This is a genomic window from Candidatus Nanohalobium constans (genome assembly GCF_009617975.1).
Taxonomy (GTDB): Archaea; Nanohalarchaeota; Nanosalinia; order Nanosalinales; family Nanosalinaceae; genus Nanohalobium; species Nanohalobium constans.
The window spans coordinates 865,975-970,718 of sequence record NZ_CP040089.1 but is presented as its reverse complement, the minus strand read 5'-3'; the positions used below and the strand labels follow the sequence as shown (position 1 = coordinate 970,718).

Here is a 104,744-nt window from a genome sequence, read left to right as displayed (position 1 = left end):
TAGAACCGGAGAAAATCAAGATATTCTACACTCCACCATACGACAAAGAAGACGAAGAAGCTTTGAAGGATACTGGGGCAGAAATAATCAAAAAAGAGAACCAGACGGAAGCATTCAATGTCTCCAGAAGTTTACCAGAAAGCCACTACGGTGAGAAAATCAACCTTTGTTCTCTAGAGTCGGAGAATGTCGTATTTCTGGACTGCGATACAGTAATAGGCAACGATATATGGGAAGTAATAGAAGGAGACTTCGAGTTCAAGGCCCGACCCGGTTCAGCCGATCTGGAGAACTGGGAAGACCTGTTCGAGGAACACGGTGAGGAATACATGGACTGGATGCCGAACGCAGGGTTCTTGATATTCAAGAACGGTCTCCATCAGGAAATACAGGATAAATGGGTCAGATATGTGAACTCTGATCTTGAAAGCCAGGGCAAGGTCAACCATCACGAACAGTACGCTTTAGCACTAGCTGTTTCAGGACATCACACTCAGCCCATGACTAAGAAAGAACATGTATTCGAATGGAACAACGAGAAAATCCCGGACGCAAATATATATCACATAGAACAAGCAGCCGGCAGCTCAATAGTAAATGTCGCTAAGAACTACTTGAAGAAGCTGAAACCATGACAAAAATCATTCTAGGTTCTAGGCACAGTGGGCACGCAACAGCAACGCCAGCAGTCAAAGCTAGGATAGAGGAAGAAATAGAAGATCCAGAGTATATCGTGGTTACAGATCGAGACGATGAATATGACTACGATTTTGCACAAAAAGTTTACAGAGCACCTAGCTGGAGACCTACAGGCGGAAAGTTCTACAGGCCTATAAGGGCTTTGAAGAACTTCTATCGAAGCTGGAAAATACTTAAGAAAGAGAAACCAGAGAAAGTAGCAGTTTACGGAGCCAACACCTCTTTTCCGATCGGTTTAATAGCTGCTCTAAAAAGGATAGAAGTTATAGCAGTAGAAGCAGAAAACAGGACAAAACAGCCTAGCCTGACACCAAAAATCCTCAGCAGATTCTCATCTGTCAGAGTCTGGGTTTCACAAGACGAACTACTTGACAAGTATCACACTGACAAAGTTGAGAACAAGCAGATAATACAGTACAGGGACTTTTCAGAACATGAATCCGATGAAAAAGACAATGAACTGCTTGTCATACCCTCCAGCAACGACCCGGAACTACAGGAAAAATACTGGAAGGACATATCACATGAAGAGTTCCTTGACCTTATGGGTAGGACTGAGACAGTTGTAACTCGTGGAGGAATGGCTTCTTACGAAGCAGCAAACCTTGCAGAAAAAGTCTTGGTAAGACCATCGGATCATGCAGGAGGACACCAGGAAAACTTCGCAGAATGGCTGTCAGAAAAGTATGAGAATGTTAAGGTTGTGGCTGATAAATCTTTCAAGGATTTGATTGAGAAATTTGAGAAATAATACTTTCTAAATTTTGGCAGGGTTAGAGTAGGAACAGTTTAAACTTTAGTAGGGTTAAAACCTGCTTGGCATGATTCTTATATCGGGTTATAACTGCTGTGAAATTAGCCTAAGATTTAAATGTTTTACAGTTTAACTGTTAAACTATGAGTGAGGATATAGTGAAGATGTCGCCCAAGGGTCAGCTCGTTGTACCTAAGGATATCCGTGACAAGGCTGATTTCAGCCCTTCTGATCGCTTCATAGCAGTCCAGGTTGAAGATGGTGTGATGTTCAAGAAAATCAGCTTTGATGTTAAAGAGGAGTATGAGAAACTGAGCAACAAAGTCCAGGAAAGATTCCAGGAAGAAGGTTTAGAGAAAGAAGAGATTGAGGACGCGATAGAATGGGCGAGAAAGTAGTTTTAGACACAAATGTCTTGATTTCAGCTATTGGTTGGGACGCCAAACCAGAAGAATGCCTAGAACTAGCTCTCGGAGAAGAAATAGATGCTTTTGCCACACAGTCAATGATTGATGAGGTATCAGAAGTCCTGGAATACGACAAGTTTGACTTTTCGGAAAAAGAGCAGCAAAAGTTCCTGGAAATACTGGTATCTGAATTCCTATTCATCAGTTCAGAAGAGTCTATAGATAAATCACAAGATCCTGAAGACAACAAATTTCTCGAATGCGCAGTATCCGCCAATGCAGACTACATAATTTCCGGAGACTCGGACCTACTAGAACTAAAAGAATACGAAAATATAACAATAGTAAAGCCACAAAAATTCTTAGAATTGAGAGGACAAGAATGACGCAGAAACAAGACATCCACGGAACAGACTGGGACTACCTCATCATCCTAGACGCATGTAGATACGACTACTTCAGAGACAACTATGAGGGCTTTCTAGAGGGCGACCTGAAGAAAGTCAAGAGTAGAGGCTCCGCAACACCAGAATGGCTGTGGAACACTTTCGACGGCAGAAGATATAACTACAACTACATCTCCGCCAACCCATACATCAACGGCCAAGGTCTGTCACTGGGAGATCTTGTCAGCGGTCAAGACCGGGACTGGAGTGCAGCCGACAAATTCACGAACATAGTCGACTCCTGGATACACGACTGGGACGAAGAAATAAACACAGTAAGACCAGAAGACTTCAGGAAGACAGCTGAAGAAAACCTAGATGGTTCAAAGACGATAATACACTTCATACAGCCACACAGACCGTTCATCTCACTAGGAGAAACAGACTTCGACTGGGCGCCAAAAAACAAACTAGAAGACGAAGAAGAATCAACACTGAGGAAAATACTGGATACAACAAGGCCGATCTGGAACCCTTTATTCGAATTAACACCTTACAGATTCCAGACCAAAGTTAAGGAAATACTGGGGCTAGGAAACAACTACGAAAAACTAGCCAGAGAACAAGGCGAAGAACAAGTCAAACAATACTACACAGAAGACCTCAGGCTAGCCTTAGAACAAGTAGAAAAACTAGTAGAACAACTAGAAGGCAAAATAATAGTCACATCAGACCACGGAGAACTACTAGGAGAAGGAGGATGGGGCCACAGCATAGGAAGAAAAGAAAAAGAACTTGTTGAAGTGCCTTGGTTAGAAGTGAAAGGTGCGGTTGATGATTAAGTTCTCCGTAATAGTTCCAACCTATAAGAGAGATGAAAAGCTGGAGAGAGCTCTTGAAAGTATTATATCACAGACCTACACCGACTTTGAGCTGATAGTGGTAGATGACAATCCTGAACAAGAAGATAAAGAGAAGGTTAAAGAGATAGTTGAAAGTCTTGACAAGGATATTGACCTGGAAAGACACATTAACGACAATGCGCAAGGTGTTTCATCTGCCAGAAACCTCGGCATACAAAATGCTTCTGGAAAATATATTGCTTTCCTAGATGACGATGATGAATGGAAACCAGAAAAGCTAGAGAAAGAAGCAGAAGATTTCAAGCAAAACAATTACGATGCAGTATACTCAGCTATAGAGGCGTACAGAGACGGAGAGGTTCAAGATATCGTAAGGAAGGAAGAAAAGCTAGGTCTTGAACAGATACTTGAAAGAGACAAAATAGGTTCGCCCTCCAAAGTTTCAGTTAAGAAAGAGGTTCTAGAAGAAATAAACGGTTTTGATGAAGATATTCCAAGTGGAGAAGACTGGGACCTATGGATAAGACTGATAGAAAACGAAGCAGAGTTCGGCTATATCAATGAACCTCTAGTTCGTTATCATCAAAGCGACGACTCCAAAAGCAGCCAGGTGGACGTAGCAACAGAAGGACGAGAAAAGATAACAGAAAAACACTCAGATCTACTAGAAAAAGCCGGATCAAAAGTAAAGGCCCGGCACCACCTTAACAGAGCCAAGAAACAGTACACTCTGAGAGATAACAGAGGAACTGAAAAACACTTGTCTAAAACTATCAGAAATAACTCTCTAGAGCTAGAGGCTTATGCTTTATTTGTTCTATATCTTTTCAGGAGACTGACAGGTAAAGATCTCATAAATATAGCTGTGAAGGTCAAAAGGGTTTTCAAATGAATATAGTTCTCTTAGTTGTCGATACCTGGAGAAAGAAAGATTTTGTAAAAGATAATTCGATAGCTCCATTCCTATCTGAGAAATCGGAAGAAGGTCTTCATTTGGAAAACTACTACGCTAACTCTCCCTGGACTGTGCCAGCGCACGCATCACTTTTCTCAGGGAAGCTATCCTCAGAACATGGAACAACGACAGAAAACACCTATTTCAGCGAAGAGAACATGTTGACATCGATGCTTGTGTCAAAAGGATTTAGTACCTCTGCCTTCACAGAGAACCATTTGATAACAGAGGAAACAGGGTTCAGCGAGGGATTCCAGCAGTTTGTACAGACAACTGAAGACCTCGGAGGAGATACTTGGAAAGAGATCTGGCAGAAAGACGACGAATTCTCCGGCAGAAAAGAAAAATACAGCTACTTCTTCAAGAAGACTATAAAGAAACGAGATATTGATTCAGCTAAAAGTTTCTTCCGACACATAACCGATAAGTTCACCTCAAGAGAAGCAGACCACAACTCGGGGAAAACAGTAAGAACTCTAGAAGAAGCGAACAAGAAACTCAAATCCGAGAAAGATGAATTCGTATTCGCCAACATCATGCCGGTACACTCGCCTTACACATTTGACGAAGAAGACAGGGAGTCATATCTATCCGATTATTCTGAAGAAGAGGTACTAGACGCCTCACAGACTAAGGTCCTCGAAGATTACCTGCCGGAAGGATTCTCGGACACCAAGCTCGATATACGACAGAAAGCATACAAGGCCTCGATAAGATATGCCGACAGAAAAATAAGAAACTTCTACAGAGAAGCTCCAGAGAATACAGTCTTCATTGTTCTTGGTGATCATGGAGAACTGATAGGAGAATACGAAAAGCAAGGAACCAAGCTAATAGGCCACCACCTCGGCACCTACAAAGAACTCGTAGAAGTACCTTGCATCATCTTCAGCAAAGGTAGAGAACTAGACTTGGAGATTGATGAAAGAGGTCTCTACAGCCACACAGAAATGATAGACATAATTCACGGCCTCATTCAAGACAGCGAGGTAGAATCCCGGGAAATACTTAACTCAGAATACTTCGGCAGAAAAGGGTTCGTCCAACAATTTGGAAGAAAAATACCGGAAGGATGCGAACAAATCTACAACCGCAAAAGCTTCTCTTTAATTAATTCAGAAATAAAATATGACCTAACCACAGAAGGTGAATACGTCTGGAAATCAGAGGTCTTAACAGAAAACGAAAAAATGGATCTGGATAAAGCCACTGAATTGAAAAGCAAAGCAAAAGTACTGTATGAATGGAGAGTTGAATAGTAAAAATGAAAGATTCAGAAGGAGTTGTCTATATAGTCACTGAAGAAAACTACTTTAGAGAATTTGAAAAATCAGCTAAGCAGCTGAAAAAGACAAATGATGTGCCTATAACTCTAATAACTTTAGAAGAGAAGCAGTATGACTTTATTGATGAAAATATAGTTGTTGATGATCCCGGGAAAGGAAGCGATAAGATTTACTTATTGGAAAAAACACCTTATGATAGAACACTATACCTTGATACTGACACCTATGTAGTAGACGAGATCAATGAACTCTTTGATGTGCTAAATCAATTTGAGCTAGCGATTAGAAGAGCGCCTCAGAGAGCATCAGAAGAGATGGAGGATGTTCCACCAACATTTTCGGAACTAAATACGGGAGTGATAAGCTACCGTAAGACGGACGACGTTCAACAGCTCTTCGATGACTGGAAAGAACTATATGAAGACCGGTCATACGAAAGCCACAGAGACCAACCAGTATTCAGGAAAGCCCTATATTACTCCGATGTAGACTTTACAACAATACCCTCTGAATACAACTGCAGATTCGGAATACCAGGATACCTCTACAACGAGGCAAAAATACTACACGGAAGACTAGACAAATTTGATACAATAGGGTACAGATTCACAGTAATGCCAGAAAAAGCTCAAAAACAACTCAACAATAAAACAAGTTCAAGAGTCCATTATCTCAAAAGAAATAATCTAAAAATCAAAAAAATCAACCCAAGGTCTTGGGATAAACTATATTCCGCGCTAAAGTGGTATGGTATAAAAGAAACTATTGAAAGAACAATTGAGAAAATTAAAGGTTTGAAAAAATGAAGATACTATATATTCTCGGTAACTTCCCAAAAGTTTCAGAGACCTTTATTCTAAATGAAATTTATCAGTTAGAGAAGAGAGGTCATCGGATAAAAATTATTGCCTTCAATAATCCCGAAGAGGATATTGAACACGATGAACTGTCTAACATAGCAGCAGAAGTTCATTATATAGATTCTATAAGAAAGAAGAGTATCTATAAAGCTCTACCTACAACTAAAAAAGATGTAAAGGCGCTAGTTAGCTTGCCAAAAACGGAAACGATGATTAAAGAGAAGATAAAGAATCTCTATCGTACCAAACAGATGAGCAAAATTTTGGATGGCTCAGATTATGATCCAGACATTTTAATGACTCATTTTGCCCATAACAATAAATATTCTGTAGAACACCTTTCTTCGATTTATTCTGTACCTTGGGTTATTGAGGTACACGCCGCAGATATATTCAAGAAGGGAAGAAAAGAACAAGGCAGCAAATTACTACGATATCCTCAAAAGATAGTCACAGTTTCAGAGTACAACAGAAACTATCTCAGAGAAGAATTCTCGCTTGAAAAATCTATTGATATAGTGCCCGTATCTATAAGACCTGAAAAGTTCGAACCTAAAGGCCTTAAAGAGAAAAACAAGATAGTCTCTGTAGGCCGGCTTGTAGAGAAAAAAGGATTCAAATATGGAATAAAGGCCTTCGCAGAGTTGAAAGAAGACTATCCAGAACTCGAGTACACTATTATTGGAGAGGGAGAACTCGAAAACGAACTCAAACAACTATCGGAGGAGCTTGGAGTAAGAGAGGATATCAACTTCATGGGCTATATCTCCGACCAAGAACTAAAGAAACAGATAGAAGAAGCAAAGGCCTTCATCCTCCCATGCGTAGAAGCAGAGAGCGGTGATCTCGACGCTATGCCGATGGTTCTCAAAGAAGCAATGGCTTTAGAAACACCTTCTGTATCAACCACTGTATCAGCCATACCGGAACTGATAGAAGACGGAAAAGATGGTCTCTTGGCAGAGCCAAAGAACCCTGAAGTACTAAGCGAGAAACTCTCCAAACTTATACAGTCAAAAGAGACAAGAGAGGAAATGGGTGGAGAGGCTCGAAGAAAAATAGTTGAGGACTATGATATTGCCAAAAATATTGAGGTTATAGAGGAGAGCTTCAGAAAAACTATAACCTAGCGTCCTGAATCTCCAAGATCTTATCATAGAAGTCCGTAATCTTAGGAACTTCCTCTCCAAATAACTCTCTATTGGAACTGTAGAAAGCATTTTCGTTATGCCCATTCTCCGTAGGCAAACCATGATCGGACATAAAAATAATTGTATCGTAGTCTTCGGAGAAGTATTCTAAGATTTCCTCGGCTAGGTCATCTGTATCTTTGTATAACTCTTCCAGTTTATTTTCATCGTAAGTCGATAAATTAGGATCTCCATAACAGTGCTGATGCATGTCAGGCCTGAATATATGAACCATCAGGAAGTCGTGCCATTTATTCACTGGTCTAAAAATCTCGTTCTTTCGTCTGGTATGTTCATGTGCGTCCCAAAAGTAACCCCAAGGCCTTTTCTCCATGCTTAAGTCTCTGAGATCTCTTCCTGTTCCGTGTTTAGTCCAGAATGGACTTGGGTTATATCCAGGAACGTACATGGCTTTAGAATTCTCTATTTCTTCGAATATGCTATCGCCCTCTAGATCTCTTTTATCGAATTGTCTATCGCCTTGTTTGGCAATATCTCTTAAAATCTGTTTAACAGTATATCCGCCTCTAACTTTTTGAGCGACTTTGCTTGGTATTAAAGAAGGAAGCCAGTGTTCTTCTTTCTTTAAACCTTTTATCCCGTGTTCTTCTCTTGTTTTGCCGGTTATGAAAGAAGCAAATAGTTCTGAAGTCTTTATACTTGACATTCCAGTCTTGTTATCTATAGAGCCGTATTCTTCCTGCTTCACATGCTCTAAATCAAACTCCTCTATCAGTTCTTTGTCAAGACCGTCAAAAGCGATTACTAGTACAGAGTTTTCGCTCATGGCCATGTAATACCCTCTCTGTTTTCTTCATCTACATCGTAGCTCATTCTGCGACCTTCAAGCAGTAAGGCTTTGTTCATGGTCTGTAGGTCTCCACGATCGATGGCGTTGAATTCGTCCCAGTCTGTTACTATGAGACCTGCGTCTGTATCTTCCAGAGCTTCTTCGTAGCTGGAGGTGTATTCTACATCCGGATGTTTTTCTTTCATGTTTTCGATCGCTTTTGGATCATAGGCCTTGATTTGTGCTCCGAGTTCTTTCAGTTCTGAGATGATATCGATTGCTGGACTTTGTCTGATATCATCAGTCCCAGGCTTAAATGAGAGGCCTAATACTGCGATCTTCTTTCCTGAGAGGTCAGGGTAGTGGTCTTCGAGCTGTTCGACTAGTTTGGTTTTCTGGTCTTCGTTGACGGAGATTGTATCTTCAAGTATACGTGGTTCTTCTCCTTGATCTTCCATAAATGAAGCAAGTGCTCTCACATCTTTTGGGAAACAACTCCCGCCGAAGCCGGCCCCCGAGTCTAGGAAGTCTCTTTTGACTCTGTGATCCATTCCAACTCCGTCTGCTACTTCGTAGACATCTATACCAAGTTCTTTACACAGGTTGCCGATCTCGTTGATAAATGAAATTTTAGTTGCTAGCAGAGAGTTGGAAGCATATTTAATCAGTTCGGCCGCCTTCAGAGAAGTTCTCATAATTGGTGCATCAAATTCCGAGTATACTTTCTCCAGTGTGTCTCCGGATTTCTCATCTAGTTCGCCGATTACTATTCTGTCTGGTTCTAGGAAGTCGTTTAGTGCGGTTCCTTCTCTCAGGAATTCCGGGTTCATGCATACCCCGAAGTCTTCACCGGCTTTTTTGCCGGAAACTACTTCTAGTATAGGGATTATTTCTTCTTCGGTCGTTGTAGGAACTACAGTAGATTTAACGACGAATACGTGGTATCCGTCTTTTTCCTTTATTCCTTCTGCTGCGTCTTCAGCAGCCTGTTTAATATACTCTAGATTTATGCTTCCATCATTGTTCATCGGCGTTCCGACAGCCAGAAAAGTAATATCTGAGTCGGCTACAGCTTCAGCAGTGTTTGTAGTAGCAGAAAGTTTTCCTTGAGAAACCATCTCTTCAAGTAATTCTGGAAGATCTTCTTCGTAGATTGGACAGTCTCCATTGTTGATCTTCTCTACTTTTTCTTCGTCTATATCTATACATGTGACTTGGTTTCCTCTGGATGCCAATCCTGTTCCTGCCGGCAAACCGACATAGCCTGTTCCTACGACTGAGATGTGCATACTTTTTGTTTGCCGAGATAAGGATAAAAGATATCGGTAATATGTGGTATTATCATGAAAGGATTGATTCCGGCAGCTGGGAAAGGCACTAGAATGGAGCCGTTCACGAACGCTTATCCGAAGGAACTTCTTCCTGTAGGGGAAAAAGCAGTGATCGAACACTGTATTGAGGATATGAAGGAAGCAGGTATTGAAGAAATTGTAATTGTGGTTGGCTGGAAACAGCACGCAATCCTAGACTACTTAGGATCTGGTGATGATTACGGCGTACAGTTGACTTATGTGGTTCAGGATGACAGAAATGGTCTAGCTGGAGCAGTAAAAGCTGGAGAACATGTAATCAATGATGAACATTTTGCAGTGGTTCTGGGAGACAACTATGTTGATGATAAGAAGGCTATGAATGAGCTGGTCAAGTTCCACAAACACAACAGCATGGACGCAACCATCGGAGCTTTCAAGCCAGATGATGTGACTTCTTATGGCGTCCTAGAACCTGGAGATGATAACTTGGTGGAGGGAATGGTTGAGAAGCCGTCTGCTGATGAAGCACCTTCTGATCTGTGTATCTCAGGTATGTATGTCTTCGGACCTCAAATCTTCGAGGCTATAGATAATATAGAGAAGGGTAAAGGCGATGAGTACCAATTAACCGACGCAATAGACTTGATGAGAGAAAATGGTTACAAAGTGGGATATGATGAAATCCAAGGTTCACGAATAGATGTTGGAACTCCAGAAAGACTGAGAGAAGCCAACAGAGAGTATGATTTAAGGGATTAAATTCTTCTCTCTATGGTTGCCAGTATTTTTTTAACCTTATCTTTTGTTCCTGTGATCTCTCCTATCCTGAGAAATACTTCTTTTTCTTCTTCTCCAAGTCCTATTGTTTTGAGGAATAGGAGGATGTAGGTTGTAATGTAGGTTGTTCCTGCTGGGATCAGGAACCAGTATGGTGTGTTTGTGAAGAGTATTGTGTCTAGTGTTATTATGATTGATAGTGGTATTAGTCCGGTTAGTACTATTTTTGAGATTTTTTTGTGGGGTATGCTGTTTATTCCTTCTTTTTTCCGGACTTCGATGTACATTAATACGTTGGTTAGTATGGTGGAGGTTGCTGTGGCGATTGCTGCTCCAGCTATTCCGTATGGAGGTATTAGTATGATGTTGAGTATGATGTTGAGTGTTAGTGCTGCTGTGTTGTTGTATAGTATGTATTTTGTGTGTCCTTCTGATTGGAGGAGGCTTCCTACTCTGCCTACTAGGGCGTCTATTAGGTATCCTGTTGCTAGAATTGAGAGTGCTATTGAGGCTTGTGTGTATTCTGATCCCCAGAGTATTTGCAGTATTTTGTCTGAGAATAGGAGCATTATGAGGAAGGTAGGGAATACAAGTGAGAAAACCCAGTATGTGGCTCTTTGTATGGAGCTCTCTACGCTTTCTTTGTCTCTTTCCTTTAGCTCGGAGAATGAAGTGATTGCCAGGCTTCCAATTGCTTTGTGAGGCAGAAGTATCAGTATGGCGGTAGGCAGGGCTGCGTTGTACAGTCCTACTTCAAGGTCTTCCATGAAGTATTGTAGCAGTCCTGTGTCTGCCCAGCCGAGCAGTGTTCCTATTATTCCTGAGAGTAGCAGTGGGGTGGAAAATCTGAGCAGCTTTTTTCGGTGATAGGAGGGTTTAGTCTTGGAGAAAAGTATTGGACCTACTTTTTTCTCCATAAAGTAGAAACCGAGAATGGCAGCAACTACGGTTCCCAGTAACCAGCCATAAGCAGCACTCACTACTTTAAAACCCATTAAAAGAAGTATCAGGGTTGTCCCAAGCTGAACAATGTTTTGAAATATCCTGACTGTCCCGGTCTTGTAAATTATCTTGTTGAATCCCAGTGTTGTATCGAAGAAGAGTCTGGAAAGGGTTCCTGCAGGTATAGTGAACGATAGAATCTTTATGAGAGGAACTAGTTTCGGGTTTTCAAAAATAGTTACAGCGATGAACTCTGCTCCGAAGAACACTGCCAGGAAAATGATTATAGATACAGGAACGGTTAACTGGAGTGCACTGATAACTATGCCCTTAATACTTGCAAAATCATCTCTACTTCTGAATTCTGGTATAAACTTCTTCAAACCTGAGCCCAGAGCCAGGTAGGCGACAGTGCTTGCAATACCGACAACCATCAAAGCAGTTGACAACTGACCGTACGCCTCAGGACCAACAAAACGGGCAATTGAAACCCGGTAAAGATAAGTCAATACCTTGGAAATACCCATCCCTATCGCAGTCACGCCAGCACCCTTTGCCAGTGCGTTCAATGCTTTTTGATCGGCATCTCCCATACCTGAAGTTTGAAGATAAGAACTGTTTAAACTTCACCAACCACTTATTAACCAATATGCATAAGTTATGCATTATGCCGAGGAAGACTATTTCTTTGCCTGAGGATTTGGCAGAGTTTGTCGATGAGAATCACATCAATCTATCAAGATTCGTACAAGACAAGCTTAGAGAACTGGCTGATTCAGAGAACCAGCAAGAGGAGCTTGACGATGATCAGGCAAAGGAGATCGCGGATAAACTGAGACAATTAGGATATCTAGAATAAACAGAGTTGATACTATCTATGGAAGCACCTGTAACACGAGACGAAATTGAGAACGCACCGATAAAAGCTAAAATCAGAGCAGGAGAAGAAGTCGTCAAACAAGCACTAGAAGAATACGACACCGACAATGTAGTAATCGGATTCACAGGGGGGAAAGACTCCACACTGACAGCATGGCTTGTCAAAAGAGTCTGCGAAGAACACGGCTTCGACAAACCCAAGTTCATGTTCGTAGACCACGGACAACACTTCGACGAACTCGAAGACTATGTCGAAAGACTAGCCGACAACTGGGGATTCGAAGTAATGACGGCCAAAAACGAAGACCTAATAGAAAAAGCAGACCAACCAGGAGACAAAGTACCTGTGGCAGAACTCAACGACAGAAATCAGGAAGCAGCTGAAGAAGTAGGAGACTACGAAGAAGTACCATGGCTCATGGATACAGAAGCAGGAAACCACCTTCTCAAAACAGTTCCAATGCACGAACTGCTTGAAAACCACAATATTGAAGCAGTGATCAACGGAGTAAGATGGGACGAACACGAAAGTAGAGGTGACGAAGACTTCTACAGTCCAAGAAGCGACCCAGACCACATCAGAGTACACCCCATCCTACAACTAGACGAAAGAGATGTATGGGATGTATCCTGGTTCCACATGGTGCCAGACATCACAGGAGTAGAAATCAACAGCTACCCGGAAACAGAAGAAGATCTGCCGGAAGGACTCAACAAAGACGATGTACCGATTTCACCAAAGTACTGGGCAGGATTCAGAAGCCTAGGAAGCGAAGTATCCACAGACAAAAGCGATGAAATCCCTGCATGGCTACAAGATGTAGAAAACACCAAAGAAAGAGCAGGAAGAGCCCAAAACAAAGACGACAAGGAGATTATGGATAAATTGAGAAAATTGGGGTACATGGCCGTTCCTATTGCGGCAGCAGGGTCTAAAGTTCCTTTGATGGCTTCGGGAACATTCTAAATAGCTAAACTTTTTTATTCTCTTTTTTCTAATTTGATTTATGTCTAAGGTAAGCGCTGAAGAGCTTTACAGGTTATACCACGATGAGGATTTGAGTCAAAGACAGATTGGTGAAAAATTAGGAGTTACACAGTCTTCTGTCTCTAAATGGATGAGCGAATATGATATTAAGTCGGATATCGCTGACCCGTGGTCAGAAGAAGAAAAGCGGATATTGAGGGAAAATTATCCTGGAGATAAATCCGAGATTTCAGAATTACTTCCAGAGAGAAGTTGGAATGCCATAAAGCTCAAGGCAATGGATCTAGGTTTAGCAAGAAACCAAGAAGAATACAGGAATAGTGAAGAGGTCGCTGAGAAATGCAGAAAACTTGCCGAAGAAAATGAAATTGATGTCAAATTCGGGCAAACTGAATCTTTATCTTATATTCTAGGAGTTATTGATGGAGATGGATTTCATGATAATAACGGCACAATAGGGCTTGAAGTCAAAGATTCAGAATTTGCTGAAAAATTTGTAGAAAACCTGAAAGCCTTAGGTCTAAATCCTAATACAGGACAGAAAGAAGGCAAAGACGCTGTTTGGGCATCATCACAAGTACTTGCTGAATGGCTACAAAATTTGGAAAATAAAGTGGATTGGCTTTTTGAAGAAGGGAAGGCCTGGAAATATATCGAAGGACAATACGATTCAGATGGAAATCTTCATCCTTGCGGGTCGCCCAGAATCTGCTCCTATGATGAACAAGAGAAGAAAATGGTGCAGCAAATACTTCAAAATCTCAATGTAGAATGTAACATACAGCAAAATAATGTATGGGTAGCAAAATCAAGTTCAAACAGATTTTTCGATAATGTAAATCCTGTCTTGGATAGAAGAAAGCAATAATGAATTCCAGCTCTTTATTCTAACTTTTTTGCTCTTTCTTTATCTTTTAGGTGTTTGTCTCCTGTAATTAATTCTAGGTCGTTTTTTCTGGCGGTTGACAGTATTATTGCATCCATTAGTCCGAAGTCTGAGAATTTTTCTCTTTCTTGCTGTTTTATTTTTCCTGCATTTCCGCATATTTCGGGCGTTAAAGTCACTACTTCTGTTTTAGACTCTACAAAGCCTCTAATTTCGCTCCATTTATTGTCTGATTTTAGGTTTCCTGACTGGTAATTGTCAGACATTTCCGCTAAGGATACTATTGAGGTGTAACACTTCGCTTCCTCTATTTTCTGGTAAATTTCTTTCCCTTTCTCGCTTCCGATGTAGAACTCTATCCACGCCCATGTGTCAAGCAAGTATTCACTCATATCTATCGGCTCTGTCGTCGTGATCTCTAATCTCTTCTTTGTCTTCAATTTCCATGGAGCCGAACATCTCTTCGGATGAAGGTATGTCCAGTTTCTCCTCTGCAATATTATCCAGAAGTTCGTCAAAAGAGCTGATTTTTTCTTTCTCCTTCAACTTCTTCAACTTTCTATGGGTATCTTCGCTGATAGTAACAGTAGTCATAATGACTAATTACTCATTACCAATTAAAAGAATAGGCGTTTCCCCCCCTTATTGGTAAGATTTTTAAATTTTGACAAATATTCTTGTTTTATGACTACTACTGCAGATAATGGTAGAGTATACATTCCCAAGGAGATGAGGGAGAAGTTCGGTGAGAAGTTCCATATTATAGATAGAGGGGATAAGATAATGCTGGTCCCTGTCTCTGATGATCCTCTTGAGGCACTAAGAGAAGAGTTTGAAGGCACTGATAAGTCTGTAGAAGAGCTTAAGAAAGGTGCTTTAGAGACTGCTATGGAAGAGGCAGGCCGATAGAATGTATGCTGAGACAGATTTTGTACTGGCACTACTGAAAGATGATGACTGGCTGCAGGAAAATGCCAGAGAAATTTACAAGAAAAATGATGATCTTTGGACTTCCCGCTACACCCTGATTGAACTTATGTTGATCGCATACAGGGAAAATATGAATGTGTTGAGGGTAGTAGCTGAAGCAATAGAGTTGATTGATGTAAAAGGAGAGATTAAAGAGGTAGAAGCCGCAGCAAGCTATGTAGAGGAGGAAGACTTCACTCCTTTCGATGCACTACATCTCGTAGCATCTGGAGAAGAAAAGATAGTTTCCAGCGACAAAGATTACAGAGAATACTCTGAGACTAGAGAACTTGAAGATTAGCTAATTTCCTCTTCTGAAGTGCCTTTGACTGACTTGCCTTAAATCAGGAGTTCTCGAACAGTTTTCCGCACTGATTCAGCGGAATTTTTCTCTGGATTCCAGCCTTCCGACTTCAATTTTTCAATACTCAATCTCATTTCTGGTACATCGCCCTCCCAGCCTTTCTCTCCGCCAGTGTATTCGTAATCCGGGCTTAGGTCTAGTTCGTCTGCTACTATGTCGGCTATTCCATCTACATCGATGGAGTCCTCTGAACCGATGTTGAAAACGGTTTTATCTGACTTCCGGGCAGCGAGTATCCCTTCTACCGTGTCTTCGACATGCAGATAACTTTTCCTCTGTTTTCCGTTGCCTAGTATCACTAGTTTTTCTGGATTGTCTTTCAGTTTGTGGATGAAGTCGTATATTACTCCTTTCTGGTTTCTGCCGCCGACAATATTTGCCAGTCTAACGATAGTTAGATCTATGTCGAAGATCTGCTGGTAGACTTGGCACATGTGCTCTCCTCCGCATTTTGTGGCGCCGTACATCGATATAGGGCTCATGTTAGCGTCTTCAGGAGTTGGAATTTCGGCATCTTCGCCATATACAACTGAAGAAGAAGCAAAAATAAGTTCTCCAACTTCATATTTCTCGCAGGCTTCCAAAACATTTTTTGTACCTTTCAAATTCTCCTCAAAGTCTTTGTCCCTGTCTTCTGGAAAAGTATTGACTTTAGGGTTGGCTGCAAGATGGAAAACTACATCTATCCCGCTTAGACATGTTAGATCATCTTCTTTGATGTCTATTTTTTCAAAATCTGCTTCTTCGGGCATGTTTTTTTGTTCTCCGGAGGAGAGGTTGTCGATTAGTGTTAGGTCGTGACCTTTTTCGATTAGTTTTTCTGCTAGATGGCTGCCGATGAATCCGGCGCCTCCGGTTACTGCGATTTCCATGCTTTACAGTTATTCTAAACAAATGTAAAATAACTGTTCGATTTACTCTGGTCTCTGAATAGAAAACCTGTTATAGTTTATCGGAGAAAGAATACTGTATGGAGGCAGTTTTCCTGGGACAAAATCAGGCGGGCGAAGAAATCTACAACTGGCTGAACCAGAGAGAAGACACTGATGTCCTCGCACTACTTACAGAGAAAGACCAACTATCGCTGATAGAAAAACTGGAGCCAGAAATAGTTATCTCAGCAGGCTTCGAACACAAAGTACCTAAAGAGATAATCGAAGTCCCTGAAAAAGGAATAATCAATCTCCATCCATCCTTTCTGCCGTATAACAGAGGGGCACATCCGTATATCTGGCCTATAATCGAGGATACTCCTGCCGGCGTATCAATACACCAAATGACAGAAGAAATAGATCACGGTCCGATAATAGACCGAAGAGAGGTGCCGGTATATCCTGACGACACAGGGAAAAGTTTGCATGAAAGATTGATGAGGGAGCAAGTCCAGCAGTTCAAGGAAAACTGGGCTGATATCAAACAAGGAAATATACAGAAAACACAACAAAGCCCTGGAAGAGGCACCACACACTACAAGAAAGACTTGGAAGATGAGAGAAGGATAAAGCTTAATGAAGAAACATCGAAGGAAGATTTCATAGATGAGTTAAGGGCTTTGACCTATCCTCCACATCGTAACGCCTATATAGAGAGAAACGGGAAGAAGTACCACCTAGAACTGGATATAGTTCCGGATGACACAAGGTAGAGAAAACAGCAACTTAATAGCCAGTAGAGTAAAATCCTGTCACAACCAAATTATCGGTCTACATCGGAGGGAGGGGTAAATGGATAGATCTTTCCTAACTAACTCAATAGCTCAGCTATATCTTCTTCTAAAACAGAAAGGGCGTTGTAGACAACTGAGACAGACATTCCTGCCATGAAAAACCCGTAAGCAGGGACAGAAACATTCTCTACGATCACTTTCGAAATCATAAGAGGGATTAACGCAGCCAAGTAGTGCATCATAGATAAGACAACCATAGTGCTCTTAGTATCTTCTATAGCGGAAAAAGTATTCTTGAAAGCGATCAAAGCCAGAAGACCGAAACCTGTCACTGCTCCAGCCCCGTAGGCAGCAGCCTGGATAAAATCAGGCATACCATACTGACCGATCAACATAGCCCCGGAACCCCAAAAAGCAATAGTGAAACCATAAGCACGGGACTCACCTGCTAACAAACTCTGGAGATAATCTCTTTCTCTTCCCACACATCAGACTCTATCAAACACTCCATAAAAATCCTTTCTAAAAACCGGTTCAACAGCTAAAAAAATCACTGCTAAACAAAATCAATTATGCAGATGGAAAAGGCCTTAGTCACAGGAGGAGCAGGATTCATAGGCTCCAACATAGTAGAAAAACTGGTAGAAAAAGATGTAGAAGTCACAGTACTAGACAGCATGTACCTCGGAACTCCTGAAAACCTGGAAAAAATAGAAGACAAAATAGAGTTAATCGAAGGCTCTGTACTAGACGAAGAAAAAATACAGGAAGCCGTCAACGGAGTAGACACTGTTTTCCATCTCGCAGCCAGAAGCTCATCTCCAATGCATAAGGAAGACGCAGCTGAAGGAGCTAGAGTTAACATAGAAGGCTTCGTCAATGTTGCAGAAGCAGCTAAAGAAGAGGAAGTGGAAAAAGTAGTCTATGCATCTACATCTTCCATGTATGGCAGCATCGAACCACCTCATGAAGTTGACTCGGGAGAGTATCCGATGAATCTCTACACAGCTTCTAAAATGTCCCGAGAACTTTATGCCAAGACCTACAGTGTTCAGACTGATGTCCAATTTACCGGACTCAGGTTCTTCTCCGTTTTCGGTCCTCATGAGAAGGCGAAGGGAAAGTATGCCAATGTGGTCACCCAGTTCCTCTGGAAGATGCAGGATGGAGAAAGACCTGTCATATGGGGAGAGGGCGACCAGGAGAGAGACCTCATCTATGTTGAAGATGTGGCAGAGGCCAACATCGCCGCCGCACAGAGAATCGAAGAAGCGGACGGCGAAGTCTTCAATGTCGGTAAAGGAGATCCACAAACCTTCAACCAAGTAGTAGAAAAACTCAACAAAGTTCTTGGAACTGATATTGAGCCGGAGAGGATTGAAAACCCGCGTGACAACTATGTTATGCAACACAACGCCGACATCTCAAGAACTGAAGAAGTCCTTGGATGGAGTCCAGAACACAGCTTTGAAGAAGGACTAAGGAAAACAGTAGAGTTCTACAAGCAAAAATAGTTCGATAAGGAGGTCTCCATACCTCCTAACTCTCCGTAAAACTGTGACGGAATAAAGAGTGAAATTTATGGAGATAAAATATATGGCAAAACACTTTTTTTGTTTAAGCCCATTTTATGTCTATATGAAGCAGCAAATTATTGAGGGAACGACATACGGAGTTCTCACAGCATCTACCGCTTATATAACGGTTAACTTCATGGGTTATAACCCGGTGACGCTTTCAGCACTACTCTATCTATACATAATCTCAGCAATTCTCATAACTGCAAAACCAGAAATTCCTGAAGTATCGCTCCCTCTCTTGAAGAGAATAGTGGTTGTAGCTGAAGGAGAAGAGATGAAGCTGAAGAAACTGGTTACGGGAGAAGAATACAAAGTAAATGGGGAAGTAGAGAAACTTTAATACTCTAAACTTACTATTTCTTTCTCTCCAGCGTTATAAACCTTTACTAAGGCATTACTGTAAATATTCACGTCTTTAAAAACAGTATTGTCTCCGAAATTTTCCATCCTGCCTTCGTCACCTGCAAAGAAGGTCTTAGTCTCACCAGGCTCCAGCTTGCCGGTTAAGTTCATGTATTCCATACTATCTCCACTGATAGAAACTGCTTTCCAACCAGAAATATCAACTGCCTCCTCCTCGTTATTCGTCAAATTCAAATGCTCTGTCTCTGAATTATCCTCAACCGAAGCACTGACATCCGGAAGCATTTCCTGAACCACGACACTATGCTTCTCACTTAACTCCGAAGACCTTTGACTCATCTCATCCATCAAGTTCTCCCTAACCTCTTCAGCCTCATCTCTAGAACCGCTGTTCCCAGAAAACTCGCTGTAATTATCGCCATCTTTCACTCCAAACTCAAAACGACCGTAAGGAGTCTGAACAGTTTTCTCAATAGAATCATTTGTCCTAACTATCTTAACAAAACCTTTAGAAGTCTGAAGCCTCTTCACATCTCTACTAAAACTTTGATTGACCTCAAGTCTCGCATCACTATCCATCAAATCATTAACAACCTTACCTGGCTCAAAATCAACTTCAAAACGATCAGAAAACTTCGAATCGATCACACCCTGCTTATTTTCCTCTCCGCTGATTTCAACATTCTGAGATGCCGCAGGAATGGAAACCAAAATAACGGCTATAACAGCTAAAACAACTGATTCACGATGACTAGTCATAATCCAAACTGTCTCACGTATATATTATAAAACAGGTTCAAAGTTCTTGATAATGCTTGTTAAAAACCTCAAGAACTGCCTTCAAAGTACCGAAAACAACCGGGCCGATAAACAAGCCTGAAGCACCGAAAACATACACACCGCCAATAACGCCGATTAATATCACAGCGGGATGAAGATCGGCACTTTCATCTACAACAAATGGTCTAAGAAAGTTATCAGTAAGATTAACAATTACAACGCCGTAAATAAGCAAAAATATTCCTGCATGAACTTCTCCAAGAGCAACAAGATAAATTCCTGCCGGACCCCAAACCAAGAACGAACCAATCAAAGGGATAAACGAAAGCATAATCATCACAAATGTCCAGAACACAAAGTTTGGAACTCCAGCAACCCACAAACCGATACCGGCAATAGCTCCCTGAGCCAAAGCAACCAACACATGACCCTTAATAACAGCCCAGGTAGTACTGTAGGTCTTAGCGTAAAGACTATCTGCAATATCCTCAGGTAGAGGCATCAAGTCTTTCAAATAATCTGCAAACTCCTCACCATCTTTCAACAGGTAGAAAATCACGAACAACATTATCGACACACCTATACTTACTGCAGTAAGAATGCCGAGAATTTGGGAAAATCCTCCAAGCGCTGTGGAAACAAAACTGTTGACGGCATCTCTCAACTGAGTTCTAATATCTATATCTTCATCCGTATACTCTGCCATCAACGCTTCCAACTGATCAATATCAACAACCTCATTCTGAGTAACATCATTAATTACTCCGGAAGCATCTCCCGCAACAGTACTCACAATAATAGCAAAAGGCAGCAAGAAAACCAGCACACTCAAAATAGTCAAGAAAAAAGCTGAAATCCTCTCATCAATAAACCTCCGCAAATACTTCTGAGCGGGATGCAAAACAAAAGCAAGAACCAAACTACCCAACAAATACCCTACAAAAGGCTTCAACATCAGCCCTGCCATCAGCAAAAAAACCGCGGTCAAAACCAGAACAAAACCCCGCTGAGAATTCATAACACAAAATTACAAACACGACAGATAAAAATACTTGCACTCCTACAGGAAAAAGAAAATCGCAGGCACCAACAAAACAGCCATACAAACACTACGACAATCAACCAAAAAACTATAACCACCAACCAAAGAAGCAACCAACAAAACCAATACACCAAACACACCTGAAAACACAAAACTAACGCCGAGCAAAACAGCAAGCACCAGAAATCCTACAAAACGAAAACTCACCAACTCAAAGACTTGCAAAAACAAATTGTGAGAGCGCAAAGCAGTCAAAGCAGAAATACCAGCACAGAAAATAGAAACACCGATAAGCAGGAAAATCTCCCATTCCACAGTCTGAGTCAAACTGCTTAAAGCAACAGAACTCCCGGAACGTGCCTTACCAATCACCAGGAGAGAAACCAGCGACATCGCAATATCAGAAGTATTGACACCACCCATGCCAGCCAAGAAATCCTTCTTGTCCTCAAGCAGAGGCATAAGAAAACTAGTAGAACCAGCTGCACCTAAACCTGGAAAAACGCCTGCCATAGTACCAGCCAGAAAACCAACGGCACCTCCTCTAACTCCTTCGAACTCAAAACTTTCCTCCTGCCCAGGAATCTCTGCACCAGAGCCGATTGAAGACAGGACAGCAGGAACAGCGAATAAACCAGAGAAAATCGGCATCAATATGAAGCTGCCGGCGATACTGCTGTTCAAGGTAAGCAGGCCTAGGGTTCCGGCTAATCCAGCAACTATAAATGCCTCTTTACGTCCTGAGCGAAAAATAAGGAAGAAAAGGAAGAACGCAAGAAAAGGAGCCATAAAAGGTTCCACAGCAGCATAAACATTTTTCAGAAAGAAGTAAAGCACGGGCAGCATCAGGATAAAGACGAAGAGCGAAGTAATTCCTCCTATAAGCGTAGAATTGAATGCTTCGAATCCTCTGCCGTTTGAAGCCATTTCTGAGCCGACGCTCATCGACAGTGCTGTTCCTCCTTCGGGTGCCTGGAGATAGAATGCAGGTATGAAGTCGTGGAAGGTGTGGCTGATCGAAAGACCTGAAATTAGAGCGGCGTAGAGTATAAACTCTATTTCAGAGGTTAAGTAGAACGGAATAGAGCTGAAAATCACTGTGTTTGGATGTATTCCGGGAATCAGCCCTGTGAATACTCCGAGGAGAACTCCTGTCAGGCTGTAGGCCAGGATTTCCAGCATGTACGCGGTTTTTGCTTATTCATTTAAAGAATGGCGTGGCATTAGAGGTTATGTTCGGCGGAAACATGCAGCAGATGATGAAGCAGATGGGAATGGACATGGACGAAATTGACGCAGACAAGGTCGAAATCCATGTTGGAGACCAAAAATTTGTATTCAAATCCCCACAAGTCAGTAAAATCGACATGCAAGGTCAGGAAATGTTCCAACTGCAGGGGGACTACACTAAAGAAGAACAAGGTCCTTCACAGGAAGACATTGAACTAGTACAGGAAAAAACAGACTGCAGCGAAGATGAAGCAAGAGAAGCACTGAAGAATGCGGACGATGTAGCCGAAGCAGTCATAGAAGTACAATAATTTTTCCCTTATCTCATTACTTTCTCTATTATCCAATCCTGAACAACAGCAGGCATGAGTCCTGTTAGGATCGCAAACTTTGCTCTGAATGGAACCTGATATCTTCTCTTCGCCCTCTTATCTGTAACTGCTTTAAAAACTTTTTCAGCCGCTTTCTCCGCATCGACGCCATCTAGGCCATCTTCTAATAGTATTTCTTCATACTCTTCAGAATAAAATGAGTCTGGCAGATACTTTTCCAAAGCTTCTCTAGCTCTCTCGTTGAAACCTGTCTCAATTACTCCAGGTTCTACGATTGCGACTTCTACTTCGTCTTGTTCTCTTCTAAGTGAGTCGCTGATGGATTCGACAGCGTGCTTAGATCCGCAGTAAGTGCCGAAGAAGGGAATCGAAACTCTTCCAGCTACGGAGGTGATGTTTACTATTCGCCCGTTCTTTTCTCTTAGCGTTGGCATTGAGTGTCTGATGAAGTTGAGGTATCCGTGGACATTTGTGTCGAATATTTTCTCTGCTGTTTCTTTCTCCATGTCTTCGACGCTACCTAATTCATAGAAACCGGCGCAGTTAACCAGTACATCGAAATCGGCTTTTTCGGCGACTTCCTTGACTCTTTCGTCGTCTCTGACATCACCCTGATAGAAATCAACTCTGTAATCCGGTCTTTCCTTGTCGAAAATTATTGCTTCATGGTCTTCCTGCTGCAGTTTCTGGGCTGTGGCTTTGCCTATGCCGTTGCTGCCTCCGGTTATCAGCACTTTCATAGAAAAATATGGGGAAAATGTGGTTTTATTCCTTGATGAATTCGATAGTCTTCGCGAATGCTGGCCTGGTGATTGTTATTCCGACTAGGATTCCTAGGATTGTTGTTCGGGCGAATTCGTGGATTGTGCTTAGTGCTGCGCCGGAAGGTCCTAGTGTTGATGTGAATACGCCGACCATTATGGCGAATGCTCCGATCGCGATGTAGTGCTTGTTCCTGCCCTTGGTGTACAGCGTGTAACCCATCAATCCGACTCCTGCTGCCCCGATCAGGTAGGAAATGCTTCCTGGTGACAGGATTGGAAGCATTGCACCAATTGTGGATGCTGCGGAAGTGAAGATTACGAAGAACGCGTTCTTCATCTTCTGCTGCCATCCTTGAAGCTCTTCTCTTCCTGATTCATCTGTAATGATTATCTGGTCGTCTACTCCTGTTCCAACTGCTGCTATTATTCCTGCCACTGCTGAAAGGCTTAATGTGCCTAGTGTTGTGAAGTATGCCCCGAGCAGGATGTAGACTTCTGATGCACCTGTGAATACGATCGGAATTACTACTCTTGGGTCTTTGTAGCGTGCGAATACTGCGAACCCAACTGCCACTAATGAACCGATTATCGATAGTATTGCAGCGGTCATGAACTGGCTTCCTCTTGCTGCGCTCAAGGTGCTGGAGCTTACTACTTCTACAGGTGTTGCCAGGCTACCTGATTCAAGTATGACTTGTAACTCTTCCATCTCTGCCTGTGCTTGGCTTCTGGATTCTGCTCCACCTTGAATCCGTGGCTTTGTGACTACCTGTCTGGCGAATTCTGATCCCATCCTCAATGCAGTTTGTCTTTCTCCGTCGACATAAAGTCCTAAACGAGCGAACTCTCCGTTCTCTAGTGTAAGGTCTGATTCCTGTCCTACGGAGCTACCGTAATTCTCAGCTACATGAAGCACATTGTTGGCTGATGCTGTAGAAATTATTACGGGGAAACTGAACTGGTAGTTTCCTGCACCTCCCTCTAATCGGGAATCACTGTCTACTACTGATTGTATGTCGTCTCCTGAGTAAGCTACAACTTCTATATCTGCTGTTTCGGTTGATTCGTTGTATACTTGGTAGATAAATGAGGTGTTGTAGTTGTCTATTCCGTTATCCTCTATTTGGAATCTTTCGTTAGGACCGACTAGTTTTGAGTAGCTGTTGTCAAGTCCTGTTACTTCTACTGACTGGTTCTGGACCTGGAAGCTGTATGTGTTGCTGCCTAAGGTGAAGTTTTTCTCGTTCTGTACTGGCACTGGCATGCGTGCTTCGAAGCTTCCTTCTCGCTGGATTACATTTCTCAGCCTTGTCTGGTTGCTGCTGGATGCCTCGACCTGAATTCGGTAGTTGCCGCCACCTATGTCTACTACACGGACACTCGGATCAGGAATATTCAGGTTAGAGAGCCTTATCTCCAGTGTCTGTCGCACGTCATCTGCCTGAGTCTGTAATTCTTCTCCAGTTGCGTTGGACTGAAGTTCTAGAAGCATCCGGGTTCCTCCGCTGAAGTCTATGCTTGTACGGTTATCCAGATTGGTCTGGAACCCAACCTCGTCTCCACTTGTATCGAAGAACAGAGTAGAGCTGTTCCACGGGATTAGAAGTGCTGTTGAAGCTATTAATGCTAGTACAAGAACCCAGATACGCCATTCTTTCAATAAATCTTTCTTATCCATTTTATGCTCCACCTCTGTAGATCAAGTCTTCTCCTTCAATGTATGATTTCAGTATTGCTGTGTTTCCAAGCCATGTCAGTGGCATGTCGGCTAGTAATCCGATTACCATCACTGCTGCAATGTTGGAAAGTTCTGAAGGACCAACTATGACGTAAGATACTATGTAGAGCAGTGTAAATCCTGCTATACCTCCTGAGCTCATTGTTACTCCTGTTTTGAGTGATTCCCACATTCTAGATTGGAGTGAGTCTTTCTCTCTCTTCAGTGTTCTGCTTGATAGGACGATATCTGTGTCGACAGAGTAACCTATAAGCATTAGAAGTGCTGCTAACGAACCTAGAGTAAGTGGTATGCCTAACAAAGCCATTCCAGCTCCTGCTATAATTATATCTCCTGCTGCTGCAAATATTACGGCCATTGAGGGCGTTATATCTTTGAATGCGATGAATATTACTAGGCTCATGACTGTGAATGCTAGCACAAATGCTATCTGTGCCTGAAGGAAGAACTGGTTGGATACAGAAGCTGAAATCGAGTTAAACTGCAGTACTTCTACTTGGTAGCCTGCGTCTGTTAGTATATCTTCTGCTTCGCTTTGATTGATGTCTGGAGGCGGTATTTCGACTAGTAAGTTTTTTCCTTCGCTGGTCTGCTGTGTTATTGCGTTGGCTCCAGGTTTTCCAGCATCTGAGAACGCTTGCTCGATTTCTGTTGTTGGGAATGAGCCGTTTATCTGAAACTGTGCTTCGGTTCCTCCGGTGAAGTCTGTTCCTTTCTGAAAGAATTCTCCGTTTTGAGTGTAGCTGAAGCCCAGTACTGCTACTGCCAGCATAAGCAGTGCTAGAGGGACTAGGAAATATTTTTGATGGTTGTTGTATATTTCGGAGTAACGTTTTTCCAGTCTCTGTTCTAGGCTCACAGCATAACTTCCTGTCTTAGAATGTTTATAAACATCCCTTTCCATGCGTGTGCAAGCCAATAAAAAACATGTATGCATAAAACCCATGCAAGGATGGATCCAGCCAACAAAGTCAAAGAGTACAGTGATAATTTAGATAGAGAAACCATTCTAACGAAGCTTAAGGAAAATTGGCACTTAGGAGGTCTAACACTCGTATTTTTACTTGCATTCATGTTACGCTACATGCCGGAAAAAGGCATGCAGTACCTCCAAGCCGCTGATCCATACTTCATCTTCCGCATGAGCCAACACCTCGCACTCGAAGGCACCATGCCACAAGTAGATTTCATGCGTTATTTCCCATACGCGGCACCGACTTACTCGCTTCAGATAGGAGACTTCATCGTCCCTGCAGTACTGTACAATTTAGGGTTCTCACTGTTCTTCGAGAACTACCTGGAATGGGCACAGTTCTACCCAGCGCTTCTAGGAGCTGCTTCAACAGTGGTAATGTACTTCCTAGGTAAGGAACACTTCAACAAGAATACGGGGCTTGCAGCAGCATTCTTCCTAGCAGTTATCTCTGGAGCACTTAGAAGAACTTCGGCAGGATTCTTCGAGAAAGAACCGCTTGGAACATTCCTGATGGTTACTTCACTGCTTTTCTTCACGAGAGCATGGAAACGAGAAAGCTGGGAGAATGGCATAATGGCGGGTCTAACTCTAGGAATATTTACAATCAGCTGGGGAGGCAGCCAAATGCTCTGGCTACTATATCCGATACTAACAGGTATCACACTGTTCCTAAACATCGAAATAAGATCTCTTATAGCTGCATACACTCCAACAGTATTGATAGGAGGATTCTTCGCAGCATTCACCAATCCAGGAAGGTTCTGGTTCACAGACTCTTTATTCCTTATAGCGTCAGCAGCATTAGGACTCCTATGGCTAAGATACCTTGTCGAAGAATTCGAAGTAGTCCAGGAAAAGTATCTTCCTTACTTCGTGCCTTCGATGGGTGTCCTAGGGTTCTTTATGGCAGTACTCTCACCCATCTACTCTCAATGGGTCGCTGACAAAATTCTAAGGCTTGTCAGTCTGGCACTAGGAAAGACAGGTAACAGCGTTATAGGTAAAACAGTACAGGAAAATGCAGCACCGGGAGTAAACAGCCTTGCAACAAGCCTTGGATCGGTGCTAGCTGGTAGAGTCCCGGCAGGACTGGAAATTTTCTCCATGCTGCTAAGTCCTTGGACATTCATGATAGTTTCAATCGTCGCTACATCAACAGCCCTAATGATGATGCTTGGAAAGAAGTACGGTGTCTTCGGTGACGTTATTCCGGGCAAAAAGCATATTGCCTATACTCAGGCAGTCTTCGTAGCCACAATAATATTCATGGTTGGACTGGTCTTGAACTTCGTGTTTATCTCGGCGTTCGCAGCTGCAATAGTGGCTGCTACAATCCTAGCCACAGTCTATTTCCTAGATGAAGACTCAGCGTTCAGCATATCCACTTTGATGCTTCTGGGAACGGCAGTAGGGCTGTCAATAGCATCATTCAGATTTACAGGCGGTTTATTCACTTCATTCGCCTACCTGACTCTATGGCCTACCTTAGCTGCAGTAGCAGGATCGGCAATACTCAACTACCTAGACCACTTCCCTGAAAGAGAAATAACCTGTAGATGGTACATGATCATACCTCTAGTATGGATAGGCTCCAATCTTTACGGAGGTACAACTAGATCACGGCTCGTATTCCTATCAACATTTGCGGTAGCTCTTGGCGCAGGTCATGGTTTAAACATAGTAATATCAAAGCTAAGAGCATTGGATTACGACTGGTCAGATAATATAGACTCAGATAATCTGAAAACAGCAAGTTTACTGCTTGTTCTGGCACTGGTTTTAGGCATGAACTTCTTCTCAGGTTTCAGCATGTCTCAAGGGATAAGAGGATCTCCAACACCTTCACCTCAGCTCTGGGAACAGAGCCTAGACTACATGGAGGATGAGACGCCGAATGGTTCTGTAGTGCTTTCATGGTGGGACTACGGTTACAACTTCCAGACATTAGGGAACAGAGCATCTGTAGCCGATGGAGGAAACCTAAGATACTACACAAGTGAAGGAGATCACATGAACTACAGGTTAGCTAGCTACCTTAACTCGACGACCGCTAATGACACAGACTATCTTGAGCAGACCTCAGCTGATTACATCTGGCTTGATCACAGCATGATAGGCAAGTTTTCAGCAGTAAGTCAGATAGCAAATAAGGATAACCAAGACTACCAGGCTATGGCACAGTTCAGTACTCCTGGCGCGCTACAAAGCTCTTTGAGCGAGGAAGACGGTCAGACTGTGGCTCAGTTCCGAGGAAGGCTGGGCAGAGACCCTGTGTCAATCTATGCTCCGGTAGAGTTTACAAATTCCTCGGCAGGGCTTTCAGGTCCGCCAACTGTCCGGTTTGCAGATGGTCAAACTGCTGAAGTAGGCTGTCTGCTTACAGAGGACGGCAGAGAAGACTTTGATGTTGAAAGAGACCTAGGATTCTGTGCTGTTGAAGATCCTTTCTACAGTTTGGAAAGGGGTGCAGCAGGCACGCAGTCGCGGCTAATCCTAGTTCCTGAGAAGATCACAGATTCGACACTTGTCAAGCTATACCTGCAGGATGGGCGCGGTGTTGACTACGCTGAAAAGGTTCCTGAAGCCTCAAATGGCTACATCAAGATGTGGGAAATCACAGAATGATAGCACTACTGCTTTCATTGATAGCAGGGTTCACATCCGTCTATATCGCCACTCCTTACGCTAAGAAGTATCTTCTGGCGTCAGGGATATACGGTATAGACCAGCAGAAAGAAACGAGACCAAAACTACCTACTTCAGGCGGTCTTCCGGTCCTCTTCGGCTTTATTTTTTCTGTAACTCTCTACATGGCGCTGACAACTGTTACAGGCACAGATTCCGATATAACAATGCTTTTAGCAGCACTTACCTCAGTAAATATAATTGCGTTGATAGGTCTAATAGATGATATACATATAGATATAGAAGGTATTATACGAGAGGAGACAGCTGACACTGAGTTTACGCTTGATCTGGGGCAGAAGGTAGCTGAGATTGACTTTCCTCACCAGGTAATACATGAAAAAATTTCTGTGGTCACGGGTCAATCTGAAACTTCTGAAGATATGCATAGGGAGGGTTTAAGCCAAGTTCCAAAGATGCTCTTTGTATTGCCGGCACTTCTACCGCTTATCGCTGTAGGAGCAGGCTCATGGACAATGTCCGTCCCGCTCACTTCTTATACTGTAAACTGGGGCTTGATCTATCCACTGGTGTTGATGCCTGGAGGCTTCTTCTTTGTGACTAACGCTGTTAACATACTGGCAGGGACAAACGGATTATCAACAACTCTTACTCTTGTAACTTCCGCTGCAGTTGGCGTATTTGCTTTAATGAATAACAGGTTTGAAGCAGCAGTTATAGCACTTTCACTAAGTGCCACGACCTTAGCTTTCCTCAGGTACAATTACTATCCGGCTTCAATGCTTCCGGGTGATTCATTCACATACCTGGCGGGTGCAGCATTATTTGCATCGGTGGTGATAGGGAATATCGAGCAGTTTGGAGCATCGCTGTTTTTGCTGTACGTGATAGAGTTCTTCCTGAAAGCCCGTTCCCGGTTCAAAGCACACTCATGGGGAATACTGCAGGAAGACGGCACGCTAAAGTCCCAGCACGATAAAATCTACTCACTGACGCATCCATTGATGAACCGTGGTTTCACTGAGAGGAGGATTACGCTTACATTAGCTGGAATACAGTTAGTATGGTGTGTGCTGATGCTTGGATTCCATACCTTGGTGATATAAATTGACTTACTTCCAATGCCCGGACTGTGGACATAAACAGAGAAGCAAGGCGGAGAAAAGAGTACAGTGCCATCAATGCGGTCGCAGCTATCTGAAGAGAGATGCCAAAGAATTCAGTAAAAAAACGGATGACTTGGACAAGGAAGACGAGAAAAAAGCAGGCTTCCACAAGTACTCAAAGAACGACGACTAAACATACTCAAAAACTTTACCAGCAACAATAGAACTGTGGAAACATTTTCGATACCTGCTGAAGATTTTGATCTTGAACTGACTCTGACATGTGGACAAACATTTTGCTGGCACAGGACAGAAGGAGAATTATACGGCGAAGGCTCGGATAGATTCTACACTTTTCGCAAGGGAAAACCGTTACTGGTTCAGCAGCAGGGAGATAAAATAGTGGTTGAAACAGAACTGGAAAGGAAGAAGGTTGAGGAAGCATTAGGAATCCATCATGATCTCGATGAAATTTTCTCTACTTTTCCGGAGGATGAGAGACTGGAAAAGGCATACTCCGAGCTGAAAGGTTTGAGGATTGTGCAGGACGAATTCTTCCCGTGTCTAGTTAGTTATCTCTGTTCTCCTCAGATGAGGATTCCAAGGATTAAGCAGATGCATAATGATATGGCTCGGGAGTTCGGTGAGGTTAGAGAGGTTAACGGTATTGAGATGCTCAGATTTCCTACTCAAAGAGAACTTTCCAGGGCTTCCGAAGATGAACTGAGGGAGCTTGGTGTGGGCTACCGAGCTAAATACATAGTAGAAACACTGGAGATTCTTCAAGAAGGGTTCGACCATACTGAGCTAGACTCCATGAGTTATGAAGATGCGAGAGAGCACATGAAGAACCTCTATGGTGTGGGCGATAAGGTGGCGGATTGCGTCCTCTTGTTCTCCAAGAACTTTCATGAGGCATATCCTCTTGACACCTGGGCGCTCCAAGCTATCGAAAAACACTATCCAGAACATCACTCAGACGACTACAGTGAGACTTCACAAAATTTGAGAGAGCACTTCGGCGAGTACTCTGGATATGCCCAAGAATATATCTTCCACGCAGCCCGTAAAGGAATAATAGAGGTGTAGACTGGTGGAGATAAAACTAATTCGAGATGATTTGGAGGAGAAAAAGGAGAAAACAGTGAGTGTTGAGGAAGGTACTACTGTTTCAGGGTTTCTGGAGTCTGAAGGGATTGAGAGGCAGGAAGTACTGGTTTCTCGTAACGGCACTATTATTTCGGATAGTCATGAGCTGGAGGACGATGATGAGATTGAGGTTTTTGATGTAATTGCAGGCGGCTGAAGGAAGATTTTTATTGTTTCACCGCGTCAGTTTTTGTATGGATTTTTTGGAGGTTGGGGAGAAGGATGATAGGCAGATTATTTTCGATGTTTTTGATTTGAACGGGCTTCAGAAGAGTATTTTTCGGGAGCTGCAGGACAACAAATTGACAGTGCAGGAATTAGCAGAGGAAGTCGATAGGAATCGTTCTACTGTCCAGAGAAGTCTACAGGAAATGATGGATAAAGACTTGTTGATGCGTGAAGGCAGAACTGAGAAAACAGTTTACTATGTGTATACTACTCTTCCTATAGAAGATCTCAGGGAGCTTACCTGTGAAGTAGTTCAGACCTGGGCATCCCAAGTAGAGGAAAAACTGGACTAAATTTTCCTAGTACTCCCAGAACAGATAACCCAGGTACCCTAGGGCGATTGCCTGGCTGAAAAGCTTCAAAAATGGTTCTGGCTGCAAATCTGCAGTGTAAAGTACTGTTCCAATTATTACAAAGCTGCTGACCACAACTCTACTATCTTCCAGAATTTTTCCCTTAATCTGGTCTCTACTGAACTTGCCCTCGGTGTAGAGAAAGAGCAGGACGCCTGCTAGATAATACTTAGTTATTATAGATGCAAAAACCCATGAATGAGATACTATTTCACGGATTACAGGAGTAACTGTTTGAAGTACCACAGGTAAAGAAAGTTTAGATAAGTTTTATTTTATGCTTCGGCCTTCTGCTGTTTTTCCTCAACTTCGTTGGTCTGGAAGTCATTGATGATGATAATATCGTCGATTGACTGAACCATTCTGTAAGGGATTACTACATTTTTGCTGCCGCCAACCTTCTGAGCCAGGTAACTTCCTTTTTCAGCACTTACAACGACTGCTCTGACTGCGAACTTCCCTAGGTTTAGTTCTACATCTTTTACTTTTCCACAGTAAGAACCGTTGCTTGTGAAAACATCTTTACTTTTGACATCCGAAAAGTCAAGGATATTCTGCGGCATAACTAATTAATCACTCCTTACATACAAAAAACCCCGTCAGAAACTTAAATACCTTTCCAAACAACCAATCTGGAAACATTCCTCAATGGAGATTTTAAGTCTTACCGACCCAAACATCAAACACAGACACCAGTTTTGTCGGGGTGGCAGAGTCTGGTCTATCGCGGTGGCTTGCTAAGCCATTGAGGGCGCAACGCTCTCACCCGGGTTCAAATCCCGGCCCCGGCGCTTTTCCACAAGTTTTCTGAAGCTGAACCACAAAACTGAAAATGGAGGGGAAAATCCCCTGAGGAGTTAGTAAAGACCTATTAGGGGAAGCCAGGAGTATAAATATAAAGTTGGCGTAAAAACTAAGAACTTGGTAGAGAGATTGTTAAAGAATCTTTTGAGGTCTCAGCTATGCAGGTAATATTCCACGGGTTCAAGGGCGCCGGGATTTTTTAATAAAGCCCCTCAACAGTAATTGAGAAGGTTCACTTTGAGATGGATAACGAAGAAATTGAGAAGCGGTTAAGGAATTTAGAGAGAGAGAAAATGAGAAAATGAGAACTATAATAAAGAATCAGCTACTGGAGTCCGAAAACTCCTCAAAAACCTCTGATAATAATGTTTCTCGCCGTGAGTTCTTGAAGAAATTAGGTGCAGGAGCACTTGGCTTAGGTGCCTTAAGCTTAGGATCAGTATCTGCTGTAAATGTTCGTTCAAGTGATTTTAAATTCTATGGAGAAGACAGTGCTAAGGAGTTTGCAGTATACGAAGGCGGCCCGGTAGAAGTTCTGAACTCTGAGTTGCGGGTTGATAATGATATCTCTACCATTAGTGGTACCACAATTTGGGATTCTGACAATTCTCAGATTCCACCGGCTCAAGTGCCAGACATAGAATCTCTTTCTACTTCTGGAGTCCAAGGAAAGGTACCTACTGCACAAGGCAATGGAACATTACAGATGAAGAGAGCAGGTAATACGAAACTTGTGAAAAAGACAAGCGATGAAAGTTTGTCGAGTCAAACTATACTTCAAGATGACAATGAACTAAAACTATCCATAGGTTCTGAAGAGTTATGGAATTTTGAGATAAGGGTTTTCGTGGATTGTCCTTCTGATGGTTATGTTAAAAACTCTTTTTCAGGGCCTTCGGGATCAACTATCAACTGGGCTAGAGAAGGGAATAAATGGAATGCAGATTCTTCTTCTACCAGGAATGTGGGGCAGGGACCTGTTGGATTTGTTTTAAAGGGAAGAATCAAAAACGGGAATAGTTCGGGAACTCTAAATTATCAGTGGTCTCAGAGTACAAGTAGGAACGACACCTTTACAGTGAAGAAAGGCTCCTTGTTAATTGCATGGAAAAGCGGCTAATGGCGTATTGGTACATCTCTTAGCCCTAAGCTCATGATTATAAATATATTGTTTTAAGTGAGACTAATGAAGACACAGTATGTCAGAGATGTCCTGATTGATGGTTTGAAGGCTGTGTTCTATGGGTGATTCACCCTACTTCTACTGGAAAATTTTTGACTTCTCTCACTGTGTTAATTTAAACCAGTTCTTCGTATTACATTGTATTATGGCGTTCCTGTGTATTGATATTGGAGGCACTAACACTTTTTTCGGAGTAGGAGACGATGATTTCCGAAAAGTCAAGGAAATTAAGACAGCAGACTTCCTAAGTGATATTAACAAGTCTGTAAAGTCTGTTCTGGAGGAAGCAGATTATCCTGAGCTGGAAAAGGTTGCTGTTGCTGCAGCGGGACCGATTGACAAGGATAAGGGCTTGTTTTATCCTCCTAACATCGATAAGGAGTTTGTTCAGCTTAAGGATCCTCTTGAAGAATTTGCTGAAGTGGAAATAATTAATGATTGTGCGGCTGCAGTATTAGGAGAATATTATTACGGTGAAACTGCAGAAAATCTTCTTTATATCACTATAAGTTCTGGTATTGGAGCGGCTTTCATCTCTAACGGTGACTTGGTGGAAGGGCGCGATGGTAACTTCGGTGAGGTTGGTCACATGAAGATTGGGGAAGAGCTTGAATGTGGGTGTGGCGGTACTGGCCATTGGGAGGCCTACTGTTCGGGCAATAATCTTACTAACATGGCTCATGAACTCCACGATTTGGAAATTGATGATCCGAAGGAGCTCTTTGAGGTAGAAGGTGAGAATGCCGAAGAAGCTCTAGATGAGTTTAAGCACAGGACTTGTGTTGGTGTAGCCAATCTCATCAATCTGTACAACCCAGACAAGATAATTTTCGGGGGTGCTGTAGCATTGAATCATTTTGACACCATACTGGAATCTATAGAGAACGGTGTGAAAAGTGAGATAGTAAATGAGATGCCAGAAATGACTCTTTGCGGACTAGGAGAGATCGCGGTGCTTCATGGTCTTAGAGTAAACTGCAATGGAAAAGTAAAGGAATAAAGAAAGAATTTAGTTTTTTATGTCGGCCACATCGCCTAATGTGGCTTTCCTGCTGTCTCCATCACTTGTGTCATCGTAGTCGGTGACTTGTGGGTTGACATACAGGTCTATTCCAAGTTTCTTGGATAGTTTACCTGCCAATGATTGATCTGGCTTCAGTTCCTCCTGTTCAACCTTCTGGATTACTGATGTCTTCTCATTAATCTGGTCGGACAGTTCGTCCATAGTCAGCTCTCTATCTTCTCTTTCCTCTCTGATTTTCTTTCCGTAATTATTGGCCAGTACTTTTTGTTCTGACTTGCTTCTATTCTTCCTCTTCTTCTTTCTTTTCTTCTTCGATTTCTTGGACTTTGTCTTGATGGTTTCGCCCATTTCTGCGCATGAATCGCATACTTTGAGGACTGCACCTTCGATTTTAGCTTTTTTAGTTGACTCTGTGTCTTCTCCGCAAAGTTGGCATGTAGGCATATTACAGTTTCACGACTATTCCAAATTTTTTATCTCAAAAACATTCTAGCTTTTCCTTATATATAGTAAGGATTGTCAAGACTTAAGAGCTTGAGAAACCTTTTCCCGACCGCCTATCTGAGACATAAACAATCCGTATATGAGGCTTGCTAACGCGATCGAAAGGAAAAATACTCCTACGAAAAGCAGAGAATCAACGGGCTGAAAATTAGATAAAAACGCTCCACCTGTCTCTGAAGCAGTACTTTCTGTCTTATCCAGCGCCATAGCACCCATCTGCCCTGCCTGACTCTTAGCAGCACTTGATCCTGTCTCTGTTATGTTTTTTAAACTGCTTAATGTTAATCCTACTCCGATCCAGATGCTTGAAACAGTTGACAGGATGGAGAACTTAACCTTCTGGTTTTTACCTTTCAAAATCGTCTCGGTTTTATCTGTAGCTCTGTAAATTACTCTTCTCCGCCCATCAACCTCGTCCTTCTCCACAAGTCCGGCTTCCTGAAGCTTGGAGAGATGTGAAGAGACGGTGGATTTACTCCGGTCTATTGACTTACTTATATCTGTAGGAGTCGGCTCTTTAGAGACTGTTTCGTGAAGAATCTGTATCCGGGTCTGCGAGGAAAGAGCCTTAACTGTATCAAAGTCTAACTCCATAAATCAAACTTAGTGAAGCATTATTTTTAATTCTAGAAGGAAACTGTTCGATAAAAACCGAACCATATAACAACATACCGGTCTTGAAAACATTTATCTGGGTCAGTTAATGCGCCTAAGCAAAGCTTAACTCTTCAGATTACTGAAAAGTGTTATCCAGGTTCAACACATTATTCGGTCTACAGGTGGTTGTTCGGTTGATTTTCACGGAGTAACCGCCCTTACCTATAAAAACCGGGCGTTCCAATCTTTACTTGGTGAATTAACATGGTAGATGTACTTAAGAAGTCTGGCGTTCGTGACGCTGCAGATGGCGTCAATGTCGGAAGCGATTTCTACGATGCACTTGACGACGAAGTCAAAGAACTAGTCGAGAGAGCAGTAGAAAGAGCACAAGAGAACGGACGAAAGACCGTAAAAGCAAGAGATGTATAAAAACTTAGTTAACATCTCTTAACTAGTCTTATTCTTCTTTCTTTTTGTTTCAAAGATCTTCTTTACGACGCTCCTTCTCTTCAATAACCCTTTCAATTTCATCCAGAGCATTCCGCAGCTCATCAATCGTCTTCAAGTTCTCAATAGGCAATCGACCTAAGTCACCGCCGTTAATCTCAATTACAGCTTTCTCATCTTTCTCTCTGACCTCAAACTCAAGCACATCATAAGGACCTTGCTTAAACTCGTACAACAGTTCGTCTTCTTCCATACACAAAGAACAGCTCTCTAATGATTTATGTCTTTCCCGAAGATTTCTCGAACATTACTCAAAGCATCTTCAGCCCTCTTCTCCATCTCATCAAAACATTTCACACGGATAACAGGTGAAGATCCTGATAAACGGGCTAAAACAGTAGAGCCATACAAATCAAACTTAACACCATCAACAGTCGACAAGACTTCAAACTTGTCTTCAACACATTCTTTGAACTTCTCCATAGCTTCTTCTGCATCAGAGTTATCTCCAAACTCGAAGTTATCTTGAGCAATATGGCTTTCCGGAATATTCGCCATTAATTCCTCCAGGTTGCTGCACGCCAGTATTAATCCGGCTAAAGTTCCAGAATTATAGTTTGTGAACTCTGGAAAACAGTAGTGTCCATTAGGCTCTCCAGAGAGAACAGCGTTCTTCTCAATGGTTTCATCTATCACAAACGGATCTCCAACACGAGTATAATATATATTCTCCGCGAACTCCTCTAATTTAGTATCTGTATCTACAGAAGCAACCACATCTCCTTGGAAGAGCTGTGCGAAGATACAGAATAAGTCGTCGCCGGAAATCCATTCTCCTTCAAAGTATGCAGTAACTCGATCCGCATCTAAATCCAGCGCCAAACCTATGTAGGCGTCATTCTCTTCGACCTTTCGCTCTAAATCCTTCAAGTTCTCTGGCTTGGGATTTGGAGGGTTACGGTAAGGCAGCTTTTCACCTGAAACTGTTTCCACATCGAATCCGAGATTCTCCAAGACTTCAGGTAAAACATGAGACCCGGCGCCGCCCATTGTCTCAACAACTATTCTTCTGTCGTCAGGAACTCCTATTTTTTCCTTAACGAAGTTTTCAAGAGCCTCACTGTATTCATCTCTCGCAGATTCAATCTCCATATAGCTTCCTTCCTCCTTCTTACCTTTCCCTTTCTTATGGAACAGTTCTTCTAACTTATTGAGATCTTCGTTCACGAAACCGTTTCCCTCTGGATACATGAACTTCAATCCGTTAAAGTCCAGTGGCATGTGGGACGAGGTTACTTGGACGCTGATACAGTTGTTTTTCTGTCCTTGAAAGGCAGCCATGTCCGTAGGACCGATCCCAATATCCAAGACATCAATGCCCTGAGATCGTAAACCTTCGATCAAACACTCTTTAAGCTGCATAGAGCTTTTCTTGGTGTCTCTACATACTACAACCTTGTTATTATAGTTTTCCTTGGCGAAGGCCGCCAAACTTTCGCCCATCATCCCAACAAACTCTTCATCTAATTCTTCAGGATATCTTCCTCTTACATCGTATCTCTTGAACACTTTTTCAGGCTTCATGCTTCTCAGCCTCTTCCAGAGCATCTCTCAAGGAATGTATTTCTCTGTCAAATTCAAAACCAGGTAAGTCAGCATCTTCTAGCTCCTTCTTTCTATCATCGATCAAGAAATCAATGTCTTCTACTTCTTTTGATCCTTTTTCCACTACTACGACCCTGTCAGCGTATTCGTCTGCTCCTGAGCCTTCGATCTTTCTCTTCTGGAACTCAGTCTCACCACGACTGACTATCAATATCTCGTGCTCTGAACTCTGCAGCACATCTAAGTCATCGTAGAGAAACTTCTCCAGATTTTCCATAACCTTGTATATCTCTTCTACATCAATTCCGCACAGCTCTGCGTGAATTTCCGGGCTGTAAACTCCGTGATCATTTGTAGGAGAACTATCCACATGTTCCAATCCTTCAACCTCCTGCTTCAGGTGCTTATTGAAGTCATCGGTCTTGAAAAGGACTCTGTCAAAGTCTACGCCGATTTTCACTTCTTTTCAACCTCTTGACTGCTGTAAACAGTAGTATCGTTTTCTACATTTTCCTTAACTACTGTTCCAGGACCTATTTTCGAGTCGCTGCCGATTTGAACGCCAGGCATGATGGATGAGTTAACTCCTATATCTACATTCTCGCCGATGAAGCAGCCTAGAGAGTTTCTTCCTGTCTCTTTGCTGTAGTCCTTCCCGATTAAATCTGTACTGATTTCCGGTCTTTCACCGTCTTCTCGGAAGTTTCTGTTGGCTATGACTGTTCCTGCTCCGATACTCGTGTTTCTACCTATTATTGAGTCTCCTACGAACTGAGAGTGCATGGAGCTTTCAGGCTGGAAAGAAGTGTTTCTTGCTTCACAGTTGGCTCCAACTGTAGTTCCTCTTTCGATGCAGGAATAGTTTCTGATCAAGGCGTTGTTTCCTACGACTGCATCTTCTCCGATGTAGGCAGGTCCTTTTACTACAGCGTTTTCAAATATTTTGGCGCCTTCTTCTACTATAACTTTTCCTTTTACTTCTGCTGAGTCTGCTATCTCAGCTTCTCCACTTATACTTCTTTCTGAGTTATCTAAAAGCTCCTTCATGACTTCGAAGAGATCCCATGGATATTTTATCGAGTTGGGATCTTCTTCTGCTTCTACAAATGACGCTTTTTTATCTTTCATCTGGTTTGAAAGGGCTTCTTCGTACTGGTATTCCTTGGTTTGAGTGTTATTTAGGTAGTTGAAGAAGTCTTTGCTTAGCATATACATCCCTACAGCCTTCATGTTGCTTGGTGCTTCCTCAAGGTCAGGCTTCTCGACTATGTCGCTGACTTTACCGTTTTCTATGTCTAATATGCCGTATTTCTCTGGGTTTTCTGTTTCTGATGCCACGAAAATGGTTTCAGTATCATTTTCTTCTGCTTTGTCAATCATTGGCTGGTAGAGCTCTGAAGCCTTCGATCTGTAAGGTGTTAGGACCAGGAACCTGTTTTCTAGATATTTTTCAGCTTGTTGGAGTGCGTTGCCCATACCTTTTGGCTCTTCCTGCACTACAAACCGGTCAGCATCTACGCCTGAATCCTCTATTTCTCTTTCAGGTCCTTGAACTACTATGATTTCTTCTACTTCTGTATCTCTTAGTGCGTCGATTGTGTGCTGGATCAGTGGTTTGCCCATTACTTCTGTCAGTGCTTTGTGTCTCTTGTCGCTGAGCGGCTTGAAACGGCTTGACTTGCCGGCTGCCAGTATAACTGCTTTCACAATTATGACTTCTCAAGAAGAATTTAATATCCTGCTGGCTGCTCTCATGCTGGCTGTTCCTACTTGCTGATTTCGCCCAGGTCGGTCCGTGCGTCAGGTACGAACTTGGTACCTCTGATGGAGTTGTTCATGTCGATAAAGCTTCTGGCACCTATCAAGCATTCTCTGATTACGGTGCCTGATTTTATGTCGCATTCTTCTGCCAGCACAGTACCTTCGACTGCGACGAAGGAGTCAACTATGTTGCTCTCGAAAACTAGGCTGTTCTCAATACTGCAGTGATCTAACTGGGAGTTATCGGCGATGCTTGAGCCTCTGATCGTTGTGTTCGGACCGACAATACTGTTTTCTCCTATGAAGCATTTTCCTTCGATGACTGTTCCAGGCTTAATCTCTGCCCCTTCTTCAACTACTGCTTCTCCTTCTATGGCTGCGTCTTCGCTTACTTCTGCCTTTCCGCTTATTTCCGATTCTTCTATTTCGTATTCTCTTTTGATTTGATCTGCTTTCCAGAGTTTCTCTCCTGAACCTATATCGATCCAGTAATCCTGTACTAGTTCGAATCGAGCACCTTCAGACTCTATCAGGTCTCTGACGGCGTCGGTGATACTGGTTTCGTCTTCTTCCAGGTCTTCTATAGCTTCGAAAATTTCCGGGCTAAAGACATAGATACCGGTATTAACCAGTGGATTTTCTGGTTCTTCGGGTTTTTCCTGGATATCTGCTACTTCGTCGTTCTGAATGCTGAGCACTCCGAACTTTTCAGGTGCTTTCTCATCTGTGGCAAGTATACTTGTTTCTCCAGTATTTCTGAACTTTTGCAGAAGGTTTCCGATATCTCTTTCGGAAACTATAACATCTCCGTTTAATACAAGGAAGTCGTCCTCTATGAAGTCGCATGTTTTGACTGCAGACGCTGTTCCGTCCAGTTCTTCCTGGTGTACAAGTTTTACGCCGTCTCTGTCTTTAAACCGGTCTGAGAACTGTTCCTGCAGATGGTTTACAACTATGTAGATTTCCTCTACTCCGTTCTCCTCCAGTGCTTCGATATTATGTTCGATTAGTGGTTTGCCCATTACCGGCATGAGTGCGGTGGGCTTGGTTTCGGAGAAGGGGAACAGGTTTTCCTCTTTTTCTGCGCATGGAATGATTGCTTTCAACTTGCGACACCTTTCAAGTCATCCTTGTCTAACTCAGTTTTATCATTTATGATCATGGAGCGAATTTTTTCCGTGGAGCTGTCTACTGCATCAAATACTTCTATGTCTTTACTCCCTGCCATATCCTGGACATCGAACAATGCGTTCATGAATACATCTAGCTCGGTTTCGCTGACATCCTCTACGTCTCCTCCTGCGGCGTCTACAATTGCTCTCTCCAGGACTCTGTAGAGCTGGTCGCGAGGATAAACATCTACGTCAAACTCTGTACCGTTCTCTAGGTCGTAGAGCGCTGAGTGCAGCAGATCTCCTACAATCGTCCTTTTTTCCTCTTTAATTACGAAGAAACGAGCCTCCTCGTCCAGGAAGCCTTTGTCCTCTATCTCGCTGTAAACGGACTCTGTAAGATCTTCATCAAATTTCTCACGGACATCTCTATCGTAAATTTTTGCCTCGTTGGAAAGACCCAGCCAGGAGGCATTAAGACTGATATCTGTGCTGTCTGCGGAGAAAGAAGCTGAAACACTGCCCAGTGAAATCTCTGACGACACATCTCTTGAAGAGCCGCCATCAATCCTCAACAGCTTCTCCCCGCCCAGACTCCGAGGCATAAACGAAACATTCTCCACACCATCTAACTCAACATCCCTGCCTTCCAGAAAGTCCATAATATAGATATCATGAATCATTTTGTCAAGCACACAACCCTCATTCATATGAACATGCTCAACAGGCTTCAAAATCCGTTGAACCCCTGCAGAAGACTCACGGAAAACCTTTATACTTTCAACATCTGCTTTCTCCACTACTTCCCTAGCCTTCTTAATTACAGGGCTCTCTCTTTCAATAAAATCAACTTTATAATGCACATTATGTTTTGTAGCCAGTTTTCTCTCCGCTATATGCTCTTCACGACTCAAAGAAGGAGGCTTTTCCGCCAAATGATAGAAATCATTTCTCAACGAACGCTGAATATGATCCGAATGCCTCTGAACAGGACCAGCATCATAAATCAAAACAGTTCCATCCACATCCTGAGCAACATCATAAAGCTCGTCAACCCGATCATAAAAATCTAACTCAACTCCAGAAGACCTAGCAAACCTCTCAGCTTGCTCTCTCCTTTCGAAATCCTTCTCACAAACACCTTCCAAAACTACATCCTCAGGAAAAAATCTCTCCTTATCAACAAGCTTCTCAAAACCATACTTTCCAAAGTCCCTGCAGCCAATTTGAAAGATGTGAACTGTCACATTAAAACTATCTCAATATTAGACTAAAAAAGTAGTCAATAGCCCCAAAGCTTTTATATTTTGTTGCCACTTATAGGTAATATGTCTGGTAAAAATACAACTACCACTCAAAGCGGTAGAGTTCCTGATGAGTTTAGCGACCCTGCCGAAAGTATGCTTGAAGAGGACGGAAATAAGAAGTCGGACCTAATAAAAGCAGCTTTCAGGCTTTATTCTAAGGATAGTTGGGGTAGAGAATTTTTGGATGGCTACATATCTGGAGAATTTGATTCGCTGCAGGAATATGCTGTCGGAAGGGTTGAAGAAGAATACAACCTCGGTTTGAGAGATGATGAACTTGAGGATCTTTATTTCGGCATAATGAGCATCATGGCGGGCATGGAGAACAAAAGTGAGAATCAGGCTGTGAGAGGTTGTCAAGTTTTTGCATTGTTGGATGATGATCTGGCAGAGGATGCTGCTGAATACCTTGACAAAATTTCAGAAAAAGGATACTTTGAATAGCCTTCCCTATTTAAAATTTAATCTGACTGTTGTTTTCTACGAGGTTTTCAAAACTATGGGAGATCGACCGGCAAGGATTTACAGAGAGCAACCAAGTCAGCCGTATACGCGGCAGAGTCAGAAGAAGAGCGATAACTTCATCAAAGGGGCTCCAGCTCCACGAGTCACTCAGTATGATATGGGAGTGAAGAATGGGGATTTTGAGAAGACGGTTAAACTGGTTGTCGAGGAAGATGTCAATATTAGAAGTGAGGCATTGGAAGCCGGCAGAATCGCAATCACATCTCACTTAAACAAGGTTATGGATCCTGAAGAGGATTACTTTGCGAAGATTCTTCCGTATCCGCATCATGTTTTGCGTTACCACCCGTTAGCTGGTGTAGCACAGGCAGACCGTTACTATGAAGGTATGCGTAAGCCTTTCGGACGACCGATTGGACGATCAGCGATCATCGATGAAGGACAGAAAGTCTACAAGATTGATGTCGATGAAGGGGATGTCCAGGAAGCTAGGAGGGCACTTGAACGGGCTACTCACAAGATGCCTGTCAAATGCAGAGTCAAGCTTGACCAGTAAAGATTTTAACCAACTAAACCTAACTTTTTCTTAATGGTTCAGTGGAAAGGTAACTTGGACAGGAAGCAGGTCGGCAGTAAAGCAGCTCAACTAGGCTCTATACAGGCTTTTGAAGTACCTAATTTCTTCGTACTGACTAAGAGAGAGGTTGGGAAATACCTGAAAAATGATCCCAGGCAGTTACTGAACTCTGAAGTACCGGAAGAACTATCCGAAGAGATATACGATGCCTACGATGATATAGGGATGAGCAGCGAAGTCAGAAAAGCTTCAGGACAAGCCAGAGATCTTGTCGGAGGCCAGAGAGAAAACCAGAGGGTATCGGTAAGAATTTCTGACGGCGACAGCCAATCCAAGTACAGGCTCAATGTAGGATCTTCGGACCTGGAAACTGCATTGAAAGAAGTTCTAGCATCTTACTACCAGGAAAACGATTCTACGCCCGCAGTAATATTCCAGAAAATGATAGAACCAGACTATACGGGAGCAGTAGTACAAAATTATACGAGAAGACATTCTATAGTTGAAGTAGTAGAAGGACTAGGACATAGCCTGGAAGAAGGTGGCACAGTCCCAGAGTTCTACCTATTACAAAACAAATCTATAATTGATACTCGAGTACCACGAAAACAGGTGAAGGTAACTCGAAACCCTATGAATGGACAGAGAAGAACTAGAACAGTCTCAAAAAACAGTCAAACATTCCAGGACAGCGAAGTACGGGACTTGGCTAAGAAAGCAGAGCGCGAAGGAGTGAGCCTAAAGTTTGTATACAAGAGAGGAACATTCTACATTGTAGACGCCTTCCAAACCGACTCTCTTAATGTAGATCCTGATCTCGAAGCACTCAAGGTTTCAGAAGGAGAGATAACAGGCAGACAGGGAGAAGACTACAGATTAGTCGACAAACCAGAAGATATCAACATTCCGCAGGTAGCACGGAAAGGAGGTTTTACATCCACAAAAGCGCAGGAAGCCCGCAGAAAAGGAATTCCAGCAGTTTTCTCACTTCAAAGCACCGATAAAATAAACACGGAAAACGAATCCCAGCAAGAACCAGGAAGGAGGCCACGAAACAATCAGAACACAGAAGAAACCTCTGAAACTGTGCCAGGAGTATCAAGTGTTACAGCTATCGAAATCAGGTCCATCAGAGACTTTCCACAGCTGCTGGAAAATCCTTTCAATATTCAGGATTCTGAAGTAGAGTTCGCTGAAACATGTGAAGAAATACTGGCTGAAAGCCCTGAGCTAGTTGACTCAAGAGAGATAAGCAGTGAAGCACTAGTCAAGGCTTTGGAAACAGTTTCAGACATCCGTGTTCTTGCTTTGGATGAAGCTTCGGACAGTTTACTTTATTCTGTGGTTGAAAATGGTGTTGAGGTCTTGGCGGTTCCAGAGGATGAAAAAGAGGGATTCAGGAAACAGGTTTTGAGAGCTGAGAAGAAGTTCATGCTAGATCAGATACGTGACTAAAAAAGTTTTCCTCACCACTTCTACTTTATGACAGAACAAAAGCAGGAAGCCCGCGAACAGTGGAACTACGAAGAACTATCAGAAGTCCTAGAAGAAGTCAAGAAAGAAGGCTACGATAAAGTAGCTCTTCAAGGACCTGACGGAATCAAAGATGAACTAATCACTTATGCGGACAAGCTCCGGAATGAAGGTATAGAACCGGTTATGATAGGCGCCTCAACCTTTGGAGCTTGCGGTATAGCGGATGAGAAGGCTGAGAGGATGGGGGCTGAAGCATTGATTCATGTAGGTCACACCAGATTTCTTCACCCTGAAGGAGCGGACATGGACGACTTCAATGTATACTACCTGCCATACAGAGAAGACCGAGAAATCATGCCAACCCTCAGAGAACACTATGAGGAGATAGAAGAAGAAACAGTAGGTCTAGTCGGAGTAACGCAGTACATGGACAGAGCCGAAGAAGCAAGAGAATTCCTAGAAGAAAAAGGATACGAAGTAGTAGAAGGCAAAACAGGACTAAGAACAACCGAACCAGGACAGGTCCTTGGCTGTGACGCAGGAGCAGCACATAATATCGCGGAAAAGGTCGACGCATTCGTATTCCTCGGCAGTGGACACTTCCACCCCTCACAAGTCAGCGAGACAGGAGAGAAAGTCTATGTTGTTGATCCTTACGAGGAGCATATCTGGGTAGAACCAGCAAACAGCCTCGACGACGAGACAAGAGCAGAGCACGCTCGGGTCATAAAGCACAAAGATAAGAAGAAATGGGGAATAGTAACTAGCTCCAAGAAAGGTCAGAACTACAGAAGAGCAGTCCAGATAGCCAAAGAGAAACTGGAAAAGCATGGTAAAGATGTCTATGTATTTGTAGAAGACCGCATCTTCGAACCAGATTACAAAGGCTACGGTATTGATGTCTATGTCAACTGTGCTTGTCCAAGAATGACAAAGGACTGGCAAGACCTTGCTTTTGTCTCTCCAGACGCATTAAGCGTCTTGGATGAAGTAGAAATTGAGCACGAATAGCTTTTTGTAATGTGCGCCAGCTTAAAGATTAAATTATTTGTTGCTAACATTTACATATGTTATTGGATTCTGATGAAGTCTCAGGGCTTGACACTACAGATGAAGCTGTTGAATATGTTGTTGAATTTTTTGAAAGTAGATTAGAACCTGAATATCTTGAGAAGGTTGCTCAAGGCGATCATGATGAGAGCGATGTGTTTGATACTGAAACTCCGAATATGCAAGATGTTGATCTTAGTGAATATTCGGTAAGAGCTGTTGGAGACTATGATAATCCTGGAGTGATAATAAGTGGACCAGGAAGAAACTGCTATCTTGGAGGCAGCCCTCATGATAAGAACGCTATGGCTACTTCTAACACATACAACGAAGATGACGAAATAGTCGAAAACATGCTATTCCAGCTAAAAGACCAGGTCGAAAAAGAACTAGTCTTGACTAATTAATTCCTCTTTATCGTTAACTTCTTTCTTCTCCTTAATCATACTCTTCAACTCTTTCTGACCTTTCGTATAACCGATCATAACCGCGCCCACCAATCTATCCCCATCGAAAAAGAGCCTTCTGTACTCGTCTTCGGAGTATTTCTTTGAAACCGGTTCTCCGTTCCAGTCGCCGATTGCTAGGAACTGTACATCGAAATGGCCGACACCGTAAGTATTCACGAAATCAAACTCGGCTTTCTCTCCGACCATGTTTGCTCCTGCCCGTTCTCCCATTGCCTCTGAGTGATCCCAGGAACCATTCACAGCCCTCTTCTCAAACACAGGAGACTCGTACTCAACCATGTTCCCAGCGGCAAAAACTCCTTCAGCAGAGGTCTCCAAGTACTCATCAGTTTTGATCATGCCGACTTCATTCTTCTCCACATCAATTATGTCCGAATTAGGAGTCTGACCAATAGCTACAGCAACCTCATCACATTCAAACTCTCTGCCGTCCTGAGAGATTACTTTCTCAACCTCTCCCCCGCCTTCTAAACTGCTGACTTCCGTCTCGGTTACTACATTGACACCTTTCTCCTCCATCTTCTGATGAATAATTTCTGCACCTTCCTCATCAAGACCTCTACGCCACCAGTTACTTCCCCTGATCAGATAATGAGTTTCGCAATCATTCGAAGCATAAGCCATCGCTAAATCAATCCCTAGAAGCCCTCCACCAACTACTACAGCCTCTTCAGCCTCTTCAGCCGACTCCTTGATTTCAGTGGCATCATTCATCGTCCACATATAATGTAGATTCTCAAAATTTTCATCTTGAGGCAGTTTTCGGGGGGCGCCGCCTGTAGCGACAAGTAATTTATCATAAGAATAATCCTCATCGCCTGCAGAAACCACTTTCTCCATGGTATCAACTTCCTCAACTCTGGTCTCCAAATGCAGATCAATATCTCTTTTCTCATACCAGTTCATGTCATGCATCTGAGTATACTGCTTAGGCAAAGTACCCTTCATGTAATTCTTCAACATGATACGATTGTACAACGCAGTATCTTCATCCGTGAAAACCTTGATCTCAGCATCTTCATCCCTGTCTCTAATATTTTCCGCTGCCGTGGCGCCAGCTATCCCATCTCCAATTATGATGTATCGTTTTGTCACAACCACAAAATTCTCTGTTTAGCTTTTAACAACAAGTGTTACTACTTAAGTGTTAGTAATATATCGCTTCTATGTCTCAGGAACCACTGATGCTAGTCACACATGCCCGAGGAGACGAAAAATTCGATAATGGAATCCTCTCAGAAAAAATCCCTGAGGCTGTAAAAAATTTTCCAGGAACCACAGCCCATATCTCAATGCAAGAAAACACACCAAGGGTCCAAGGAGGATATCACCCTCCCTATGGAGGAGAAGAACTATTTGACATCCATGTTCGAGACGAGTATCATGGCACAATCTCAGAAGAACACGCGGAAAAATTACTTGATTACGATCCGATTGTAAGAGCAGGAACACAGTACCGGGGATGCGCATCAAACACAGATGTGACACTTTCAGCGGTTGCAGAAGACAAAGTGAATCTAAATTACTTCACAGACCTAACAGTGGCCTTAGATGAATCCGACAGACCACATCTGCTACAAGAGGAAGAAGACTACAGCCGAAGAGACTCAGTAAACATTCGTGGCAACCTAGACATAAGATACGGCGAATTCGGGCTATAGTGATAACTGTTTAAAAGAATTTCCAGTCTAAAACTATATCACAAAGTAAGCGGAGCTAGTGTAGTCTGGCCCATCATACCACCCTGTCAACCACAAATCAATCATTGTTTTGTGGGCAGCACCGGTGGTAACCCGGGTTCAAATCCCGGGCTCCGCGCTCTAGCTTCCTAAAATTGTTTTCAATACTTTTCATTACTGAATACCTTTCTTTGGATGTCTGGGTTCTATAATTCGGATTAATTCTTTGACTTTGTCTCCGGTTATTCTAGCTCTATACATGTCTCTGCAACTTTCCCTCTTATCTACATCTCTTACTATTTCATGATCTATCTGTCTTTCTTCCAGTATTTCTGAGACATTCTCTGTCAAATTTTTGCTAATTGAATTGAAAGTTATTCTATTCTGTTTCTTGCTTACAAATCCGTCTGTGTCTAGAAGCCCTCTTAGGAAACCTATTTTGAACTCTTGACTGTATTCCAAACTACCAAGTCTGATTGTTCCGGTCTTATCCTCTTCGCTCCAATCTAACTTTTCTCTCAAGAAATCTATCAGTTCTTTTGATTCGTATCGAAGATTTGTCCTGTTATAATTCTCTTGATGATTAACTCTAGGTTTCTTATCAAGGCTATTTTCAAGAAAAGCTGCTAAGTTCTTCCAATAGTTGTCGTTGATATTAAGAGTGAATTTCACGCGGTACTTGTAATTCTTGTCCTCATAATAATTTCCATCGCCGGCGAAAATACCGCATATTTCGCCTTTTACTTCTTCGTCTTCCGGTATTTTTAGTCTGTTTTCTTTTTGTTTCTGACCGACTTCTTTTTTGAAGTGGTAGTAGACTGTTGACTTTGGCAACTCTAGTTTATCTTTTATAGTGTTTACTGATTTGCCTTTGGCGGCTAATTCTTTTATTCTCTGTTTTTCTTCTGTTGTTGCCATTTTTAAGTCTTCTCTTATCTTTATTTGATTTTAGGACTGTTTTTTCTGCTTTTGGGTTTCTGGGTCGTTCTTTTTATTACAGAGTTTTTCCCATTTGTTGTGTATGGGTTTGAAGGGGCAGTCCTCGGTTGAGTTGACGATGGTTGTTGGTATGGCGCTGGTTTTGTCTAGTCCGTTTATTTTTGCTTCTCAGTCGTCTATCATTGAGTTGAGGGATGCTTCTCGTTTTTTGGATTTGGATCAGTCTCTTAAGGAGGTGCGGGGTACTGCTGTTGAGTTGAATCAGTCTTCTTTTCCTGCTAGGCGTGTTGTTGAGTTTCAAAGTCCTGGAGGTGTTGAGAAGGTGTATAATCCTGAGTTGGGTGGTGGTTCTGCCTTGATTTTGGAGGTTTCTGCTCGTGGTGAGGAGGTTAATCGTTCTATTCTGTTAGATGTTGATTTTGACTTGAATAATTCTCAGCTTCTTACTGAGGAAGGAATACATGATATCTCTGTGAGGAAAGCCAGGAACGGGATTAATGCGTCGGTGATATCTTGAGAGGACAGATAAGCATAGAGTTTATCTCTTTGCTGGCAATAGCTTTACTGGCATCCTCAATCCTGGTTTCGGCTTTGGCTGATCGCTCAGCACAGTTTAACCGTGCTTCACCTCAATCTGAGGCTTTGGGCGTTGCTCAAAAAGTTGCTTATACTTTTGATTATGTTAATTCTGAGGATAATGTTTCCAAAAAACTTGTTTTCAGTCCTGATTTGCAGAGAGAGTACAATATAACTGTTGGAGACGGACTCGTGTCCGCAGATTACGGTGAAGGTGATGCTAACTTTCCTACAAGCTATCAAGGCTCTTTAATCTCCTTAAACTCAACACAGGCTTATTTGGTTGAAGATGGAGGTGCTACAGAGATTGAGGGCTAAGGGACAGGTGTTTACGCCTGATTTTGTGGCTAGCGTAGCTATCTTCTCGTTTTTTCTGCTGATATTTGCAGTAATCTGGAATACATCTATGGAGATGTTTCTGGATGATCAGAACGAGGTTGAGGTGCAGCACGACTATACTTTCAGCCTTCTGAAGACAGACGGCGCACCTCAAAACTGGAACTCTACAAATGTAACTGTTCCAGGTCTCTACCAGGAAGGTTACCTGAGTGCTGAGAAAGTGCTTGAGCTGCGTGATGTCTCTCTTGAACGCCAGAGGCAGGTTATGAAGGCTCAAGAGTTCTATCTAGGAGTCTACACTCTTAACGGCTCTCTAGCGAATCATGAGGGCAGACCATTGGAGGTTTTCATAGGTTCTGAGGATGGAGATAGGTATCCCGACAACTCAACAGTTTATGTCAGCAAGCAGATATCTGTTTTGGAAGAAAACCGTGAAAGAGCAGAACTAAGGTATTACACATGGCAGTAAAAAAAGGCTTCTACTTTTCAATGGATGCTCTTACGGCATCAATGATACTTCTGGCAGCTGTAGGAATGATAATGGCGCATAATCCAAGAAACGATCAAAACAGTGACTCGCCTGACCTAGATCTTCTCCACACTGCATCCATTCAAGAAACCAGCCAATGGAATTCATCAATAAACTCAAGTAAAACGGTTCTTTCACACATCTACCGGCAGCATTACGCAGGAAACAGTACAAAAGCCGATGAGATATGCAACAACTATTTCAACAGGTCGAAAAGATTTGCATTATACATGTCTAACACTACTCAGAGAGATAAGATATGTGGAGGGCTTAAACCAAGCGAAGAAGACAAGCTTATAGCAGATCAGATAATAACGCCTGATATCAAAATTAACAATACTTTTGTCGGACCGAGAAAAGCAGTAATGGTGGTTTCAAATTAAAGGATTAGCATACTCACCGTTCGCTCTCCTAGCAGCCTCAATACTAGTAGCAGTAGCATTCACATCCCTCAGCTCTGTCGAAACCCAGGTAGCAGAACCTTCATACTTCAACTCACTGGAAAAATCAATAACTCAGACACAATCCAACTATGCAGAAGACGCCCTGAAACAATACATAAAGAACAAAAACAGCGATGAAACGCTGCAAAACACTGAAAAAATAATCAAAGAACTGATGGTGACGGGAAACTACTCCGGAAACAACATCAGGTCTGCAACCCTGTCCAAATACACAAAAACATCGCAAAAACAGTCCAGTAGAATTAAAGGATTAAATACATCAAACCTGACGGTTTCAATAAAAAACCTGTCGCTGAAAACGGGTTCAAATCTCAACATAATTCTAAACCGGTTAAGCCAGTCATCAGAGATCACGGCGTCTACAGTACCGGAAATAGAAGACCCGTTACTAGAGTCTACGCCGTACTCTAGGAAAATAGCAGCATGCAGCTTTGATAAACTGGCTGCCAAAAAATACCGCGGATCCTCCAACTCCGGAACAGCCAGAGGAGATGCAGTAGTTGAACCTGATCTACCGCTCAACCCCTCTGAAACCAAGATCCTGGTCACCGAAAATGTCTCAAAATACTCGACAGTAGATGTCGAGGACTTTGGAGGATACTTCTCACAGGTCGAGCCCTCAAACCCTAGCAGTTACAACTCAAACTTTGTAGCTGGAACATCTTCAACGCCTGACGTCTCAAACGGAAGAAAGGTCATAATCCATGAAGGCTTCTGGACATCAAACTTCGGCAAGGCAATCAACCGGGACTGCTACATGCCTACATCCCATACAGACACTCCTTCTCTTGTAGACAGAATCAATGAGGATACGAGAGGTTCAAATAATCAGGGAGTATTTACTGTCGCCTCAAACACTTCAAACACTGAATCAGAGATAATCTACGAAAGATTAGACTCTTCGGGACTGGACCTGGTTGAAATAGAAACAATTTCTTCTCCTAGTGTCTGGTCTAACTACAGTATGAGTCGGGGATTGGCTGAAGAACATGGCTTGAATGAGTTAATCAAATAAAAAGAGTAATAAGGAAAAAAGAGTTCTTGATTTACTGTACCGTGAAGCTGCCTGTCATGGTGCCGTTCACAGTCAAGTTGGATAGTCCGCCGGTGTCGTAAACAATTTCTACATCGAAGTCATTTGATACGCTGTCACTACTTACTCCTGTCAGTGTGACTGTCTTTGTCTCTCCTACATCAATAGTTTTATCGACTGAAGTGTTGCTTGCGCTGTTTCCATCGTTGCTTAATATGACTTCTCTGATGGTTGCCTGTTCAGAAGTTTGTGCTCTGATCTCCATCTGCAGATTATCGCTACTGTCTAATCCGAAGTTGGTGATCTGCACATCTTCTCCTTGGAAACCTGTAACCGAGCTCAAGTTGGAGTTGCCTTGTACTGTTGTGAAGATTGCTCCTCCAACAATGGCGATTACTAGAAGCATCCATCCGTATGTAGTTAAGTACTCAATCGCGGACTGACCTTTCCTCTGTCTAAAAAGTTTTTCCATAGGTATTGATTGTATCGACTGTTTAAAAGTTTTTCAGAGAAAACTTCCGAGCAAAGTTTTCACAGCAAGGAACAAACCTACAGATATAGAGACTGTGAACGGTATGTATTTAGCACCTTCCTTCATATTTCCGTTACTTATCTGCGATATAATCAAACTAGCGAAGAAATTAGTTATTGTCAATGCCAATATAGAGAACTGCACCAAGAAATCAGTGTTCACATCAGGCTGCTCAAATGAAAGCCCGGTACTGCCTCCGCTAGCAAAGCTTGAAGCCTCACCGGACAGATCTGTCTGTGACCACATCTGAGTAGTAGTCTCAGCCATGTAAACAGTAATTGAGAACAGAATAGGTGCTCCAAAGACAGCAGCCATCACAATAAAAATAGTATACATCCTGATGCTAGACTTTACCTCTTCCCGCAATTCTAGAGAGGTTCTTATGTCTTCTGCACTTGATTCAAGTAGCTCAGCAGTATTTCCACCTGACTCAATGGCGTCAGACAGTACTTTCAAGGTATCCTGGAATAGACCGGAGTTAACTCTTTTCCTCAAGTTGTCTAACGCTTCTTGAACTGATTTACCGCCTGAGATTTCGATTGCTGTGGTTCTCAGTTCGTCTTCTAAAGGACCGAATTCTTCCCGGGAACTGGCCAGGAATGCACGGTTAATACTTGTGCCGGATTTAATATTGGTGCTTATAAGCAGCAGGGCGTCTGGTAAGACTCTTTCCATCTCTTTTCTTCTTCTCTCTGCTGCTACAGAAATAGCTATATAGGGGAAGGAAAAGTAGACTATTGGAAGAGCTAGCGCGGCTATAACCCCTCTTATTGTGGTGCTGTAAGGTATTAGGAAGATGATTAGGCTGCAGATTGCTACTCCTAAGCTACCGATGCTTAATACCGCCTGTTTCTGGTTCTCAATGCTCGCGTAATTACTTTCCTCCTCTATTTTATCCCTGTATCTTTTCGGATGAAGCTGATATATTGCGTCTAACTGGCTCATGCTTTCACCTCCGGTCTTTTAGACTTGATGAGGTTCAGGAAAAATACTTGGGCTACAACCAATCCGAATAAAACTGCGATATACAGTTGTTGGTTTACAGAAATTCCTGTGAAGCTGGATATTACTATAACTCCGGTTATTCCCAGGCTCGGACCTACAACCGCAAGCAATAGGTATACCAGGACATAAGGATTCAGTTCTTTCCCGTACTTCTTTATCATAAGTTTTTGATCCTGGATTATGGAGTCAACAACTGATTCAAGTGTGACAGAGATATCTGTACCGGATTTTATTGAGTTGTTTATCTGCCACATAGCTCTCCTGTACTGTTCGCTCGGGTTTCTAACTATAGATTCCTCTAAAGCCTCAATTGTAGATTTACCTCCGTCAATATCTTTTACAATTATTTCAAATTCTTCTGAAGCCTCCCCGTATCCGTCGGTAACGGTTTTCATCGCATCGTACAAGGGTATGCCTGATTTTATCTCTATCAGTATATCCCTCAAGGCGTACGGCAGGTCTTTTTCCAGCTTTCTGGTCCTTTTCTTCGCCTTAATCGCAGGATACTTTGCGAAAGTGATGAAACCCATGAAAATAAGGATAGGGAAACATGCAACACCTATCTTAATCGTTGAGCTGACGTCAGTTATCACTCCGGCAGCTATCAGTGATACAGCTGATGGGAAACCTAATTTAAACGCTTTCTTTACGCATTCGGAAAGATATTCGCTGGGGGTTGTATCCATCCGGGCGGCTCTAAGCTCTCTTTCCAACTGTGGGAAGAATTTCTCGGTCCTCTGCCCCAGCGAAAGAAGTATCCCTTTTAAATTCATCGATCTGAAGGTATGATGTTTTCAGGAGGTTCGTTTTCACGGATTTTATCAAGAGTAGAATCTTCGTTATTGTAATACTCTGCTACTACTCTGCCGACTCTGTCCAGGTCATCGACCTCGTTCTCAACCAGCCACTTCAAAATCATCTTCTTATTCTGAATATCTTCATTGATTTCGTCCTCGGTCATTCCGGTTAGCCTGGAAAGCTTATCCTTAACCTGCTCGGACTCTCCCTGTTTGTAGAATGTATCCTCCTGGGAGCCCCAATCATAGATAGTGTGTGGCTTTAGATCTTCACCTTCATCAATAACTTCGGCAATCTCCAAGACGCGTCTAAAGTTTCTACGTCGGTCCCTAAACATCACAACATTCAAATCAACAGCTCCGACAACAGTCTCTGGAACATCGATAGGAGGATGAGTCATACGCTTAATGGTTGTTTCGGCTGTGTCGGCGTGCAGTGTGGAGTAAACTGAGTGTCCTGTCTGCATAGCCTCGAAAAGTACTTCCGCCTGACGCTTCCTACGGATCTCACCGACAAGGATTCGGTCAGGACGCATACGCAGAGAGTTAACCAAGAGGTCCTGCATAGATACTTCTCCCTGGCCGTCAGGATTCTGCTCTCTTGTGGTCATAGGCACCCAGTGCAGAAACTCAGGTAAGGATAGCTCTCGAGTGTCCTCAATTGATATCACTCTCTGGCTTGGAGGCATGAAAGGAGTCAAAACATTTAGAAGTGAGGTCTTACCTGTACCGGTTCCTCCGGAGATTATGATGTTCATCTCGTACTGAATGCAAAGCCAGAGGAATGCTGCCATCTCTGGGCTGATAGTACCTATTTTGATGAAGTCGGTGATTGTCCAAGGATCTCTAGCAAACTTTCTAATTGTTATAGTGTTTCCCTGCGTAGAAATCGGGCTTAGGGTTGCGTTGGTACGGTCACCGGATGGCAGATGTGCGTCTAGGAGCGGGTGGAGCGAGGAGATGTTTTTACCTACGCCACGACCGATTTCGGAGGCGTAGTTGTAGATCTCGTTCTCACTTTCAAAGGTAATATCTGTCTTCAGCCAACCATGGGACTTGTGGTATACCCAGGCAGGCTCCTCAGCATTGTTTATCACTATTTCCTCCAGATCATTATCGGTAAGCAGAATTTCTACGTCGCCCATTCCCAGCATCTCGTGAATCAAGTTACCTATCAATGTGTCTAGCTTTGAATCGCTCATGTGCGGAATTTCTTCTTCTAGGATGTCCTTAGCAGTCTCTCTGAAAATTTCACGAGACTTTTCAATTTCATTAGAGTCCTGAAAACTCTCAGCATTAATATCTGCCTCAGCAATAGTCTGCTCACGGACATCATCAAGTATTGCTTCTGTTGCAGCACTTGGCTGAGGTCTCTTCAATTCGTAGTGCGGAACATAATCACTACCTTCTATAATAGAGATTTTAGCAGGTACTTGATCTGCCTTGACGGTGTATTCTTCAATGACTTCTTCACTCATGCTATCTTGCCTCTAAAATTTTGTAAAAACTCTGCTATCCTTGTAAATATGCTTTTTCGATCGGATGCGTTTTCTATATCTGTTTCTACCTGTGCCATGGTTCCTGCGACTTTCCGCTTCTTTTCAGAGGTAATTTCTTCCTCAACCAGTGTATCTTTCAACGCTTCCATCTCGTGCTCCATCCTACCATAGACTTCGCCGTTACCGATGTCCTCATCTTCCAAGAGGCTTCCAAGCTCCTCTATATTATCCAAAATATCATCTAAATCGCTTCCTGCCTCATGATCAACATCCTTACCGGGCTGTGACTTCACCTTATCTGCTATCCTCTTCACAGCACTCTCGTGACTTTCAGAATCCTCACTGTCTCCGTTATCCTCGGAGCCAGATTTCTTAATCTGTGCCTTACCTGCTTTCAGCTTCGCCTTAGTTGAGTTGCCAGAGCTCTCATCTTGGCTGTCGCTTTCTTCTTGAGAATCGGATTTTTGAGGTTCAGAGTCAGAATCATTCTTAATCTTAGCCTTATCGGTCTTTAATTTCGCCTTATCATTTGAATCTGCATCCTTCTCCTTATTTTCCAGGCTTTCAAGCTCCTGTTTAAGTTTTTCCTTTCCTTCCTCTTCAGTTAGATCCTCAGCAGACTTATCCAAACTGTTACCAGATTCTAATCCACTGAGTTCGTCTTTATCATTGTTTGTTTCTACGCTTTCGTCTTCTTTGCTGCTTTCGGTGTGTTCTGTCTCGGCTACAGACTCTTTTTCATTATCTTCAACTGTTTCAACTTCTTCTGCCTCTATCTCAAGCTCGTCAGCCTCCAATGCCAGCTCTGAACGACCCTGGTTAAGTTCCTCATAACTCTTATCAGAAGCATACTCCAAAACCATGCCCTTAATCGCGGAATACTTTATCTCCACTAAACCACCCTTCTCAAGTGCCTTGGCCCATTGCTTCACTGTTTCTTTTGGTACTCCCATTTCATCGGCTATCTTTGAAACCGGCCACTTTGTTTTCTCCTCTAAGAAGCTGAGGAGTGTGTCGGCTCCTGTCTCAATATCCGGAGTATCATCGGCATCGGGCATAACAGTTGTTGAAATATTTTCATTTGCACCAATTTAAACATAATTTTGAACTCTGTATTCGCTGATACCGAAAATTCCTTCACGGGGATTTAAGCCAACAACAGCCAAATACTAAACACGGAAAAATCATCTATGAAAGGACAGTCCGCAGTAGAATACCTGACAACATACAGCTGGATGATACTAGCAGTAGCGGTAGTAGCAGGAGTAGCATACACAAACATAGAAAACAGCTGCACAACCTCCTCCTCAGACTTCTACACTGATTCCATGGCTATAAACGGATTTGGAGTCGACAATTCGGACAACTTTGTACTAGACATCCAAAACACCAGGTACCAAGACATAAGATTCAACAAAATCAATATCACAGTAAACGATAGAACAGAAAACAAAACTCTCGGCTACAACCTGAGCTCCAGCCAATCAACAGAGATATCGATGTCTGGATTCGAAACAGGGACCGGCTGCAACACACTTGAAATAAACATCGACTACGACCTCGGCAGGCTCCAAGGACAGCAAGCAACCGGAATAATAAGAGCTCCTATCTCATTCAAGAACACATAGAACAACTATGAAATCAGAAATAAAGGAATTTCAAGGAAACCACAGCAAAGAATCAGATACTATAATCTGCATCTGTGGGCCGTCAGGAGCAGGAAAAGGAACACTTGCAGGATTCATATCAGAAAAACTGGGTATAAAAAAACTGTCTGCAGGCGACTTCTTTAGACAACTAGCAGAAGAAAAAGACATGACGGTGGAGGAGTTATCAGAAAAAGCAGATAAACAAACAGATATCGAAGTAGACCGTAGAACACTCCAAGAATCACTGAAACAAGACTGTGTGGTAGAATCCAGGATAGCAGCATGGGTTCTTGGAAGCTACGCTGACCTCAAAATCTATGTAACAGCAGACCTAGATGAAAGAGCACATAGAGTACAGGAAAACGCTAAAGAAAGAACAGCAGAGGATGAAGGTAGCCTAGAAGAAGTAAAACAACGCATAAAGAAGAGGGATGAAGATAACTGGAACAGATACCAGGAATACTACAGCATAGACATGAACGACAGCTCAATGTTCGACATGGTGATAGACAACACTGAAATGACGATAGAGGAACAGGAAAAACTGGTGGAAAAAGCCCTAAAGAAAAAACAGGAAATAGAAGTATGAGCTACGAAATACTCGAACACACAGCAGACGAAAAATTCAGGGCAGAAGGAGACTCACTGGGGGAAGCATTTTCAGAAGCTACTAAAGCATTCTCCGAGGTAGTAAAAGGAGGAGAAGGTGAAGGCAAACACTCAATAGCAGTAGAATCGGAAAACTACGAAGCACTCCTATTCGACTTCCTGGACCGGCTTATCTTCCTACAGGACAGCGAAGGAGTAGCAGTCAGCCATGCTAAAGACCTGGAAATCCACGAGAAAGAAAATGGCTACCAACTGGAAGCAGAAATAATGGTCGACCTGATCACATCAGGAATGAACTACACAGACATCAAAGCACCAACATACAACGAAATGAAAGTAGACTTCCAAGACGGCAAATGGATACTGGAAGCAGTACTAGACATATAAGGGATTAATAAACAGGTTCTAGCTAAAATACTAACATGGAGTCGACACAAATCATCGCCATAACTGCCGCAGCACTGGTAGGCATGATATTCATACTTCCGGCAATTTTCCTTCTAAAAACATCTTAAGGAAATTTAACAAGAGCAAAGTTCTGCAACAACTCGTTTTTAAACTCAAACACATTCATAGGACATGAATCAAGGACTGCTCGTAATCGGCGCCATAATACTGGTCGCAGAATATTCGGATACACATACGCAGGAGAACAAAGAGGTCTTCTCCAGCAAGGTGAAGACGCCATAACAGGCGAAGGACAGAACTGGGGACTAATACAATCACTCAGCCTGGCCGGCATAGCACTCGGAGGCATAATGGTCATAGCAGGATTTGTCCCTGAAGAATGGTACGGCGACTCATTCTAACCCACAACTCCATTTTTAATCTTTCCAAAACCTTTCTTCTTCATGGAACTCGAACAACTCGAAGAAAACATCTACCAGATACCAAAAACCGGAGAAATGAACAAACCGGCCAGAATCTACGCCAACGACAAACTACTGAAAGAAATCAAAAACGACGACACACTCCAACAAGTCAAAAACATGGCAACACTGCCGGGTCTGGAAAAATTCTCCATCGTAATGCCGGACGGTCACCAAGGATACGGCTTCCCCATCGGCGGAGTCGCAGCAGTAAACAAAGAAAACGGAGTAATAAGCCCAGGAGGAATCGGCTACGACATCAACTGCGGCGTAAGAGTACTAAAAACAGATCTAACATATGAAGAAATAAAAGGGAAGGAACAGCAGCTCGCAAACATACTATACAACAAAGTTCCATGTGGGCTCGGAAAAGGAGGCTACATCGATGTCGATGAAGACGAGCTAGATGAAATACTAGATAAAGGAATGGAATGGATGCTGGAAAACGACCACGCCACAGAAGAAGACCTCAAGCACTGCGAAGAAAACGGTCGACTAAAATGCGATCCAAACAAAGTTCCTTCAGATGCCAAAAAGAGAGGAATCAAGCAGGTAGGGTCTCTGGGTTCCGGAAACCACTTCCTGGAAGTACAGAGAGTAGAAAATGTATTCAACGAAGAAAAAGCAGAAGCATACGGTCTGGAAGAAGAACAGATCCTCGTTATGATCCACTCAGGAAGCAGAGGACTAGGACATCAGACATGTACAGAATACCTCAGAGAGTTCGAGAAGAACTATCCGGAAATAGTAGAAAACTTGCCAGAAAAGGAGCTTATCTACGCACCTCTAGGCGATGACCTGGCACAGGACTACAAGAACGCGATGTTCGCAGCAGCAAACTTCGCATGGGCCAACCGCCAGGGAATAACACAGGCAGTCAGAGAAAGCCTAGACACATTGTTCGGCGATACTGAGGCCGAACTGGTCTACGATGTCTGCCACAACATCGCCAAGGAAGAAACACACGAAGTCGACGGCGAAGAAAAAGAACTATTGGTCCATAGAAAAGGAGCGACCAGAGCAATGCCTTCTGGAAGACCAGAAGTACCAGAAGCATACAGTGAAGCAGGACAACCAGTACTGCTTCCAGGAAGCATGGGAACATCCAGCTACATACTATCAGGAGGACAAAAATCATTGGAACTATCCTTCGGCAGCACAGCACACGGAGCAGGACGACTCAAATCCCGGACACAATCCAAGAAAGACTACCGAGCCGCAGATGTACAGAGAGAACTGAAGCGCGATCAGATCTTCGTCAAAGCAGCATCGGGAGAAACCATCGAAGAAGAAGCACCTGGCAGTTACAAAGACATAGACGAAGTCATCAAAGTTTCGGATGAGCTCGGTATCGGTGAGAAAGTCGTTCAGATGCGGCCGATAGTGAATGTGAAGGGCTAAGTCCCTTCTTTTCTAGAATTCCAGTTTCCTGTATCCTAGCGACATAGTCAAAACACTCAGTACGGATAACATGGTCATATCTTTCCATATTGATCCAAGGTTTGAGCCTTGAACCATTACTTCCCTCATTGATTCTACTCCATATGTAAGTGGGACGATGTTTTGAGCTAGTTGTACTATGTTAGGAAGTCCTTCTGTGGTGTAAAATACAGGTGCTAGGAACATTGTTCCTATCAGGAATAGTGTAATTATTTTCTGCATGTCTTCGTGTGTCTCGAAGTAAGCTGCGAAGATAAGTCCGATCCCTGCGTGAGATAGAACACATAAAACAAGTATTGGAGCTATTAGCCGGCTGAGAACGACATCTGATACAGCTACTCCTATTCCGATGATTAAAGCGGATAATATGAGGGGTAGTGAAGCCATAATTACTTTTTCTATTACATAATTCTCTTTGGAGAGCTTGGAGCTTCTGTACATCCGGTAAAGCCCTTTCTCCTTTTCACCTGTTATTGAATAGGCAACAGCACTTACAGCAGCATATGAAACTATGAAAGCTGAATAAGAAGCCACTATTTCAGCAGTAGTGCCTTGATTCAGCACGAAGCCAGTAATTGCCAGCACTGCCAGCATCATTAAAACTCCGAAAAGCAGATTCGTCCATTTACGCAAAGTATCCAGTAAGTAAACTTTCAGAAGCTCAATTACTTTTCTCATATCTGCGACCCGTCACCTCGAAGAAAACATCTTCTAAACCTGGTTTTTCCACCGAAAGATTATCTAAGTCCTCCATTTCTCCAGACTCAACGAGCTGCTTTATTACTTCATGAGGCTTATCCGTATGAATCTCAAAGAAATCATTCTGCTCTGAATTCTCGCTCTCAAAACCGGAGGGCACATCACCCTCTGCTTTGATAATAAATTCTGCGTCAATGTTGCGTATCAATTCTTCTGGAGAGCCAGAAACAATTTCTTCTCCATCTTCAATTATAACAACTCTATCACACAGTTTTTCAGCCTCTTCCATAGAATGAGTAGAAACTAGAACTCCTCTATCATTTTTAAACTTCTGAATCATGTCTCGGACATCTTTCCGGGCACGAGGATCAAGCCCTGCGTTAGGCTCATCCAAAAGGAGATACTCGGGATCCTTCAACATCCCAGCAGCAATATTCAACTTTTTCTTATTACCTCCAGAAAGATCCGGGACAAAAGTATCAAGGTAGTCCCTGAGATTCACGGAATCGACTACTTCATCTACTTCTGATGTATTTTCGTTTAGAACTGCCATCATGTGCAGAAACTCCCTAACCTTCAACTTGGAGCTATACTCAACTTCCTGAAACACGACTGAGACTGAGTCTCGAACAGAACTATCCTCAATTGTAACTAATCCGGAATCTGGCTGTAGAAGGCCTGAAAGCATCTGCATCGTAGTAGTCTTCCCTGCACCATTTGGTCCTAAAAGCCCCACTATCTCACCTTTCTCAATCTCTAGACTGAGATCAGAAACAGCCTGAGTCTCTCCAAAACATTTTGACAGGTTTTCAGTCTTGAGCATACTCAGTATAGCTGGATGAGGTATTATGATAGTTTTGGCTAATTGAAAGAATTTTTATCTGCTCAAAATAGCCATGTATTATGGATAAGGTTGAACGTCCGCTTGAAAAAATGAGAAAACTAAGATCGGAGATAAGTTTCTCTGCCAAAGAGGTTGAAAATATGATGAAGGAATCCAAGAAGGTCTGGAATGAGAAGGGTGTTTGACCTAATTTTGTCCAACAATCTTTTCAGATTTTAGCATAAATTTCCCGATTGGTTTTTCCAAGTTAAATTTTCTCTTTTGCAAAGCTTTGGCGTCTGCTAGAGGTACGACTGTGAGCTTATACGCTGTTCTTACAATCTTCAGTATTATTCTTATTTTCGTAGAAGTTATTATCTGAGTTATCTCTGAAGGTATCATAGAAGGAGCCTTAAGAACGTTCCAGTACATTTTACCTATCCATCTATATGGAGTTCTTCCTGCGCTACTCCGAACAGGTTTAATATGACTTTTTACCTTCCTATGTACCGTTGACATTTATTTGACTTATACTGCTCTAATTTTTAGAATCTAATCTAGATGCCTCAACCCATTTATAAAATTTGTCTTACTTTTCGTATTTACTCGACAGAGTTTTTCTCGGTCGGGACAAGCCTACTCTTGTGGAGGAGGCCTCTGGTGATTGAATTCAGCGACTAGACAAAGGTATGTCGTTGAATTTGACAATACAAATTGTCTATGCCTCTCATTCAGGGAGGCCTATAGCGAGGTTTAACATCAACAATGCCAAAGAAAAGTAGATCACGAAGCGGTTCATTAGCATACAAGCCTAAGACACGGGCTGAAAGAATCTACCCAGATGTAAGTACATGGGAAGATACAGACGAACTAAAACCATTAGGATACGCAGGATACAAGGTCGGAATGACCAGAGTCCTCAGAATAGATGATACAGAAGGAGCAACAGAAGGACAGGAAGTTGCAACACCTGTAACAATACTCGAAGCTCCACCACTCAGAGTATACGGAGCAAGATTCTATGTCGAAGACCTTAACTCAGGTAAACAGGTCTTCACAGAAGCATGGACAGAATCTCCTTCCAAAGAACTCCAGAGAGCAACAGACATTCCAAAAGAAGGAAACATGGAAAACCTGGAGAAGGCAAAAGAAAACTCAGCAGAAATAACAGATGTCAAACTATTAGTACATACACAACCTTCTCGTGCAGGAATCAGCAAGAAGAAACCTGCCAACTTCGAACTTGGCCTAGGAGGCTCAGTCGAAGATCAGCTTGAATACGCAGAAGAGATGATCGGAAAGGAAATCGAATTTTCCGATGTATTCGAAGAAGGAGAATACTCAGATGTAATCGGAGTAACCAAAGGAAAAGGAATGGAAGGACCAGTCCAGAGATACGGAATCAAGAGACTAGACCACAAGACACAGAAGAAAAGAAGAAAGGCAGGAAACGTCGGACCATGGCACCCAGACCAACTCAGCTGGAGAATCCCACTTCCAGGACAACAAGGATACAATAATCGTACAGAACACAATAAGAGAATCCTCAGCCACGGAGAAGACAGCGAAGAAGTACAGAGAGACGGAGGGTTCAAGAACTACGGAGAAGTCCAAAGCAACTACATCCTGGTCAAAGGATCAGTACCAGGACCAGCAGAAAGACTAGTCCGACTAAGAACAGCACTAAGAACAGACGAAAACCCAGGAAACCCAGAAATAACACACATCGAAAAATAAGGTGAAGAAAGATGACAGATTTACCAAATCAATTTAACGAGAGAGTAAGGCCAGATATCATCAAGAGAGCCAATCTCTCAATCAAGAGCAAGAAACGACAGCAGTACGGAGCAGATCCAGAAGCAGGACTCCGACATGTCGTATACTGGAAAAAACAGCAAAACGCATACAGAGGACAGAAAGGAAAAGGAATGTCAAGAACCCCTCGAAAGATCAGAGTAAGAAGAGGAAGCCAGATCTATGGAGACGGAGCAGAAGCGCCAAATACTGTAGGTGGACGAACAGCACACCCTCCAAAAAGCCAGAAAGACTTCACAGAAGAAATCAACGACAAAGAAAGAAGAAAAGCAATTCGATCAGCAATCGCAGCAACAGCTGACGAAGAACTAGTCTCAGAGAAACACGACTATGAAGGCGACCTTCCTCTTGTCGAGGAAGATCTTTCAGGAATCCAGAAGACACAGGAACTGAAAGAGACACTAGAAGACTTAGGTCTTGAAGATGAGCTTGACAGAGTCTCCGAGAAAAAGGTTAGAGGAGGAATGGGGGCTAACCGTGGAAGAAAATATGTCAGAAAGGTTGGACCTCTTGTAGTAACTGCTGAAGATGAAGGAATCTCAGATGCAGCAAGCAACCTAGCAGGAGTAGAACACTCCAAAGTCGATCAGCTGAACGCTGAGAAACTTGCTCCAGGAGCAACACCAGGAAGACTTACAGTCTGGAGCACAAAAGCAGTAGAAAAACTTGAAGAAGATGGAATGTACCAATAGGTGAACAAAAATGGAAGTAGATAGAGCATGGGAAGTTATTGAAAATCCGCACATGACAGAACAGGCAATGGACATGATCGACCAGGAGAACAAGCTAGTACTGATGGTCGACCTAGAAGCAGACAAAAACCAAGTCCAAGATGCAATAGAAACATTGTTCGATGTGACGGTAGAAAAAGTCAATACAAACATAACATCTTCAGCAAAGAAAAAAGCATTCGTCCGATTAAGTCCAAGCGACGATGCAATGGACCTAGCCACAGAGCTAGGAATGATGTAGGTGAATTAACGATGAAAATCGTAGATTTTCGGAGTAGCCGAAAACACAGAGGTGTTTTCAACTAATGGGAAGCCCACTAAAACAACAGAGAAGAGGAAAAGGAAGTCCAAAGTTCCAAGCAGGCCGTAACGGCAAAGGAACAGCGGAACACAAAAACGCAGAAATCACAGGAACAGTCGTAGACCTGGTCCACGACCCAGCAAGGACAGCACCTGTCGCCAAAGTAGAGTTCGAAGACGGTGAAGTAAGAAATGTCCTAGCACCAGAAGGCCTACAGACAGGAGACGAAATAGAAGTAGGAGTATCAGCTCCTGTTGAACCAGGAAATGTACTTCCACTAGGAGAAATCCCAGAAGGAGTACCAATTAACAACATTGAACTTCAGCCAAACGACGGAGGCAAACTAGTCAAGAGCTCAGGAACATACGCATTTGTAGTAACACATGAAGCAGACAGTGTCAGAGTTCAGCTTCCTAGTGGCGAGTTCAAGAAAATGAATACTCAATGCAGAGCAACTATTGGAAAGGTTGCAGCCGGCGGAAGAAAAGACAAGCCATTTGTCAAGGCCGGAAACGCATCCAAGGCTGCAAAGGCTCGTGGAAAACAGTACCCAACAGTTTCCGCAGTAGCCATGAACGCAGTCGACCACCCATTCGGTGGATCAGCAAAACCAGGACAACCAAAAACAGTTTCCAAACACGCTTCACCAGGAAGCAAAGTTGGAAACATCGGAGCCAAACGCTCCGGAAAACAGAACAACGACTAGGTGAACCAGCATGACAGATGACTTTACTTACAGAGGAAAAACACTCGAAGAACTACAAGACATGAGTCACGACGAACTAGCAGAACTCATGGACGCCCGAGCACGGCGTAAACTAGAAAGAGGTCTTCGAGAAAACGAAGAAAAACTACTGGAAAAACTAGAAGACAAGGACAGAGTCCAGACACATCTCAGAGGAATGATTGTCCTCCCAGAAATGGTAGGAAAAACAATCGAGATCTACAACGGACAAGGATTCGAAGAAGTAGATATCGAAGAAGATATGATCGGCCATTACTTCGGAGAGTTCGCAAAAACCAGAAAACAGGTATCTCACAGCGCACCAGGACTTGGTGCAACGAGATCCTCAAAGCATGTACCGCTCAAGTGATGCCTAAATGAACTCAATTGAGATAGAGTCACATCAGGCACGAGCACTTGGCAAGAACATGCCGATCTCCTGGAAAGACAGCACAGAAATTGGTCGCTTTATTAAAGGAGACACAGTGGAAAAAGCAGAAAACAAACTGGAAAAAGTAATTGAGAAAGAACTACATGTCCCATACACAAAGTTCGACAGTGATGCAGGACACAAATCAGGAGCAGGAGACAGTGGAGGATTCCCTGTCAAAGCAGCAGAACACATGCTAGAACTAGTACAGGAAGCAGCTGCAAACGCAGAACATCAAGGGCTCAACACAGGAGCACTCCATGTCGACAATGTCATTACCAACAAAGGAAATGAATACGCGACACCAGGACGATTCAGAGGCCGCAAAACCAAAGCAGCACATGTCAATGTCATCGTAGGTGAAAAATAATGCGAAAATCAGAGGTTGTCTCAGTGATTCACACACAAGGTGAGAACCAATAATGCAAGAAAAAGAATTCATTCAGAAAGGAGCACGGAAAGTAAGACTGCACGAGTTCCTAGAAGACGAACTAGAAGGAGCAGGTTACAGTCACGCAGAAATCGAAAGAACGCCGACAAGCACAAAGATAGTGGTCCATGCACAGAAACCAGGTCTCGTCATCGGAAGAGGCGGAAGCAGAATCCGCGAACTAACTTCTGACATGGAAGAAGCTTTCAATTTCGAAAACCCTCAGATCGAAGTCAACGAAATTGAAGACGCAGATGCCAACGCAGAAGTAGTAGCAAAAAGCATCGCAGACTGGCTTGAAAAAGGCGGACACGCCAAGAGAGTAGGATACACCTACCTCAGAAGAATGAAGGAAGCAGGAGCAATCGGAGCAGAAATAGAGATTACAGGGAAGCTCTCCGGGAACCGTGGAAGAACAGAGAAATTCTCCTTCGGATATGTCAAGAGATGCGGAAATACATCAAAAGACAATGTCCAGAAAGGATACGAACTAGCACGGACCAAACCAGGAGCAATTGGCGTCAAAGTAAGAATCATGAAAGAGATGCCAGACTTCCTGCACAGAGATGTAGATGTAAGCGAAGAAGTCCTACACATGTCTGTAGAAGAGACACAGAGAGAAAAAGCTGACAGAATCCAGGAAATCATCGTCGAAGCAGAAGACATGACATCAGCTTCACTTGAAGAAGCAATAGAAACCAAAGAAGAACAGATTAAAACTGACGATATCTCTAAAGACGAAGTCAGAGACGCATTTGAATCCGTCGAAGACATGGAAGAACTAGAGAAAGAAGTCGAAGAAAGAGTGGAAGAAGTCAAAGAAGAAGTCGAAGCAGTCAAGGAAGAGACCGGTGAAGAGATGGCAGAAGACGCAGAAGCAGTAGAAGAGGAAGTAGAAGACCTTGAGGAAGAAGCCGAAGAGATCGCTGAAGAGGCAGAAGATGAAGTCGAAGAAGCTGCTGAAGAAGTAGAGGAAGAACTTGAAGAAATAGGAGAAGAAATCGAGGAAATCGTCTCAGGCACAATCAGCGACGCTAAAGAAGCAATCAACGATATGAGTGAACCAGACTTCGACGCACTGCTTCACGCAGAAGAAGACAACAAAGATCGTAAAACCTTCAAAGACTGGATTGAAACCCAGAAGGATTAAAAGAACTGAAAGGTGTATCTAACCGTGAAAGCAGAAGAACTTAGAGACAAAAACGACTCCGAACTAAAGGAACAAATCGGCGACCTACAGAAAGAACTTGTACAGGAACGTGGTCAGATCGAAGTCGGTGGCTTTGCCGACAACCCTGGTCAAATCAAGGAAATGAAGAAAACCATTGCAAGAATCAAAACAGTTCTCAACGAACGAAACAACTAGAAAAGATCATCCAATGTCAGATACCTGCACAAAATGCGGAATGCCACAGGATCTTTGCGTCTGCGACAGCATCGCGCGTGAAGACCAGCAAATCACAGTCAAACTCGACTCAAGAAGCTACAACAAGGAGATGACAGTTGTCACAGGTCTCGACGACGAAAGCGACATCAAAGACCTGGAATCAACACTCAAGACCAAGCTAGCCTGCGGAGGAACACACAAAGACGGACAGATAGAACTCCAGGGCGACCACAGAAGAAGAATCGTCGACATCCTAGAAGACGAAGGCTTCTCAAGAACAAACATCGAAGTCAAATAACGACTTCAACCCACATTTCCTCTACTTTTACTTCTATGAAATCTCAGTACGAACTAGAGCTCAAATCTCGGGAAAACGGTAACATCTACAGATTTCAATCAGCTGATGGTCTCAACTCCAAAAACAGTTTCAGAGACGAAGAATTGCTTCTGGTGGATGAAGTCCAAGTAGAGAAAACTGACAGAATACTTGTAATTCAGTCCGGCTATGGTTTTCTTGGAGCAGTTTTAGGGGATAAAGCAGAGTTTACCGTTATGCAGGATACGAGTAGCAGAGCCTGTGAATTCTCCAAAAAGAATGCCAAAGGGAATCAAGTGGAAGGCTTTAATGTAGAGAACAAGGCTGTCGAAGATATTCAGGAAGAATTTGACAAGATAATTTATGCGCCAGCAGACTACGAACCGGTTGATTTGGTTAAGAACAGACTAACTTACGCCTCCGAAAAACTAACTGAGAACGGAAAAATTTTCCTAGCAGGCAGGAAGAAATCCGGAATCAAGAGATACCGGAAACACCTCCAAGATGCCGGCGATGTTCAGAAAATTGGTAGTAGAGGAGCAATTAGAGCTTACCGGTTTAAACCCCAATCAAATTTTTCTCTATCTGAACTGGACTTGGAGAAGGAATTTCGGTCTGAAGTAGACGGATTTGAAGCTGATTTCACTTCTTCTGAAGGCTTGTTTTCTCATGGCAAACTTGATGAAGGAACAAGAATTCTGCTGGAAAACTTAGAGCTCTCCAATCCAGATAAGGTCTTGGATCTAGCCTGTGGATACGGCGCGATCTCAGTATTTACAGCAAAGATGTCGGATGCGGATTTATTCCTGACAGATGACAGTGTCCGTGCAACAGAATACGCAAAGAGAAATCTGGAGAGAAACGATATCCAATGTTTTGAGGTTAAGACAGGTGATTGTTTAGATGCATTTTCAGGCCGAAAATTCGATCTAATTATCTCTAATCCGCCTACTCATCAGGGCAAAGGAATCACAGAGAAGATTTTCAGCCAAGCTCATGATTCTTTGGAAAAAGGAGGGAGTTTTTGGCTAGTCTACAATCAAAATATGAACTACCAGGCCCAATTGGGCCAGGAATTTGACAGGGTTGAACAAATAGCCCTGCAAGATAATTTCAAAGTAGTCAAAGCAGTCAAGTAATCTTCAGAATCTTTTTTACACACCAAACTCGAAAGAATGTGTATGCCAGGAACAGTTTTCTTGAAAGGAGAAAAAATAAATCTTAGAACAATTGAGGAAGAGGACGCTGAGTTCTTGAGGGATGGCGTCAATCATCCAGATGTCAGGGTCTGGATGAGCAATACTCGTCCACAAAACCTGGATGATGAGAAAGAATTTATTGAGGAGGTAGTCTCCAAGGACGACTCCATTAACTTGATGATCTGTCAAGACGGATATCCGAAAGGCATAATCTCGTTGATTGATCAAGAGGATGAAGGCAAGATTGGTGAGCTGGGCATCTGGCTTCATCCTGAGTTCCACGGCAATGGTTTTGGCTCTGAAGCCGCGGAATTATTGACAGACCATGCGTTCAACCAGCTCAATTATCATAAGGTCTATGCCCGAGCTCAGAAACAGAACCAGCCCTCAATAGGTATCTGGGAGAAACTAGGATTCCAGAAGGAAGGCGAATTCAGAGAACATACATATGCACAAGGCAGTTATCAAGATGTCGTCTATCTGGGTATTCTTCAAGGTGAATGGCAATGAAGTCTAAGTTTTTGGAAAAGGATGATGTGGTTCTGAGGCCGATAGAGAACGATGATGCAGAGTTTCTCAGAGAGTTGATTAACCATAGGGATGTTAGAAGTACTATTGGAAAGCCGCCTAGACCTGTAAACTTGAAACAGGAGGAAGATTTTATCGAAGCAGCTTCGGAAGACGAAGATACTGTAAAATTCCTGATAGAATATCAAGGAGAAAAAGCAGGAGAGATTTCACTGGGAGGGCTGGAAAAACCGTACAGGAAAAGCGAGTTCGGCATAAGCATACATCCGGACTTCCATGGTCAGGGAATAGGAAGTACAGCAACACAATTAGTTGTTAAATACGCCTTTGAAACACTTAATCGACACAAACTTCGTGGAGGATATATCGAAGGAAACGAAGCCTCCCGGAGAATACAAGAGAAGGCTGGTTTGCAGGAAGAAGGTCGTGAACGCCACTACAAATATGTGGATGGAAAATGGAAAGATGTCATCTGGATGAGTATATTGGAGGAGGAATATTTTGAATCAAGATCTGAAAGATGAAATCGAATCTGAACTAGGGACTGGCTTAGATTGGGAAGAAGTTGGAGAGGGGTTAAACACTATTTACAAACTCTCTTCTGAGGCTCAGACTTACATTCTCAAAATTCACACTAATCATGAGGGCATGGAAAGTGAGAGGTTTCGTGCCGAAACAGAAGTCCTAAAGAATCTACACGAAAAAACTGAGATAAATACTCCTGAAGTAGTTTTGGAAACTTTCTCCGAAGGCTCAGACCACGAAGATTTCTTTGTCATGGAAGAATTGGAAGGAGAGTCTGCAGACCAATATAAGCAACAATTTTCGCAAAGTGAATTAGAGGGCATAATATTCCAGTATGGAGAAATCTTGGCTAGATTCCATGAAAACACAGGTTTCGACGAGTACGGTGTTCTAGTTGATAGGGGAGAAGGCCTTGAAATGCTGGATGGAGCGGATAAATGGACTTGGTCGGTAGAAGGATTGATAGATGCTACAGAAAGCATAATAGAAGATAAATGGGATGAAAAACCGGAGCTGTACACTGAAGAAGCCAAGAAGAATCTGGATGAATTACCTGAAAATCCGAAATCGGTTCTACTTCATCAGGACAACAGGCTAGACAATTTGCTCATAAAGGACGATAAAATAAATGCATTGATCGACTGGAGCCATGTCAGAGCAGGCCACAATGAATACGACTTAGTGAAAACCGAATACGACCTCATTGAAGGCGACCTGGATTTTCTGCCGGAAGAACAGAAAGAAAAACTAAAGAAGAAACTGTACGAAGGATACAGGCAAGAAAAACAGCTTGAAACAGATAAAGAGTTCCAGGAAAGAAGAAACCTCTACCTTTACGCTATTACTCTGTGGAATATGGCAGGATTTCCGAACTATTCCTCAGACTGGGAAGAGGACAGATACAAAGAGAAAGAGGAAGAACTGAAATCAAAACTCAAGAAGAACTTCCAAAAACTTTCCTGACCCATAAACTTCTATGCCGCGCACACCTGAAAATCTTCCCAGACACGAACTGATTGGCCTCCGAGTGGAGATAGAAGAACATCCTGATTCCAACAAGGTAGGTATTTCTGGTGAGGTCTTGGATGAGACCCGTGACATGCTGAGGATTGAGGATAAATGGGTGGAGAAGGAAGGCACGACTTTTGTCTTTGAACTTGGTGAGGAAAAGATCAGGATTAAGGGAGATATTATCAAGAAACGGCCTGAGGACAGGGTTAAGATGAGTATTCCTGATAAGTGGGAACAGGTCTAACACCCTTTTTAAGGTTTGTCTTCTTTTCTTTTGTTACAGTCATTCGGTTGGCTGTATGTTTGAATTCCTGCTGAAAGTCGCCTTTCGGGGCGAGACTGCAGATAGGGATTCGACTTTACTGGCAAAATCGCTTGTACCAGTGCTTGAGTCGGATTTCTAAATCTGTATGCTGCAGGGAAACTATTTGAGGTGAAAAAACAATAATGAGTCAAGAATACGAAGTACGAGGAGGAGTCTTTACAGGCAGAGTCATCTCCAACAAGATGCAGAAATCTGCCACTGTAAGATGGGAGCACACCCAAGAAATCCCAAAATACGAGAGAAAAGAAAGAAGAAACACAAAGATAACAGTCCATGTGCCTGAAGATATGGAACTGGAAGAAGGAGACACGGTCAAAGTTGGCGAGACACGACCGATCTCTAAGACTAAAAGCCATGTAGTAATGGAGAAAATCGAAGATGAAGAGCAAGAAGGAGAGGAATAAATTATGAAGCCACTAGGATCTAACATTACAAGAACTCTTGACCTCGGAGCAGAGCTTACATGTGCAGATAACTCTGGAGCAAAAGAACTGAAGATTATCGGCGTTAAAAGCCGGAAAGGAAGAAGAAGCCGCCGAGAAAGTGCAGGAGTCGGCGACATCGTCAAAGTAAAAATACTAAGAGGAGACCAGGAAGTCAAACACCAGGTTTTCGACGCAGTAGTCGTAAGACAGGCAAAAGAATTCCAAAGACCAAACGGTCTCAGTGTAAAATTCGAAGACAACGCAGCAGTCCTCATCGAAGAGGAAACAATGTTGCCAAAAGGAAATGTGACGAAAGGACCGATCGCAAAAGAAGTAGTTCAAAGATTCTCTCCGATCGGAAAAATTGCATCAAAGGTTGTATAGAGGTAATAAGAAATGGTAGATCAAACACAGAACTGGAGCAAAAGTTGGAAATCAAGCACAGATCCGCAGAAACAGAGAAAGTACAGGACAAACGCTCCACAACATGTCAAAGACAACCTAGTATCAGCAAACCTCTCACACGAACTAAGAGACCAACTGGATACGCGAAGTCTCCAACTTAACCTTGGAGATCGTGTAGAAGTCGCAAGAGGCGACTTTAGTGGTTCAAGTGGAATCATCTCAAACATCGACAGAGAGAATCAGAAAGTATACATCAACGGTCTAGAAGTAGAAAGACAGGACGGAAGCACAAGCCAAGTACCTTTCAAGCCTTCCAACCTACAGATCCAGGCACTCAACCTGGAAAACATCGAAAGAATTGAGAAATACGATGTTGAAGACAGTGAAGAGATTCAGGTAGACGAAGAAGAAGTAGAAGAAGTCCTAAGCCAGGAAGAAGAAAACGAAATGATGCAGCAGATGCAAGGCGGCGGACAACAGCCAGACATGAGTGACATGGATATTGACGAAGAAGACATGGAAGAAATCAAAGAGAAAGCCAAGGAAGCACAGCAAGAAGACAAGTCTTCTCAAGAAGGCTCCTCAGAAAGCGAGCCTTCAGAAGAAAGTTCCGAGACAGGTCACGATGAGCTAGTAGACGGCACTATGGATGAAGTCAAAGACAGTATCTCAGAAATGGAAAACCCGGACTTCGACGCACTTATTGAAGCAGAGAAGGCTGGAAAAGACCGTAAAACCATGATCGAATACCTAGAGAATCAGAAGGAGGAGTAAAGAGTTATGACACATCAGAAAAGACTTTCAGCACCTAAACACTACCCTATCTCCAGAAAGGAGAACACATACATCTCAACAGTCAAAGGAAGCAGAAGCAAGGAAGATGCAATCCCTGCAAATGTATTCCTCAGAGATGTCACAGGGTACGCAGAAACAGACAAAGAAGCAAAGAAAATAGTAAAACAAGGAGACATCCTCAGAAACGGAGAAGAACTTCGAGATGTCAAACAAGGACTTGGAGTACTAGACACAGTAGAACTACCGAAAGCAGAGGAAAGCTTCAGAGTACTTAGAGACGGAAGAAACCTAGACTTCATCAACACAGAAGACACAAGAAAAGCAGCAAAAATCGTAGGCAAGAAAGCAGAAGGAAGCGACAATGTCTACCAACTTCACAACGGAGAAAACCACACAAGCACAGACAACTTCCAGACAGGAAGCACACTGATCTTCCAAGAAGATGGAAAAGTAGAGGAAGTCAAACTGGAAGAAGGCGCAGAAGTAATCGTATTCTCCGGACAGCACGCAGGAGAAACAGCAGAACTCGAAGAAATCAACCAAAGAGGAATGAACCCAGACACAGGAACAGTCAGTGAAAACGGAAGAGAGTTCGAAACCAAACTAGAAAACCTAGTCGCAACAGGCGACCTAGAGGTGACAGAATAATGACAGAACAAGAAACAGAGCAAAACCCAATGAAAGAAATCGAAATCTCCAAAGTAATAGTAAACATTGGGGAAGGACAGGTCGGCGACGGAGTAGAAAAAGCACACGACCTAATCGAAAAACTAACAGGAAAAACACCTGTCAGAACAGAGAGCAACGACTCAGCAAAGACATTCGGACTAAGAAGCGGTCTAAACATCGGAGCAATGACAACAATTAGAGGAGAAGACGCAGAAGAACTCCTCAACAAAGTAGCGCCAGCAGTAGACCAGATTAAGGACTCAGCATTCGACGGAAACGGAAACTTCTCATTCGGAGTTTCAGAATACATCGATGTACCAGGACTTGACTACGACGCAGACATCGGCATGAAAGGATTCCAAGTAATAGTAGTACTCGAAAGACCAGGATACCGAGTAAAGAAAAGGGACTACAAACCATCCGAAATCGGCGACGACCACAAAGTAAGCGACGAAGAAGCCAAGGAATTCATCGAAGAAAACCTGGAAATTGAGGTGAGCCAATAAATGAGCTACGAGAAAGTACTGAACCAGATCAAACACAAAGAAGGCAAGAGAAAGAAATTCGAGAAGAACAACTCGCCTAAAGAAAGAGACTACGGAAAAGCCAAGAAAGAATGCAGAAGATGCGGCAGAACAGGAAGAGGAGTAATCAGCAAATACGAACTGAACTACTGCCGACAATGCTTCAGAGAAATCGCCGACAAAATCGGATTCAAACAGTTGAAATGAGGATTGATTAAGAGATGAAGCATGACACACTGAGCGACGCACTAAGCGCAATCAACAACGCAGCAAGAAACGGAAAAGACTATGCTACAGTATCACCGACCAGCAACCTGCTGAAAAATGTACTGATCCAGTTACAGCAGAAAGGATACATCGGCGTATTTGAACTCGTAGAAGACGGACAAGGCGGCAAATTCAAGATAGAAGTAACAGACGAAGTAAATGAATGTCAGCCAGTTAAGCCAAACTTCTCCGTCCAGAACGACGAGTTCGACAAATGGGCTAAACGATACCTGCCGGCACAAGGATTCGGCGATTTAATCGTCACCACAAGCCACGGTATCATGACACATGAAGAAGCCCAAGACGAAAACCTTGGAGGAAAACTACTCGGCTATGTCTACTAGGTGAACCAAAAATGGAATCAGTTACAGTTGAAATACCGGAAGACTTCACACCAAGCTACGACGATGGAGTATTCACTCTGTCAAACGGCAGTGAAGTCAGCAAGAAAATGGAGCATGCACTAGTAGATGTAGAAATCGACGGACAAGAAGTTGAATTCAGCACTCCAAGCACTAAAAAGGATATCAAAAGTATCCTCAGCACATTCAAAAGCCATGTAGAAAACATGATCGAAGGACTTCAAGACGAGCATGTCTACAAGATGAAAGGCGTATACGCGCACTTCCCAATGACAATCAAGCAGGAAGGAGAACAGGTAGCGATTGAGAACTTCATGGGGGAGAGAAACCCGCGTACAGTAGACATCATGGAAGGAGTAACAGTAGAAGTAGACGGCGAAGACCTAACACTTCGAGGAGCAGACAAAGACGCAGTAAGCCAGACAGCAGCACGGATCGAACAGATCTGCCACAAAGGAGACAGAGACCCAAGAACATTCCAAGACGGCGTCTACATCACAAGCAAAGGTGAAGAACAATGAGCAGCGACAAATTCAAAAGACAAGATAAACACAAGGCCGGCAAACTTTCAGGAAAATCCTGGAGAAACCCGGTAGGCGGACACTCAAGAGTAAGACTAGAAGAAAAAGGAGCAGTCGCCAAACCGAAAGTCGGATACCGGACAGATAAAGAAATCAGAGGAAAACATCCTTCCGGATACGACGAAGTAATGGTACATAACACAGACGACCTAGAACAGATCAATCCTGAAGAAGAAGCAGCAAGAATCGGTGGAACAGTCGGTGGACGGAAAAAAGCAGATATACTAGAAAAAGCAGACAACGAGGATATCAAAGTCCTCAACAGAGGTGACCAATAGATGGATCTGAAGACTCAGAAAAGAATGGCAAGCGACATCATGGATGTAGGAAAAGACCGTGTCTGGATTGACCCTGACGAACAGGAAAAAGTTGACGAAGCAATCACAAGAAACGATATCAGAAACTTGATTGAAGGCGGAGCAATCCAGAAGAAAGATGAGAAAGGAACCTCAAAGGGTCGAGCCAAGCACATCAAGAAGCAGAAAAAGAAAGGACGAAGAAAAGGCCAGGGAAGCAGAAAAGGAAAGAAAGGCGCTCGGAAAAGCGACAAGAAGAAATGGATGGAAAAGATCAGAGCCATTCGTGAAAGACTCAAAGAGATGAAAGAAGAAGGAGAAGTAACTTCCGAACAGTATCGTGAACTATACGATATGAGTAAGGGAGGATTCTTCAGAGACACAAAACACCTAGAAAACCATGTAGCAAACAAACTCGAGTGATCAAAAAATGGCAGAAGACATAAACGAACGAGTACCACACAAGAGAAGAAGAAAACAGCAGACAGACTATCAGCAGAGAAGAAAGCTGTTGAAGTCAGGAAAACCAAGAGCAGTAGTAAGAACCAGTAACCAGCACACAAGAGTACACCTTGCACACTTCGAAACAGAAGGAGACAAGAACACTGCTCAAACAATCAGCAAGCAGCTAGGAGAATACGGCTGGGAACACCACACAGGAAACCTTCCGGCAGCATATCTTACAGGATTCCTCGCAGGAATGAAAGCAGATGCAGACGAAGCAGTACTAGACCTAGGACTAAGAGAAAAGAAAGACGGCGGAAGAGTATTCGCAGCAGTCCAAGGAATGAACGACGCAGGAATGGAAGTACCAGTCGGCGAAGAAGCACTACCAGAAGAAGGAAGAATGAAAGGAGAACACATCAAAGAAATGAAAGACATCGATGTTCCTTCCAGCGTAGAAGAAGTCAAAGAAAACATCAGAGGTGATTTTAACTAATGGCAGAACAAGAAACAGAAGAAATCTGGACTCCAAAAACAGAGCTTGGAGAAATGGTCGCAAACGGACAAGTAACAGATATCAGAGAAGCACTCCACAGCGGTAAGAAAATCATGGAGCCAGAAATCGTCGACCAACTCGCAGACCTCCAAGAAGAAGTAGTACTTATCGGAGGAACACCAGGAAAAGGAGGAGGCAAAAGAAGAACAGTCTCCAAGCGTACAGCACGGATGCACAAATCCGGCGCACGATACAACAGTAAAGCCATGACAATCCTCGGAAATAAGAACGGAGTAATCGGCATCGGAATGGGCGAGTCAGACGATACAAGAGCAGCAATCGACGACGCCAATAGAAAAGCCAAACTCAACTTGATAGAGGTTCCAAGAGGAAACGGAAGCTGGGAAGACCAAGGAAATAACGACACATCAATCCCACTAGCCGTAGAAGGCAAGTCAGGAAGTGTCACAGTTGAAGTCAAGCCAGCACCAAGAGGAACAGGACTAGCAGCAAGCGACGAAGTCAAGAAGATTCTGAAGCTAGCCGGTATCAAGAACGCATGGGTAAAGAGCAGAGGAACAACAAGAACCCGTGAAAACCTGATTCAGGCAACATTCAACGCACTCAAGAAAATCAAGAAATACCAGAGAAGTGATCAAGAATGAGCAAGCTAGTAGCAGTAAAAGTAAGAGGCAGCATCGACGCCAACCAGAAAGTGAAGAAAACCCTACAAACTTTAGGTCTAGAGAAAAAGAATCAGGCACGAGTAATGGAAGACACGGACTCCAACAAAGGCAACATGCAGCAAGCCAAAGACTACATCGCTTACGGAGAAGTCAGCGATGACTTCGCAGAAGAAATAGGCGAAGTAGGAGAGACAGTAAGTCTTTCACCTCCAAGCGGAGGATTCAAAAGCACGAAAAGACAGTACCATCAGGGAGGTAGTCTTGGAAATAGAGACGACATGGAATCCCTGTTGAAGAAAATGAATTAAGGTGTGCAACAAATGACTAAAAGAAGATCAAAGAAGAACAAGTCAGGAAGCAACGGATACGGAAGCTCCAAGAAAAATCGTGGAGCAGGAAGCCGTGGTGGAAGAGGTAACGCAGGAAGCGGTAAGAAAGGACAAAGCCAGAGAATGACAGAAGACGGCGTCCAAGAACTAGGAGAGAAAGGATTCAACTCCCGACAACCTGATCAGGACGGCATCAACCTGCGAGACATCGACCAAAGAATCGAGGAATTCGTAGAACAAGGAGCAGCAGAAGAAACAGAAAACGGTTACGTATTCCACGCAGAAGAAGCAGGATACGACAAAGTACTTGGCGGAGGACAACTCAGAACAAGCATAGAAATCCACAGCGAAGAGTTCTCCCAATCAGCAGAAGACAAAATTGCGGAAAGCGACGGCGAAGCAGTAGAAGAATAAAAAACCGTCCTTCCCCAATTGTCATTTACCAACTTTTTGATCCGAGGTAATCAAATAATATGTCAGCAATTGTTCAGGCAGCACAATACTTACCAAGCATAAGAGAACCCGAGAAAGAACAGTCACTGAAAGAGATGCTTACCTGGACAGGTGTAGTACTTCTATTATACTATACGCTAGGCTCAATTGACCTGTTCGGAGCAAACTCCGCAGCAGTAGAGCAAGCACTACAACAACTACAGACATTTCAGACGCTTCTAGGAGCACAGATAGGATCAATAATTACACTAGGAATCGGACCTATAGTCACATCCTCCATAGTCCTGCAGATGGTTGTAGGATCGGAGATAGTCAGCTGGAATACCAATACACAAGAAGGAAAAGAAAAATTCCAGGCAGCACAAAAAGTCCTAGCCTACGGACTCTCCATAATAGAAGCAGTCGGCTACGTAGCAGCAGGAACATTCGGAAATATAAGCGACCCAGCAGTATTCGCACTGCTATCCGGACAAATCGCACTTGGAGGAATCCTCATCATCCTAATGGACGACCTAATCCAGAAATGGGGATTCGGATCAGGAACTGGACTGTTCATCGCAGCAGGAGTATCCAAAGCAATATACATAGCATCAATCTCTGCACTCGACGGAACAGGAAACTTCGTCGGATTATCCAGCTCAGCAGCAGGAGCATTCCCTAAATTCGTAGCAAGCGGAGGAGACTTCACAGCACTAGTACCAATACTAGCAACCCTGGCCGTCTTCGGCGTAGTAGTATACCTACAAGCCATGAGAGTCGAAATACCATTGACATTTGGCGACGTCAGAGGATTCGGACAAAAATGGCCGTTAAAATTCCTTTACACATCAGTCATGCCAGTAATCCTAGTATCCGCATTAGTCACAAACTTCCAAATCATAGGAACCACACTGGCAGGACAAAACGGATGCAGCATCCTAGGCTGCGTCAGCGGAGGACAAGCATCCTCAGGGTTCATTGCATGGCTACAAGCACCGACAGGATTCATAGACTCGGCACTACAAGGTACAGTAACAATGATAGGAACTGGAAGCATAACCCACGTCCTATTCTACCTGCTGGTCTACATCCTAGGAAGCATAGTATTCTCAATCTTCTGGATGAAAACCAGTGGACAAGACGCAGACAGCGTAGCAGACCAGATACAAGCCACAGGCATGAAAGTACCAGGATTCAGAAAAGACAAGAGAGTCATCAAAAAAGTCCTCAACCGATACATCCCAGGACTAACAGTCCTATCCGGAGCAACAATCGGAGCACTAGCATCACTATCCAACATGCTTAACGCAGCAGGAGGAGGAACAGGAATCCTACTAACAGTCATGATAATCTACAAGATGTACGAAGAACTAGCACAGAAACACATGGAAGAACTCCACCCAGCAATGAAAAACTTCATCGAATAAGAAACTCCTCTCTATTCCATTCCTTAACTCCTTCTTATCTCTTCACCCTTTCTAAAACAGTAGTTTTTCCCTTCCTTCAAAACCTCCGCCGTTAGCTTAAAAGAGTTCCAGCAACCCTACTAAATGTATGATCGCAGGTTTACTAACCGCACTTTACAGTTTTTACAACGTAGTCTTCCAGCCAGTCCTCAGCCTAGGACCTTACATAGCACTAGGATTCTTCTCAGCATGCCTAGCAATACTTTTCTCAGGAATAAGATACTGGCTGCTCGATCATGAAAAAGCAGAGAAAATACAGGACAAAATCAGCGAAAAACAGGAAAAAATGAAGGAGGCACGAGAAAACGACAACCACGAGAAAGCCTCCAAACACACAAAAGACGTCTTCAAACACAACCAAGAGTTCATGCTACTGAACATGAAACCGATGATCGGGACAATGCTCTTCGTAGCACTGATCTTCCCATGGCTAGGAGCCACCTTCGCACCAACAGCACAGATAACACAGACAACTGGTCAAATGTACGAAGGCAACTTCACATACGCCCAGACACAGACACCAATAACAGTAGACAACACAACAGAAACCCCTGTCCTCCAAGTAGACAACCAGAGCATCGAACCAGGAGAAGCCGCAAAAATCAACGGATTCAAATGGACCTACAAAGGAATCAAAGAAAAGACTCCAGGATTCTTCAGCAACACAGAAGGCACAGTCGCCAACTTCAACGGCAAATTCATACAACTACCATTCACACTACCATGGATAGGAGGAGCACTCAACTGGCTAGGATTCTACATAATAATCACAATGCCAATGACACTAATCCTCAACAAAACACTAGGAATCCAATAACCCCTATACCCTTTCCCCCCGCATTCTCAATTGAACTCAGATAAAACTTCACCACACTAACTTCTATTATGGAATGGTACACAAGGGAAGAAGCAGAGACAGACCCAGAATTCGGAAAAATACCTGAAAAAAGAACAGTAGAAGAACTTCTCCAACAAGGCTTCGTAGTAATCGACAAGCCGTTCGGACCTACAAGCAACCAGGTCAGCCACTGGATAAAAGAGGAGTTAGACAGGGAAAAGACAGGACACTTCGGAACACTCGACCCCAACGCCACAGGAGTACTCCCGGTAGGACTGGACTCCGGCACACGCATACAGGACGCCCTCACAAAAGCCCGGAAAGAATACATATTCGAAGCAAAACTAGCAGAAGAAAAAGACGAAGAAAAAATACAGGAAGCCATCCAAGAATTCGAAGGAACCAACAAACAAGTACCGCCAGAAATGTCCGCAGTCAAACAAGAAGAAAGAAAACGAGAAGTATACGAAATAGAACTACTCGAAAAAGAAGAAAAAAAGTTTCTCGGAAGAGTCAAATGTGAATCAGGATTCTATGTCAGAGTACTAATCCAACAGTTAGGAGAAAAACTTGGTACAGAAGCCAGTATGGAAGAACTCCGCAGAACACAACAAGGCAACCTAACCACAGAAGACACACATACACTTCAAGACCTGGTCGATGCCTACAGATTCTACAAAGATGACGGCGACAAAGAACAACTTGAAGAAATACTCCAGCCAATTGAGAGAGCAGTCCAACACATGAAGAAAGCAGTAATCAAAGACAGCGCAGTCAACGCAGTAGCCAACGGCTCAAACCTAGGAAGCACAGGAATCTCCAAACTACAAGACGGAATCCAAAAAGGAGAAACAATAGCAATAATGACTCTGAAAGGAGAACTAGTCGCCCTCGCAAAAGCAAAAATGACTTCGGAAGAAATGTTTGATGAAGAAGACACAGCTGCAGAACTACAAAAAGTATTCATGGATCCATCCAACTATCCAAGAAGATGGAAACAGGAATAAATCCTGCCGTGTTAAGAAGCCAGATCTTCCTGAAAGTGCATAAAAAAATACTCTCAAAAATTGTTTATACAGTCTTTTTGCCGAGGTGACAGAGCTTGGCTAATTGTGCCAGCCTGGAAAGCTGGTGACCCCTAAACGGGTCTCCTGGGTTCAAATCCCAGCCTCGGCGAACCATTTTTCGGATAAAGTTATTTTAAGCAGTTCTAATTAAATCCATTGTATGCTTACTGCCCGAGAGCTTATGGATGAGCCTGACTTCATTCGGTATGATGCAGGTATTGATGAGGTTGTAGATGAATTGAATGATAAAGAGAATACTTTGATCGTCCGTAGAGATGGCGAGTTTGTCGGTGAAATCCATGAGCAGTCACTTCTCAAAGTTTTGATCCCTGAAGACCGTTTAGATGAGGAGAAGGTTATAGGTATTCTAGGGCTATCATTTGATCAACGGTATGTTGCGGAAAATGCTGAAGACATAATGAACGAGCACGAAGTAACAGTTTCTCCAGATGAGGAAACAGGAGAAATAGCTTTCCTTATGGACAGAGAAGACCTTAGATCGGTCCCAGTAGTTGAAGATGACGAAGTTATCGGAGTAGTACATGAAAACAGGCTTATAGAGGAGATCCACTAAATGGCAGCAGGACTATCAGGAGCAACACTATTAAACGTTGGTATAGTACTTGGAGCATCATTCATAGTAGGAGAGCTGTTCGAGAGGATAGGACTGGAATCAATACTTGGATACATACTAACAGGGCTAATACTAGGACCTTCCGTACTTGATGTGATCTCAGCTAGTTCTGTCTCCGGTTTTGCCACTATAGGTGCCACACTTATACTTTTCCAGGCAGGGCTTAGGGAACAAAATGTAAAAGAAATATTCAGTCACAAAGAAGGACTTCAACTCGGTCCTGCGATCCTTCTAGGAGGCTTCGCATTCATATTCGCTGCCCTATACCTTTTCGGAGGACAGTACCTACCATACTCCAGTCTTGAAGCCTTCGCATTCATAGCACTCGGCTACTCCATCGTCGACATCGGAGTACCGTCAAAGATAATGCTGAACCGAGGAATGCTCAGACAGGAAACAGGAAAATACACAATAAAATCCTCAGTCATCAACGTCTCCGTAGGATTCATCATCCTCACAATAATGGTTATACTATCCACTTCAGGACTACAATCTCAGCTAGTCAAAGCTGCCTCAATTTTAGGGTTCGCAGGAGCATTCTACCTCCTACACGAATTCATAGAGATAATCGACGACTACATCATAATGTTCGAGGAAGCAGAAGCACAGTTCGCCATAACATTCGCCCTACTACTGTCCATGAGCTATGTAACACAGACAATAGGGCTTTCAAGCGTCCTAGGCGCATTCTTCGCAGGGGTACTCGTCTCCAGAAGCGACTTCACCGACTCCAAAGCCTTCCAAGAAAAAATACAAGGCATCAGCGAAGGACTATTCATACCGGTATTCTTCGCATGGTTCGGACTAGGACTAATCCTAGAAACAATAATACTCAACATAGAAGCAGCAACCGTGCTCTTCCTACTCTCAACAATCTCAAAACTAGCAATAGGCTACATAATACCAAAACTCCATGAAATGGACAACCCATTCACAATAGCAGCCAGCCTAATCAGCCTAGATATAGAAACACTGGTCGTACTCCTAATAGCAATCGACCTCGGAATCCTCACAGAAGAAATACTCCAAATCTTCGCACCAAGCGTCCTATTCTCAACCCTCACAATCGTAATACTCTACATGCTGATAGATAGGAGAGGCTGAGGAAGGTTCGCCGTACATTTTTTATTTATATTTCTAAAATAAAAAACTGTGTCTTCGAATAATAGCGGTTCTAAAAAGTCTGAAAAAGTAAAGAAGGTTCTAAGCAGAGCCAAAGAGCACTATCAAGAGAATGAGGAAACATACCGCAAGCTGGGGCAAAAAGCAAAGGAAAGAGCACGTAAAGCCAAGCAGGAGGCTGATGAAGCAGGTGAAGAGGCGAAAGAGGCTAAAGCCGAACTAGAGGAGGGAGAACAGCAAGGAAGTCCCAAAGAAGAAGGTGAAGCTGAAGATATAGAAGGAGAAGCTGAAAGAGATCTTGCAGGTGCAGAGAAAGACGAGGACGCAGCGCTAAACGCAGAAGAGGGACAACTAAAACAGATTAAAAGCCAGGAAAAAATTGTTGAGAGTCTCCAAGGAGAGGCAAAACAACTTTTTGAATCAGCTTTGAATGATTTAGGTGGATTGTATAACAAGTTTCAGAAGGTCCAAAGTGATGATTACGATATCAACCTAGGTAAGAAAGATTACGATGAGGTTGAAGTTGTTTTGGAAAGATTGGAAGAAGCACTTTATGTTCTAAATACCTCCATTGATATGGCTTCCGAACTTACAGGTGAAATAGAAAATCTTGAGGAAGAGGAAGCATTCGTACAAAATGTCTCATCAGAAATATCTCAGGAAACAGAGTTTATGGAAAAAACGGATAAGGAACTGATGAAAGTCTTTGCAGAACTAAGAGACCAAAAAAGAGAGAAAAAAGCGAAGGCAGAAGCAGAAGAACTTCAAGAAGAAGAAAGACATGAAGCACAAGAAGAACAAGAAGAAGCTAAAATTGACAAAACACTGAAAGAAGAGGACATGGAACTCGAAACAATAATCAGAGAAGATGAGGAACTACTTGACTACCTACAGAATAGCATAGATAGCTTAGAAGACATATACAAACTACTTTCAAAAGAAAAAGGCATATGGAAACACGTCATAGGAACCAACCCGCCGCTTAAAGACATACAAAATACTTACAACGAGCTTAGAGATGCCTATGGTGCTGACTCTAAAAAACTGCAGAAAGCAGAAAGCGAACAGTCAAAAGTTAGAGATAACCTGCCATCTCCACCAAGTGCAGGAACAGCAGCTCGAGCAGGCACCACGGTCTCGAAAATCCTGATTCTATTAGTGGTTGTGATTGTTATTGCTTTGGTTTCGCTCTGGGGAGTGCCAGGTCAGTGATCTATACATAAAAGATACACGGGATAAGAATCCTACTAGAGTCCCCTAGGGTAGTGGTCAATCCTACCAGCTTCTGGACACTGGCTCCTATGGAGGCAGTTTGAGAAGAGGTATCTCTTCGACGGGAAATGGCTGGTGACCCAGGTTCGAATCCTGGGGGGACTAAACTGTTTCCTGAGAAAAAGAGAGAGAAGAGAGGAAATAATTGAAAGGATGTAGGCGGTTACTGTTTTTGATTGGTTACTTTGTCTCTGATCTTGTTTCTGAATAGGTATGCTGCTCCGCTAATTGCTAGGATTAGGATGGCTATGGCAGGGAGTGGGATGTCTGAACTTTTTTGGCTTTGTTTTACTTCTGCTGGTGTTGTTGTGTCTTCTACGAATACTTCTGTGTCTTTGACTCCTCTTATTTCGAAGTCGAGTAGGTATTCTTTGGCTGCTGCGTCTGTTTCTGTTTCTACTTCGAATACTGCTTCTCCTTCCTGTCCTGGTTCAAGTGTGCCGATGTACTGGCTGGAGGAGTCGTAACTGAATGGCTGGTCGGAAGAGTCCATCACTCGTATTCTTGTCGAGGAAGATTTTTCCTCTCCTCTGTTCTTAACTGTTAGACGAAGTTCTTCGGTGCTCCCGGTTTTCAAGCCGCCTTCGACACCTGTTACTTTGAACTGTGGCTTGCCTTCTATGTTTAACTGGAAGCTATCGGTTTGTGTTACCTGGCTTGTGGAGTCACTTGCAGAGTAACTGGTCTTTGTTGAAAGCTCTGCCATTCCGGCAGGCGCCGTCTTGTTAAGATCCAGTACGAAGGTTGAGGTCTTTTTCTCTCCTGGATTAATGTTTCCAAGAGCTTTCCTGGTTGAGAAGCTGGATGTCTGTTCAAAGTACTCTGGTGCTTCAAGATTAAGGACAACATTCTCAGCGGTTTTATCTCCGTTGTTCACGAGATCAATAGATACCTGGTTGTTATCCGTGTCAGGCATCAACTGCTGAGGCTGAGTCTGAAGATTTGCAAGGTTCAACTCTATATCACTGCTTTGAACCTCTACAGGAACATTTACAGTCCTATTAAGATCTCCGCTGATGACTCTAAGCTTGAAGTCGTTGCTTCCGTCCGGAGCATCTTCCGCAACCAGTACCTCGGTACTGATCTGGTATTCCTGACCTGTCTCAAGGCTTCCAAGTCTGTAAACCTTTTTCCTATCCTGCTTCACTTGGAAAGGATAATTATCGAGCAGCCTGACCTCTACATCTTCTGCGTCAGTTCCTCCCGTGTTCTCAATCTTGAAACGGAGGTCTCCCTGCTCCCCTGACTGCAGAGGCACAGGATCAGTGTTAATCAATGTAGACTCGACATTAGAGCTCGGTCCCTGGTTGACTTGCGCCAAACCATTGCTAGCTATAAATGCTGTAATGATGATAAGTGCCGTTGTCTTCATGTTAAGTAGTTTCATTGTTGTGATTCACCTAGTATAATTTGAAAAACACCTCTAGAAAAATACTGCTGGATATACTTGTCATATATTACAAGCAGGACAGGTATCAAGGTTAATGCACCGATGTAAGCAAACAAGGTTGTCAAAGTCAGCATCGTACCTAGATCTGAGAGGAATGTAATCCTGCCGAATGACAGTGCTGTAAAACCGATTACAGCTGCCACCAATGCAATCGTCATAGGGTTGATAATACCTAGAATCATGTTTTGAACAGATCCCTGAACACTCAGATCCTCTCGTTCCTCTCTGTATCTTGAAACACTCTGGATACCGAAGTCAATCGCAATACCCATACCCATCGAAATAGCTCCTGAAGTCGCAGGACTAAGATTAAGCCCCAACAAACCATAGACACCGAAACCAGACATAATACCGAAAATCAAAGCTGAAAGAGATGTCAAACCATTAGCCACAGACCTGAAAAGCACCACAACCAGTACAAGAACTCCTACAAGAGATATTAAAGTCGTCTGTCCCTGAGTGCTCTGACTCTGCTCCTGAAACGCCTGGTTGATGAAAGGATCTCCAGTATACCCGGCTTCAATACTTGCAGGCTTATCATTTCTCTCAACAGACTCCTTAATCCTACCTGCAAGCTCCTCCGCCTCACCTGAAGAAATACTGGTGGACGACACCCTCATAATTGTAAAACTGTAGTCATCAGAAACATACTGAGACGCCTGTCCTGAACTCTTCATCTGGCTCCAAGCCTCCCGCTTCGTAGAAGGACTATCAACAAGATCAGCCGCAGAATCAACCGACACAACCTCATTCATTGATTCAACATCACTTGAAACTGTTTCAATATACCTCAACAACTCAGGACTCCGTACATCACGGATTTCAGTAGAGTTAACATGGTTAGGAGATGTCTCAAGCAGCACGGTATATGTGGAGCCGCCACCCCTCTGCCCGAACTCCGAACCAATTATATCGAACGCGTTAACAGACTCTATAGTATCTGGAAGCAAGTCCTCATTGTTTTGCTCAACTGTCTCAACGCTTGAAGCTCCTGAAGCCATCAATCCGACAAAAACAATCAATAAACCAAGAAAAGCTAAAGGATGCTCCGCAACAACCCTAGAATACTTTTCTACTACAGCCTCAATCATTTACTCCACCTCTCATACTCAAGTATAAGCGAAGGCGTAATCACCAACGCCGAAACAAGAGTTAACGCAATCCCAATTGATAAAGTCAATCCAAGATCTCTTATGAAAGAAATTGACGCAATCAAAAGAGCTGAAAACCCTACAATAGTCGTGGTCGAAGAACCAAGAATTGCAAGCCCTGTAGTAGGTACTGCACTTCGCAAAGCCTCCTCAACACTTCCTCTTTCATCCTTCTCCTCGATAATCCTCTCAGTAATGAAAGAACCATACTCAACACCCAAACCCAAAATCATAGCACCTAAAGCAATCGTTGCAATAGTAAGAGGGATGCCCAGATGCCCCATAGTACCTAGAGTCCATATCAAACCGATAAACAAAGGTACAAAAGTGATCGGACCGTAAACCCGTCCACGAGTCAAAGTAAGCAAACCAAGGATCAGCACGGAGGCGATCGAAATAGTCGTAACCGAGTCATCCACCAAGGTATCACCTATATCCGTCCTGATCACAGGATTCCCTGTAACTGTAATATCAATACCGGGCTGCTTCGGAGTCTGCTCAAGATTCTTGTTAATCTTCTCAGTAGCCTTCCTGATATTCTCCTCACTCATCTCCTCCTCAAGACTCACATACATCTGAGTAGCCGTAAAATCACGGTTGAACAACTGGTCTCCGGATCCGGAAGCCTCAACAACCCTCTTAACCTCCTCCTTGGACCCAGGTACTTCTGTAAAGAATGAAGCAGAGGAACGCACATTACCTACAATAGTCTCAGAACTAAGCTCCTCCTCCAAATCCTTCTGCATCCTGATCATATCAGGACTCCGCACATCCGACACAAAACTATCTTCCTTAGATTCATCATTGGTCTGGAAAAGTATAATTATGGATGAAGAAGAACGGAACTCGGACTCAACCTTATCCTGAGTCTCAATAGGACCTAAATCATCAGGAAGACTCGACTGAAAATCCGTCTCCAACTGAATACTCGGAAGACCGGTAGCTAACAAAGCCGTAACCAAAACAGAACCAACAATAACCTTCTGCGAATGCCTGACCTGAATATCAGCCAATCTCTCAAGAAAAACCTTCATCTATAATCAAAGTACTGAACCACACTCTTAAAATACTGAATGAACGTTCAGTCAACATGGTCAATGATTCAAAAAACGAGATAATGGAAGCAACCAGGAAAGCACTAGCCAAACACAGCTACTCGGAGCTCTCCATACAGAATATCGCCGACGAATTCGACAAAAGCAAATCACTTCTATACCACCACTACAACGGCAAAGACGAACTTCTACTGGACTTTCTAGACTACATGCTGGAAGACTTCGAAAACAAAGCATTCACATGCAACTGCACAGACGACCAAGAAAAATTCAAAGCAGCAGCATTCATGGCCTTCAAACTACCCGAACAAGACGACTTCCTCAAAACACTTATCGAACTCAGAACCCAAGGACTCAGAAACCCAGACTACAGACAAAAACTCCACAAATTCGAAGAAATGTACAAACAAAAAATAGAAGAAATCCTCCGCGACACAGCAGAAGGAGACCTAGGCAGTGAATCAATAGAAGATATCTCTCAATTCATCCTCTCAATAAATAATGAGGCAATGCATAGAAGGGCTATTGGGAAAGAAGTAGAACCTCTAGAGAAGGAATTGGAAAGGTATCTTCAGCAGCTCTCGGTATTGTAAGCTACAAAATTCTGTTCTCTTATTTGGATATAAGAGTGGGTTCAAATAACAGTGTGTATGAGTTATTCGGAGAAAGAGTGTTTGGATGGGCTGAGAAAAGCCGAGGCTAAATTAGGCCACAGCCCAACAATAAGAGAATACAATGACGCTGATTTTGTTCCTTCTTCAGCGTCAACTATAGTAGAAAAATTTGGGTCGTGGAATGAGGCCAAAAAGCAAGCTGGATTAAGCCAAAACAGACAGAATAGCCAAATTGAGCCAAAACCAGAAGATGTGAATATTCCAGATGATAAATCTTGGAGTCAACTCTCTCCATATCAGAGATATTACTATAAAAATCGGGAAGAAGAAAAGAGCAGAACTAAAGAGAGAACTAAAAAACTGAAGAAATGGTTTAAGAGTTATAAAAGCAACTTCGAGTGTGAAAAATGTGGTGAAGACCACAGAGCTTGTCTTGATTTCCATCATACCGAAAATAAAGAAGCATCGGTTACAGATCTTGTATCTCGGAAAAATACTTCTAAGAAGAGGATAAAAGAAGAAATCGAAAAATGCATAGTCCTATGTGCTAACTGCCACAGAAAAGAACATCACGAACATGCTAACTAAAGAAGTTTTTAAGATTTCCTCAACCACACTTATCTAGAATAGTCCCCTGGTGTAGTGGTCAAACATCTAAGAGTGTTTTGACCTCTCTGGATGGACAATTCATTTCGGCCTTTGGCAACCAAAAAGCGCCATCGTTTTTTGGTTGAAGACAGCCGGAGACCCAGGTTCGAATCCTGGGGGGACTAAACTACTCTTCTTATCGCAAATAAAAGCCGTAAATCCTTTTTTATTAAGATTCTTTGTATACTATGTATTGATGTCTTCTTTCCGTAATAATCGATTTACTTTCAGCTTCTTCTGGTAATAGGGTGGTGAATTAAATTATGGAGGAGAGAATTCCTAGTCCTGCTGGAATAAGCTTGATTGGTGCAGCGACCGTTGTGATACTGTATTGGGTTCATTTGGTGGCTCTCGGGACAGGTATCGGAGAGACAGGCGTTGAGATCACCTTGTTTATCTCGGCGTTCCTGGCACAGTACATCCCATTGGCTGCTTTGAAATCGGATCTCCAAGAAGTCTGAAAGCAGGAAAGAACTTTTTTCTTTATTTCTTGCACCCCCCCCTTTTTTTAGTAAGATAAATCTGAGGTCATAATCTAATTTGTACTGATGGATGAGGATAGCCTTATTTCGGATGTTTCTCTGGTGTTAGGTATAATTGTGACTTCTTCAGGGCTTGCTCTGGTGGCTTCGTCTGCTTTTGATGCGGCAGTTTTCAGAGTATTTTTCGGTTTTGTCCTTGTATCTGTAGGCTACAAGGTCTCTTGGCTTGGGGCTCACAGATTTGAATCTTTTGAGGATATCTCAGAGAAAACTGGTTCTCTGAAAGGATCTTCAGGATATCTTAAAGACGGTTTCAGAAACCTTGTCTTAATTTTTGTTGGGCTTATGATGTGTGCAGAGGGTACTGTCTTGTTTGCTGAGCTTGTAATTAGTTTTGATTTGGTGCTTGCTTTCTTATCTGGTTTTGCATGTTTTACAGGTTATCTGGTTGCTCATCAAGGGATCAATGAGGTGGCGATATGACTAAGCAGAGGAAGAGAGCTTTCCTTAGGTATACGGCTTTTACAGCATTGATACTGATCGCATCTTTTTCACTTGCGTTGACAGCTGTCCGAGCCAGAATTGCGTCTTATAGCTATCTATTTTTCACGACTCTGGTGGTTTGGACGGCTTATTTGTCGGCCCATAAAGTAGAAACAGGTAGATTCATTGATGGAAAAGATACTCAGAATCAAAAAGGAAATAAACTTGGTTTGAAAAATAGGAAAGAAGCAGTAGGTCTTGTAGCTGGAGGTTTGATTCTTGTTCTTGGAATGATAATAGGTGTTCCTGCAGTTGCATCAGAAAATCTTGTAACGACATTTCTGGCGTCGTCAATATTCTTTTCTGGGTATATAGTGGCGCACTACTCGGCTACCAAGGAGCTACTTTAGCAACTTAACTAAAAGATTCCAGTAACACAATTATCATTATGGCAGAAGAGGTCAAGGCACGACACATACTGGTTGACAGCAAAGAACATGCTAAACAGATCAAACTGGAGCTGGAGCGGAGTGATAAAACTTTTGAGCAGATGGCACGGGAGAAGTCAGAAGGTCCTTCAAGTGAGAAAGGAGGCGACCTAGGATTCTTCGGAAAAGGAGAGATGGTCCAACCGTTCGAAGAAACAGTATTCGACATGGAAACAGGAGAAGTCTCCGACCCTGTTAAGACAGAATTCGGATGGCACCTAATCAAGAAAGAAGATGAGCGCTAATCTTCTTTCTCTCTTTATTTTTCTCTCATCTTTCTTTCGAACTTCCATAATTCGTCTCTGGAAAGTATGAATGCTATGAAGAAGCAAGTTGTAACCAGGAAAGGGCTCATGTCGGCAACTGCTGTGGAAAGTCCTAGGCTGAACATTCCTCCTGAGAAGAAGTACCTGAGTTTGTCTCTTTCGATCATGGTATAGGTTTCTTTGACCGCGGGTTTAATTTCTTTCCACGGGTTTACCACCTTTATAAAATTTAACAGGACTTCTCTAATCACGGGTATCTTTCATGTCTGAAACAAAAGAAATAGTAAGAATTGCACGAACCGGAATCGACGGTACAAAGCCGGTAGGCAAAGCTATAACTGCTTTAAGCGGAGTCGGCGATATGTACGCAAACGCAGTAGCAGAAAAACTAGGATATAACCAAGAAAAAATCGGAGACCTATCCGACGAAAAAATAGACGAAATAGAAGAAGCGATCAAGAATCCAGATCAGATAGAGGTACCTGAATGGCTCAGAAACCGGAGAAAAGACAGAGAAACCGGAGAAAACGGCCACCTAATCGAATCAGACCTAGAACTCAAAGAAGAGTTTGACATCAGAAGACTCAAACAGACAGGAACATACAGAGGATGGAGACACAAGATCGGTCTCCCGGTCAGAGGACAGAAAACCAAATCCAGCTTCAGATCCGGTTCAAAAGTTGGTGTAGACACAGCTTCCATCAAGGAAGAAGCATCAGCCGGTGGAGACGGAGACGACGAATAGGTGACTCAAAGATGAAAATCAGAGATTTTCAGATTAACAGAAGCACAGAGGTGCTTCGATAAATGGTAAAGAAACTTAAAAAACAATACGAGACGCCTAACGAAGGCTGGAACGAAGAAAGAATGGACCGTGAAGAAGAACTAATGGAAGACTACGGTCTCAAAAACAAGAAAGAAATCTACAAGGCACAAAGCCAGCTAAGAAGCTTCAGAAGACAAGCAAGAAAACTTGTTGCAGAAGAAGACGAAGAAGCCAAGCAAGAAGTAATCGACCGTGTAAACAACCTAGGGCTGATCAGAGAAAACGCAGGACTTGAAGCACTTCTCACACTAAAAGTAACAGATATACTAGACAGGAGAATCCAATCAGCCGTCGAAAGAAAAGGCTACGCAGACACACCAAAACACGCAAGACAACTCGTAGTCCACGGACACATTTACATCGACGGAGAAAGAGTAAACACTCCGGGATACCTCCTAACACAGGAAGAAGAACAGCTACTAGAAGAAAGAATCCCAGAAACACCAGATGAAGAAGAAACAGAAGAAGAGCCTGAAGAAGTAGAAGAGGAAGACGCTGAATCCGAAGACAAAGAGGAAGCAGAAGAAAACGATACAGAACAAGAACAGGAGGAGAATGAATAATGGTTAAGAAAGGACTTGTACACATTTACTCAAGCTTCAACAACACGATCGTCCATCTAACAGACGCAACAGGAGCAGAAACACTGTCCAGAATCACATCAGGACAGACAACAGACAAAGGACGACTCCAAGGCTCAGCATTCCCAGCAATGAAAGCAGCCAAACGTGTAATGGAAGAAGCAGAAGAAAAAGGAATCGAAAAAGTCGACATCAGAGTAAGAGCACCAGGAGGACAGAAACAGAAAATGCCTGGACAAGGAGCACAGCCAGCAATCCGTGCAATCTCCAGAAACGAAGATATCGAAGTCGGCAACATCGAAGATGTAACACCGGTACCGCACGACGGATGCAGAGAAAAAGGCGGAAAAAGAGGAAGAAGAGTATAAAAAACAGCTCTTTTCCCCAAACACAACTTTACTATCTATTTGAAGAGGCTTGATTCAACTGTGAAACTTGAAATTCTAAACGAAGAAGACGATGTACTTGAAGCACAACTATCAAACGCTAACCCAGCAGTCGCAAACGCACTGCGAAGAAGCATGATGACCAAAGTCCCAACACTAGCAATCAAGGAACTACACATCAACCAGAACGAATCCGGTCTCTTCGACGAAGTACTAGCCAACAGAATGGGACAAATCCCACTGACAATACCGCAAAACATCGACGAAGACGACACAGTCCACATCGCAGTACAGCAAGAAGGAGAAACAGCAGTCCACGCATCCGACATCCAAGCAGGAAACGACGAAGCAGAACCAGTTAATCCGGACGCACTGATCGTCGAACTCAAAGAAGGACAAGAACTAACACTCGAAGGCGAAGCAGAACTCAACACCGGAGACGAACACGCCAAACACCAAGGAGGAACAATCGGATACCAGAAAACAGACGACGGACAATTCGTATTCCGAATCGAATCCACATCTGGATACACAAACAAAGAACTACTGCAACAAAGTATCCAAGAAATAAAAGACGAGCTAGACGAATTCGAAGAAGCAGTAGCCGAACTTTAGTACTGACGCATATCTAAATAAAGCTTTTCTTTCAACTTTCTCTTTGTTATGCCAGAATTTGATCCTGACAATCTTGGGAGCAGAACTGTAGAAGAACTTTCTTCAGATCATGCGCAACAGCAGATAGCGGAAGAAGAAATTGAAGAGGAAGGAGAGGAGCTCTTAGTTGATGCAGAGGAAAATCTTACGGGAGAAGAATTGGAACAAGATGGTCTTGAACAGGAAGAGCTGGATAGAAATGCAGCATTAAGAGCACAAGGCTATGATGTATTTGAAACTGGAGTTGCACAGAATACTGTCTACGATCCAATCCTAAATGAACTGGAAGGTATCCTGGGATATGATGGGGATGCTGAAGCTGTTCCAATGGTTGGAGAACTTGTAGATGGGGAAATCAGTTCACAAAATGTAGGAGTAGATTACAGGATTACTGAAGTACTTGTCGACACATCCAGCGATATCCAAGTACCTGTTTCTCATTTTGCAGATGAAGATACTCGCGAAGCAGTTTACCAGAGAACTGATGTTGATGTAGATGTGGCTGAAACAGATGAAGGATATCTCATCTCAGTAGAATCTCAGGGCCCGGAATCCGTAGAAGAAGGTGCAAGAGCAGTAGCTATCGCAGTAGCAGAATTAGACCAAGAGTTTAGAAGAGTATACGGTCACGAAGAATAATTTTTCCTTCACATTTCTTTTTACTTATCCGATAATATGTTATAACTTTTTTCTCACAACTTTCTCCGTATGAGCGGTCAAGGAGATCCTGTACAACATGCAAGGCGGTTATACAATGAAGTACTTGAACCAGCACGGAAAGCAGTTGCTGCGGCAGACCATCATCCCGAAGTACCTCTGGAACAAGATTCTGTTCCAAAAATAGGAGCGGTACAGAAGACATATGAGGATGGCGATGAGGATGAGGCCATGCAGGACTTGAGAGATGCTGCATACTCACTTTCTAATGTCTGGGACGAAGCACGCCAATATATCAGCGGTCCTTTTCCCGTGAATTCAATGCGATGTACGGCGGTAAAAGCATCAGTAGAGAAGATCAAGAAAGATACGAAGAAGTAATTGAAACTGCAGCGATGCTTGAAATGGAGCTCAAAAGACTGGATGACGCGGTAGCACAGGTATTAGAAGCTCCTCCTAGTGCCGAAGAATGGGAATATAGAATGGAGGGGGACAATATTCAAAACGAATACTTCGACAAAGGAGATTTCTTTTAATACTCACCCAGAAAAACTCTAATACACTGCATTAGCCGGGGTAGCCAAGTGGCCAAAGGCGCGGGACTTAAGATCCCGTCCCGCAGGGGTTCACGGGTTCGAATCCTGTCCCCGGCACTTTCTTATTCAATATAGTCTCTCAATTGATCTGCTATATTTTGGGTTGTTTCTTCGTTAAGTCTTCCAATATGTTCCTTTATGGCGTCTTTTTTGATTGTTGTAACTGTCCAGGGTGATGCGAAACTTTCTTTTGGCAGTTTGCCTTCCGAAAACTTTTCTTCTGGCAGGGGGATTGCTTCACTTCTTTCAGTTGTTGTAACAAGAACGACTAGGCATTCTTCATCGCTGAAAGGATGATCTCTGTTACTGATGATTATGAATGGTCTTCCACTGTTTCCGCCGATGAAGTCAGGACCTATAACTACATCTCCGCGATCCATTAATCTTCGCCGAAGTAGTCATCGTTTACTGATGAGGAACTTCCTTGAGTCATCGCAGTTATAGAAGCCAATCGATCATCCTCAATAATAGCCCAGTACTTTCCCTTGTGGCGCACCAAGCCTTGGTCCTCTAACCTGGATAGTACAGCACCTACACTACCTTTCTTCAACCCGGTCTCACTTCGAATCTCCTTAGGAGTAAACGCCTTATCACTGTTCTCACTTAGGAACTCTAAAACCCTGTAACCCTGTGTGTCTTTATCCAAACTCAGTAGATCGCTGGGTTGAGACTCAAACTCGTCAATAGTAATTGCCATTGTAACGAAATGTAACTATCCGTTAAAATTTATAACTTTTCGCATCGAGCCAGGTTATGCTCCTAAATCACAAACTTTATTAGATTATAACACTATAGTAAATCTATGCCGACTATCAGTGTAAATGTACCGGAGAAGATGAGGGAGAAAATCGACGAACTAGCCGAAGAAAACATGTACAGCAACACATCAGAATACATCCGAGCAGCACTACGAAAACAGATAAACGAGGACACAGGTCTAACGCCGGAAGAAGAGGAAATAGTAATAGAGCGACTGAGGCAAGATGAAGAAGGTGAGAGTAATTATTTGTCTATTGAAGAGGCTAAGGATCAACTAGGGCTGTAACTATGGAAGTTAAAATCAAAGAAAGAGCTCTAGAAGATGTGGAGGGCTTTAAAGAATCGCATAGAGCCTGGGTAATAGATAAGATAATGGAGCTAGAAACGGAGGGAACTAACCACAGAAATGCTGATTTGATTAGAGTAAACGGCCGCCAGGTGTTCAAGTATGTCATGAAGAAAGGTTCAAAAGGAGGAAAAGACTACAGAGCGATATTTGACATAGAAAATAATAGGATCGAAGTGAAAGCAATATTCCACAGAGACAAGGGATACGACAAACAGATGATATCAGACAGACTGAACTAATAAACACTTTCTCCCACAAAAACGAACTATGAACACCAACCAGATAGAAAGATTTCTAGAATTCATTGTCATCGGCATCGTCATGGGGACAGTAGAGGACCTTATAGCGGTTAAGCTAGCTACTGGTGAGACGATCGACCCCAGCATGATATTCGTCGTAGTGGCCGTCGCGATACCATTCGCAGCATTCTCAGAACTAGTAGTAGACAGGCCAGACATCCGACCGATGAGAGAAACAGCAGAGAAACTAGAGCAAAAGTTGAAACGCTTGCTGTAAAAAACACTTTCTTAGGGGTTAAACCCCAATGCACTTAAATCTTTGAGAACAATAACAACACATAAAGGGTGCGCTAAACTGGCAGAAGTGATCTTCCAAGACAAGAGAACGGAAGGAAGCATAAAAATCGAGGCAATAGTCTACAAAGTAGAAAAAAGCCAAGAATATCCACAAGGACAAATATACAGCTTCCAAACCCATAAAAACGGAAAAACAGTACTAAGATACGACAACTACAACAAACACTCGGACGTCAGACATCACAAACATATAGGCGAAGAAGACACCGCACCAATACAGAACCCGCCAGAAAAACAAGAACAAATACCTAAAACCTACGAAAAATTCCTTAAAGAGGTAGAAAAACACCAATGAAACAAATACCCTACGGAAAAAACCTAGTCATAAAAGAAGAATCATTCAAACAATTCAAACAAGAATCAAAACAAAGACTAGAGAAAGCAATAGAAGGAGAAAAAACAGAATCAGTACTAAGCTTCGACAACCCCGAAAAAATAAGACAACTTCTCACGGAAAAAAGACTGGAACTCATGCAGAAACTGATGAACGAAGACCCAGAAAGCATTACACAACTAGCAGAACAACTAGACAGAAATGTGAAAGAAGTCCACAACGACCTCAAACTACTAGAAGAAAACAAGATAGTATTTTTCGAAAAACAGGGAAGAAAAAAGAAACCAATCATACCCTACAACGACATCAAAGTAGACTACAGCATAACCAAATCACTCACCGAAGACTCCGCAAAAGCCTAAAACCCATTACTAGACCCAATAAATATTCTGGATGATTCAACAGGGCAAGTCAGATAGTATCTACTGAGGATGTTCTCGGTGGAAAACGCAGAATCAAAGGCAGCAGGATAAGAGTGATTGATGTCATAGAATCCTACCAGGAGCTCGGATGGGATATAGAAGAGATATCTCACGAATACAATTTAACACCTCAACAGGTACTGGACGCGATGAAGTTCTACCATACTTAACCTAGAAAACTTCTCCTAGAACACTTACTATGCAACTATCCTTGACACCAAAACAATAACTAAACATCCGACAACCCTTTCTTCACTTCACAGTTGCAAAACCTGAAAGTTCGATTTTTAACGAACAGAAAACCCAACAAACCAAGAACTGTTTAAAACAACTCTAGACTCTGCAAAAAACCCCAAATTGGCAGAAACCCTTCCTAAACACGTTGTGAACCTTTAAAACATCTTAGAAAAAAGTCGAAAACAAACTCGTTCATACTTCTGTAAAAAATACTACAAAAACATAAAAAAGCTTCAAAAACACCCTCGGCAAAAATACGGACACCAAAACAATGTTTGAACGCTCGAGAACGGTCCAAAACGGTTCGTGAACGGTTAAAACACGCCTAAAATACACAGCATTTAAAAAGGTGTCTCATCTTATACAACCATAAGACGAAGCAACCACTATATCCCAGAAACCTACTGGGACCAATCCGATTCCCACTTCAAATAATATTCAGTAACACGCCCACACGAGAAAAAAGGGCCGAAGTTTTTTTCCGGGAATCGGGATCCCGCGGAGAGCAACCCATTTTTCCTCAGGGCGCTCCGACAACAAAAAACCAAGAAACATGAGGAAAAGACAACCTGCCGACACAAAGGGTTGTCTCAAAAACAAAAAAACACGATGTGTCAAACATGAGGTTTACTTAATCATGAAATCAATCAAGAAGATTACCAACAAGGTAACAGACAACTTTTCAGCCCTTGCTGGTTCCGCACTACTCGTAGGGGCAACCCTAACTGGAGGAGCAGCACTTGCTTCTGCACAGAGTGGGTCCAGTGGATCTAGCATGGACGCAGACCTAGCAGACTATCCAACACCATTCGTAGACGAAGACGGAAACGTAGAAACATCAATCGTCCTCGGATCCGACGCAAAAGTAACAGACGTAGTCGGAGCAACAGAAATCGCAGGAAGCCTCGGAGCAGCAGCATTCGGAGAAGAATCCGTAAGCACAGGCTCCGGAGTATCAGGAACCTGGGCAGCAGACAACGGAGTAACACTAAACAGAGATAACACAAACCTATTCCTATACGAAGGATCCGGAGACGGAATCACAAGAATCGACGATCAGGACATCAGTGTACTGGAAACCACATCATTCCAGTCCGCAGACAGCAACGATGTAGAAGTAGAACACGATGTCAGAGTAGAGGACCAATCCCAGCAATTTGAAGCTGAAGGAGATTACGACGATCCTATCCTTCACCTAAACAATCCTGCATCAGTCAGTGATTCTGAAGGAGAACACCTATTCTCAGCAACAGCAGAATTCAGTGACTCAGTAGACTTCGAAGAAGCAGGTGACAATGATGACTCAGCAACAAACGCAGATGAATACATCGAAGATGGAGATACAGTTGAACTCTTCGGAACAGAGTACACATTCTCCGACGATTCTAACAGTGACGAACTTGTTCTTTATGGTTCAAGCGATAGAGTAGAAGTTAACACTGGAGAATCCACAACACTTACAGTTGATGGAGAAGAAGTTACAGCTGAAGCAACATATGTTTCAGAAGGAGACTCAGTAACAGCAACAGTTTCCGTAGGCGGAGAAACAGAAACAGTAGAAGAAGGAGACTCAGTAGGTCCAAACGGAAACATCAGAGTATCCGACATCTACAGAACCGGTCCAGACGGACAAGGTAGAGTAGCATTCAGCCAAGGAAGCGACGAACTAACCATCGATCAATCAAGTAACGAAGTTCAAGTAGACGGAGAAGAACTTGACGGAGTATACGTAACAGTTGATGGCGGAGATTTCACATCAACAGAAGCAATCAACTTCTACTTTGGAGCACAAGACAACGATGAAAGCTTCATTGAGCAGGGAGAAACTTACGAAGATCCACTCTTCGGACTAGAGTTCCACTACGGAGGACTCAACCCAGACACAGCAGACGAAGACAACGCAGCAGAAACAATCGAAGTTACTTCAGAAAACGAAGGAGTCTCAGAAGTAACATTCACAACAGACGGAGAAGAAGCAACAGTACCTGTACACACAGACAGTTCCGATACTGACGACGACGAATCCGTATTCGGAGACGAAGACGGAACAATCGCACAGTACGAAGGAGAAGCAGTTGAAGAAGACGACAGAGTCGTACTCAACGCTTACGAAGAAGCAGACATGTACGAAGTAACAGACGTCTCAGACTCCGACCTAGGAACTGAAAGTGATGGAGAACTATCCGTCACACTCGAAAACGTCGTCACAGGAGAATCTGTCACAGTAGAAGAAGACGGACTTGATCTAAACAGTGGAGACAGCGACGTCTACGATCAAAGCGCTGGAACCGCAACACTTCAGGACGAATCAATCGAAGGAAAAGACTTCCACGTAACATTCGAAGACGGAGAAGAAGTCAGCTTCGTAAGAAGCACAGCAGACGGAAACAGACAGCTATGGCCTGCAATGTACACAGCAACAGACTCAGCAATCGCATTCGACGCACCAGACACAGACGTCGACAACGACGGAGAAACAGAAACTGGAATCGAAGCAGGACAAGCATTTGATGTCAGCGACCACTTCACTGCAACTGTAGGAGATGGACTTACCAGCTCAATTGACTTGAGTTCTGATGATGTAGAAATCACTATTGGTACTGGAGACCTCTATGAAGTTAGAGTAAACACCACAGAGAACAGTGATGGAAGCGGAGCATCTTCGGTTCAATCCTTCAGCTCTGACACTGCAGGAGTTACACTCACCTCTGGAGAAGCTGATTACAATCACATCCAAAGCATTGAGGTAGTCAATGCAACAGACGTAGGAACTGTTGATGTTGATCAGCCTGCAGCAACCGATCAAGACACATTCGATACCTCAACCACAACAGAGACTGCTGACATTCCAAGCGGAGTTGTTTCCAACGACGCTACAGCAACACTCACGTTTACAGGTTCCAACTATGTAAGTACTGCAAACGTCGATAGTGACTTTGCACAGTACAACCTGACAACCGACAATGGAATGGTTGATCTAGGTGATAGAAGTGACGATGACGCTGATTCAGCTGTACTCTTTACTCAGCCTGAAAACGATCAGGATGAGGAAGAGGCTTACGTCCTAGAGACTAAGTCTGACGATAGTGAGGCAGCAAGCGTAGCTTCCTACTCTGGATTTGAGACAGAAGACAGAAGTCTGGAAGATGAGGACGTCACAGTTAACTATGATGAGTTTGGAGCTTACGTAAGTGTTGATGATGAAGGAGACGATGAAGAAGTTGTCTCAATCAACATGCCTAGTGGACAGGCAACATCAGGATTCGCTATGACTGGTGCTGATGGTGCGCTTTCCGCTGATGGTTCTTCCGGTGGTTCTGCTACTGCTGCAGCGCCTACTGGACAGTATGCATCAGGTGTTCTTGCTGACGACGGTAACGTTGGTCAGGTTAAGAACAATGACAATTTGATCCTTGTTGGTGGACCTAATGCCAACAGTTTGACTCAGGAATTGGTTGATGATAACCAGACCATGCCTGCCGGTAATTACACTACTGGTCAGGGTATGATTCAGATGGTTGATGGTTTCAGTGAAGGACAGTCTGCACTTGTTGTTGCCGGTGCTACCGGAGAAGATACAAGAGCAGCTGCTGACTTCCTTGCTGACTACCGTAACAACCAGGACGCACTGGAAGGACAGAGCAAGGTCACAGTTGAAACCAGCTCAGGAACAGTAGTCGAGTAAAGCTCTCGACCAAATTCTTTCCTTCAATTTCCTTTCTTTTCTCTTTTCTTTAGCTCGCATTCTCAGATAAACTTTCTACTGAAAAATTCTGGTTTGCCTAATTGAGTTAATTGTAAAAGTCTTGGAGTTCTATTATGTTCTATGTCTGATGTTGATAGTGTTTCCGGCGATACTGCGAAGCTGTTGAAGGATGTTACGGGAGAGTCTCGTGTTGACTCGGCAGTTCGTTCTACTGTTAGAGATGCTATGATCTATCGTTTAGGGAAGGTAGAGGATCAAATTGAGGGGTTTGAAGAAAAATACGGTATGAGTTTTGAAGAGTTTGAAGATGAATGGGAAGATAATAATATTGATGATAAGCATTCTCACGAAGTTGAAAAGGACTTTTGGGAGTGGGAAGGACTGGTTTCCCGTAAAAAGGTTATAGAAGATGCTTTGGAAGATCTTGAATGAATGTAGAACAGTTTTCCTCTAGAATTATTGATTTAGCTGCTGAAAAAGATTTTATACAGGATTTCAGTATTGATATGAAGGAGGGTGTTGTTGTAGATTCTCGTATCAAACTGGAGGATGGTTTTGTAGATGTTTTCAGAAACTTTGATACGGGAAGAGTGGCTTTCGCATACATAGTTGATGAGGAAAGAGTCTTTGGAGCCGACAATACTGGAGGGTGGCATACTCATCCTATAGAAAATCCGGGAGATCATGTTGAATCAGATGAAATCAGTTTAGAGCAGTTCTTCCGGATGCTCGAAAATAAATTCGACTTGGTCTAGGTAAACCGATAAAAGTCTTGGAGTTCTATTATGTTCTATGTCTGAGGTTGATGTTGAGTCGGTGGCTAGTGTTACTGGTGAGAGTCGTGGTGAGGTTTTGCGTAAGGGTTTGGAGTCGTATATTTCTACTCAGTTGCGTGAGTGCCGTGCACGGGTTAAGGAGTTGAAGAGTGAGTACAGTGTTGATTCTCTAAGTGAGTTGGAGAAACAGGTTGAGTCAGGTGAAGTTGATGAACATCCTGCCTGGGAGGCGGTGATTGAATGGCGGAACCTCAAGGAGAGGATAGAGACTCTAGAACAGTTCTAGAAAGGTATATTGAACTTGAGAGAAGTGTTGAGGAAGAGTTTCCTGACCTGGTTGAATCTACTTCTATTGAGAGAAGTCCTGGTGATACACCTAGAAACCTTAGAATATTCCTGTCGGAAGGTTTTATCGATGTTTTTGTCTCTGAGGATATTTACTCTTTCCACTGGCAGGATGGAGAAGATATAGTAAGGTTCGATAATTCTCCACATCATGAAGACTTGGATACTTTCCCAGATCATCTGCATGTAGGTGATGAAGTAAAGGAGACGCCTTTAGACTCAGGAAATGTCTCTGACAAGATTCTTGATGCCTTGAACTATATAGAAAACAACTTCCTGTGATTGAGTTAACTGTAAAAGTCTTGGAGTTCAACTGTTTGTGCATGGTTGATGTTGTTGTAGATGAGGATGTTCGGCATGGTAAGCCTATAATAGAAGGTACTAGGGTTACTGTTGAGGAAGTTTTGGGTATGCTTGAGGCTGGCATGGAGTTTGATGAGATAAAGAGTGAGTATGGTGTGGAAAAAGAAGGTGTTCAGGCTGCTGTACGCTATGCTTCCTCGTTTATGAAGGGAGAGAAGACTGGTTCACTGGCTTGATTATCAATGGATTTCTTAGTCGATGAGAACTTGCCGAATAGTTTATCCGAAGAGCTTAGAAGTAAAGGTTTTCAAGCCAGGAATATCAGGGAACTTGAGCGGAAAGGTGATCCGGATTCTGAAGTTTTCAAAGTTGCTGTAGAAAAAGACGCTATTTTAATTACAAGGGATTTAGAGTTTGGAAGCCCGGAGCATTATGATACAGAAAACTATGAAGGATTAGTTATTGTCAGGTTAGATGCATCTATACAGGCATCGGGAATTGTAGAGAAAACTGTAAATGGTATATTGAAGATAGGCCTGGAAAATTTGAAGGGCTCCATTACAGTTCTAGAAAGCGGCAGGTACAGAACCCGAGAAATATGAAGCCCTTGTTTTCTTTGTTGGACGATAGAAGTGTCGATCCGGTTATTGGGTCTGATGTTCGAGAAGAGCTTAGTCATGTGAGGAGGGAATGCGGAGTATGTGATGCCCGCATGAAATGTTATATTGAAGATATTCTCTCGAGTCGTAACTTGTTTAACGCTTGTGGTACAATAGTTGGTTATGGCGATTGGTGTTAGGCTTCCGGATGAGCAGGAGAAAGAAGTGGAGAAAGTTGTGGAGGAGGAGAACTATCCTAGTAAATCTGAGTTTGTGAGAGAAGCCCTTAGGAACGAGTTGAGGGATAGGATGAATAAGAAGGAGCTTCAGGAAGTGAAGAAGAGGAAGGAAGAAGATGGGGATCTGAAAAGTCATGAGGAAGTGATGGAAGAAGCAGGTCTTGATGAATAATGGATATTAAGTGGAATAGTGAAGCTGAGAAAGAATTCTTACAGCTTCCAGGTCATGTTCAGAAGAAGTTGAAGTCTTATATTGAAAAACTTCCGGAGAAAGGGCTTGACTGGAGTAAAGTGAGTTTCATCAAGAGAGAAGATATAGGTTTGGATGTCTACAGGATTAAGGTTATGCGTGGACGGGATAGAGAACTTAATCACAGAGTGATATTTGATGTCGAAGGACAGAACTATGTTATCTATAAGGTTGGGCCTAGACCGGGTTTTTATCAGGAAGAAAATCTAAGAGAAGTTGAAAAAAGGATTTGAGATTTTCCTGGTCTTCTAGCGTTAAAGGTAAAAGTCTTGGAGTTCCTATTGTGTTCTATGTCTGAGGTTGATGTGTCTGACGGTAGTTTGGATGTTGTTAGAGAGAGTGTGTCCCGTGAGCTTGATATTGTTGAGAGGAAGCTTGAGCGTTTTAGAGAAAGATTAGAGGATTTTGAGGATGAGCACGACATGGATTCCGAGGAGTTCTTGGAAGAGTTTGAGTCAGGTAATTTAGGTGATGACCAGGACTATTTTGAGTGGAAGGCTGTTTACCAGTCTGTTCAGAGACTGGAGGATAGGAAGGAGAGACTTGAGAAGGCTGAAATTAAATGATTTCACAGGTCAGAGAAACTCTTGAAGAATTAGACTATGTTATTGATGAGCAAGACTTGAGTTTTGAGAGGATTGATGGTTCAACAGTTCTGCTTAAGGGAAGTATAGTTTTTGTTGATGGTTCTAGATTGGAGTTCACAGAGTTTGAGTCGCCTGATAACCATGATTACAGGTTCCAGTTCATGAACCAAGATAATGATTTGATCAGGAGATGGGATAACTCGCCGCATCACGATGTTGAAACATTTCCAGACCATGTTCATACAGGAGATGGTGTAAAGCCTTCTGAGGAGAAGTATATGCCAGAAATCCTGAAACTTGTGGAAGATACGGTACTGTCTAATATCTGACTTAGTAATCCAAGATAGAGGATAAAAAAGGTTTTGTAGTTCTGCTACCCCCGAGTTTTGGAGTTATTAGGCTTTATAGAAACTTTTTTGGATTTACAATGATTAATTCTATAAGTCTTGGCTGCAACATTACTATGTATGAGCTCTCACAGTAAAGCTTTTAACAAATTTTTCAATGACCTAGACGAGAGTATTGGGTCCGAGCTTCAGAAAGTCTTGCTTTTTGGAAGTGTAGCTCGGGGAGAAGAAACAAAAGATAGTGATGTAGATGTATTGGTTGTTTTAGAGGATAAGGATTTGAAGGAGAAGGTTTTTGAGATATCTTACGACATTATGCTTGAGAAAGATGTGTACATCTCACCTAAAGTAGTTAGTACCGAAGAATTTGAAGAAATGAAGAATTCATCTTTCATGAAAGAGATAACAGAGCATGGTCAGGAATATGGAACGGCTTGAAAATTTGTAGATGAGATGGAAAAATTACTGAACTCGTAACACAATGTTTTCCTGTTTTATAACTTTTTCCTCACCAATCAGTTAATACCGATAAGTAGCTGAGATAGGCTGCGAGGTGTATACTTTATGGATAAAAAATTCGATACTTCAAATCCAGTACT

At 42.9% G+C, this 104,744-nt stretch carries 148 protein-coding genes and 6 tRNA genes (2 of these 154 only partly in view); 116 read left to right on the top strand and 38 right to left on the bottom strand.

Annotated elements, in window-relative coordinates; all coding sequences use genetic code 11:
• The 9 genes from LC1Nh_RS06085 to LC1Nh_RS06045 all read left to right on the top strand — a co-directional run.
• A protein-coding gene (locus LC1Nh_RS06085; RefSeq protein ID WP_153550812.1) for a glycosyltransferase family protein crosses the window boundary here: on the top strand, window positions 1-635 show its 3' portion. 100 nt of this gene lie to the left of the window's left edge; the window shows 635 of its 735 coding nt (coding positions 101-735); its start codon lies beyond the left edge, outside the window; the stop codon is at window positions 633-635.
• Window positions 632-1,450: a glycosyltransferase family 28 protein gene (locus tag LC1Nh_RS06080; RefSeq protein WP_153550811.1), complete on the top strand. Its 819-nt coding sequence runs from the start codon at window positions 632-634 to the stop codon at window positions 1,448-1,450. The genes LC1Nh_RS06085 and LC1Nh_RS06080 overlap by 4 nt, the downstream gene beginning before the upstream one ends.
• 146 nt (window positions 1,451-1,596) lie before the next feature.
• Complete coding sequence (locus LC1Nh_RS06075; RefSeq protein ID WP_153550810.1) at window positions 1,597-1,851, top strand: AbrB/MazE/SpoVT family DNA-binding domain-containing protein; 255 nt, start codon at window positions 1,597-1,599, stop codon at window positions 1,849-1,851.
• Window positions 1,836-2,246 (top strand): putative toxin-antitoxin system toxin component, PIN family, encoded by a 411-nt coding sequence (locus LC1Nh_RS06070; protein ID WP_153550809.1) that lies wholly within the window; start codon window positions 1,836-1,838, stop codon window positions 2,244-2,246. The genes LC1Nh_RS06075 and LC1Nh_RS06070 overlap by 16 nt, the downstream gene beginning before the upstream one ends.
• Window positions 2,243-3,088, top strand: a complete 846-nt coding sequence (locus tag LC1Nh_RS06065; protein WP_153550808.1) for a hypothetical protein — start codon at window positions 2,243-2,245, stop codon at window positions 3,086-3,088. Before LC1Nh_RS06070 ends, LC1Nh_RS06065 begins: the two co-directional genes overlap by 4 nt.
• Window positions 3,081-4,001 (top strand): glycosyltransferase family 2 protein, encoded by a 921-nt coding sequence (locus tag LC1Nh_RS06060; protein ID WP_153550807.1) that lies wholly within the window; start codon window positions 3,081-3,083, stop codon window positions 3,999-4,001. Before LC1Nh_RS06065 ends, LC1Nh_RS06060 begins: the two co-directional genes overlap by 8 nt.
• On the top strand, window positions 3,998-5,323 hold the full coding sequence (locus LC1Nh_RS06055) for a sulfatase-like hydrolase/transferase (protein WP_153550806.1): 1,326 nt from the start codon (window positions 3,998-4,000) through the stop codon (window positions 5,321-5,323). Before LC1Nh_RS06060 ends, LC1Nh_RS06055 begins: the two co-directional genes overlap by 4 nt.
• 5 nt (window positions 5,324-5,328) lie before the next feature.
• Window positions 5,329-6,156: a glycosyltransferase family protein gene (locus LC1Nh_RS06050; RefSeq protein WP_153550805.1), complete on the top strand. Its 828-nt coding sequence runs from the start codon at window positions 5,329-5,331 to the stop codon at window positions 6,154-6,156.
• Entirely contained in the window at window positions 6,153-7,340 is a 1,188-nt protein-coding gene (locus LC1Nh_RS06045) for a glycosyltransferase (protein ID WP_153550804.1), read from the top strand. The genes LC1Nh_RS06050 and LC1Nh_RS06045 overlap by 4 nt, the downstream gene beginning before the upstream one ends.
• On the opposite strand, the gene LC1Nh_RS06040 is transcribed toward LC1Nh_RS06045, so the two are convergent.
• Together LC1Nh_RS06040 and LC1Nh_RS06035 are read right to left on the bottom strand one after the other, a co-directional pair.
• Window positions 7,330-8,187, bottom strand: coding sequence for an alkaline phosphatase family protein (locus LC1Nh_RS06040; RefSeq protein ID WP_217907042.1), 858 nt, complete (start codon window positions 8,185-8,187; stop codon window positions 7,330-7,332). The two genes, LC1Nh_RS06045 and LC1Nh_RS06040, sit on opposite strands and share 11 nt — an antisense overlap.
• Window positions 8,184-9,479 (bottom strand): UDP-glucose dehydrogenase family protein, encoded by a 1,296-nt coding sequence (locus LC1Nh_RS06035; RefSeq protein WP_153550802.1) that lies wholly within the window; start codon window positions 9,477-9,479, stop codon window positions 8,184-8,186. Before LC1Nh_RS06035 ends, LC1Nh_RS06040 begins: the two co-directional genes overlap by 4 nt.
• 54 nt (window positions 9,480-9,533) lie before the next feature.
• On the opposite strand from LC1Nh_RS06035, the gene LC1Nh_RS06030 reads away from it, so the two are divergent.
• Window positions 9,534-10,262 carry a sugar phosphate nucleotidyltransferase gene (locus LC1Nh_RS06030; RefSeq protein ID WP_153550801.1) on the top strand — a complete coding sequence of 243 codons (729 nt, stop codon included), beginning with the start codon at window positions 9,534-9,536 and terminating at the stop codon, window positions 10,260-10,262.
• Here LC1Nh_RS06030 and LC1Nh_RS06025 read toward each other — a convergent pair.
• Window positions 10,259-11,815: a flippase gene (locus tag LC1Nh_RS06025; RefSeq protein ID WP_153550800.1), complete on the bottom strand. Its 1,557-nt coding sequence runs from the start codon at window positions 11,813-11,815 to the stop codon at window positions 10,259-10,261. The two genes, LC1Nh_RS06030 and LC1Nh_RS06025, sit on opposite strands and share 4 nt — an antisense overlap.
• Before the next feature lie 56 nt (window positions 11,816-11,871).
• Between LC1Nh_RS06025 and LC1Nh_RS06020 the strand changes: the two genes are divergently transcribed.
• Genes LC1Nh_RS06020 through LC1Nh_RS06010 form a run of 3 tightly spaced genes read left to right on the top strand, consistent with a single transcriptional unit; the run spans window position 11,872 to window position 13,957 of the window.
• Window positions 11,872-12,081 carry a hypothetical protein gene (locus LC1Nh_RS06020; RefSeq protein ID WP_153550799.1) on the top strand — a complete coding sequence of 70 codons (210 nt, stop codon included), beginning with the start codon at window positions 11,872-11,874 and terminating at the stop codon, window positions 12,079-12,081.
• 18 nt (window positions 12,082-12,099) lie between these two features.
• On the top strand, window positions 12,100-13,068 hold the full coding sequence (locus LC1Nh_RS06015; RefSeq protein ID WP_153550798.1) for a phosphoadenosine phosphosulfate reductase family protein: 969 nt from the start codon (window positions 12,100-12,102) through the stop codon (window positions 13,066-13,068).
• Window positions 13,069-13,108: 40 nt separating this feature from the next.
• Entirely contained in the window at window positions 13,109-13,957 is an 849-nt protein-coding gene (locus tag LC1Nh_RS06010; RefSeq protein ID WP_153550797.1) for a helix-turn-helix domain-containing protein, read from the top strand.
• Window positions 13,958-13,971: 14 nt separating this feature from the next.
• On the opposite strand, the gene LC1Nh_RS06005 is transcribed toward LC1Nh_RS06010, so the two are convergent.
• Complete coding sequence (locus tag LC1Nh_RS06005; RefSeq protein ID WP_153550796.1) at window positions 13,972-14,367, bottom strand: PIN domain-containing protein; 396 nt, start codon at window positions 14,365-14,367, stop codon at window positions 13,972-13,974.
• The gene (locus LC1Nh_RS06000) at window positions 14,360-14,569 is read right to left on the bottom strand and encodes an antitoxin VapB family protein (RefSeq protein ID WP_153550795.1); all 210 of its coding nucleotides are present in this window, start codon (window positions 14,567-14,569) and stop codon (window positions 14,360-14,362) included. Before LC1Nh_RS06000 ends, LC1Nh_RS06005 begins: the two co-directional genes overlap by 8 nt.
• Before the next feature lie 90 nt (window positions 14,570-14,659).
• Here LC1Nh_RS06000 and LC1Nh_RS05995 point away from each other — a divergent pair, with 90 nt between their 5' ends.
• Both LC1Nh_RS05995 and LC1Nh_RS05990 read left to right on the top strand, forming a co-directional pair.
• Window positions 14,660-14,884 (top strand): AbrB/MazE/SpoVT family DNA-binding domain-containing protein, encoded by a 225-nt coding sequence (locus tag LC1Nh_RS05995; protein ID WP_153550794.1) that lies wholly within the window; start codon window positions 14,660-14,662, stop codon window positions 14,882-14,884.
• A gap of 1 nt (window position 14,885) precedes the next feature.
• Window positions 14,886-15,245, top strand: coding sequence for a PIN domain-containing protein (locus tag LC1Nh_RS05990; RefSeq protein ID WP_153550793.1), 360 nt, complete (start codon window positions 14,886-14,888; stop codon window positions 15,243-15,245).
• Window positions 15,246-15,283: 38 nt separating this feature from the next.
• Here LC1Nh_RS05990 and LC1Nh_RS05985 read toward each other — a convergent pair whose 3' ends face one another.
• Entirely contained in the window at window positions 15,284-16,180 is an 897-nt protein-coding gene (locus LC1Nh_RS05985; protein WP_153550792.1) for an NAD-dependent epimerase/dehydratase family protein, read from the bottom strand.
• 98 nt (window positions 16,181-16,278) lie between these two features.
• On the opposite strand from LC1Nh_RS05985, the gene LC1Nh_RS05980 reads away from it, so the two are divergent.
• Window positions 16,279-16,953, top strand: a complete 675-nt coding sequence (locus LC1Nh_RS05980; RefSeq protein WP_153550791.1) for a methionyl-tRNA formyltransferase — start codon at window positions 16,279-16,281, stop codon at window positions 16,951-16,953.
• A gap of 98 nt (window positions 16,954-17,051) precedes the next feature.
• Here the strand turns inward: LC1Nh_RS05980 and LC1Nh_RS05975 are convergent, their stop codons facing one another.
• Window positions 17,052-17,369 carry a hypothetical protein gene (locus LC1Nh_RS05975; RefSeq protein WP_153550790.1) on the bottom strand — a complete coding sequence of 106 codons (318 nt, stop codon included), beginning with the start codon at window positions 17,367-17,369 and terminating at the stop codon, window positions 17,052-17,054.
• A gap of 177 nt (window positions 17,370-17,546) precedes the next feature.
• On the opposite strand from LC1Nh_RS05975, the gene LC1Nh_RS05970 reads away from it, so the two are divergent.
• Window positions 17,547-18,488, top strand: coding sequence for an SDR family NAD(P)-dependent oxidoreductase (locus LC1Nh_RS05970; RefSeq protein ID WP_153550789.1), 942 nt, complete (start codon window positions 17,547-17,549; stop codon window positions 18,486-18,488).
• A 124-nt stretch (window positions 18,489-18,612) separates the two neighbouring features.
• A complete protein-coding gene (locus LC1Nh_RS05965) occupies window positions 18,613-18,894 on the top strand; it encodes a hypothetical protein (RefSeq protein ID WP_153550788.1) in 282 nt (93 codons plus the stop codon).
• Here LC1Nh_RS05965 and LC1Nh_RS05960 read toward each other — a convergent pair.
• From LC1Nh_RS05960 to LC1Nh_RS05950, 3 genes are read right to left on the bottom strand one after another with little or no spacing between them, the layout of a single operon-like run.
• Window positions 18,891-19,676, bottom strand: coding sequence for a lamin tail domain-containing protein (locus tag LC1Nh_RS05960; RefSeq protein WP_153550787.1), 786 nt, complete (start codon window positions 19,674-19,676; stop codon window positions 18,891-18,893). The two genes, LC1Nh_RS05965 and LC1Nh_RS05960, sit on opposite strands and share 4 nt — an antisense overlap.
• A gap of 37 nt (window positions 19,677-19,713) precedes the next feature.
• Window positions 19,714-20,715, bottom strand: coding sequence for an AI-2E family transporter (locus LC1Nh_RS05955; protein WP_153550786.1), 1,002 nt, complete (start codon window positions 20,713-20,715; stop codon window positions 19,714-19,716).
• A gap of 42 nt (window positions 20,716-20,757) precedes the next feature.
• A complete protein-coding gene (locus LC1Nh_RS05950) occupies window positions 20,758-21,921 on the bottom strand; it encodes a tripartite tricarboxylate transporter permease (protein WP_153550785.1) in 1,164 nt (387 codons plus the stop codon).
• A gap of 35 nt (window positions 21,922-21,956) precedes the next feature.
• On the opposite strand from LC1Nh_RS05950, the gene LC1Nh_RS05945 reads away from it, so the two are divergent.
• Window positions 21,957-22,280: a nascent polypeptide-associated complex protein gene (locus tag LC1Nh_RS05945; protein WP_256727640.1), complete on the top strand. Its 324-nt coding sequence runs from the start codon at window positions 21,957-21,959 to the stop codon at window positions 22,278-22,280.
• An 8-nt stretch (window positions 22,281-22,288) separates the two neighbouring features.
• On the opposite strand, the gene LC1Nh_RS05940 is transcribed toward LC1Nh_RS05945, so the two are convergent.
• The 3 genes from LC1Nh_RS05940 to LC1Nh_RS05930 are packed head-to-tail and all read right to left on the bottom strand — an operon-like array spanning window position 22,289 to window position 25,662.
• Window positions 22,289-23,041: an SDR family NAD(P)-dependent oxidoreductase gene (locus tag LC1Nh_RS05940; protein WP_153550784.1), complete on the bottom strand. Its 753-nt coding sequence runs from the start codon at window positions 23,039-23,041 to the stop codon at window positions 22,289-22,291.
• 25 nt (window positions 23,042-23,066) lie between these two features.
• Window positions 23,067-24,743, bottom strand: a complete 1,677-nt coding sequence (locus LC1Nh_RS05935; protein WP_153550783.1) for a preprotein translocase subunit SecD family protein — start codon at window positions 24,741-24,743, stop codon at window positions 23,067-23,069.
• Window position 24,744: 1 nt separating this feature from the next.
• Window positions 24,745-25,662 carry a protein translocase subunit SecF gene (locus LC1Nh_RS05930; RefSeq protein ID WP_217907041.1) on the bottom strand — a complete coding sequence of 306 codons (918 nt, stop codon included), beginning with the start codon at window positions 25,660-25,662 and terminating at the stop codon, window positions 24,745-24,747.
• A gap of 93 nt (window positions 25,663-25,755) precedes the next feature.
• On the opposite strand from LC1Nh_RS05930, the gene LC1Nh_RS05925 reads away from it, so the two are divergent.
• The 6 genes from LC1Nh_RS05925 to LC1Nh_RS05900 are packed head-to-tail and all read left to right on the top strand — an operon-like array spanning window position 25,756 to window position 31,201.
• The gene (locus LC1Nh_RS05925) at window positions 25,756-28,404 is read left to right on the top strand and encodes an STT3 domain-containing protein (RefSeq protein WP_217907040.1); all 2,649 of its coding nucleotides are present in this window, start codon (window positions 25,756-25,758) and stop codon (window positions 28,402-28,404) included.
• The gene (locus tag LC1Nh_RS05920) at window positions 28,401-29,531 is read left to right on the top strand and encodes an MraY family glycosyltransferase (RefSeq protein WP_153550780.1); all 1,131 of its coding nucleotides are present in this window, start codon (window positions 28,401-28,403) and stop codon (window positions 29,529-29,531) included. Before LC1Nh_RS05925 ends, LC1Nh_RS05920 begins: the two co-directional genes overlap by 4 nt.
• A 1-nt stretch (window position 29,532) precedes the next feature.
• Window positions 29,533-29,724, top strand: coding sequence for a hypothetical protein (locus LC1Nh_RS05915; RefSeq protein ID WP_153550779.1), 192 nt, complete (start codon window positions 29,533-29,535; stop codon window positions 29,722-29,724).
• Between the two features lie 35 nt (window positions 29,725-29,759).
• Entirely contained in the window at window positions 29,760-30,620 is an 861-nt protein-coding gene (locus LC1Nh_RS05910; protein WP_153550778.1) for a DNA-3-methyladenine glycosylase family protein, read from the top strand.
• 4 nt (window positions 30,621-30,624) lie between these two features.
• Window positions 30,625-30,837 carry a sulfur carrier protein ThiS gene (thiS, locus tag LC1Nh_RS05905; RefSeq protein WP_217907039.1) on the top strand — a complete coding sequence of 71 codons (213 nt, stop codon included), beginning with the start codon at window positions 30,625-30,627 and terminating at the stop codon, window positions 30,835-30,837.
• A 37-nt stretch (window positions 30,838-30,874) separates the two neighbouring features.
• On the top strand, window positions 30,875-31,201 hold the full coding sequence (locus tag LC1Nh_RS05900; RefSeq protein ID WP_153550776.1) for a helix-turn-helix domain-containing protein: 327 nt from the start codon (window positions 30,875-30,877) through the stop codon (window positions 31,199-31,201).
• A 6-nt stretch (window positions 31,202-31,207) separates the two neighbouring features.
• On the opposite strand, the gene LC1Nh_RS05895 is transcribed toward LC1Nh_RS05900, so the two are convergent.
• Window positions 31,208-31,507: a hypothetical protein gene (locus LC1Nh_RS05895; protein WP_153550775.1), complete on the bottom strand. Its 300-nt coding sequence runs from the start codon at window positions 31,505-31,507 to the stop codon at window positions 31,208-31,210.
• Window positions 31,508-31,536: 29 nt separating this feature from the next.
• A complete protein-coding gene (locus LC1Nh_RS05890; protein WP_153550774.1) occupies window positions 31,537-31,824 on the bottom strand; it encodes a PRC-barrel domain-containing protein in 288 nt (95 codons plus the stop codon).
• Between the two features lie 137 nt (window positions 31,825-31,961).
• Here LC1Nh_RS05890 and LC1Nh_RS05885 point away from each other — a divergent pair.
• The 3 genes from LC1Nh_RS05885 (at window position 31,962) to LC1Nh_RS05875 (ending at window position 34,248) form a co-directional block, all read left to right on the top strand.
• Window positions 31,962-32,052, top strand: a tRNA-Ser gene (locus LC1Nh_RS05885).
• 314 nt (window positions 32,053-32,366) lie between these two features.
• Window positions 32,367-33,185, top strand: coding sequence for a twin-arginine translocation signal domain-containing protein (locus LC1Nh_RS05880; RefSeq protein WP_153550773.1), 819 nt, complete (start codon window positions 32,367-32,369; stop codon window positions 33,183-33,185).
• Window positions 33,186-33,306: 121 nt separating this feature from the next.
• Window positions 33,307-34,248, top strand: a complete 942-nt coding sequence (locus LC1Nh_RS05875; RefSeq protein ID WP_153550772.1) for an ROK family protein — start codon at window positions 33,307-33,309, stop codon at window positions 34,246-34,248.
• Window positions 34,249-34,257: 9 nt separating this feature from the next.
• Here LC1Nh_RS05875 and LC1Nh_RS05870 read toward each other — a convergent pair whose 3' ends face one another.
• Both LC1Nh_RS05870 and LC1Nh_RS05865 read right to left on the bottom strand, forming a co-directional pair.
• On the bottom strand, window positions 34,258-34,716 hold the full coding sequence (locus tag LC1Nh_RS05870) for a multiprotein bridging factor aMBF1 (RefSeq protein WP_153550771.1): 459 nt from the start codon (window positions 34,714-34,716) through the stop codon (window positions 34,258-34,260).
• Window positions 34,717-34,791: 75 nt separating this feature from the next.
• Entirely contained in the window at window positions 34,792-35,370 is a 579-nt protein-coding gene (locus LC1Nh_RS05865) for an ArsR/SmtB family transcription factor (RefSeq protein WP_153550770.1), read from the bottom strand.
• A gap of 267 nt (window positions 35,371-35,637) precedes the next feature.
• On the opposite strand from LC1Nh_RS05865, the gene LC1Nh_RS05860 reads away from it, so the two are divergent.
• Window positions 35,638-35,805: a histone H3 family protein gene (locus tag LC1Nh_RS05860; protein WP_153550769.1), complete on the top strand. Its 168-nt coding sequence runs from the start codon at window positions 35,638-35,640 to the stop codon at window positions 35,803-35,805.
• Window positions 35,806-35,854: 49 nt separating this feature from the next.
• Here the strand turns inward: LC1Nh_RS05860 and LC1Nh_RS05855 are convergent, their stop codons facing one another.
• From LC1Nh_RS05855 to LC1Nh_RS05830, 6 genes are read right to left on the bottom strand one after another with little or no spacing between them, the layout of a single operon-like run.
• On the bottom strand, window positions 35,855-36,076 hold the full coding sequence (locus LC1Nh_RS05855; RefSeq protein WP_153550768.1) for a hypothetical protein: 222 nt from the start codon (window positions 36,074-36,076) through the stop codon (window positions 35,855-35,857).
• Between the two features lie 17 nt (window positions 36,077-36,093).
• Window positions 36,094-37,407 carry a hypothetical protein gene (locus LC1Nh_RS05850; protein WP_217907037.1) on the bottom strand — a complete coding sequence of 438 codons (1,314 nt, stop codon included), beginning with the start codon at window positions 37,405-37,407 and terminating at the stop codon, window positions 36,094-36,096.
• Entirely contained in the window at window positions 37,397-37,888 is a 492-nt protein-coding gene (locus LC1Nh_RS05845) for an HAD family hydrolase (RefSeq protein ID WP_153550766.1), read from the bottom strand. Before LC1Nh_RS05845 ends, LC1Nh_RS05850 begins: the two co-directional genes overlap by 11 nt.
• Window positions 37,885-39,135 carry a bifunctional sugar-1-phosphate nucleotidylyltransferase/acetyltransferase gene (glmU, locus tag LC1Nh_RS05840; RefSeq protein ID WP_217907036.1) on the bottom strand — a complete coding sequence of 417 codons (1,251 nt, stop codon included), beginning with the start codon at window positions 39,133-39,135 and terminating at the stop codon, window positions 37,885-37,887. The genes LC1Nh_RS05845 and glmU overlap by 4 nt, the downstream gene beginning before the upstream one ends.
• A gap of 59 nt (window positions 39,136-39,194) precedes the next feature.
• Entirely contained in the window at window positions 39,195-40,295 is a 1,101-nt protein-coding gene (locus LC1Nh_RS05835; RefSeq protein ID WP_153550764.1) for a sugar phosphate nucleotidyltransferase, read from the bottom strand.
• The gene (locus LC1Nh_RS05830; protein ID WP_153550763.1) at window positions 40,292-41,548 is read right to left on the bottom strand and encodes a Gfo/Idh/MocA family oxidoreductase; all 1,257 of its coding nucleotides are present in this window, start codon (window positions 41,546-41,548) and stop codon (window positions 40,292-40,294) included. The genes LC1Nh_RS05835 and LC1Nh_RS05830 overlap by 4 nt, the downstream gene beginning before the upstream one ends.
• An 81-nt stretch (window positions 41,549-41,629) precedes the next feature.
• Here LC1Nh_RS05830 and LC1Nh_RS05825 point away from each other — a divergent pair, with 81 nt between their 5' ends.
• From LC1Nh_RS05825 to LC1Nh_RS05805, 5 genes are read left to right on the top strand one after another with little or no spacing between them, the layout of a single operon-like run.
• A complete protein-coding gene (locus tag LC1Nh_RS05825; protein WP_153550762.1) occupies window positions 41,630-42,052 on the top strand; it encodes a hypothetical protein in 423 nt (140 codons plus the stop codon).
• 55 nt (window positions 42,053-42,107) lie between these two features.
• Window positions 42,108-42,629, top strand: a complete 522-nt coding sequence (locus LC1Nh_RS05820) for a 50S ribosomal protein L16 (RefSeq protein ID WP_217907035.1) — start codon at window positions 42,108-42,110, stop codon at window positions 42,627-42,629.
• A gap of 33 nt (window positions 42,630-42,662) precedes the next feature.
• The gene (locus tag LC1Nh_RS05815) at window positions 42,663-44,105 is read left to right on the top strand and encodes a PEP/pyruvate-binding domain-containing protein (RefSeq protein WP_153550760.1); all 1,443 of its coding nucleotides are present in this window, start codon (window positions 42,663-42,665) and stop codon (window positions 44,103-44,105) included.
• A 27-nt stretch (window positions 44,106-44,132) separates the two neighbouring features.
• The gene (dph2, locus tag LC1Nh_RS05810) at window positions 44,133-45,137 is read left to right on the top strand and encodes a diphthamide biosynthesis enzyme Dph2 (RefSeq protein WP_153550759.1); all 1,005 of its coding nucleotides are present in this window, start codon (window positions 44,133-44,135) and stop codon (window positions 45,135-45,137) included.
• Window positions 45,138-45,193: 56 nt separating this feature from the next.
• Entirely contained in the window at window positions 45,194-45,583 is a 390-nt protein-coding gene (locus LC1Nh_RS05805; RefSeq protein WP_153550758.1) for a hypothetical protein, read from the top strand.
• Here the strand turns inward: LC1Nh_RS05805 and LC1Nh_RS05800 are convergent.
• A complete protein-coding gene (locus LC1Nh_RS05800) occupies window positions 45,566-46,741 on the bottom strand; it encodes an NAD(P)/FAD-dependent oxidoreductase (protein ID WP_217907034.1) in 1,176 nt (391 codons plus the stop codon). The two genes, LC1Nh_RS05805 and LC1Nh_RS05800, sit on opposite strands and share 18 nt — an antisense overlap.
• Window positions 46,742-46,812: 71 nt before the next feature.
• Here LC1Nh_RS05800 and LC1Nh_RS05795 point away from each other — a divergent pair, with 71 nt between their 5' ends.
• Complete coding sequence (locus LC1Nh_RS05795) at window positions 46,813-47,307, top strand: hypothetical protein (RefSeq protein WP_153550756.1); 495 nt, start codon at window positions 46,813-46,815, stop codon at window positions 47,305-47,307.
• A gap of 49 nt (window positions 47,308-47,356) precedes the next feature.
• A tRNA-Asp gene (locus LC1Nh_RS05790) sits at window positions 47,357-47,464 on the top strand.
• 35 nt (window positions 47,465-47,499) lie between these two features.
• Here LC1Nh_RS05790 and LC1Nh_RS05785 read toward each other — a convergent pair.
• Window positions 47,500-48,243 (bottom strand): LAGLIDADG family homing endonuclease, encoded by a 744-nt coding sequence (locus LC1Nh_RS05785; RefSeq protein WP_153550755.1) that lies wholly within the window; start codon window positions 48,241-48,243, stop codon window positions 47,500-47,502.
• 103 nt (window positions 48,244-48,346) lie between these two features.
• Between LC1Nh_RS05785 and LC1Nh_RS05780 the strand changes: the two genes are divergently transcribed.
• From LC1Nh_RS05780 to LC1Nh_RS05760, 5 genes are all read left to right on the top strand, one after another.
• Complete coding sequence (locus LC1Nh_RS05780; RefSeq protein ID WP_153550754.1) at window positions 48,347-48,781, top strand: hypothetical protein; 435 nt, start codon at window positions 48,347-48,349, stop codon at window positions 48,779-48,781.
• Window positions 48,778-49,158, top strand: coding sequence for a hypothetical protein (locus LC1Nh_RS05775; protein ID WP_153550753.1), 381 nt, complete (start codon window positions 48,778-48,780; stop codon window positions 49,156-49,158). The genes LC1Nh_RS05780 and LC1Nh_RS05775 overlap by 4 nt, the downstream gene beginning before the upstream one ends.
• Window positions 49,148-49,648, top strand: coding sequence for a hypothetical protein (locus tag LC1Nh_RS05770; RefSeq protein ID WP_153550752.1), 501 nt, complete (start codon window positions 49,148-49,150; stop codon window positions 49,646-49,648). The genes LC1Nh_RS05775 and LC1Nh_RS05770 overlap by 11 nt, the downstream gene beginning before the upstream one ends.
• Entirely contained in the window at window positions 49,639-50,091 is a 453-nt protein-coding gene (locus LC1Nh_RS05765) for a hypothetical protein (protein ID WP_153550751.1), read from the top strand. Before LC1Nh_RS05770 ends, LC1Nh_RS05765 begins: the two co-directional genes overlap by 10 nt.
• A gap of 235 nt (window positions 50,092-50,326) precedes the next feature.
• Window positions 50,327-51,187, top strand: coding sequence for a hypothetical protein (locus LC1Nh_RS05760; protein ID WP_153550750.1), 861 nt, complete (start codon window positions 50,327-50,329; stop codon window positions 51,185-51,187).
• Window positions 51,188-51,218: 31 nt separating this feature from the next.
• On the opposite strand, the gene LC1Nh_RS05755 is transcribed toward LC1Nh_RS05760, so the two are convergent.
• Genes LC1Nh_RS05755 through LC1Nh_RS05735 form a run of 5 tightly spaced genes read right to left on the bottom strand, consistent with a single transcriptional unit; the run spans window position 51,219 to window position 56,096 of the window.
• On the bottom strand, window positions 51,219-51,677 hold the full coding sequence (locus LC1Nh_RS05755; protein WP_153550749.1) for a hypothetical protein: 459 nt from the start codon (window positions 51,675-51,677) through the stop codon (window positions 51,219-51,221).
• A 33-nt stretch (window positions 51,678-51,710) separates the two neighbouring features.
• The gene (locus LC1Nh_RS05750) at window positions 51,711-52,682 is read right to left on the bottom strand and encodes a type II secretion system F family protein (RefSeq protein ID WP_153550748.1); all 972 of its coding nucleotides are present in this window, start codon (window positions 52,680-52,682) and stop codon (window positions 51,711-51,713) included.
• Entirely contained in the window at window positions 52,679-53,515 is an 837-nt protein-coding gene (locus LC1Nh_RS05745; RefSeq protein WP_153550747.1) for a type II secretion system F family protein, read from the bottom strand. Before LC1Nh_RS05745 ends, LC1Nh_RS05750 begins: the two co-directional genes overlap by 4 nt.
• Window positions 53,512-55,017: a type II/IV secretion system ATPase subunit gene (locus tag LC1Nh_RS05740; RefSeq protein WP_153550746.1), complete on the bottom strand. Its 1,506-nt coding sequence runs from the start codon at window positions 55,015-55,017 to the stop codon at window positions 53,512-53,514. Before LC1Nh_RS05740 ends, LC1Nh_RS05745 begins: the two co-directional genes overlap by 4 nt.
• A complete protein-coding gene (locus LC1Nh_RS05735) occupies window positions 55,014-56,096 on the bottom strand; it encodes a hypothetical protein (RefSeq protein WP_153550745.1) in 1,083 nt (360 codons plus the stop codon). Before LC1Nh_RS05735 ends, LC1Nh_RS05740 begins: the two co-directional genes overlap by 4 nt.
• A 132-nt stretch (window positions 56,097-56,228) precedes the next feature.
• On the opposite strand from LC1Nh_RS05735, the gene LC1Nh_RS05730 reads away from it, so the two are divergent.
• The 4 genes from LC1Nh_RS05730 (at window position 56,229) to LC1Nh_RS05715 (ending at window position 59,566) form a co-directional block, all read left to right on the top strand.
• On the top strand, window positions 56,229-56,666 hold the full coding sequence (locus tag LC1Nh_RS05730) for a hypothetical protein (RefSeq protein WP_153550744.1): 438 nt from the start codon (window positions 56,229-56,231) through the stop codon (window positions 56,664-56,666).
• Between the two features lie 7 nt (window positions 56,667-56,673).
• On the top strand, window positions 56,674-57,276 hold the full coding sequence (gene cmk / locus LC1Nh_RS05725; protein ID WP_153550743.1) for a (d)CMP kinase: 603 nt from the start codon (window positions 56,674-56,676) through the stop codon (window positions 57,274-57,276).
• On the top strand, window positions 57,273-57,683 hold the full coding sequence (locus tag LC1Nh_RS05720; RefSeq protein ID WP_153550742.1) for an archease: 411 nt from the start codon (window positions 57,273-57,275) through the stop codon (window positions 57,681-57,683). Before cmk ends, LC1Nh_RS05720 begins: the two co-directional genes overlap by 4 nt.
• Before the next feature lie 464 nt (window positions 57,684-58,147).
• Complete coding sequence (locus LC1Nh_RS05715) at window positions 58,148-59,566, top strand: RtcB family protein (RefSeq protein WP_153550741.1); 1,419 nt, start codon at window positions 58,148-58,150, stop codon at window positions 59,564-59,566.
• A 12-nt stretch (window positions 59,567-59,578) separates the two neighbouring features.
• Here the strand turns inward: LC1Nh_RS05715 and LC1Nh_RS05710 are convergent, their stop codons facing one another.
• Together LC1Nh_RS05710 and LC1Nh_RS05705 are read right to left on the bottom strand one after the other, a co-directional pair.
• A complete protein-coding gene (locus LC1Nh_RS05710) occupies window positions 59,579-60,283 on the bottom strand; it encodes an ABC transporter permease (RefSeq protein ID WP_153550740.1) in 705 nt (234 codons plus the stop codon).
• On the bottom strand, window positions 60,267-61,127 hold the full coding sequence (locus LC1Nh_RS05705) for an ABC transporter ATP-binding protein (RefSeq protein ID WP_153550739.1): 861 nt from the start codon (window positions 61,125-61,127) through the stop codon (window positions 60,267-60,269). Before LC1Nh_RS05705 ends, LC1Nh_RS05710 begins: the two co-directional genes overlap by 17 nt.
• 80 nt (window positions 61,128-61,207) lie before the next feature.
• On the opposite strand from LC1Nh_RS05705, the gene LC1Nh_RS06200 reads away from it, so the two are divergent.
• The 37 genes from LC1Nh_RS06200 (at window position 61,208) to LC1Nh_RS05525 (ending at window position 84,064) form a co-directional block, all read left to right on the top strand.
• Window positions 61,208-61,333, top strand: a complete 126-nt coding sequence (locus LC1Nh_RS06200) for a hypothetical protein (RefSeq protein WP_256727639.1) — start codon at window positions 61,208-61,210, stop codon at window positions 61,331-61,333.
• 559 nt (window positions 61,334-61,892) lie between these two features.
• Window positions 61,893-62,864, top strand: coding sequence for a 50S ribosomal protein L3 (locus LC1Nh_RS05700; RefSeq protein ID WP_153550738.1), 972 nt, complete (start codon window positions 61,893-61,895; stop codon window positions 62,862-62,864).
• An 11-nt stretch (window positions 62,865-62,875) separates the two neighbouring features.
• On the top strand, window positions 62,876-63,634 hold the full coding sequence (gene rplD / locus LC1Nh_RS05695; RefSeq protein WP_153550737.1) for a 50S ribosomal protein L4: 759 nt from the start codon (window positions 62,876-62,878) through the stop codon (window positions 63,632-63,634).
• A 10-nt stretch (window positions 63,635-63,644) separates the two neighbouring features.
• Window positions 63,645-63,914, top strand: a complete 270-nt coding sequence (locus LC1Nh_RS05690) for a 50S ribosomal protein L23 (protein WP_153550736.1) — start codon at window positions 63,645-63,647, stop codon at window positions 63,912-63,914.
• A gap of 64 nt (window positions 63,915-63,978) precedes the next feature.
• Window positions 63,979-64,680, top strand: coding sequence for a 50S ribosomal protein L2 (locus LC1Nh_RS05685; RefSeq protein ID WP_153550735.1), 702 nt, complete (start codon window positions 63,979-63,981; stop codon window positions 64,678-64,680).
• A gap of 10 nt (window positions 64,681-64,690) precedes the next feature.
• On the top strand, window positions 64,691-65,068 hold the full coding sequence (locus LC1Nh_RS05680) for a 30S ribosomal protein S19 (RefSeq protein WP_153550734.1): 378 nt from the start codon (window positions 64,691-64,693) through the stop codon (window positions 65,066-65,068).
• Between the two features lie 7 nt (window positions 65,069-65,075).
• Window positions 65,076-65,498, top strand: a complete 423-nt coding sequence (rplV, locus tag LC1Nh_RS05675) for a 50S ribosomal protein L22 (protein ID WP_153550733.1) — start codon at window positions 65,076-65,078, stop codon at window positions 65,496-65,498.
• A gap of 52 nt (window positions 65,499-65,550) precedes the next feature.
• Window positions 65,551-66,708, top strand: a complete 1,158-nt coding sequence (locus LC1Nh_RS05670) for a 30S ribosomal protein S3 (RefSeq protein ID WP_153550732.1) — start codon at window positions 65,551-65,553, stop codon at window positions 66,706-66,708.
• A gap of 24 nt (window positions 66,709-66,732) precedes the next feature.
• A complete protein-coding gene (gene rpmC / locus LC1Nh_RS05665) occupies window positions 66,733-66,924 on the top strand; it encodes a 50S ribosomal protein L29 (protein ID WP_217907033.1) in 192 nt (63 codons plus the stop codon).
• A gap of 13 nt (window positions 66,925-66,937) precedes the next feature.
• On the top strand, window positions 66,938-67,243 hold the full coding sequence (locus LC1Nh_RS05660; protein ID WP_153550730.1) for a translation initiation factor: 306 nt from the start codon (window positions 66,938-66,940) through the stop codon (window positions 67,241-67,243).
• 35 nt (window positions 67,244-67,278) lie between these two features.
• Window positions 67,279-68,400, top strand: a complete 1,122-nt coding sequence (locus tag LC1Nh_RS05655) for a methyltransferase (RefSeq protein WP_153550729.1) — start codon at window positions 67,279-67,281, stop codon at window positions 68,398-68,400.
• A gap of 42 nt (window positions 68,401-68,442) precedes the next feature.
• A complete protein-coding gene (locus tag LC1Nh_RS05650; protein WP_217907032.1) occupies window positions 68,443-68,970 on the top strand; it encodes a GNAT family N-acetyltransferase in 528 nt (175 codons plus the stop codon).
• Window positions 68,967-69,512 carry a GNAT family N-acetyltransferase gene (locus LC1Nh_RS05645; protein WP_217907031.1) on the top strand — a complete coding sequence of 182 codons (546 nt, stop codon included), beginning with the start codon at window positions 68,967-68,969 and terminating at the stop codon, window positions 69,510-69,512. Before LC1Nh_RS05650 ends, LC1Nh_RS05645 begins: the two co-directional genes overlap by 4 nt.
• Window positions 69,490-70,476 carry a phosphotransferase family protein gene (locus tag LC1Nh_RS05640; RefSeq protein WP_217907030.1) on the top strand — a complete coding sequence of 329 codons (987 nt, stop codon included), beginning with the start codon at window positions 69,490-69,492 and terminating at the stop codon, window positions 70,474-70,476. The genes LC1Nh_RS05645 and LC1Nh_RS05640 overlap by 23 nt, the downstream gene beginning before the upstream one ends.
• A 13-nt stretch (window positions 70,477-70,489) precedes the next feature.
• The gene (locus LC1Nh_RS05635; protein ID WP_153550725.1) at window positions 70,490-70,768 is read left to right on the top strand and encodes a ribonuclease P protein component 1; all 279 of its coding nucleotides are present in this window, start codon (window positions 70,490-70,492) and stop codon (window positions 70,766-70,768) included.
• 203 nt (window positions 70,769-70,971) lie between these two features.
• The gene (gene rpsQ / locus LC1Nh_RS05630; RefSeq protein WP_153550724.1) at window positions 70,972-71,253 is read left to right on the top strand and encodes a 30S ribosomal protein S17; all 282 of its coding nucleotides are present in this window, start codon (window positions 70,972-70,974) and stop codon (window positions 71,251-71,253) included.
• A gap of 3 nt (window positions 71,254-71,256) precedes the next feature.
• The gene (locus LC1Nh_RS05625) at window positions 71,257-71,658 is read left to right on the top strand and encodes an uL14 family ribosomal protein (RefSeq protein ID WP_153550723.1); all 402 of its coding nucleotides are present in this window, start codon (window positions 71,257-71,259) and stop codon (window positions 71,656-71,658) included.
• A gap of 12 nt (window positions 71,659-71,670) precedes the next feature.
• Complete coding sequence (rplX, locus tag LC1Nh_RS05620; RefSeq protein ID WP_153550722.1) at window positions 71,671-72,453, top strand: 50S ribosomal protein L24; 783 nt, start codon at window positions 71,671-71,673, stop codon at window positions 72,451-72,453.
• A gap of 6 nt (window positions 72,454-72,459) precedes the next feature.
• Complete coding sequence (locus LC1Nh_RS05615; RefSeq protein ID WP_153550721.1) at window positions 72,460-73,122, top strand: hypothetical protein; 663 nt, start codon at window positions 72,460-72,462, stop codon at window positions 73,120-73,122.
• The gene (locus tag LC1Nh_RS05610; RefSeq protein WP_153550720.1) at window positions 73,122-73,649 is read left to right on the top strand and encodes a 50S ribosomal protein L5; all 528 of its coding nucleotides are present in this window, start codon (window positions 73,122-73,124) and stop codon (window positions 73,647-73,649) included. Before LC1Nh_RS05615 ends, LC1Nh_RS05610 begins: the two co-directional genes overlap by 1 nt.
• Window positions 73,650-73,874 carry a 30S ribosomal protein S14 gene (locus LC1Nh_RS05605; RefSeq protein ID WP_153550719.1) on the top strand — a complete coding sequence of 75 codons (225 nt, stop codon included), beginning with the start codon at window positions 73,650-73,652 and terminating at the stop codon, window positions 73,872-73,874.
• 14 nt (window positions 73,875-73,888) lie between these two features.
• Window positions 73,889-74,278: a 30S ribosomal protein S8 gene (locus LC1Nh_RS05600; RefSeq protein WP_153550718.1), complete on the top strand. Its 390-nt coding sequence runs from the start codon at window positions 73,889-73,891 to the stop codon at window positions 74,276-74,278.
• Window positions 74,279-74,289: 11 nt separating this feature from the next.
• Entirely contained in the window at window positions 74,290-74,817 is a 528-nt protein-coding gene (locus LC1Nh_RS05595) for a 50S ribosomal protein L6 (protein ID WP_153550717.1), read from the top strand.
• Window positions 74,814-75,155 (top strand): 50S ribosomal protein L32e, encoded by a 342-nt coding sequence (locus LC1Nh_RS05590; RefSeq protein ID WP_153550716.1) that lies wholly within the window; start codon window positions 74,814-74,816, stop codon window positions 75,153-75,155. The genes LC1Nh_RS05595 and LC1Nh_RS05590 overlap by 4 nt, the downstream gene beginning before the upstream one ends.
• Window positions 75,156-75,596, top strand: a complete 441-nt coding sequence (locus LC1Nh_RS05585; protein WP_153550715.1) for a 50S ribosomal protein L19e — start codon at window positions 75,156-75,158, stop codon at window positions 75,594-75,596.
• A 7-nt stretch (window positions 75,597-75,603) separates the two neighbouring features.
• Window positions 75,604-76,113: a 50S ribosomal protein L18 gene (locus LC1Nh_RS05580; RefSeq protein WP_153550714.1), complete on the top strand. Its 510-nt coding sequence runs from the start codon at window positions 75,604-75,606 to the stop codon at window positions 76,111-76,113.
• Entirely contained in the window at window positions 76,113-76,778 is a 666-nt protein-coding gene (rpsE, locus tag LC1Nh_RS05575) for a 30S ribosomal protein S5 (protein WP_153550713.1), read from the top strand. The genes LC1Nh_RS05580 and rpsE overlap by 1 nt, the downstream gene beginning before the upstream one ends.
• Window positions 76,775-77,107, top strand: a complete 333-nt coding sequence (locus LC1Nh_RS05570; RefSeq protein WP_153550712.1) for an uL30 family ribosomal protein — start codon at window positions 76,775-76,777, stop codon at window positions 77,105-77,107. The genes rpsE and LC1Nh_RS05570 overlap by 4 nt, the downstream gene beginning before the upstream one ends.
• 12 nt (window positions 77,108-77,119) lie before the next feature.
• The gene (locus tag LC1Nh_RS05565; RefSeq protein WP_153550711.1) at window positions 77,120-77,542 is read left to right on the top strand and encodes an uL15m family ribosomal protein; all 423 of its coding nucleotides are present in this window, start codon (window positions 77,120-77,122) and stop codon (window positions 77,540-77,542) included.
• Between the two features lie 59 nt (window positions 77,543-77,601).
• Window positions 77,602-78,987 carry a preprotein translocase subunit SecY gene (gene secY / locus LC1Nh_RS05560; RefSeq protein WP_153550710.1) on the top strand — a complete coding sequence of 462 codons (1,386 nt, stop codon included), beginning with the start codon at window positions 77,602-77,604 and terminating at the stop codon, window positions 78,985-78,987.
• A 127-nt stretch (window positions 78,988-79,114) separates the two neighbouring features.
• Complete coding sequence (locus tag LC1Nh_RS05555) at window positions 79,115-79,843, top strand: EMC3/TMCO1 family protein (RefSeq protein ID WP_153550709.1); 729 nt, start codon at window positions 79,115-79,117, stop codon at window positions 79,841-79,843.
• A 68-nt stretch (window positions 79,844-79,911) separates the two neighbouring features.
• On the top strand, window positions 79,912-80,871 hold the full coding sequence (locus LC1Nh_RS05550; RefSeq protein ID WP_153550708.1) for an RNA-guided pseudouridylation complex pseudouridine synthase subunit Cbf5: 960 nt from the start codon (window positions 79,912-79,914) through the stop codon (window positions 80,869-80,871).
• A gap of 79 nt (window positions 80,872-80,950) precedes the next feature.
• A tRNA-Ser gene (locus tag LC1Nh_RS05545) sits at window positions 80,951-81,040 on the top strand.
• A gap of 51 nt (window positions 81,041-81,091) precedes the next feature.
• Window positions 81,092-81,505, top strand: coding sequence for a CBS domain-containing protein (locus LC1Nh_RS05540; RefSeq protein ID WP_153550707.1), 414 nt, complete (start codon window positions 81,092-81,094; stop codon window positions 81,503-81,505).
• A complete protein-coding gene (locus LC1Nh_RS05535) occupies window positions 81,506-82,669 on the top strand; it encodes a cation:proton antiporter (RefSeq protein ID WP_153550706.1) in 1,164 nt (387 codons plus the stop codon).
• A 48-nt stretch (window positions 82,670-82,717) separates the two neighbouring features.
• Complete coding sequence (locus tag LC1Nh_RS05530; protein ID WP_153550705.1) at window positions 82,718-83,899, top strand: hypothetical protein; 1,182 nt, start codon at window positions 82,718-82,720, stop codon at window positions 83,897-83,899.
• 39 nt (window positions 83,900-83,938) lie between these two features.
• Window positions 83,939-84,064 (top strand) — tRNA-Gln (locus LC1Nh_RS05525).
• Window positions 84,065-84,122: 58 nt separating this feature from the next.
• On the opposite strand, the gene LC1Nh_RS05520 is transcribed toward LC1Nh_RS05525, so the two are convergent.
• The 3 genes from LC1Nh_RS05520 to LC1Nh_RS05510 are packed head-to-tail and all read right to left on the bottom strand — an operon-like array spanning window position 84,123 to window position 87,594.
• Entirely contained in the window at window positions 84,123-85,346 is a 1,224-nt protein-coding gene (locus tag LC1Nh_RS05520) for a COG1361 S-layer family protein (RefSeq protein ID WP_153550704.1), read from the bottom strand.
• Window positions 85,343-86,500, bottom strand: a complete 1,158-nt coding sequence (locus LC1Nh_RS05515; protein ID WP_153550703.1) for an MMPL family transporter — start codon at window positions 86,498-86,500, stop codon at window positions 85,343-85,345. Before LC1Nh_RS05515 ends, LC1Nh_RS05520 begins: the two co-directional genes overlap by 4 nt.
• Entirely contained in the window at window positions 86,497-87,594 is a 1,098-nt protein-coding gene (locus LC1Nh_RS05510) for an MMPL family transporter (protein ID WP_153550702.1), read from the bottom strand. The genes LC1Nh_RS05515 and LC1Nh_RS05510 overlap by 4 nt, the downstream gene beginning before the upstream one ends.
• A 56-nt stretch (window positions 87,595-87,650) precedes the next feature.
• Between LC1Nh_RS05510 and LC1Nh_RS05505 the strand changes: the two genes are divergently transcribed.
• The 7 genes from LC1Nh_RS05505 to LC1Nh_RS05475 all read left to right on the top strand — a co-directional run bounded on the left by LC1Nh_RS05505 (window position 87,651) and on the right by LC1Nh_RS05475 (window position 90,575).
• Complete coding sequence (locus LC1Nh_RS05505) at window positions 87,651-88,208, top strand: TetR/AcrR family transcriptional regulator (RefSeq protein ID WP_153550701.1); 558 nt, start codon at window positions 87,651-87,653, stop codon at window positions 88,206-88,208.
• Window positions 88,209-88,265: 57 nt separating this feature from the next.
• Complete coding sequence (locus LC1Nh_RS05500; protein WP_153550700.1) at window positions 88,266-88,817, top strand: homing endonuclease associated repeat-containing protein; 552 nt, start codon at window positions 88,266-88,268, stop codon at window positions 88,815-88,817.
• Window positions 88,818-88,857: 40 nt separating this feature from the next.
• Window positions 88,858-89,002, top strand: a tRNA-Gln gene (locus LC1Nh_RS05495).
• A 138-nt stretch (window positions 89,003-89,140) separates the two neighbouring features.
• Complete coding sequence (locus LC1Nh_RS05490; RefSeq protein WP_153550699.1) at window positions 89,141-89,338, top strand: hypothetical protein; 198 nt, start codon at window positions 89,141-89,143, stop codon at window positions 89,336-89,338.
• 87 nt (window positions 89,339-89,425) lie between these two features.
• Window positions 89,426-89,842 (top strand): hypothetical protein, encoded by a 417-nt coding sequence (locus LC1Nh_RS05485; RefSeq protein WP_153550698.1) that lies wholly within the window; start codon window positions 89,426-89,428, stop codon window positions 89,840-89,842.
• Window positions 89,839-90,252, top strand: a complete 414-nt coding sequence (locus LC1Nh_RS05480; protein ID WP_153550697.1) for a hypothetical protein — start codon at window positions 89,839-89,841, stop codon at window positions 90,250-90,252. The genes LC1Nh_RS05485 and LC1Nh_RS05480 overlap by 4 nt, the downstream gene beginning before the upstream one ends.
• A gap of 38 nt (window positions 90,253-90,290) precedes the next feature.
• Window positions 90,291-90,575 (top strand): peptidylprolyl isomerase, encoded by a 285-nt coding sequence (locus LC1Nh_RS05475; protein ID WP_153550696.1) that lies wholly within the window; start codon window positions 90,291-90,293, stop codon window positions 90,573-90,575.
• A gap of 14 nt (window positions 90,576-90,589) precedes the next feature.
• Here LC1Nh_RS05475 and LC1Nh_RS05470 read toward each other — a convergent pair whose 3' ends face one another.
• On the bottom strand, window positions 90,590-90,763 hold the full coding sequence (locus LC1Nh_RS05470) for a hypothetical protein (protein ID WP_153550695.1): 174 nt from the start codon (window positions 90,761-90,763) through the stop codon (window positions 90,590-90,592).
• 95 nt (window positions 90,764-90,858) lie between these two features.
• Here LC1Nh_RS05470 and LC1Nh_RS05465 point away from each other — a divergent pair, with 95 nt between their 5' ends.
• From LC1Nh_RS05465 to LC1Nh_RS05430, 8 genes are all read left to right on the top strand, one after another.
• Window positions 90,859-91,341, top strand: a complete 483-nt coding sequence (locus LC1Nh_RS05465) for a 30S ribosomal protein S13 (protein ID WP_153550694.1) — start codon at window positions 90,859-90,861, stop codon at window positions 91,339-91,341.
• A 62-nt stretch (window positions 91,342-91,403) separates the two neighbouring features.
• Window positions 91,404-91,985, top strand: a complete 582-nt coding sequence (locus LC1Nh_RS05460; RefSeq protein WP_153550693.1) for a 30S ribosomal protein S4 — start codon at window positions 91,404-91,406, stop codon at window positions 91,983-91,985.
• Window positions 91,985-92,371 (top strand): 30S ribosomal protein S11, encoded by a 387-nt coding sequence (gene rpsK / locus LC1Nh_RS05455; protein ID WP_153550692.1) that lies wholly within the window; start codon window positions 91,985-91,987, stop codon window positions 92,369-92,371. The genes LC1Nh_RS05460 and rpsK overlap by 1 nt, the downstream gene beginning before the upstream one ends.
• A 60-nt stretch (window positions 92,372-92,431) precedes the next feature.
• The gene (locus LC1Nh_RS05450) at window positions 92,432-93,004 is read left to right on the top strand and encodes a hypothetical protein (RefSeq protein WP_217907029.1); all 573 of its coding nucleotides are present in this window, start codon (window positions 92,432-92,434) and stop codon (window positions 93,002-93,004) included.
• 48 nt (window positions 93,005-93,052) lie between these two features.
• On the top strand, window positions 93,053-93,682 hold the full coding sequence (locus LC1Nh_RS05445) for a hypothetical protein (protein WP_153550690.1): 630 nt from the start codon (window positions 93,053-93,055) through the stop codon (window positions 93,680-93,682).
• 69 nt (window positions 93,683-93,751) lie between these two features.
• Window positions 93,752-94,081: a hypothetical protein gene (locus LC1Nh_RS05440; RefSeq protein ID WP_153550689.1), complete on the top strand. Its 330-nt coding sequence runs from the start codon at window positions 93,752-93,754 to the stop codon at window positions 94,079-94,081.
• A complete protein-coding gene (locus tag LC1Nh_RS05435) occupies window positions 94,027-94,236 on the top strand; it encodes a hypothetical protein (RefSeq protein ID WP_153550688.1) in 210 nt (69 codons plus the stop codon). The genes LC1Nh_RS05440 and LC1Nh_RS05435 overlap by 55 nt, the downstream gene beginning before the upstream one ends.
• A gap of 34 nt (window positions 94,237-94,270) precedes the next feature.
• A tRNA-Leu gene (locus LC1Nh_RS05430) sits at window positions 94,271-94,353 on the top strand.
• A gap of 5 nt (window positions 94,354-94,358) precedes the next feature.
• Here the strand turns inward: LC1Nh_RS05430 and LC1Nh_RS05425 are convergent.
• On the bottom strand, window positions 94,359-94,676 hold the full coding sequence (locus tag LC1Nh_RS05425) for a type II toxin-antitoxin system PemK/MazF family toxin (RefSeq protein ID WP_153550687.1): 318 nt from the start codon (window positions 94,674-94,676) through the stop codon (window positions 94,359-94,361).
• Complete coding sequence (locus LC1Nh_RS05420) at window positions 94,676-94,993, bottom strand: MarR family transcriptional regulator (RefSeq protein WP_153550686.1); 318 nt, start codon at window positions 94,991-94,993, stop codon at window positions 94,676-94,678. Before LC1Nh_RS05420 ends, LC1Nh_RS05425 begins: the two co-directional genes overlap by 1 nt.
• A gap of 105 nt (window positions 94,994-95,098) precedes the next feature.
• On the opposite strand from LC1Nh_RS05420, the gene LC1Nh_RS05415 reads away from it, so the two are divergent.
• From LC1Nh_RS05415 to LC1Nh_RS05325, 19 genes are all read left to right on the top strand, one after another.
• Window positions 95,099-95,341, top strand: coding sequence for a ribbon-helix-helix domain-containing protein (locus LC1Nh_RS05415; protein WP_153550685.1), 243 nt, complete (start codon window positions 95,099-95,101; stop codon window positions 95,339-95,341).
• A gap of 2 nt (window positions 95,342-95,343) precedes the next feature.
• Window positions 95,344-95,643, top strand: coding sequence for a type II toxin-antitoxin system RelE family toxin (locus tag LC1Nh_RS05410; RefSeq protein ID WP_153550684.1), 300 nt, complete (start codon window positions 95,344-95,346; stop codon window positions 95,641-95,643).
• A 28-nt stretch (window positions 95,644-95,671) separates the two neighbouring features.
• Window positions 95,672-95,920 carry a hypothetical protein gene (locus LC1Nh_RS05405; RefSeq protein ID WP_153550683.1) on the top strand — a complete coding sequence of 83 codons (249 nt, stop codon included), beginning with the start codon at window positions 95,672-95,674 and terminating at the stop codon, window positions 95,918-95,920.
• A 42-nt stretch (window positions 95,921-95,962) separates the two neighbouring features.
• The gene (locus tag LC1Nh_RS05400; RefSeq protein WP_153550682.1) at window positions 95,963-96,295 is read left to right on the top strand and encodes a toxin-antitoxin system TumE family protein; all 333 of its coding nucleotides are present in this window, start codon (window positions 95,963-95,965) and stop codon (window positions 96,293-96,295) included.
• Window positions 96,292-96,696, top strand: a complete 405-nt coding sequence (locus tag LC1Nh_RS05395) for an HVO_A0114 family putative DNA-binding protein (RefSeq protein WP_153550681.1) — start codon at window positions 96,292-96,294, stop codon at window positions 96,694-96,696. The genes LC1Nh_RS05400 and LC1Nh_RS05395 overlap by 4 nt, the downstream gene beginning before the upstream one ends.
• Before the next feature lie 53 nt (window positions 96,697-96,749).
• A complete protein-coding gene (locus tag LC1Nh_RS05390; RefSeq protein WP_153550680.1) occupies window positions 96,750-96,926 on the top strand; it encodes a DUF433 domain-containing protein in 177 nt (58 codons plus the stop codon).
• Window positions 96,927-97,630: 704 nt separating this feature from the next.
• Entirely contained in the window at window positions 97,631-100,678 is a 3,048-nt protein-coding gene (locus LC1Nh_RS05385; protein WP_217907028.1) for an S-layer protein, read from the top strand.
• A gap of 141 nt (window positions 100,679-100,819) precedes the next feature.
• Complete coding sequence (locus LC1Nh_RS05380; RefSeq protein WP_153550678.1) at window positions 100,820-101,131, top strand: MJ0235 family protein; 312 nt, start codon at window positions 100,820-100,822, stop codon at window positions 101,129-101,131.
• Window positions 101,128-101,454, top strand: coding sequence for a hypothetical protein (locus LC1Nh_RS05375; protein ID WP_153550677.1), 327 nt, complete (start codon window positions 101,128-101,130; stop codon window positions 101,452-101,454). Before LC1Nh_RS05380 ends, LC1Nh_RS05375 begins: the two co-directional genes overlap by 4 nt.
• 37 nt (window positions 101,455-101,491) lie before the next feature.
• Entirely contained in the window at window positions 101,492-101,761 is a 270-nt protein-coding gene (locus tag LC1Nh_RS05370) for an MJ0235 family protein (RefSeq protein ID WP_153550676.1), read from the top strand.
• Window positions 101,716-102,102 carry a toxin-antitoxin system TumE family protein gene (locus LC1Nh_RS05365; RefSeq protein WP_153550675.1) on the top strand — a complete coding sequence of 129 codons (387 nt, stop codon included), beginning with the start codon at window positions 101,716-101,718 and terminating at the stop codon, window positions 102,100-102,102. The genes LC1Nh_RS05370 and LC1Nh_RS05365 overlap by 46 nt, the downstream gene beginning before the upstream one ends.
• A 41-nt stretch (window positions 102,103-102,143) precedes the next feature.
• Complete coding sequence (locus LC1Nh_RS05360) at window positions 102,144-102,359, top strand: DUF433 domain-containing protein (protein WP_153550674.1); 216 nt, start codon at window positions 102,144-102,146, stop codon at window positions 102,357-102,359.
• 6 nt (window positions 102,360-102,365) lie between these two features.
• Window positions 102,366-102,725: a DUF5615 family PIN-like protein gene (locus LC1Nh_RS05355; RefSeq protein WP_153550673.1), complete on the top strand. Its 360-nt coding sequence runs from the start codon at window positions 102,366-102,368 to the stop codon at window positions 102,723-102,725.
• Window positions 102,726-102,905: 180 nt separating this feature from the next.
• A complete protein-coding gene (locus LC1Nh_RS05350) occupies window positions 102,906-103,133 on the top strand; it encodes a DUF6290 family protein (protein WP_153550672.1) in 228 nt (75 codons plus the stop codon).
• Entirely contained in the window at window positions 103,133-103,444 is a 312-nt protein-coding gene (locus tag LC1Nh_RS05345; RefSeq protein WP_153550671.1) for a type II toxin-antitoxin system RelE family toxin, read from the top strand. The genes LC1Nh_RS05350 and LC1Nh_RS05345 overlap by 1 nt, the downstream gene beginning before the upstream one ends.
• Window positions 103,445-103,501: 57 nt before the next feature.
• Window positions 103,502-103,777, top strand: a complete 276-nt coding sequence (locus LC1Nh_RS05340) for a hypothetical protein (protein WP_153550670.1) — start codon at window positions 103,502-103,504, stop codon at window positions 103,775-103,777.
• Window positions 103,774-104,127 (top strand): toxin-antitoxin system TumE family protein, encoded by a 354-nt coding sequence (locus LC1Nh_RS05335; protein WP_153550669.1) that lies wholly within the window; start codon window positions 103,774-103,776, stop codon window positions 104,125-104,127. The genes LC1Nh_RS05340 and LC1Nh_RS05335 overlap by 4 nt, the downstream gene beginning before the upstream one ends.
• Window positions 104,128-104,265: 138 nt before the next feature.
• Window positions 104,266-104,583, top strand: coding sequence for a nucleotidyltransferase domain-containing protein (locus tag LC1Nh_RS05330; RefSeq protein ID WP_153550668.1), 318 nt, complete (start codon window positions 104,266-104,268; stop codon window positions 104,581-104,583).
• Window positions 104,584-104,709: 126 nt separating this feature from the next.
• Window positions 104,710-104,744, top strand: partial view of a 50S ribosomal protein L18e gene (locus LC1Nh_RS05325; protein WP_153550667.1) — the beginning only. It continues 316 nt past the right edge of the window; only the first 35 of its 351 coding nucleotides appear in the window; the start codon lies at window positions 104,710-104,712; its stop codon lies off the right edge, out of view.

Excerpts from the sequence above, each read along its gene's own strand:
- LC1Nh_RS05500 (WP_153550700.1), top strand. The coding sequence starts at position 88,266 with ATGAGTTATTCGGAGAAAGAGTGTTTGGATGGGCTGAGAAAAGCCGAG.
- LC1Nh_RS06065 (WP_153550808.1), top strand. The coding sequence starts at position 2,243 with ATGACGCAGAAACAAGACATCCACGGAACAGACTGGGACTACCTCATC.
- LC1Nh_RS05760 (WP_153550750.1), top strand. The coding sequence starts at position 50,327 with ATGGTGACGGGAAACTACTCCGGAAACAACATCAGGTCTGCAACCCTG.
- LC1Nh_RS06055 (WP_153550806.1), top strand. The coding sequence starts at position 3,998 with ATGAATATAGTTCTCTTAGTTGTCGATACCTGGAGAAAGAAAGATTTT.
- LC1Nh_RS05970 (WP_153550789.1), top strand. The coding sequence starts at position 17,547 with ATGCAGATGGAAAAGGCCTTAGTCACAGGAGGAGCAGGATTCATAGGC.
- LC1Nh_RS05740 (WP_153550746.1), bottom strand. The coding sequence starts at position 55,017 with ATGAGTGAAGAAGTCATTGAAGAATACACCGTCAAGGCAGATCAAGTA.
- LC1Nh_RS05460 (WP_153550693.1), top strand. The coding sequence starts at position 91,404 with ATGGTAAAGAAACTTAAAAAACAATACGAGACGCCTAACGAAGGCTGG.
- LC1Nh_RS05940 (WP_153550784.1), bottom strand. The coding sequence starts at position 23,041 with ATGAAAGTGCTGATAACCGGAGGCAGCAACGGCATAGGCAAAGCCACA.
- LC1Nh_RS05385 (WP_217907028.1), top strand. The coding sequence starts at position 97,631 with ATGAAATCAATCAAGAAGATTACCAACAAGGTAACAGACAACTTTTCA.
- LC1Nh_RS05435 (WP_153550688.1), top strand. The coding sequence starts at position 94,027 with ATGTACGGCGGTAAAAGCATCAGTAGAGAAGATCAAGAAAGATACGAA.
- LC1Nh_RS05850 (WP_217907037.1), bottom strand. The coding sequence starts at position 37,407 with ATGAAGCCTGAAAAAGTGTTCAAGAGATACGATGTAAGAGGAAGATAT.
- LC1Nh_RS06025 (WP_153550800.1), bottom strand. The coding sequence starts at position 11,815 with ATGGGAGATGCCGATCAAAAAGCATTGAACGCACTGGCAAAGGGTGCT.
- LC1Nh_RS05925 (WP_217907040.1), top strand. The coding sequence starts at position 25,756 with ATGGATCCAGCCAACAAAGTCAAAGAGTACAGTGATAATTTAGATAGA.
- LC1Nh_RS06200 (WP_256727639.1), top strand. The coding sequence starts at position 61,208 with ATGGATAAGGTTGAACGTCCGCTTGAAAAAATGAGAAAACTAAGATCG.
- LC1Nh_RS05965 (WP_153550788.1), top strand. The coding sequence starts at position 18,613 with ATGAAGCAGCAAATTATTGAGGGAACGACATACGGAGTTCTCACAGCA.
- LC1Nh_RS05660 (WP_153550730.1), top strand. The coding sequence starts at position 66,938 with ATGTCAGATACCTGCACAAAATGCGGAATGCCACAGGATCTTTGCGTC.
- LC1Nh_RS05635 (WP_153550725.1), top strand. The coding sequence starts at position 70,490 with ATGCCGCGCACACCTGAAAATCTTCCCAGACACGAACTGATTGGCCTC.
- rplV (WP_153550733.1), top strand. The coding sequence starts at position 65,076 with ATGAACTCAATTGAGATAGAGTCACATCAGGCACGAGCACTTGGCAAG.
- LC1Nh_RS05990 (WP_153550793.1), top strand. The coding sequence starts at position 14,886 with ATGTATGCTGAGACAGATTTTGTACTGGCACTACTGAAAGATGATGAC.
- LC1Nh_RS05690 (WP_153550736.1), top strand. The coding sequence starts at position 63,645 with ATGGAAGTAGATAGAGCATGGGAAGTTATTGAAAATCCGCACATGACA.
- LC1Nh_RS05520 (WP_153550704.1), bottom strand. The coding sequence starts at position 85,346 with ATGAAACTACTTAACATGAAGACAACGGCACTTATCATCATTACAGCA.
- rplX (WP_153550722.1), top strand. The coding sequence starts at position 71,671 with ATGGTAGATCAAACACAGAACTGGAGCAAAAGTTGGAAATCAAGCACA.
- LC1Nh_RS06045 (WP_153550804.1), top strand. The coding sequence starts at position 6,153 with ATGAAGATACTATATATTCTCGGTAACTTCCCAAAAGTTTCAGAGACC.
- LC1Nh_RS05745 (WP_153550747.1), bottom strand. The coding sequence starts at position 53,515 with ATGAATTTAAAAGGGATACTTCTTTCGCTGGGGCAGAGGACCGAGAAA.
- LC1Nh_RS05365 (WP_153550675.1), top strand. The coding sequence starts at position 101,716 with ATGGCGGAACCTCAAGGAGAGGATAGAGACTCTAGAACAGTTCTAGAA.
- dph2 (WP_153550759.1), top strand. The coding sequence starts at position 44,133 with ATGACAGAACAAAAGCAGGAAGCCCGCGAACAGTGGAACTACGAAGAA.
- LC1Nh_RS05565 (WP_153550711.1), top strand. The coding sequence starts at position 77,120 with ATGACTAAAAGAAGATCAAAGAAGAACAAGTCAGGAAGCAACGGATAC.
- LC1Nh_RS05335 (WP_153550669.1), top strand. The coding sequence starts at position 103,774 with ATGATTTCACAGGTCAGAGAAACTCTTGAAGAATTAGACTATGTTATT.
- LC1Nh_RS05425 (WP_153550687.1), bottom strand. The coding sequence starts at position 94,676 with ATGGATCGCGGAGATGTAGTTATAGGTCCTGACTTCATCGGCGGAAAC.
- LC1Nh_RS05515 (WP_153550703.1), bottom strand. The coding sequence starts at position 86,500 with ATGATTGAGGCTGTAGTAGAAAAGTATTCTAGGGTTGTTGCGGAGCAT.
- rpsE (WP_153550713.1), top strand. The coding sequence starts at position 76,113 with ATGGCAGAACAAGAAACAGAAGAAATCTGGACTCCAAAAACAGAGCTT.
- LC1Nh_RS06070 (WP_153550809.1), top strand. The coding sequence starts at position 1,836 with ATGGGCGAGAAAGTAGTTTTAGACACAAATGTCTTGATTTCAGCTATT.
- LC1Nh_RS05375 (WP_153550677.1), top strand. The coding sequence starts at position 101,128 with ATGAATGTAGAACAGTTTTCCTCTAGAATTATTGATTTAGCTGCTGAA.
- LC1Nh_RS05380 (WP_153550678.1), top strand. The coding sequence starts at position 100,820 with ATGTCTGATGTTGATAGTGTTTCCGGCGATACTGCGAAGCTGTTGAAG.
- LC1Nh_RS05350 (WP_153550672.1), top strand. The coding sequence starts at position 102,906 with ATGGCGATTGGTGTTAGGCTTCCGGATGAGCAGGAGAAAGAAGTGGAG.
- LC1Nh_RS05980 (WP_153550791.1), top strand. The coding sequence starts at position 16,279 with ATGGAGGCAGTTTTCCTGGGACAAAATCAGGCGGGCGAAGAAATCTAC.
- LC1Nh_RS05920 (WP_153550780.1), top strand. The coding sequence starts at position 28,401 with ATGATAGCACTACTGCTTTCATTGATAGCAGGGTTCACATCCGTCTAT.
- LC1Nh_RS06040 (WP_217907042.1), bottom strand. The coding sequence starts at position 8,187 with ATGAGCGAAAACTCTGTACTAGTAATCGCTTTTGACGGTCTTGACAAA.
- LC1Nh_RS05360 (WP_153550674.1), top strand. The coding sequence starts at position 102,144 with ATGGTTGATGTTGTTGTAGATGAGGATGTTCGGCATGGTAAGCCTATA.
- LC1Nh_RS05900 (WP_153550776.1), top strand. The coding sequence starts at position 30,875 with ATGGATTTTTTGGAGGTTGGGGAGAAGGATGATAGGCAGATTATTTTC.
- LC1Nh_RS05735 (WP_153550745.1), bottom strand. The coding sequence starts at position 56,096 with ATGCCCGATGCCGATGATACTCCGGATATTGAGACAGGAGCCGACACA.
- LC1Nh_RS05535 (WP_153550706.1), top strand. The coding sequence starts at position 81,506 with ATGGCAGCAGGACTATCAGGAGCAACACTATTAAACGTTGGTATAGTA.
- LC1Nh_RS06015 (WP_153550798.1), top strand. The coding sequence starts at position 12,100 with ATGGAAGCACCTGTAACACGAGACGAAATTGAGAACGCACCGATAAAA.
- LC1Nh_RS05995 (WP_153550794.1), top strand. The coding sequence starts at position 14,660 with ATGACTACTACTGCAGATAATGGTAGAGTATACATTCCCAAGGAGATG.
- LC1Nh_RS05625 (WP_153550723.1), top strand. The coding sequence starts at position 71,257 with ATGAAGCCACTAGGATCTAACATTACAAGAACTCTTGACCTCGGAGCA.
- LC1Nh_RS06075 (WP_153550810.1), top strand. The coding sequence starts at position 1,597 with ATGAGTGAGGATATAGTGAAGATGTCGCCCAAGGGTCAGCTCGTTGTA.
- LC1Nh_RS05955 (WP_153550786.1), bottom strand. The coding sequence starts at position 20,715 with ATGAATTCTCAGCGGGGTTTTGTTCTGGTTTTGACCGCGGTTTTTTTG.
- LC1Nh_RS06080 (WP_153550811.1), top strand. The coding sequence starts at position 632 with ATGACAAAAATCATTCTAGGTTCTAGGCACAGTGGGCACGCAACAGCA.
- LC1Nh_RS05805 (WP_153550758.1), top strand. The coding sequence starts at position 45,194 with ATGTTATTGGATTCTGATGAAGTCTCAGGGCTTGACACTACAGATGAA.
- LC1Nh_RS05860 (WP_153550769.1), top strand. The coding sequence starts at position 35,638 with ATGGTAGATGTACTTAAGAAGTCTGGCGTTCGTGACGCTGCAGATGGC.
- LC1Nh_RS05445 (WP_153550690.1), top strand. The coding sequence starts at position 93,053 with ATGCCAGAATTTGATCCTGACAATCTTGGGAGCAGAACTGTAGAAGAA.
- LC1Nh_RS05555 (WP_153550709.1), top strand. The coding sequence starts at position 79,115 with ATGATCGCAGGTTTACTAACCGCACTTTACAGTTTTTACAACGTAGTC.
- LC1Nh_RS06010 (WP_153550797.1), top strand. The coding sequence starts at position 13,109 with ATGTCTAAGGTAAGCGCTGAAGAGCTTTACAGGTTATACCACGATGAG.
- LC1Nh_RS06060 (WP_153550807.1), top strand. The coding sequence starts at position 3,081 with ATGATTAAGTTCTCCGTAATAGTTCCAACCTATAAGAGAGATGAAAAG.
- LC1Nh_RS05880 (WP_153550773.1), top strand. The coding sequence starts at position 32,367 with ATGAGAACTATAATAAAGAATCAGCTACTGGAGTCCGAAAACTCCTCA.
- LC1Nh_RS05820 (WP_217907035.1), top strand. The coding sequence starts at position 42,108 with ATGGGAGATCGACCGGCAAGGATTTACAGAGAGCAACCAAGTCAGCCG.
- cmk (WP_153550743.1), top strand. The coding sequence starts at position 56,674 with ATGAAATCAGAAATAAAGGAATTTCAAGGAAACCACAGCAAAGAATCA.
- LC1Nh_RS05700 (WP_153550738.1), top strand. The coding sequence starts at position 61,893 with ATGCCAAAGAAAAGTAGATCACGAAGCGGTTCATTAGCATACAAGCCT.
- rpsK (WP_153550692.1), top strand. The coding sequence starts at position 91,985 with ATGGTTAAGAAAGGACTTGTACACATTTACTCAAGCTTCAACAACACG.
- LC1Nh_RS05610 (WP_153550720.1), top strand. The coding sequence starts at position 73,122 with ATGACAGAACAAGAAACAGAGCAAAACCCAATGAAAGAAATCGAAATC.
- LC1Nh_RS06035 (WP_153550802.1), bottom strand. The coding sequence starts at position 9,479 with ATGCACATCTCAGTCGTAGGAACAGGCTATGTCGGTTTGCCGGCAGGA.
- LC1Nh_RS05985 (WP_153550792.1), bottom strand. The coding sequence starts at position 16,180 with ATGGAAATCGCAGTAACCGGAGGCGCCGGATTCATCGGCAGCCATCTA.
- LC1Nh_RS05655 (WP_153550729.1), top strand. The coding sequence starts at position 67,279 with ATGAAATCTCAGTACGAACTAGAGCTCAAATCTCGGGAAAACGGTAAC.
- LC1Nh_RS05330 (WP_153550668.1), top strand. The coding sequence starts at position 104,266 with ATGAGCTCTCACAGTAAAGCTTTTAACAAATTTTTCAATGACCTAGAC.
- LC1Nh_RS05590 (WP_153550716.1), top strand. The coding sequence starts at position 74,814 with ATGAGCAGCGACAAATTCAAAAGACAAGATAAACACAAGGCCGGCAAA.
- LC1Nh_RS05815 (WP_153550760.1), top strand. The coding sequence starts at position 42,663 with ATGGTTCAGTGGAAAGGTAACTTGGACAGGAAGCAGGTCGGCAGTAAA.
- LC1Nh_RS05710 (WP_153550740.1), bottom strand. The coding sequence starts at position 60,283 with ATGAGAAAAGTAATTGAGCTTCTGAAAGTTTACTTACTGGATACTTTG.
- LC1Nh_RS05935 (WP_153550783.1), bottom strand. The coding sequence starts at position 24,743 with ATGGATAAGAAAGATTTATTGAAAGAATGGCGTATCTGGGTTCTTGTA.
- LC1Nh_RS05420 (WP_153550686.1), bottom strand. The coding sequence starts at position 94,993 with ATGGCAATTACTATTGACGAGTTTGAGTCTCAACCCAGCGATCTACTG.
- LC1Nh_RS05975 (WP_153550790.1), bottom strand. The coding sequence starts at position 17,369 with ATGTTGATCGGTCAGTATGGTATGCCTGATTTTATCCAGGCTGCTGCC.
- LC1Nh_RS05765 (WP_153550751.1), top strand. The coding sequence starts at position 49,639 with ATGGCAGTAAAAAAAGGCTTCTACTTTTCAATGGATGCTCTTACGGCA.
- LC1Nh_RS05670 (WP_153550732.1), top strand. The coding sequence starts at position 65,551 with ATGCAAGAAAAAGAATTCATTCAGAAAGGAGCACGGAAAGTAAGACTG.
- LC1Nh_RS06005 (WP_153550796.1), bottom strand. The coding sequence starts at position 14,367 with ATGAGTGAATACTTGCTTGACACATGGGCGTGGATAGAGTTCTACATC.
- LC1Nh_RS06050 (WP_153550805.1), top strand. The coding sequence starts at position 5,329 with ATGAAAGATTCAGAAGGAGTTGTCTATATAGTCACTGAAGAAAACTAC.
- rpsQ (WP_153550724.1), top strand. The coding sequence starts at position 70,972 with ATGAGTCAAGAATACGAAGTACGAGGAGGAGTCTTTACAGGCAGAGTC.
- LC1Nh_RS05580 (WP_153550714.1), top strand. The coding sequence starts at position 75,604 with ATGGCAGAAGACATAAACGAACGAGTACCACACAAGAGAAGAAGAAAA.
- LC1Nh_RS05615 (WP_153550721.1), top strand. The coding sequence starts at position 72,460 with ATGACACATCAGAAAAGACTTTCAGCACCTAAACACTACCCTATCTCC.
- LC1Nh_RS05855 (WP_153550768.1), bottom strand. The coding sequence starts at position 36,076 with ATGGAAGAAGACGAACTGTTGTACGAGTTTAAGCAAGGTCCTTATGAT.
- LC1Nh_RS05730 (WP_153550744.1), top strand. The coding sequence starts at position 56,229 with ATGAAAGGACAGTCCGCAGTAGAATACCTGACAACATACAGCTGGATG.
- LC1Nh_RS06020 (WP_153550799.1), top strand. The coding sequence starts at position 11,872 with ATGCATAAGTTATGCATTATGCCGAGGAAGACTATTTCTTTGCCTGAG.
- LC1Nh_RS05950 (WP_153550785.1), bottom strand. The coding sequence starts at position 21,921 with ATGCTGGAAATCCTGGCCTACAGCCTGACAGGAGTTCTCCTCGGAGTA.
- LC1Nh_RS05890 (WP_153550774.1), bottom strand. The coding sequence starts at position 31,824 with ATGCCGCAGAATATCCTTGACTTTTCGGATGTCAAAAGTAAAGATGTT.
- LC1Nh_RS05370 (WP_153550676.1), top strand. The coding sequence starts at position 101,492 with ATGTCTGAGGTTGATGTTGAGTCGGTGGCTAGTGTTACTGGTGAGAGT.
- LC1Nh_RS05470 (WP_153550695.1), bottom strand. The coding sequence starts at position 90,763 with ATGATCGAAAGAGACAAACTCAGGTACTTCTTCTCAGGAGGAATGTTC.
- LC1Nh_RS05570 (WP_153550712.1), top strand. The coding sequence starts at position 76,775 with ATGAGCAAGCTAGTAGCAGTAAAAGTAAGAGGCAGCATCGACGCCAAC.
- LC1Nh_RS05475 (WP_153550696.1), top strand. The coding sequence starts at position 90,291 with ATGGCAGAAGAGGTCAAGGCACGACACATACTGGTTGACAGCAAAGAA.
- LC1Nh_RS05870 (WP_153550771.1), bottom strand. The coding sequence starts at position 34,716 with ATGCCTACATGCCAACTTTGCGGAGAAGACACAGAGTCAACTAAAAAA.
- LC1Nh_RS05605 (WP_153550719.1), top strand. The coding sequence starts at position 73,650 with ATGAGCTACGAGAAAGTACTGAACCAGATCAAACACAAAGAAGGCAAG.
- LC1Nh_RS05480 (WP_153550697.1), top strand. The coding sequence starts at position 89,839 with ATGACTAAGCAGAGGAAGAGAGCTTTCCTTAGGTATACGGCTTTTACA.
- rplD (WP_153550737.1), top strand. The coding sequence starts at position 62,876 with ATGACAGATTTACCAAATCAATTTAACGAGAGAGTAAGGCCAGATATC.
- LC1Nh_RS05755 (WP_153550749.1), bottom strand. The coding sequence starts at position 51,677 with ATGGAAAAACTTTTTAGACAGAGGAAAGGTCAGTCCGCGATTGAGTAC.
- LC1Nh_RS05780 (WP_153550754.1), top strand. The coding sequence starts at position 48,347 with ATGGGTTTGAAGGGGCAGTCCTCGGTTGAGTTGACGATGGTTGTTGGT.
- LC1Nh_RS05595 (WP_153550717.1), top strand. The coding sequence starts at position 74,290 with ATGGAATCAGTTACAGTTGAAATACCGGAAGACTTCACACCAAGCTAC.
- LC1Nh_RS05510 (WP_153550702.1), bottom strand. The coding sequence starts at position 87,594 with ATGAAGGTTTTTCTTGAGAGATTGGCTGATATTCAGGTCAGGCATTCG.
- LC1Nh_RS05705 (WP_153550739.1), bottom strand. The coding sequence starts at position 61,127 with ATGCTCAAGACTGAAAACCTGTCAAAATGTTTTGGAGAGACTCAGGCT.
- LC1Nh_RS05345 (WP_153550671.1), top strand. The coding sequence starts at position 103,133 with ATGGATATTAAGTGGAATAGTGAAGCTGAGAAAGAATTCTTACAGCTT.
- LC1Nh_RS05340 (WP_153550670.1), top strand. The coding sequence starts at position 103,502 with ATGTCTGAGGTTGATGTGTCTGACGGTAGTTTGGATGTTGTTAGAGAG.
- LC1Nh_RS05750 (WP_153550748.1), bottom strand. The coding sequence starts at position 52,682 with ATGAGCCAGTTAGACGCAATATATCAGCTTCATCCGAAAAGATACAGG.
- LC1Nh_RS05680 (WP_153550734.1), top strand. The coding sequence starts at position 64,691 with ATGACAGATGACTTTACTTACAGAGGAAAAACACTCGAAGAACTACAA.
- LC1Nh_RS05795 (WP_153550756.1), top strand. The coding sequence starts at position 46,813 with ATGTCTCAGGAACCACTGATGCTAGTCACACATGCCCGAGGAGACGAA.
- LC1Nh_RS05405 (WP_153550683.1), top strand. The coding sequence starts at position 95,672 with ATGAACACCAACCAGATAGAAAGATTTCTAGAATTCATTGTCATCGGC.
- LC1Nh_RS05865 (WP_153550770.1), bottom strand. The coding sequence starts at position 35,370 with ATGGAGTTAGACTTTGATACAGTTAAGGCTCTTTCCTCGCAGACCCGG.
- LC1Nh_RS05650 (WP_217907032.1), top strand. The coding sequence starts at position 68,443 with ATGCCAGGAACAGTTTTCTTGAAAGGAGAAAAAATAAATCTTAGAACA.
- secY (WP_153550710.1), top strand. The coding sequence starts at position 77,602 with ATGTCAGCAATTGTTCAGGCAGCACAATACTTACCAAGCATAAGAGAA.
- LC1Nh_RS06030 (WP_153550801.1), top strand. The coding sequence starts at position 9,534 with ATGAAAGGATTGATTCCGGCAGCTGGGAAAGGCACTAGAATGGAGCCG.
- LC1Nh_RS05720 (WP_153550742.1), top strand. The coding sequence starts at position 57,273 with ATGAGCTACGAAATACTCGAACACACAGCAGACGAAAAATTCAGGGCA.
- LC1Nh_RS05600 (WP_153550718.1), top strand. The coding sequence starts at position 73,889 with ATGAAGCATGACACACTGAGCGACGCACTAAGCGCAATCAACAACGCA.
- LC1Nh_RS05785 (WP_153550755.1), bottom strand. The coding sequence starts at position 48,243 with ATGGCAACAACAGAAGAAAAACAGAGAATAAAAGAATTAGCCGCCAAA.
- LC1Nh_RS05540 (WP_153550707.1), top strand. The coding sequence starts at position 81,092 with ATGCTTACTGCCCGAGAGCTTATGGATGAGCCTGACTTCATTCGGTAT.
- LC1Nh_RS05875 (WP_153550772.1), top strand. The coding sequence starts at position 33,307 with ATGGGTGATTCACCCTACTTCTACTGGAAAATTTTTGACTTCTCTCAC.
- LC1Nh_RS05485 (WP_153550698.1), top strand. The coding sequence starts at position 89,426 with ATGGATGAGGATAGCCTTATTTCGGATGTTTCTCTGGTGTTAGGTATA.
- LC1Nh_RS05395 (WP_153550681.1), top strand. The coding sequence starts at position 96,292 with ATGAAACAAATACCCTACGGAAAAAACCTAGTCATAAAAGAAGAATCA.
- LC1Nh_RS05825 (WP_153550762.1), top strand. The coding sequence starts at position 41,630 with ATGTCTGGTAAAAATACAACTACCACTCAAAGCGGTAGAGTTCCTGAT.
- LC1Nh_RS05715 (WP_153550741.1), top strand. The coding sequence starts at position 58,148 with ATGGAACTCGAACAACTCGAAGAAAACATCTACCAGATACCAAAAACC.
- LC1Nh_RS05465 (WP_153550694.1), top strand. The coding sequence starts at position 90,859 with ATGTCTGAAACAAAAGAAATAGTAAGAATTGCACGAACCGGAATCGAC.
- LC1Nh_RS05550 (WP_153550708.1), top strand. The coding sequence starts at position 79,912 with ATGGAATGGTACACAAGGGAAGAAGCAGAGACAGACCCAGAATTCGGA.
- LC1Nh_RS05490 (WP_153550699.1), top strand. The coding sequence starts at position 89,141 with ATGGAGGAGAGAATTCCTAGTCCTGCTGGAATAAGCTTGATTGGTGCA.
- LC1Nh_RS05505 (WP_153550701.1), top strand. The coding sequence starts at position 87,651 with ATGGTCAATGATTCAAAAAACGAGATAATGGAAGCAACCAGGAAAGCA.
- LC1Nh_RS06000 (WP_153550795.1), bottom strand. The coding sequence starts at position 14,569 with ATGACTACTGTTACTATCAGCGAAGATACCCATAGAAAGTTGAAGAAG.
- LC1Nh_RS05585 (WP_153550715.1), top strand. The coding sequence starts at position 75,156 with ATGGATCTGAAGACTCAGAAAAGAATGGCAAGCGACATCATGGATGTA.
- LC1Nh_RS05410 (WP_153550684.1), top strand. The coding sequence starts at position 95,344 with ATGGAAGTTAAAATCAAAGAAAGAGCTCTAGAAGATGTGGAGGGCTTT.
- LC1Nh_RS05645 (WP_217907031.1), top strand. The coding sequence starts at position 68,967 with ATGAAGTCTAAGTTTTTGGAAAAGGATGATGTGGTTCTGAGGCCGATA.
- LC1Nh_RS05355 (WP_153550673.1), top strand. The coding sequence starts at position 102,366 with ATGGATTTCTTAGTCGATGAGAACTTGCCGAATAGTTTATCCGAAGAG.
- LC1Nh_RS05685 (WP_153550735.1), top strand. The coding sequence starts at position 63,979 with ATGGGAAGCCCACTAAAACAACAGAGAAGAGGAAAAGGAAGTCCAAAG.
- LC1Nh_RS05440 (WP_153550689.1), top strand. The coding sequence starts at position 93,752 with ATGAGCGGTCAAGGAGATCCTGTACAACATGCAAGGCGGTTATACAAT.
- LC1Nh_RS05415 (WP_153550685.1), top strand. The coding sequence starts at position 95,099 with ATGCCGACTATCAGTGTAAATGTACCGGAGAAGATGAGGGAGAAAATC.
- LC1Nh_RS05960 (WP_153550787.1), bottom strand. The coding sequence starts at position 19,676 with ATGACTAGTCATCGTGAATCAGTTGTTTTAGCTGTTATAGCCGTTATT.